General features: G+C 35.9%; 107 protein-coding genes, 4 pseudogenes and 1 riboswitch (1 of these 112 running past the window's edge). Of the genes and pseudogenes, 16 read left to right on the forward strand and 95 right to left on the reverse strand.

The annotated features are described in order from the left end of the window. Window positions 1-130 precede the first annotated feature (130 nt). The 5 genes from AC6CHV_RS02035 to AC6CHV_RS02055 all read left to right on the forward strand — a co-directional run bounded on the left by AC6CHV_RS02035 (window position 131) and on the right by AC6CHV_RS02055 (window position 4,543). Window positions 131-1,366 carry an MBL fold metallo-hydrolase gene (locus AC6CHV_RS02035; protein WP_341331529.1) on the forward strand — a complete coding sequence of 412 codons (1,236 nt, stop codon included), beginning with the start codon at window positions 131-133 and terminating at the stop codon, window positions 1,364-1,366. Window position 1,367: 1 nt separating this feature from the next. Next, complete coding sequence (locus AC6CHV_RS02040) at window positions 1,368-1,631, forward strand: DUF3006 family protein (RefSeq protein WP_341331528.1); 264 nt, start codon at window positions 1,368-1,370, stop codon at window positions 1,629-1,631. Window positions 1,632-2,066: 435 nt separating this feature from the next. Beyond that, window positions 2,067-2,480, forward strand: a complete 414-nt coding sequence (locus tag AC6CHV_RS02045; protein WP_121446038.1) for a DUF1641 domain-containing protein — start codon at window positions 2,067-2,069, stop codon at window positions 2,478-2,480. A gap of 49 nt (window positions 2,481-2,529) precedes the next feature. Continuing rightward, complete coding sequence (locus AC6CHV_RS02050; RefSeq protein ID WP_341331527.1) at window positions 2,530-3,714, forward strand: NAD(P)/FAD-dependent oxidoreductase; 1,185 nt, start codon at window positions 2,530-2,532, stop codon at window positions 3,712-3,714. Between the two features lie 655 nt (window positions 3,715-4,369). Beyond that, window positions 4,370-4,543 (forward strand): hypothetical protein, encoded by a 174-nt coding sequence (locus AC6CHV_RS02055; protein WP_165918131.1) that lies wholly within the window; start codon window positions 4,370-4,372, stop codon window positions 4,541-4,543. 51 nt (window positions 4,544-4,594) lie between these two features. Here AC6CHV_RS02055 and AC6CHV_RS02060 read toward each other — a convergent pair whose 3' ends face one another. Continuing rightward, window positions 4,595-4,918: a hypothetical protein gene (locus AC6CHV_RS02060; protein WP_341331526.1), complete on the reverse strand. Its 324-nt coding sequence runs from the start codon at window positions 4,916-4,918 to the stop codon at window positions 4,595-4,597. A gap of 129 nt (window positions 4,919-5,047) precedes the next feature. Here AC6CHV_RS02060 and AC6CHV_RS02065 point away from each other — a divergent pair, with 129 nt between their 5' ends. Then, a complete protein-coding gene (locus AC6CHV_RS02065) occupies window positions 5,048-5,566 on the forward strand; it encodes an undecaprenyl-diphosphatase (RefSeq protein WP_341331525.1) in 519 nt (172 codons plus the stop codon). Window positions 5,567-5,668: 102 nt separating this feature from the next. Here the strand turns inward: AC6CHV_RS02065 and AC6CHV_RS02070 are convergent, their stop codons facing one another. After that, window positions 5,669-6,127, reverse strand: a complete 459-nt coding sequence (locus AC6CHV_RS02070; RefSeq protein ID WP_121446033.1) for a GNAT family N-acetyltransferase — start codon at window positions 6,125-6,127, stop codon at window positions 5,669-5,671. Between the two features lie 194 nt (window positions 6,128-6,321). On the opposite strand from AC6CHV_RS02070, the gene AC6CHV_RS02075 reads away from it, so the two are divergent. Beyond that, window positions 6,322-6,792, forward strand: a complete 471-nt coding sequence (locus tag AC6CHV_RS02075) for a TrmH family RNA methyltransferase (RefSeq protein WP_121446032.1) — start codon at window positions 6,322-6,324, stop codon at window positions 6,790-6,792. Window positions 6,793-6,847: 55 nt separating this feature from the next. Here the strand turns inward: AC6CHV_RS02075 and AC6CHV_RS02080 are convergent, their stop codons facing one another. From AC6CHV_RS02080 to AC6CHV_RS02090, 3 genes are read right to left on the reverse strand one after another with little or no spacing between them, the layout of a single operon-like run. Further along, complete coding sequence (locus AC6CHV_RS02080) at window positions 6,848-7,939, reverse strand: GerAB/ArcD/ProY family transporter (protein ID WP_121446031.1); 1,092 nt, start codon at window positions 7,937-7,939, stop codon at window positions 6,848-6,850. Window positions 7,940-7,957: 18 nt separating this feature from the next. Then, the gene (locus AC6CHV_RS02085) at window positions 7,958-9,181 is read right to left on the reverse strand and encodes a Ger(x)C family spore germination protein (RefSeq protein WP_121446030.1); all 1,224 of its coding nucleotides are present in this window, start codon (window positions 9,179-9,181) and stop codon (window positions 7,958-7,960) included. Further along, window positions 9,174-10,805, reverse strand: coding sequence for a spore germination protein (locus AC6CHV_RS02090; protein WP_498077972.1), 1,632 nt, complete (start codon window positions 10,803-10,805; stop codon window positions 9,174-9,176). Before AC6CHV_RS02090 ends, AC6CHV_RS02085 begins: the two co-directional genes overlap by 8 nt. A gap of 119 nt (window positions 10,806-10,924) precedes the next feature. On the opposite strand from AC6CHV_RS02090, the gene AC6CHV_RS02095 reads away from it, so the two are divergent. Further along, complete coding sequence (locus tag AC6CHV_RS02095; protein ID WP_121446165.1) at window positions 10,925-11,158, forward strand: YczF family membrane protein; 234 nt, start codon at window positions 10,925-10,927, stop codon at window positions 11,156-11,158. Window positions 11,159-11,274: 116 nt separating this feature from the next. On the opposite strand, the gene AC6CHV_RS02100 is transcribed toward AC6CHV_RS02095, so the two are convergent. The 32 genes from AC6CHV_RS02100 to AC6CHV_RS02255 form a co-directional block, all read right to left on the reverse strand. Beyond that, entirely contained in the window at window positions 11,275-11,949 is a 675-nt protein-coding gene (locus AC6CHV_RS02100; protein WP_498077973.1) for an orotidine 5'-phosphate decarboxylase / HUMPS family protein, read from the reverse strand. A 51-nt stretch (window positions 11,950-12,000) separates the two neighbouring features. After that, on the reverse strand, window positions 12,001-12,780 hold the full coding sequence (locus AC6CHV_RS02105; RefSeq protein WP_498077974.1) for an SDR family oxidoreductase: 780 nt from the start codon (window positions 12,778-12,780) through the stop codon (window positions 12,001-12,003). Between the two features lie 25 nt (window positions 12,781-12,805). Then, the gene (locus AC6CHV_RS02110) at window positions 12,806-13,621 is read right to left on the reverse strand and encodes an ABC transporter permease subunit (RefSeq protein ID WP_498077975.1); all 816 of its coding nucleotides are present in this window, start codon (window positions 13,619-13,621) and stop codon (window positions 12,806-12,808) included. Further along, window positions 13,618-14,508, reverse strand: coding sequence for an ABC transporter permease subunit (locus AC6CHV_RS02115; RefSeq protein ID WP_498077976.1), 891 nt, complete (start codon window positions 14,506-14,508; stop codon window positions 13,618-13,620). The genes AC6CHV_RS02110 and AC6CHV_RS02115 overlap by 4 nt, the downstream gene beginning before the upstream one ends. A gap of 77 nt (window positions 14,509-14,585) precedes the next feature. Continuing rightward, the gene (locus tag AC6CHV_RS02120) at window positions 14,586-15,896 is read right to left on the reverse strand and encodes an extracellular solute-binding protein (RefSeq protein WP_498077977.1); all 1,311 of its coding nucleotides are present in this window, start codon (window positions 15,894-15,896) and stop codon (window positions 14,586-14,588) included. Between the two features lie 66 nt (window positions 15,897-15,962). Continuing rightward, window positions 15,963-16,871, reverse strand: coding sequence for a TIM barrel protein (locus AC6CHV_RS02125; protein ID WP_498077978.1), 909 nt, complete (start codon window positions 16,869-16,871; stop codon window positions 15,963-15,965). A gap of 22 nt (window positions 16,872-16,893) precedes the next feature. Next, window positions 16,894-17,928: a zinc-binding dehydrogenase gene (locus tag AC6CHV_RS02130; RefSeq protein WP_207899841.1), complete on the reverse strand. Its 1,035-nt coding sequence runs from the start codon at window positions 17,926-17,928 to the stop codon at window positions 16,894-16,896. 19 nt (window positions 17,929-17,947) lie between these two features. After that, complete coding sequence (locus AC6CHV_RS02135) at window positions 17,948-18,958, reverse strand: substrate-binding domain-containing protein (protein WP_498077979.1); 1,011 nt, start codon at window positions 18,956-18,958, stop codon at window positions 17,948-17,950. Between the two features lie 488 nt (window positions 18,959-19,446). Next, window positions 19,447-20,010, reverse strand: a complete 564-nt coding sequence (locus AC6CHV_RS02140; RefSeq protein ID WP_341331515.1) for a phosphoribosyltransferase family protein — start codon at window positions 20,008-20,010, stop codon at window positions 19,447-19,449. A 20-nt stretch (window positions 20,011-20,030) separates the two neighbouring features. Then, window positions 20,031-21,104 carry an NCS2 family permease gene (locus tag AC6CHV_RS02145; RefSeq protein WP_341331514.1) on the reverse strand — a complete coding sequence of 358 codons (1,074 nt, stop codon included), beginning with the start codon at window positions 21,102-21,104 and terminating at the stop codon, window positions 20,031-20,033. Window positions 21,105-21,176: 72 nt separating this feature from the next. Beyond that, a riboswitch (purine riboswitch) is annotated at window positions 21,177-21,278 on the reverse strand. Window positions 21,279-21,419: 141 nt separating this feature from the next. Further along, window positions 21,420-22,316 carry a UCP032817 domain-containing protein gene (locus AC6CHV_RS02150; RefSeq protein WP_341331513.1) on the reverse strand — a complete coding sequence of 299 codons (897 nt, stop codon included), beginning with the start codon at window positions 22,314-22,316 and terminating at the stop codon, window positions 21,420-21,422. Window positions 22,317-22,480: 164 nt separating this feature from the next. Then, a complete protein-coding gene (locus AC6CHV_RS02155) occupies window positions 22,481-22,891 on the reverse strand; it encodes a hypothetical protein (RefSeq protein WP_341331512.1) in 411 nt (136 codons plus the stop codon). A gap of 340 nt (window positions 22,892-23,231) precedes the next feature. After that, complete coding sequence (locus AC6CHV_RS02160; RefSeq protein WP_498077980.1) at window positions 23,232-24,554, reverse strand: TIGR00366 family protein; 1,323 nt, start codon at window positions 24,552-24,554, stop codon at window positions 23,232-23,234. Between the two features lie 286 nt (window positions 24,555-24,840). Continuing rightward, window positions 24,841-26,079 carry an MFS transporter gene (locus tag AC6CHV_RS02165; RefSeq protein WP_498077981.1) on the reverse strand — a complete coding sequence of 413 codons (1,239 nt, stop codon included), beginning with the start codon at window positions 26,077-26,079 and terminating at the stop codon, window positions 24,841-24,843. An 85-nt stretch (window positions 26,080-26,164) separates the two neighbouring features. Then, the gene (locus tag AC6CHV_RS02170; RefSeq protein ID WP_498077982.1) at window positions 26,165-26,854 is read right to left on the reverse strand and encodes an alpha/beta fold hydrolase; all 690 of its coding nucleotides are present in this window, start codon (window positions 26,852-26,854) and stop codon (window positions 26,165-26,167) included. A 57-nt stretch (window positions 26,855-26,911) separates the two neighbouring features. Further along, complete coding sequence (locus AC6CHV_RS02175) at window positions 26,912-27,496, reverse strand: TetR/AcrR family transcriptional regulator (RefSeq protein ID WP_341331508.1); 585 nt, start codon at window positions 27,494-27,496, stop codon at window positions 26,912-26,914. Then, the gene (locus AC6CHV_RS02180; protein ID WP_498077983.1) at window positions 27,471-28,256 is read right to left on the reverse strand and encodes an alpha/beta fold hydrolase; all 786 of its coding nucleotides are present in this window, start codon (window positions 28,254-28,256) and stop codon (window positions 27,471-27,473) included. Before AC6CHV_RS02180 ends, AC6CHV_RS02175 begins: the two co-directional genes overlap by 26 nt. Before the next feature lie 239 nt (window positions 28,257-28,495). Next, complete coding sequence (locus tag AC6CHV_RS02185; RefSeq protein ID WP_498077984.1) at window positions 28,496-28,954, reverse strand: DJ-1/PfpI/YhbO family deglycase/protease; 459 nt, start codon at window positions 28,952-28,954, stop codon at window positions 28,496-28,498. Further along, window positions 28,951-29,829 (reverse strand): alcohol dehydrogenase catalytic domain-containing protein, encoded by an 879-nt coding sequence (locus AC6CHV_RS02190; protein WP_498077985.1) that lies wholly within the window; start codon window positions 29,827-29,829, stop codon window positions 28,951-28,953. The genes AC6CHV_RS02185 and AC6CHV_RS02190 overlap by 4 nt, the downstream gene beginning before the upstream one ends. Window positions 29,830-29,944: 115 nt before the next feature. Beyond that, window positions 29,945-30,682 carry an oxygen-insensitive NADPH nitroreductase gene (nfsA, locus tag AC6CHV_RS02195; protein WP_498077986.1) on the reverse strand — a complete coding sequence of 246 codons (738 nt, stop codon included), beginning with the start codon at window positions 30,680-30,682 and terminating at the stop codon, window positions 29,945-29,947. 41 nt (window positions 30,683-30,723) lie between these two features. After that, window positions 30,724-31,947 carry an L-2-hydroxyglutarate dehydrogenase gene (gene lhgD / locus AC6CHV_RS02200; RefSeq protein ID WP_498077987.1) on the reverse strand — a complete coding sequence of 408 codons (1,224 nt, stop codon included), beginning with the start codon at window positions 31,945-31,947 and terminating at the stop codon, window positions 30,724-30,726. Window positions 31,948-32,046: 99 nt separating this feature from the next. Next, window positions 32,047-33,006, reverse strand: coding sequence for an NAD(P)-dependent oxidoreductase (locus AC6CHV_RS02205; protein WP_498077988.1), 960 nt, complete (start codon window positions 33,004-33,006; stop codon window positions 32,047-32,049). 44 nt (window positions 33,007-33,050) lie between these two features. Then, a complete protein-coding gene (locus AC6CHV_RS02210) occupies window positions 33,051-34,259 on the reverse strand; it encodes an allantoate amidohydrolase (protein WP_498077989.1) in 1,209 nt (402 codons plus the stop codon). Further along, window positions 34,252-35,616 carry an MmgE/PrpD family protein gene (locus AC6CHV_RS02215; RefSeq protein WP_498077990.1) on the reverse strand — a complete coding sequence of 455 codons (1,365 nt, stop codon included), beginning with the start codon at window positions 35,614-35,616 and terminating at the stop codon, window positions 34,252-34,254. Before AC6CHV_RS02215 ends, AC6CHV_RS02210 begins: the two co-directional genes overlap by 8 nt. Window positions 35,617-35,630: 14 nt before the next feature. Then, on the reverse strand, window positions 35,631-36,992 hold the full coding sequence (locus AC6CHV_RS02220; RefSeq protein WP_498077991.1) for a hydantoin-5-propionate amidohydrolase: 1,362 nt from the start codon (window positions 36,990-36,992) through the stop codon (window positions 35,631-35,633). Between the two features lie 96 nt (window positions 36,993-37,088). Beyond that, window positions 37,089-37,877: an SDR family oxidoreductase gene (locus tag AC6CHV_RS02225; RefSeq protein WP_498077992.1), complete on the reverse strand. Its 789-nt coding sequence runs from the start codon at window positions 37,875-37,877 to the stop codon at window positions 37,089-37,091. Window positions 37,878-37,891: 14 nt separating this feature from the next. After that, entirely contained in the window at window positions 37,892-38,788 is an 897-nt protein-coding gene (locus AC6CHV_RS02230; protein ID WP_498077993.1) for a dihydrodipicolinate synthase family protein, read from the reverse strand. 256 nt (window positions 38,789-39,044) lie between these two features. Next, window positions 39,045-40,367 carry a TRAP transporter large permease subunit gene (locus tag AC6CHV_RS02235; protein ID WP_498077994.1) on the reverse strand — a complete coding sequence of 441 codons (1,323 nt, stop codon included), beginning with the start codon at window positions 40,365-40,367 and terminating at the stop codon, window positions 39,045-39,047. A gap of 86 nt (window positions 40,368-40,453) precedes the next feature. After that, window positions 40,454-41,005 (reverse strand): TRAP transporter small permease subunit, encoded by a 552-nt coding sequence (locus AC6CHV_RS02240; RefSeq protein WP_498077995.1) that lies wholly within the window; start codon window positions 41,003-41,005, stop codon window positions 40,454-40,456. A gap of 108 nt (window positions 41,006-41,113) precedes the next feature. Next, window positions 41,114-42,202: a TRAP transporter substrate-binding protein DctP gene (dctP, locus tag AC6CHV_RS02245; protein ID WP_498077996.1), complete on the reverse strand. Its 1,089-nt coding sequence runs from the start codon at window positions 42,200-42,202 to the stop codon at window positions 41,114-41,116. A gap of 48 nt (window positions 42,203-42,250) precedes the next feature. Next, window positions 42,251-43,630 (reverse strand): hydantoin-5-propionate amidohydrolase, encoded by a 1,380-nt coding sequence (locus AC6CHV_RS02250; RefSeq protein ID WP_498077997.1) that lies wholly within the window; start codon window positions 43,628-43,630, stop codon window positions 42,251-42,253. A 19-nt stretch (window positions 43,631-43,649) separates the two neighbouring features. Further along, window positions 43,650-44,381, reverse strand: a complete 732-nt coding sequence (locus AC6CHV_RS02255; RefSeq protein WP_498077998.1) for an IclR family transcriptional regulator domain-containing protein — start codon at window positions 44,379-44,381, stop codon at window positions 43,650-43,652. A gap of 329 nt (window positions 44,382-44,710) precedes the next feature. Here AC6CHV_RS02255 and AC6CHV_RS02260 point away from each other — a divergent pair, with 329 nt between their 5' ends. After that, the gene (locus AC6CHV_RS02260; protein ID WP_498077999.1) at window positions 44,711-45,097 is read left to right on the forward strand and encodes a VOC family protein; all 387 of its coding nucleotides are present in this window, start codon (window positions 44,711-44,713) and stop codon (window positions 45,095-45,097) included. A gap of 412 nt (window positions 45,098-45,509) precedes the next feature. Here the strand turns inward: AC6CHV_RS02260 and AC6CHV_RS02265 are convergent. The 28 genes and pseudogenes from AC6CHV_RS02265 to AC6CHV_RS02400 all read right to left on the reverse strand — a co-directional run. Further along, a pseudogene (locus AC6CHV_RS02265) lies at window positions 45,510-45,762 on the reverse strand (sugar phosphate isomerase/epimerase); the annotation flags it as partial. 108 nt (window positions 45,763-45,870) lie between these two features. Continuing rightward, entirely contained in the window at window positions 45,871-46,920 is a 1,050-nt protein-coding gene (locus AC6CHV_RS02270; RefSeq protein WP_498078000.1) for a Gfo/Idh/MocA family protein, read from the reverse strand. Between the two features lie 13 nt (window positions 46,921-46,933). After that, the gene (locus AC6CHV_RS02275) at window positions 46,934-48,052 is read right to left on the reverse strand and encodes a Gfo/Idh/MocA family protein (RefSeq protein ID WP_440272546.1); all 1,119 of its coding nucleotides are present in this window, start codon (window positions 48,050-48,052) and stop codon (window positions 46,934-46,936) included. Between the two features lie 17 nt (window positions 48,053-48,069). Further along, complete coding sequence (locus AC6CHV_RS02280; protein WP_440272545.1) at window positions 48,070-48,891, reverse strand: carbohydrate ABC transporter permease; 822 nt, start codon at window positions 48,889-48,891, stop codon at window positions 48,070-48,072. Next, window positions 48,888-49,835, reverse strand: a complete 948-nt coding sequence (locus AC6CHV_RS02285; protein WP_341331501.1) for a carbohydrate ABC transporter permease — start codon at window positions 49,833-49,835, stop codon at window positions 48,888-48,890. The genes AC6CHV_RS02280 and AC6CHV_RS02285 overlap by 4 nt, the downstream gene beginning before the upstream one ends. A 62-nt stretch (window positions 49,836-49,897) precedes the next feature. Then, window positions 49,898-51,202: an ABC transporter substrate-binding protein gene (locus AC6CHV_RS02290; RefSeq protein ID WP_440272544.1), complete on the reverse strand. Its 1,305-nt coding sequence runs from the start codon at window positions 51,200-51,202 to the stop codon at window positions 49,898-49,900. A gap of 69 nt (window positions 51,203-51,271) precedes the next feature. After that, on the reverse strand, window positions 51,272-52,036 hold the full coding sequence (locus AC6CHV_RS02295) for a TIM barrel protein (protein WP_498078001.1): 765 nt from the start codon (window positions 52,034-52,036) through the stop codon (window positions 51,272-51,274). Between the two features lie 186 nt (window positions 52,037-52,222). Next, window positions 52,223-53,239: a substrate-binding domain-containing protein gene (locus AC6CHV_RS02300; RefSeq protein ID WP_121446006.1), complete on the reverse strand. Its 1,017-nt coding sequence runs from the start codon at window positions 53,237-53,239 to the stop codon at window positions 52,223-52,225. A 513-nt stretch (window positions 53,240-53,752) separates the two neighbouring features. Continuing rightward, entirely contained in the window at window positions 53,753-54,769 is a 1,017-nt protein-coding gene (locus tag AC6CHV_RS02305) for an alcohol dehydrogenase catalytic domain-containing protein (protein ID WP_498078002.1), read from the reverse strand. Window positions 54,770-54,850: 81 nt separating this feature from the next. After that, window positions 54,851-55,867: a 3-dehydro-L-gulonate 2-dehydrogenase gene (gene yiaK / locus AC6CHV_RS02310; RefSeq protein ID WP_498078003.1), complete on the reverse strand. Its 1,017-nt coding sequence runs from the start codon at window positions 55,865-55,867 to the stop codon at window positions 54,851-54,853. Between the two features lie 68 nt (window positions 55,868-55,935). Beyond that, window positions 55,936-56,784 carry an SDR family oxidoreductase gene (locus AC6CHV_RS02315; protein WP_341331496.1) on the reverse strand — a complete coding sequence of 283 codons (849 nt, stop codon included), beginning with the start codon at window positions 56,782-56,784 and terminating at the stop codon, window positions 55,936-55,938. After that, window positions 56,768-57,856: a mannonate dehydratase gene (uxuA, locus tag AC6CHV_RS02320; protein ID WP_341331495.1), complete on the reverse strand. Its 1,089-nt coding sequence runs from the start codon at window positions 57,854-57,856 to the stop codon at window positions 56,768-56,770. The genes AC6CHV_RS02315 and uxuA overlap by 17 nt, the downstream gene beginning before the upstream one ends. 78 nt (window positions 57,857-57,934) lie before the next feature. Continuing rightward, a complete protein-coding gene (locus tag AC6CHV_RS02325) occupies window positions 57,935-59,215 on the reverse strand; it encodes a TRAP transporter large permease (RefSeq protein ID WP_341331494.1) in 1,281 nt (426 codons plus the stop codon). Between the two features lie 5 nt (window positions 59,216-59,220). Next, on the reverse strand, window positions 59,221-59,691 hold the full coding sequence (locus tag AC6CHV_RS02330) for a TRAP transporter small permease subunit (protein WP_498078004.1): 471 nt from the start codon (window positions 59,689-59,691) through the stop codon (window positions 59,221-59,223). A 37-nt stretch (window positions 59,692-59,728) separates the two neighbouring features. Continuing rightward, window positions 59,729-60,751, reverse strand: a complete 1,023-nt coding sequence (locus AC6CHV_RS02335) for a C4-dicarboxylate TRAP transporter substrate-binding protein (RefSeq protein WP_341331492.1) — start codon at window positions 60,749-60,751, stop codon at window positions 59,729-59,731. Window positions 60,752-60,846: 95 nt separating this feature from the next. Then, window positions 60,847-61,533: a GntR family transcriptional regulator gene (locus AC6CHV_RS02340; protein ID WP_341331491.1), complete on the reverse strand. Its 687-nt coding sequence runs from the start codon at window positions 61,531-61,533 to the stop codon at window positions 60,847-60,849. Between the two features lie 385 nt (window positions 61,534-61,918). Further along, window positions 61,919-62,239, reverse strand: coding sequence for an AtuA-related protein (locus AC6CHV_RS02345; RefSeq protein WP_341331489.1), 321 nt, complete (start codon window positions 62,237-62,239; stop codon window positions 61,919-61,921). A gap of 5 nt (window positions 62,240-62,244) precedes the next feature. Continuing rightward, window positions 62,245-63,552 carry an acyclic terpene utilization AtuA family protein gene (locus AC6CHV_RS02350; protein WP_341331488.1) on the reverse strand — a complete coding sequence of 436 codons (1,308 nt, stop codon included), beginning with the start codon at window positions 63,550-63,552 and terminating at the stop codon, window positions 62,245-62,247. Window positions 63,553-63,568: 16 nt separating this feature from the next. Then, on the reverse strand, window positions 63,569-64,864 hold the full coding sequence (locus AC6CHV_RS02355) for a citrate:proton symporter (protein WP_498078005.1): 1,296 nt from the start codon (window positions 64,862-64,864) through the stop codon (window positions 63,569-63,571). 194 nt (window positions 64,865-65,058) lie between these two features. After that, a complete protein-coding gene (locus AC6CHV_RS02360; protein WP_341331486.1) occupies window positions 65,059-66,165 on the reverse strand; it encodes a chitobiase/beta-hexosaminidase C-terminal domain-containing protein in 1,107 nt (368 codons plus the stop codon). A 268-nt stretch (window positions 66,166-66,433) separates the two neighbouring features. After that, complete coding sequence (locus tag AC6CHV_RS02365) at window positions 66,434-67,804, reverse strand: sigma 54-interacting transcriptional regulator (RefSeq protein ID WP_498078006.1); 1,371 nt, start codon at window positions 67,802-67,804, stop codon at window positions 66,434-66,436. Between the two features lie 771 nt (window positions 67,805-68,575). Beyond that, window positions 68,576-70,042, reverse strand: a complete 1,467-nt coding sequence (locus AC6CHV_RS02370) for a glycoside hydrolase family 1 protein (RefSeq protein WP_341331484.1) — start codon at window positions 70,040-70,042, stop codon at window positions 68,576-68,578. Beyond that, window positions 70,039-70,977 (reverse strand): ROK family protein, encoded by a 939-nt coding sequence (locus AC6CHV_RS02375; RefSeq protein ID WP_341331483.1) that lies wholly within the window; start codon window positions 70,975-70,977, stop codon window positions 70,039-70,041. The genes AC6CHV_RS02370 and AC6CHV_RS02375 overlap by 4 nt, the downstream gene beginning before the upstream one ends. Before the next feature lie 76 nt (window positions 70,978-71,053). Next, entirely contained in the window at window positions 71,054-72,079 is a 1,026-nt protein-coding gene (locus AC6CHV_RS02380; RefSeq protein ID WP_341331482.1) for a LacI family DNA-binding transcriptional regulator, read from the reverse strand. 87 nt (window positions 72,080-72,166) lie between these two features. Continuing rightward, on the reverse strand, window positions 72,167-73,018 hold the full coding sequence (locus tag AC6CHV_RS02385; RefSeq protein WP_121445994.1) for an ABC transporter permease subunit: 852 nt from the start codon (window positions 73,016-73,018) through the stop codon (window positions 72,167-72,169). Continuing rightward, entirely contained in the window at window positions 73,015-73,980 is a 966-nt protein-coding gene (locus AC6CHV_RS02390) for a carbohydrate ABC transporter permease (RefSeq protein ID WP_341331481.1), read from the reverse strand. Before AC6CHV_RS02390 ends, AC6CHV_RS02385 begins: the two co-directional genes overlap by 4 nt. 148 nt (window positions 73,981-74,128) lie before the next feature. Then, window positions 74,129-75,433 (reverse strand): extracellular solute-binding protein, encoded by a 1,305-nt coding sequence (locus AC6CHV_RS02395; protein ID WP_498078007.1) that lies wholly within the window; start codon window positions 75,431-75,433, stop codon window positions 74,129-74,131. Window positions 75,434-75,846: 413 nt separating this feature from the next. Further along, window positions 75,847-76,812: an HTH domain-containing protein gene (locus AC6CHV_RS02400; RefSeq protein ID WP_498078008.1), complete on the reverse strand. Its 966-nt coding sequence runs from the start codon at window positions 76,810-76,812 to the stop codon at window positions 75,847-75,849. A 109-nt stretch (window positions 76,813-76,921) separates the two neighbouring features. Between AC6CHV_RS02400 and AC6CHV_RS02405 the strand changes: the two genes are divergently transcribed. Together AC6CHV_RS02405 and AC6CHV_RS02410 are read left to right on the forward strand one after the other, a co-directional pair. Continuing rightward, window positions 76,922-77,401 carry a GyrI-like domain-containing protein gene (locus AC6CHV_RS02405; RefSeq protein WP_341331478.1) on the forward strand — a complete coding sequence of 160 codons (480 nt, stop codon included), beginning with the start codon at window positions 76,922-76,924 and terminating at the stop codon, window positions 77,399-77,401. Between the two features lie 14 nt (window positions 77,402-77,415). Beyond that, window positions 77,416-77,880: a DUF8821 family protein gene (locus AC6CHV_RS02410; RefSeq protein ID WP_341331477.1), complete on the forward strand. Its 465-nt coding sequence runs from the start codon at window positions 77,416-77,418 to the stop codon at window positions 77,878-77,880. A gap of 473 nt (window positions 77,881-78,353) precedes the next feature. Here the strand turns inward: AC6CHV_RS02410 and AC6CHV_RS02415 are convergent, their stop codons facing one another. After that, window positions 78,354-78,941 (reverse strand): TetR/AcrR family transcriptional regulator C-terminal domain-containing protein, encoded by a 588-nt coding sequence (locus tag AC6CHV_RS02415; RefSeq protein WP_498078009.1) that lies wholly within the window; start codon window positions 78,939-78,941, stop codon window positions 78,354-78,356. Window positions 78,942-79,115: 174 nt separating this feature from the next. Between AC6CHV_RS02415 and AC6CHV_RS02420 the strand changes: the two genes are divergently transcribed. Further along, window positions 79,116-79,535 carry an MFS transporter permease gene (locus tag AC6CHV_RS02420; RefSeq protein ID WP_498078010.1) on the forward strand — a complete coding sequence of 140 codons (420 nt, stop codon included), beginning with the start codon at window positions 79,116-79,118 and terminating at the stop codon, window positions 79,533-79,535. Window positions 79,536-79,796: 261 nt separating this feature from the next. On the opposite strand, the gene AC6CHV_RS02425 is transcribed toward AC6CHV_RS02420, so the two are convergent. From AC6CHV_RS02425 to AC6CHV_RS02470, 10 genes are all read right to left on the reverse strand, one after another. Beyond that, window positions 79,797-80,246 (reverse strand): SMI1/KNR4 family protein, encoded by a 450-nt coding sequence (locus AC6CHV_RS02425; RefSeq protein ID WP_498078011.1) that lies wholly within the window; start codon window positions 80,244-80,246, stop codon window positions 79,797-79,799. Between the two features lie 147 nt (window positions 80,247-80,393). Continuing rightward, a complete protein-coding gene (locus tag AC6CHV_RS02430) occupies window positions 80,394-80,789 on the reverse strand; it encodes an immunity 22 family protein (protein WP_341331475.1) in 396 nt (131 codons plus the stop codon). 398 nt (window positions 80,790-81,187) lie between these two features. Continuing rightward, window positions 81,188-81,688, reverse strand: a complete 501-nt coding sequence (locus tag AC6CHV_RS02435; protein WP_498078175.1) for a T6SS immunity protein Tdi1 domain-containing protein — start codon at window positions 81,686-81,688, stop codon at window positions 81,188-81,190. A gap of 296 nt (window positions 81,689-81,984) precedes the next feature. Beyond that, window positions 81,985-82,446 (reverse strand): YrhA family protein, encoded by a 462-nt coding sequence (locus AC6CHV_RS02440; RefSeq protein ID WP_498078012.1) that lies wholly within the window; start codon window positions 82,444-82,446, stop codon window positions 81,985-81,987. 51 nt (window positions 82,447-82,497) lie between these two features. Beyond that, window positions 82,498-82,908, reverse strand: a complete 411-nt coding sequence (locus AC6CHV_RS02445) for an immunity protein YezG family protein (RefSeq protein WP_498078013.1) — start codon at window positions 82,906-82,908, stop codon at window positions 82,498-82,500. Window positions 82,909-83,200: 292 nt separating this feature from the next. After that, window positions 83,201-83,623 carry an SMI1/KNR4 family protein gene (locus tag AC6CHV_RS02450; RefSeq protein ID WP_498078014.1) on the reverse strand — a complete coding sequence of 141 codons (423 nt, stop codon included), beginning with the start codon at window positions 83,621-83,623 and terminating at the stop codon, window positions 83,201-83,203. Between the two features lie 11 nt (window positions 83,624-83,634). Next, window positions 83,635-84,888 carry an HNH/ENDO VII family nuclease gene (locus tag AC6CHV_RS02455; protein ID WP_498078015.1) on the reverse strand — a complete coding sequence of 418 codons (1,254 nt, stop codon included), beginning with the start codon at window positions 84,886-84,888 and terminating at the stop codon, window positions 83,635-83,637. After that, window positions 84,885-85,196: a hypothetical protein gene (locus tag AC6CHV_RS02460; RefSeq protein WP_498078016.1), complete on the reverse strand. Its 312-nt coding sequence runs from the start codon at window positions 85,194-85,196 to the stop codon at window positions 84,885-84,887. The genes AC6CHV_RS02455 and AC6CHV_RS02460 overlap by 4 nt, the downstream gene beginning before the upstream one ends. 312 nt (window positions 85,197-85,508) lie before the next feature. Beyond that, a complete protein-coding gene (locus AC6CHV_RS02465; protein ID WP_498078176.1) occupies window positions 85,509-85,841 on the reverse strand; it encodes a MazG-like family protein in 333 nt (110 codons plus the stop codon). 290 nt (window positions 85,842-86,131) lie between these two features. Beyond that, on the reverse strand, window positions 86,132-87,802 hold the full coding sequence (locus AC6CHV_RS02470; RefSeq protein WP_498078017.1) for a DNA/RNA helicase domain-containing protein: 1,671 nt from the start codon (window positions 87,800-87,802) through the stop codon (window positions 86,132-86,134). A 294-nt stretch (window positions 87,803-88,096) separates the two neighbouring features. Here AC6CHV_RS02470 and AC6CHV_RS02475 point away from each other — a divergent pair, with 294 nt between their 5' ends. Then, a complete protein-coding gene (locus AC6CHV_RS02475; protein ID WP_498078018.1) occupies window positions 88,097-88,495 on the forward strand; it encodes an NUDIX domain-containing protein in 399 nt (132 codons plus the stop codon). A gap of 19 nt (window positions 88,496-88,514) precedes the next feature. Here AC6CHV_RS02475 and AC6CHV_RS02480 read toward each other — a convergent pair whose 3' ends face one another. From AC6CHV_RS02480 to AC6CHV_RS02490, 3 genes are all read right to left on the reverse strand, one after another. After that, the gene (locus AC6CHV_RS02480; protein ID WP_498078019.1) at window positions 88,515-91,331 is read right to left on the reverse strand and encodes a DUF3427 domain-containing protein; all 2,817 of its coding nucleotides are present in this window, start codon (window positions 91,329-91,331) and stop codon (window positions 88,515-88,517) included. Window positions 91,332-91,511: 180 nt separating this feature from the next. Next, a complete protein-coding gene (locus AC6CHV_RS02485; RefSeq protein ID WP_498078177.1) occupies window positions 91,512-91,895 on the reverse strand; it encodes a DnaD domain protein in 384 nt (127 codons plus the stop codon). Next, window positions 91,796-92,341, reverse strand: coding sequence for a hypothetical protein (locus AC6CHV_RS02490; RefSeq protein WP_498078020.1), 546 nt, complete (start codon window positions 92,339-92,341; stop codon window positions 91,796-91,798). Before AC6CHV_RS02490 ends, AC6CHV_RS02485 begins: the two co-directional genes overlap by 100 nt. A gap of 1,485 nt (window positions 92,342-93,826) precedes the next feature. Between AC6CHV_RS02490 and AC6CHV_RS02495 the strand changes: the two genes are divergently transcribed. Further along, the gene (locus tag AC6CHV_RS02495) at window positions 93,827-95,641 is read left to right on the forward strand and encodes a GmrSD restriction endonuclease domain-containing protein (RefSeq protein ID WP_498078021.1); all 1,815 of its coding nucleotides are present in this window, start codon (window positions 93,827-93,829) and stop codon (window positions 95,639-95,641) included. Window positions 95,642-95,962: 321 nt separating this feature from the next. On the opposite strand, the pseudogene AC6CHV_RS02500 reads toward AC6CHV_RS02495, so the two are convergent. From AC6CHV_RS02500 to AC6CHV_RS02555, 12 genes and pseudogenes are all read right to left on the reverse strand, one after another. Then, window positions 95,963-96,100, reverse strand: a pseudogene (locus AC6CHV_RS02500) (IS110 family transposase); the annotation flags it as partial. A 178-nt stretch (window positions 96,101-96,278) separates the two neighbouring features. Beyond that, window positions 96,279-97,142: a GIY-YIG nuclease family protein gene (locus AC6CHV_RS02505; protein WP_498078022.1), complete on the reverse strand. Its 864-nt coding sequence runs from the start codon at window positions 97,140-97,142 to the stop codon at window positions 96,279-96,281. A 13-nt stretch (window positions 97,143-97,155) separates the two neighbouring features. After that, the gene (locus AC6CHV_RS02510) at window positions 97,156-97,584 is read right to left on the reverse strand and encodes a DUF6884 domain-containing protein (RefSeq protein WP_498078023.1); all 429 of its coding nucleotides are present in this window, start codon (window positions 97,582-97,584) and stop codon (window positions 97,156-97,158) included. A gap of 77 nt (window positions 97,585-97,661) precedes the next feature. After that, window positions 97,662-98,648, reverse strand: a complete 987-nt coding sequence (locus tag AC6CHV_RS02515) for an HNH endonuclease domain-containing protein (RefSeq protein WP_498078024.1) — start codon at window positions 98,646-98,648, stop codon at window positions 97,662-97,664. 29 nt (window positions 98,649-98,677) lie between these two features. Next, window positions 98,678-99,001: a nucleoside triphosphate pyrophosphohydrolase gene (locus AC6CHV_RS02520; RefSeq protein WP_498078025.1), complete on the reverse strand. Its 324-nt coding sequence runs from the start codon at window positions 98,999-99,001 to the stop codon at window positions 98,678-98,680. A gap of 509 nt (window positions 99,002-99,510) precedes the next feature. Further along, window positions 99,511-102,777, reverse strand: a complete 3,267-nt coding sequence (locus AC6CHV_RS02525; RefSeq protein ID WP_498078026.1) for a helicase-related protein — start codon at window positions 102,775-102,777, stop codon at window positions 99,511-99,513. 5 nt (window positions 102,778-102,782) lie between these two features. After that, window positions 102,783-104,555, reverse strand: a complete 1,773-nt coding sequence (locus tag AC6CHV_RS02530; RefSeq protein ID WP_498078027.1) for a phospholipase D family protein — start codon at window positions 104,553-104,555, stop codon at window positions 102,783-102,785. Between the two features lies 1 nt (window position 104,556). After that, window positions 104,557-105,753 (reverse strand): DUF6361 family protein, encoded by a 1,197-nt coding sequence (locus AC6CHV_RS02535; RefSeq protein ID WP_498078028.1) that lies wholly within the window; start codon window positions 105,751-105,753, stop codon window positions 104,557-104,559. 240 nt (window positions 105,754-105,993) lie between these two features. Then, window positions 105,994-106,214, reverse strand: a pseudogene (locus AC6CHV_RS02540) (GIY-YIG nuclease family protein); the annotation flags it as partial. Between the two features lie 64 nt (window positions 106,215-106,278). Continuing rightward, window positions 106,279-107,457: a thiolase C-terminal domain-containing protein gene (locus AC6CHV_RS02545; RefSeq protein WP_498078029.1), complete on the reverse strand. Its 1,179-nt coding sequence runs from the start codon at window positions 107,455-107,457 to the stop codon at window positions 106,279-106,281. 56 nt (window positions 107,458-107,513) lie between these two features. Further along, on the reverse strand, window positions 107,514-109,106 hold the full coding sequence (locus tag AC6CHV_RS02550) for an AMP-binding protein (RefSeq protein ID WP_498078030.1): 1,593 nt from the start codon (window positions 109,104-109,106) through the stop codon (window positions 107,514-107,516). Window positions 109,107-109,129: 23 nt separating this feature from the next. Further along, window positions 109,130-110,665, reverse strand: a complete 1,536-nt coding sequence (locus AC6CHV_RS02555) for a sodium:solute symporter family transporter (protein WP_498078031.1) — start codon at window positions 110,663-110,665, stop codon at window positions 109,130-109,132. A 452-nt stretch (window positions 110,666-111,117) separates the two neighbouring features. Between AC6CHV_RS02555 and AC6CHV_RS02560 the strand changes: the two are divergent. Then, a pseudogene (locus tag AC6CHV_RS02560) lies at window positions 111,118-111,243 on the forward strand (helix-turn-helix domain-containing protein); the annotation flags it as partial. Window positions 111,244-111,291: 48 nt separating this feature from the next. Further along, on the forward strand, window positions 111,292-111,663 hold the full coding sequence (locus AC6CHV_RS02565; protein ID WP_498078032.1) for a hypothetical protein: 372 nt from the start codon (window positions 111,292-111,294) through the stop codon (window positions 111,661-111,663). 134 nt (window positions 111,664-111,797) lie between these two features. Here AC6CHV_RS02565 and AC6CHV_RS02570 read toward each other — a convergent pair whose 3' ends face one another. From AC6CHV_RS02570 to AC6CHV_RS02585, 4 genes are all read right to left on the reverse strand, one after another. Further along, the gene (locus tag AC6CHV_RS02570; protein WP_498078033.1) at window positions 111,798-112,169 is read right to left on the reverse strand and encodes a GIY-YIG nuclease family protein; all 372 of its coding nucleotides are present in this window, start codon (window positions 112,167-112,169) and stop codon (window positions 111,798-111,800) included. A gap of 70 nt (window positions 112,170-112,239) precedes the next feature. Continuing rightward, a complete protein-coding gene (locus AC6CHV_RS02575; protein ID WP_498078034.1) occupies window positions 112,240-112,851 on the reverse strand; it encodes a branched-chain amino acid aminotransferase in 612 nt (203 codons plus the stop codon). An 81-nt stretch (window positions 112,852-112,932) separates the two neighbouring features. Further along, the gene (locus AC6CHV_RS02580; protein ID WP_498078035.1) at window positions 112,933-114,231 is read right to left on the reverse strand and encodes a DEAD/DEAH box helicase; all 1,299 of its coding nucleotides are present in this window, start codon (window positions 114,229-114,231) and stop codon (window positions 112,933-112,935) included. A gap of 405 nt (window positions 114,232-114,636) precedes the next feature. After that, window positions 114,637-115,343, reverse strand: partial view of an acyl-CoA dehydrogenase family protein gene (locus AC6CHV_RS02585; protein ID WP_498078036.1) — the 3' portion only. 532 nt of this gene lie beyond the right edge of the window; the window shows 707 of its 1,239 coding nt (coding positions 533-1,239); its start codon lies off the right edge, out of view — the gene reads right to left on this strand; it ends in the stop codon at window positions 114,637-114,639.

Raw genomic sequence — 115,343 nt, forward strand, 5'->3', positions numbered from 1 at the left:
CCATTGGTCTTGGCATTTTTTTATGTTAGTTAAGTAGCGCACTTCTTATCATTTTTTGATACAATCGGCTTTAAATGAAATCATAACAAATAGTAAATTGTTTAAAATTTCACCAAAAGAGGGACAAACTATGTATCCATTTAAACAAACTTTTTTTGCAATCTATTTCTTCGCTACACTTTTGATAATCGGTGGATGTTCACAGGAGGAAAATCAACCTAATAACAATATTGAGAACATCACAAAAACGACTGAGGAAACGGAAATTAATCGTGATGAGGATACCCCATCCCCTACCGAAAAGCAAGAAAAGGCAATTCATTCATTATCTGAACTTACCGTTCATTATATGGATGTTGGTCAAGCTGATTCAACCTTACTACAATATACGGATAAGGGTGAAGAATATACTATCTTGATTGATGCAGGGAATTGGAACAGAGACGATGTCATACATTACTTACATTCCCAAAACATTTCCGAAATTGATATCGCAATTGGTACACATCCAGATGCAGATCATATTGGTCAACTCGATAAAGTTATCAGTACGTTTAGTGTAGGAGAAGTATGGATGTCCGGAAATACGAGTACATCCCAAACGTTTCAGAGGTTACTTCAAGCGATCGATCAAAACGAGGTTGATTATTATGAGCCAAGACGAGGCGATGAATTTAAAGTTGGCCCACTCCAAATTGATATTTTATATCCGATCTCTGTTTCAGAAAATGACAATGAAGAATCTATTTCGCTAAAGCTCACGTACGGAGAGGTTTCTTTTGTTTTTACAGGTGATGCAAGTCGAAATGATGAATTACGGATGATAAATGGTAGTATTGATGTAGACGCTGCTATCCTTCATCTGGGTCATCACGGTTCAAACACTTCTACTCACCCTGCTTTTCTAAAAGAAGTGAGTCCAGACATTGCAATCTACAGCGCTGGAAAAGATAACAGCTATGGGCACCCACACAAAGAAGTGGTCGATCTAATTCTAGGGTCCAATATTAGACTTTATGGAACGGATGTACACGGGACGATTATTGTTAAAACGGATGGCAAAAACTATGAGGTGTTGACCAAAAAGGACGGTAAGATTACTCCCCCTACTTCTGGACGTGTACCTTTATCAAAGCCAGAACCAACAAAAAAGGATAAACAAGAGCCCGGTGATAAATGTATGAATATAAACACAGCTAGTTTTGAACAGTTACAAGAAATCATTCATTTAGGGCCAGCACGTGCAAAGGAACTGATCAACCTACGGCCTTTTACATCCATTGATGAGTTATCACGCATAAAAGGAATTGGTCCGTCAAGAATGGAAGATATAAAAGCACAAAATCTAGCTTGTGTAGGAGGATAACATGAAAGGCTATTTGGATCGAATCGAAGAAAATCGACATGCAGTTATTATAGTAGAAGAAATCAATAAGGAATTCATCATTCCTTTCAATCAATTACCTAAAGAATCATCAGCAGGATCCTACTTTGACATTAGCATCGAAAATGGAAAAATCATTTCCATAACACTAAATGAGAATGAAACAATCTCACAACAACAAAAAGTAGATGATATGATGTCTAAAATCCGTAAGAAGAATTTCGGAAGCAAATTTAAGAAAAATTGACTTGAGTGCCTATCCCTAATGTATTAATCCATTAGGGACAGGCGTTTTTCTTAGAAAAAATCATTTTTATGTTGTTTTTCTGATATATTTTTAGCGGAATTACCAGATACCATAGATAAAATGAATGCGATGTATGAATGAAACACATTTTACGAATTGCGAAAATTGCGTTATGATTAAAAAGTCACAGGAATGTCACATCATCTAACGTTTTAAGGCGAAATACATAATAGATGCACTTTACCAACAAGGTTTAGATTTCATATGAATTGTTTCTTTTACTAGATAACTAGGATATTAGAATACACATGAATTTGGTATAAATCAGTTAATGTCTTCCCCTTTTAAATGTGAATATGTGAACATTTTCTCGATATCAGTATATTAAAACCAGGTAATACTTAGTGAAAATTCAACGATGAAGGAGAATTGAAAATGTCAGAAGTATTGATTCAAGAAAAAGAGGCTACAGGCACAGAAAAAGAATTACTTGATCAATTATTAAAACCTGAAGTGCAAGAATCGCTCACTACTTTAGTCGAGCAACTACCAAAGTTAACAGAGGCTGTAAATCTCTTAACAAAAACATATGATTTAGCTCAATTAGTGGCTACTGACGATGTTCTAAAAAATGATACAGTCAGTGCAATCAAAGAAATTTCTGAACCTGTTATTGGCTCAGTTAAATCAATTGCTGCTACTGCTATTGAAGCAAAAGACCGTGCTGAAGCTTCAAATGAAGTGATCGGGCTATTTGGTGTATTAAAATTATTGAAAGATCCAGAAGCACAAAAAATGTTACGTTTTGTAAGCGCATTTCTAGAAGTTCAAGCTGAACGTAAAGCTTAATTAATAATCAGTACCCTTTTTATTACTTAGTAAGGACGGAGGATAAATCATGTCAAAAAAAATCGTCATCTTAGGTGCAGGTTACGGAGGTTTATTAACTGCTCTAACATTACGTAAATATGCAAGTAAAGAAGAAGCGCAAATTACAGTGGTGAATAAATACCCTACTCACCAACTTATTACAGAATTACACCGTCTTGCGGGTGGTACAACAACTGAACGCGCAATCTCTTTCCCGTTAACAAAGCTTTTCAAAAATAAAGATGTCAACGTGGTAATCAGCGAAGTAACGTCTTTCTCAGTAGATGAAAAAGAAGTCCAACTTGCTGATGGTTCTGTTTTGGATTACGACAACTTAGTCGTTGCTCTTGGTAGCCAAACTGGTTTCTTTGGTATCCCAGGTCTTGAAGAAAACAGTTTTGTATTAAAATCAGTTGAAGATGCAAACCGCATCTACCAACACATTGAAAGCAAAATTGCAGCTTATGCGGAATCTAAAAATCCAGCAGATGCAACAATTGTAATCGGTGGTGGTGGGTTAACTGGTGTTGAACTAGTTGGAGAAATCGTAGACCACTTCCCTGAAGTGGCTAGAAAATATGGTGTTGACTTTAATGACCTAGACATCAAATTAATTGAAGCTGGCCCTAAAATCTTACCAGTACTTCCTAATAACTTAATCGAGCGTGCTACTGAAAGTTTAGCTAAACGTGGCGTTGACTTCTTAACTGGCTTACCTGTTACAGGCGTTGAAGGAAATAAAATTTCCCTAAAAGACGGTTCAACAATTGAATCGAACACATTTATCTGGACAGGCGGCGTTGCTGCACTTCCAATCGTTCAAGAATCTGGCCTTGAATGTGATCGTGGTAAAGCAGTTATTGACGAGTATTTGCGCTCTAAATCACATCCAGAAGTATTTGTGGTTGGTGATGCGTCTGTGGCACTTCCAGCAGATGGGGGTCGCCCATTATATGCGCCTACTGCACAAAATGCATGGCAAATGGGTGAATCATGTGGATATAACCTTTTCGCTATCCTTAAAGGACAAAAGCTCGAAGAATTTAACCCAATCAATTCTGGAACGCTTGCTAGTCTCGGACGTAAAGACGGCGTAGCTTCTGTTGGTGGAAACAATATTCCTTTAAAAGGTCTTCCAGCATCCTTGATGAAAGAAGCTAGTCATGTTCGTTACTTATCTCATATTAAGGCCCTTTACGGTTTAGCATATTAAGATTTAAATTAAAGGCTCTTTTCTAAAAGATTGTTGCTTTCTGATAATAAAGGCAAAACTAGTTGATTGGAGCGTAAGCTGGCGACTCCTCGAAAATGTATTCACATTTTATTCGTGCGTGGGTTATTTCAAAGAAGCAAATTCAATGTCCAGCGGGAAAAGCGTGGGACTTGAGACCCCGCAGGAGCGGTAGCTACGAGTCCAGTTTCAGCGGCTAGAAACTCGAGAAATTTCAACTCCTCCTTCAGAGGCAAAATACGCCTCTTTGTCGGAGTCTCCGACGCACAGGAAGTGCTAGTGCCGACTCCGCCACAGGACGTGGCGCTTTAGTCGGCCAATTTTCTCGTTTCTGTCAAGCCGCCTCCACATTTCGTTGAGGAGGCTCAAGCCACGCCCGCGGAAAGCGTCCACCTGAAGCGGAAGTCAACGATATAAAAAACAACAAAGTCCGCGAAAACAGCCAAATTAAATAACTATAGAAAGCCAATTTTCTTGAAAATTGGCTTTTTGTATTAGGATCATGGGGCGTTGCTGGAGTATATGTTGTAAAGTCTATGTGTATCTTGTTATGCCGCTATTGATAATAAGAGTTGCGTAATTACCTAAATACTTGCACATGATAAAAGAGACCATATTAATCAAGGGAGGAACTGCGATGAACTTTAAAAGTAAATTACAAGAAGCTCAAGATATTATCCATACGGCACATCATCATTTAAAACAAGTGAATTCGAGTAGTCCTGAATCAGAGGCATGTCATTTTGCCCAAAGTGAACTAGAAAAAGCGCAACAAATTATCCAACAGGTTCAACAACAAATACATAATTAGATTAGAGATTGAAAAATGGCTGGGACAATTTAATCCAGCCATTTGAATTTATCATTCATTTTTTTGTGGTTGAGTTGGAATTTCAAAATCAGGATTTATTTCTTTTGCAATTTCCGTTGCAAGATCGTAGTTTACTTCAAAAGGATTCAGTTTTAATTCAGAGGAATTTTGAAACGAATTTTGGGCTTGCTGAAATCTCTTTTGAACTTTTTGATTAATCCGGCTATTTCTACCTCCAAATAAACCAAGTATAGTTACACCTAATATAGAAATCCATATCCACATTCTATTGTTTCGTTTTCGTTTGAATATCTTCAGTGATTTGTTACCACTCAAGCTATTAAGTACGGATGACAGTAGTTGCATATAGTTCATAACTCTTCCCTCCTCACTTTATTGTGTGGAGTAGAGCAAACAATATATGTGGAAATAATTAAAAACCCTTGAGTGTATGATTCAAGGATAAGATCAAATAATAGGGATAAAACCTCAGAGGTGATCCTTATGGATGTGAAAATCTTTCGGGCGATACATCAATTGACAGGTCGTTCTTCATTAATAGATCAATTCATGATACTTGTTTCAAACAAGGTTCGTTATGTATATTTCTTAATTTTGATTGTGATGTGGTTTAAAAAGTATCCATATAGACAAATGACGAATAATGCTGTCATTTCTGCATTTATTGCACTAATTCTAAATCTCTTCTTTAAGTTATTTATTTCAAAACCCCGACCTTTTTTGAAAAGTCGTGTTGGAATCTTAATTCCTTCAAAGATTGATTCTTCATTTCCAAGCAAACATACCCTACTCGTTTTTGCAGTTTCGACTTCGATTTTACTATATAATCGTGTTCTAGGCTCAATCATGACTGGATTGGCTGTACTAACGGGTTTTTCGCGAATTTGGGTAGGACATCATTACCCATCTGATATAATTGGAAGTGCCCTTCTAGGCTCAGTAACGAGCATGTTTATTCACCAAAAATCAAGAGAAGGAAATGTAAAAGCCTTTGCTAAATGATATACTAGCCTTCATTTGAATAACCACTACTAAAATGACACCAAGCCTCATAAATGGTGTCTTTTTTCGAGACATCATGTACGTTCACAAAAGGGGAATGGACTACTCCAACTTTTTCTCAAAACAGTCAACAACCTTCCCTTCCAACTCGCTTTTTCCATAAAATGAATATCCTACTGATCTCCAAAACCTTTTTGCCTGCTCATTGTTGTCTAATACACCAAGTCGAATCTTCTTGAAATGTTGTTGTTTTAGACTTTCTTCAAAAGCAACATACGCCTTTTTTCCGTAACCTAGAGAATGATAAGCACCATGGATCATAAATAAACCAATCCAAGGATGATTGTCTTTTGGGTTATGATCTAAAAAATCAATTATTCCAATAGGTTCTTCATTCATCTTTATTAAATAACTATTTGTTGTTGAGTTGAGCAGTTCACTTCTTACTTCTTTTATTGTTCTTACAGGATTGCCGTTTTCTATCATGTTGTATGTCGGATTTGAGTTCATGATGTCTAATGCCAGGTTTAATGATTCTTCTGTGATTGATTCGAAGTTCATATTTTGAGACTCCTTTTTCACATAGTTGTGCCAGGTTACCTACTTTCTCTCCCCTTCCATCTACTTATACATTACTTCGAGTTGTAGTCCTTCTCTATTTTATTGATTTAAGAATAAAAACTTCAACCTCGTTTACTAGTATACGTAATATGCTATAATTTGGAGTGTAAAATAGAAGTTAGAGGTGACCACTCTTGGCGATTCATGTTGTACTTTATCAACCAGATATTCCGGCTAATACTGGAAATATTGCACTCACTTGTGTAGCAACGGGTTCAGCCTTGCATTTAATTAGACCACTTGGCTTTTCAACAGATCCGGAAATGTTAAAAAAAGCAGGCATCGATTTCTGGAATGATGTGAACATCACGTATTATGATTCATTGGAAGACTTTTTTTCAAAAAATCAAGGTGAATTTTACTTTATAGAGACGTTTGGTGAAAAAACACATACAGGCTTTGATTTCAGTGATGAAACGAAGGAACATTATTTTATGTTTGGAAAAGAAACAACGGGTTTGCCGAAAGATTTACTAGAAAAGAACAAAAATCACTTTTTGAGAATACCCATGAACAATCATGTTCGTTCACTCAATCTTTCAAGTACTGCTGCGATATTGGTATATGAGGCATTACGCCAGCAAGGATATCCGAATTTGAAATAAAAAATCTTCCGTTTTGGAAGATTTTTTTATGGGCCAAGTGGATATGAAATTCCCCTTAACTTCTCCTTCTTCTTATCATCGCAATTACTAAAAGGATGATTGGAAAGATGACTTGAAAGGGTAAGTGAAGCAACATAGGAACAAATTTGTAACCCTCATGTAAGTGTTCAGCAAAACTACTAGCCATCGTTATGGATAATAATAAAACAACCAAAGCCATTGGATAACATAAGCGTGTATGACTTTCTATTGAGAACAAATTGGTAACCCCTGTGACAACCGCATAAAAAAAGATCCCGATTTTAAAAAATCCCCCAATAATTAAAGCTAACATAAAAAAGATATCGAGTCGTTCAATAAACTCCGCTACTTGAATCATTTGAATGGTAGCCAGGAGTGGAAATGGTGCACGAGATGTCAGATTAACACCCAACACACTAATGTTCATTAACATGACAAGCGTTAGATTGATCCCACTTAAACCGATTGCACATAAACCGGCAATCCTTGCTTTACGTGTATTATTTAAGTAAGGAAAAATCATCGCAAATACAACACTCTCTCCAAATGGAAAAAACAAAGTCTGAGTAAATGCTGCTTTTACAACAGGCATAATGCCTTCACCTAATATTGGCTTTAGGTTGTTTACATCAATTAAACCAGAGATCACAATGAGGATAAATCCCGTTACCGCTAGCACATACATGATGCTAAAAAGCAGTTCCCCTGTTCTCCCTAATACTTCGATTCCTTTTCGAACCCCATATACTACTACGATAATTAAAAGTGCATTGACAATAAATAATGGTGTTTCTGGATAGGCGAATGTCACCAGCATTACACCAAAATCCCTTAATACTCTTGCTGCTAGATAAGCAAAATATAAGATGTACATAAAAGCAAGTAGCTTCCCGAGTGGTTTTCCAACAATTATCTGTACATACATGGTTGGTAATTTGTCGGGGTAATATTGATAGAGACGGAAAAAGATAATAAAGAGTATCATTCCACCCAACATCCCAAGGAGAACGGCAATCCAAGCATCCTGCTTAGCGTCCATTGCAAGTGGCAGAAGTAATGCACTCCCTAATTCAAACAGCAAGACAAGTACAAATAGCTGATAAGAACTGATTTTTGCCTTCTCCATGTGACATGCTCCTTATTTCTATTTACGATTTTCCTCTATTTCGGTAAGGAAAGATTTTGTACGTATACCCGTCCGTCGCACAAACGCATCTACTTTGACATCCACGACTAATTCTGGAAAATACACTGAATTCCAGTCAGACTTCAACTTCTTCCAAAGCTTTGGATCGGCGCGTTGCACTACTTCACCAAATCCAAAAACATCCGATTTATTTTTTTGGGCCTGTTGTATGGCCTCTTGGATTTCTTTCTTAATTTCCTTTTCAACTTCTTTTTCGATCTTAACTAATATAAATGGATCTGTTAAATCGACTGGTACTTCTATTTCCCCTATATCACCTTCAGCACTTACATCTATGGTGATCAAAGGTTTCTCATTATTAATCTTGGACAGGACTTTGGTTTTTTGGCGAATCACTTCGTATGCAATGGCTTCTTCATATCCTTGCCAATCAATATTCACATCTGACTTTTCAATTTTATCCAAAATCCATAAAGTGCCTCTTGCCGTGCTCCCTTGTAACCAATCAACCAGCTTTCCGTCTCTAAAAAGAGCTATTCCTTCAGCTTCAATAACCGCTTTAGGGGTCGTTTCTTCAATGTTTGCCATTTTCATAGCCTGATCAATTTCACCTTTAATTCGAAACCCCGTAATTAAAGGCTCTTTCCCATCTGATACTAGGTTATTAAGTACTTCTTTCATATTCGCACTTAAATTTGTTCCCAAGTTTTTTTCTGTTAACTTTAGTGTTTTAATCACTTTATTGGAAGGGATTTTATCAATTGGAGTTATTGTTCTTACAATATCTTTTGCCTCCATATCTTGAGCAATGATCACCTCCGATGTAATTCGAAATTCTGGGTCACGGTCCATAGCATCAAAAAGTTGAAGAATTCCATCCTCTCGTGCTAGTCGCTCACCAACAACTACTAAATTTGTATGGGCATAATATAATCTTCGTGATATGCCGGTGGAAAACTTCCTACTAACTTCAATAAGGTTAGTTCCTGTTTCACTATACACACTAATTGGTGGGCCAAAATTTGATCCACCATCTTGCTGTCCACCTGTAACATTCCCAGGATTAATTACTTGAATCGTACCTACGTATTGCCCCTTATCATTTTTATCGATACCAAAAGCAGAAATTATCGCGATGTCAGTAAGCTCCTTCTTGCTCCAACAACCCGAAAGGAAAATAAGGACAGAGAATAAAATGAGAAGAACAATACCTCTATTCATCTTGGTCACCTTTTTCTTGATTAGACTTAAGCATGCCGCGTCCTATAGGCGGCTCAGGTTTCTGGTCTTTTCCTACGCGATTCATATTTCCTTCACTGATCAATTGTGGCCGCTTCTTTAGTGCCCACCATGGTAACCGGAAAAAGGTATCCGCGTTCTCCTTCAGAATAAATGGAGCCATTGGTGTCATATAGGGAACACCAAATGAACGCAAGCCACTAAGATGAATCGTAAGCATAATAATCCCTAAGATAATTCCGTAAAAACCAAATGTAGCTGCAGCAATCATAAATACAAAGCGAACCAATCTTGCAGAAATCGCCATCGCAAAGGATGGAGTGGCGAAACTAGCTATTGCTGTCATTGCCACCACAATGGTCATGGCTGGTGAAACAATTCCCGCCTGAACCGCTGCTTGTCCAATTACAAGGGCTCCAACAATAGAAATCGCAGAACCTACTGCCCGCGGCATTCGAATTCCGGCTTCTCGCAGAATTTCAAAAGTGACCTCCATAATGACAGCTTCTACAAATGCCGGAAAAGGTACAGCTTCCCTTTGTGCCGCTACAGCTATTAATAACTGTGTCGGAATCATTTCCTGATGAAACGTGGTCGCAGCAATATAGGCTGCAGGTGCAATAATCGAAATTGAAAAGATCAAAATCCGTAAAAAACGTAGGGCCGTCGCAATATCAAATCGCGCATAATAATCTTCTACTGCCTGAAAAAATTGAATAAAAACAGCGGGTGCAATTAATACAAAAGGAGTCCCATCTACGAAGATGGCAATTCTCCCTTCAAGAAGATTCCCTGAAACCGTATCAGGTCTTTCCGTATGATAAAGTGTTGGAAAGGAAGTAAATGTTTGGTCCTCAATAAACTGTTCAATATATCCAGACTCAAGAACACTATCAACATCAATTTGATCAATCCGTCTACGGACCTCTTCGACAATTTTCTCGTTTGCAATTCCATTTATATACATAATGGCAACGTCTGTATTCGTCACCTTGCCCAACTTCCTTGCTTCCACCCACAAATTTGGTGACTTGATACGCCTGCGCACTAAAGAGGTATTCGTGATTATCGACTCTGTAAATCCATCCCGAGGACCACGCACCGTCACTTGACTAGTCGGTTCCTCAATCGAACGTCTATCGCCGCCTCTTGTATCAACAACGAGCACCTTCGTTTTTCCATCTACAAGAATGATCGTTTCCCCATCCATTAACGCGGAAAAAAGTTGTTCCCAATCATTGGCATTTCTTATACTCCCAAATGGCAAAGCCTCATCTTCAATTACCTCTAATGGATCTTGTTGAATTAGCTTCTCCTGCAAAGCAGGACTTTTTATGATGGATTCAATTAAAAAATCTTTTATGGACTGGCTATCGACAAGCCCGTCTATATAGACAATCGCGGTTTGAATCTTTGGTTGTAGCCCGATGCTAACATTTCGAATAATCACATCAAAACTATTACCTGTTTTATTTTTAATCACATCAAGATTATTAGATAATCGTACATCAATGGAATCAGGAATATCCTGTTCTGATGGCGGTTGCGTTTGGTTTTCATTCGTTGTGTTACTTTTTTTATGTTTATTCTTGAAAAAACCAGGCATTTTTGTAAAACCTTTCTATTCTATAGTATTAACTGTTCTGCCCAGTAGATTAATATTTATACCTTGTCATATAAGCCTTATAGAAAGGAAATAATAATTTGAAAAAAGGTGTGTTAAAAATGAAGATAATCGGGATTACTGTATTGATGATGGGCTGTCTAATGAGCTTCTCGTTTTGGCTAGATTATCTGGAGGGTTTCGACCTGCAAACAGCTTTCAGAAATGCAACAAGTCCCTTTCGAGTCATGGATCCTGCTGAAACGCTTGTTTTTTTGTTTTTTATCTTGTTGGTGCTAATCGAAATCATCGTTTATTCATACAAGAAAAGAAAGGGAAAGGCGAAAGCTGGATAAGAAAGGTTCTTAGCGGTTCCTAATGCAAATTTTCTTTATAACATGAACCCTTTAAAAGCACACAAAAAAGCAGCCTAGAAAACTAGACTACTTTAAATTTCAATGTTTTAAAAAAATTATTGGCCTTTTACTCTTTTTACAAACTTAGTTAATGTTTTTTTAAGCTGGTCTGACCCCGAACTCGGCCGAAATTCTTGGTTATCAATCACTAACGGAGCACCTATTACAACTAATGGCGCACCATACTTTGGCATTTGAGCAGCTTGTTCAATCGATAATCCTCCGACAGCCTGAACTGGAATGGAAACGGCCGATACAACATCTTCTAAGCAATCAAACGGTGAGCGTTCTGGGTCTTCTCCTCTTTCATCAAAACCCGTATGAACAATAATGTAGTCAACACCATTTTCCTCAAGCATCTTTGCACATAATACTTTGTCAGATGAAGCCATGATATCCCCCATTACTTCTACACCATAATCCCTTGCTGCTTTTACAACTGCTCGGATGGTCGCTGGATGAGCAACACCCATGACAACAACATGGGTAGCTCCAGCCTTAGCCATCATTTCTACTTCCAAATAGCCACCATCCATTGTCTTTAAGTCTGCAACAATCGGCTTATCGGGAAATCTTTCCCGTAGTTTTCTTACTGCATGTAAACCTTCTGCAAGTAGTAATGGGGTTCCTGCTTCAATCCAATCAACCCCAGCCTCTATAGCGATTTCCGCCATTTCTATAGCTTCATCAATGTTCGTTAAATCGAGTGAAATCTGCACAATTGGTTGCATCTTCAAGCCCCTCTACTAATTTCTATAGAATTTAAAAAAGGAAAAACGTTTTTACTCGTAAGCTGCCTTCGGAAACTGTGTTGCATATTTTCCTCCACTCACATCAATTAGAGTGCCGGTAATATACCCCGCAAAATCGGATGCTAAAAAACAGATAAGTTGTGCGATGTCCTTTTTCTCTCCCCATCTTCTTAACGTTAAGCTGTCTAATAACCGCTCTTGTTGTTCTTGTGGCAACTCGGAAAAGTGATTGAGAGTGGTCGGAATCATTCCAGCGGCATAGCTGTTAACCGTAATATTCCATGGTCCTAACTCTCCAGCAAGCACGCGAGAAAATTGTTTCACTCCAGCCTTAGAAGACGCGTATGCAGCACTGCCAATACTTGGGATAATCGCTGCAAAAGATGCTGAATTAATAATCCGACCGAATTGCTGCTTTTTCATAATGGGAATAACAGATTTGCACATCAGGTACATCCCTTTTAGATTTACATCATGACAGTAATCCCAAACCTCTTCTGCTAATGTTTCAACTTCTCCGTTCCCAGCAACACCTGCATTGTTAACCAACAGGTCAATCCTGCCATACTTTTGCACCGTCTCACGAATCACTTCAGAAATCCTAGTACTATCAGTAACATCACAGTCAAAAAACAAACCCTCTAATCCTTGTTCTTTAAATTCTTGTGCTAACTGGTCAAGATCATCTGGGAATACATCAATCCCCACTGTTTTAACCCCTTCTCGGGCTAAGGTCAAAATGATTTCTTTCCCAATTCCTTTTCCAACACCCGTAACGACTCCTACCATCCCATGTAAATCAATCAGCACATCGACCATCCTTTCCTGATGACGCTTATCCTTTTACTGCCCCTGATGTAATACCACTTACAATGTATCGTTGTAGAAGCAATGAAATAATCAAGATTGGTAGCGTAATGATGACAGCAGCTGCCATTAGAGCTCCCCAATTGATTTCTGAATAAGAGATAAAATTAAAGACGGCAATTGGTAATGTCTTCGTGTCATCCCCAGCTAGAACTAAAGCAAACATAAAGTTATTCCACGATAGGATAAACGACATCATAGAAGCTGTAATAATTCCTGGTGAAACCAATGGAAGCAAGACCCTAAAAAATGCGCCTTGCAATGTACAACCATCTACTCGAGCCGAATCCTCTAGTTCTTGTGGCAGTGCTTCAAAGGAAGAAATCATTATCCAAATAATAAAGGGCAAACCTACTAACATATGACTTAATGTTAATGCCGTATAAGTGTCGACTAAGCCAAGCTTTGAGAAAATGATAAACCAAGGAATCATAAACGAAATACCAGGAATGATTCTAGCTATTAAGATAATGACTCCAAATTTATGAAGCTTATATTTTGCAATTGCATAGGCTGCTGGTAATCCCAACACCAATCCAAGAACGGTTGAAGCAAAAGCAACAATAAAACTATTTACGATAAACTTAATAAAGTCATATTGCGCAAAAACTTCAGTGTAGTTTTTAAAGCTAGGTGTAAAAATAAAAATGGAGTCCGTAGACATGATTTGAGCTTGGTTTTTAAGAGAAGCAATGAACATCCACACAAATGGGAATAAGAATACTACACTCACAAAAGCGATTAAAACATAACGTATAATCTCCATTCTCCGTTTATGCTTCATAATGTCACCTCCGTCTTCTTACGGAAGATCAAGATTAAGCAACTCATTATCAGCACAATCATAAAGAATACCATTAAAATAGCGCTCGTATATCCTAACTTGAAATACTGAAATCCATTGGCAAAGCCGTAAATATTTAAGGTTTCCGTTGCGTATCCAGGTCCACCTTGTGTCATGACATAGATTAAATCAAAATGCTTCACCGCATCAATGGAACGTAGAAGAACTGCTGCGAATATGGTAGGAGCCATTAGAGGTAATGTGATTTTCCAAAAAATTTGCCATGCATTAGCGCCATCAACAGCCGCCGCCTCATAATTTTCATTCGGTAATTGAGAGAGTCCGGCTAATGTGATTAACGTAATCATGGGTGTCCATTGCCATGTGTCTACCATCGCAATTGCCGGCAATGCCTGTTTTGGTGACGCAATCCATAACTGTGGATCAATTCCAAAATAACCTAAGAATTGATTCGCAAACCCGATGGATGGTTCGAAAATTAATAACCAAACTAGTCCGATTGCAACCGGTGTTGAAACCATAGGAAGTAAAAATAAGGTCTTTACGAGATTACTACCTTTAAAGTTTCTAAAAAATAAAAGTGCAATCGCTACCCCCAATACGGTTTGAGTAACAACTGCCAAAATCGTAAAATAAAACGTTCTAAAAAAGGCTGGCCAAAACCGTGGATCATCAAAAAAGATTTTCTTAAAATTGTCTAAGAACACCCATTTCGGCGGTGAAACGCTCGACATGCTCCAGTCAAAAAAACTTAAATAGGCTGTATATCCAACAGGAAATACAATCATAATGAGAACAAAAAGTACGGAAGGCAACGTAAAAATATACTTAAGATGTTTTTCAATCCAAAGTTGAATGATATTCATCCCCCTTCTATGTATCGCGATAAAGAGGATAGAGGGGTATTAACATTTAGTAATACCCGCTCTTTCCCATTCAATTTTTAATTTTCATCATCTAATAATTGCTGGAACTGTTTGTTGGCTTCTTTTGCAGCGGCTTCTACATCCCCACCTTCAATGCCCGTCACAATCGCCGTACCGATCATGTCTCTTGCCTCATTTACTTTAATAACTAATGGACGGTCATATTCTTTTCCTATCTTATTCGACTCAGAGATGACTTTAACGAGCTCTTCAGGGAACGCCTCTGTTCCTTCTGGTGAATCCCATACAGATTGTCGTGGTCCTGGAACACTCTTCTTTTGTAACTCAGCTACAATGTCTTTACTTGTTGCCCACTTGATAAATTCCCACCCAGCATCTTTGTTTTCGGATTTAGCATTCATCGCCACGCCCCATGACGTAACGTTGTATGGCGTTTGTCCTTCTGGTCCTTCTGGGAATACGGCAAACCCAACCTTTTCACCTACAACTGATTTTTCAGGATCTAGTAGGTTTGGATAAATACTATCAGCATCTGTGTACATAGCTGCTTTACCTTGTGCAAATAAACCAGCAGCTTGAGGCCAACTCATATTTAAGACGCCTGGAGGTCCTGCATCCTTTAGTAAATTACCGTAAAACTCAAAAGCTTTAATCGCTTCTGGTGTATCAATCGCAGCTTTTCCGTCTACGATAAAGTCCCCACCAAAACCGTATAGATAGCTTGAGAATTGAGTTACAGCCGCAGCACGTTGTCCGCGTGATACCATTCCGTAAAAGTCATTGGAAGGGTCATTTAATTGTTTTGCAATTTCATATAGATCATCTAATGTTTTTGGAGGTTCAATATTATTTTCTTCAAAAATATCTTTTCGGTAATACAAGATTTCACGTTCAGTAACGGTTGGAATACCAAAAATCTTTTCACCGTCTTTTAAAGAATTAACGGATGACTCTGTAAAATCACTTAAATCCCAGTCTGAATCACCTGTATAACTTGTTAAATCAGCAACCCACCCATTGAGATTAAAGAGTTTTCCTTCTTGCAGCGGACGAATCATAAATACATCGATACTATCAGAACCTGCAGTAAATTCTGTTGTAAGTTTTTGAGTTAATTGGTCCTCAAAATATTTTTCTAGCTTTACTTTAATGCCTGACTCCTGTTCAAACTGAGGAATTAATGGTTCGATTGCTTCTGTCCATGGATGGTTCGCAGCAATAATCCTTAATTCAACGTCTTTGTTCTTATTGTCATTTGAATCTGATGATGGCTCTTCTGAAGCTGGAGCATTGCTGCTACAAGCAGCCAGTAACCCTACGAACAATCCTAAAACCAGTAAAAAGCTAAGCCCCCTTATTTTTCTCACTCGCTTTTCCCCTTTCATACGTAATATGGTTAAGACGTAAAGCGCTTACATTTAATAGTCCTTACGTCAGTTACCCGATAAAAAATATTCGTCTACTTTTCTCTTTAAAAATTCAACAGATTCCTTCATTTCCCCTAAACCATTCACCCCATCTTCGATTGAAATCCATCCAGAAAAATGTATGTTGGCTAATAGTTGAAAAATACCATCATAATCAATAATACCCTTCCCAATGACACCATGTGCTAATCCCTCTGAATATCCTTGTACCAAATGATTCTCGATATCTTTCATGGAATACCCCTCTTTTAAATAACGATCACTGGCATGCATGGTAATTAAGCGGGACTTTACTTTCTCCAGTAACGCTAATGGGTCATCACCTGCAAAAACAGCATTTGATGGATCGAAGTTCACGCCAAACCAATCAGATGATATCCCTTCCACAATTTCTAAATAGATATCCGACTTCTGGGCAAATTCCGGATAAATCCAGAAACCATCTTTGTAATGGTTTTCCATGACGAGGTAGACTCGCTTACTTTCTGCATAGGGAAGGAGCTCAGTGATACAATCAATGGTCCACCTAATTCCGTCCTCCCTTGATACCTCAGGTCTTCTTTGCCCAGATAAAACCCGACAGCTTCTAAAATTATCTGGTCCAAGAATGGCCATGGCATCAATCATTTCTTTCATCTTGCTTATTTCTTGTTCCCGAAAACCTGGATCGGGATGGGTAAAATCTGGTGATGCACACATCATTGGAATCACTAGATTCACTGAAGCAGCGGCTTGCTTCACCTTCTCCAAATATGACTTTTCAGTAGATTGTAAGAATGTAGGATACATTTCCATTCCATCTGCACCAAGTGTTCCTGCTTGCTCAATCCATTCAAACACATTCATTTTTCCATTAGATAAATCATCGATATACCCTTTTGGGAAAACTGAAATTCTGACTCTGTTTTCGTTCATTGAGTTCTCCTTTTCGATTGTTTTAGTTTGGTACAATAACAGATTTCGCGTGTTTTAACGAATCCATTTCATCGAAGGCATTTTGCCAATCATTTAGTGAATAGACCTTTGCCATTGGTAATGGGTCAATTTCTCCTTTTTGCATTAATAGCAAGACCTTTTCCCACATCGGATACGTATGGCTAAAGGACCCTTGCAGTCTAGCCGCTTTTTGAATCAGTGGATCAAGACTAAAGCCAATGGGTTCAGGTCCCCATCCAATCTTTGTAATTTGCCCAGCAGGTCGAACAATCTCAATACTCTGCTTTAACGTTTGACTTACACCAACCGCATCAAGCACTAAATCAGCACCAAAACCATCTCCGTAATTGGTTATTTCACGTACAACATCTTGTTTCTCTGCAATAAGTACCTCATCTGCACCAAATTGTTTCGCTACTTCTAACCGGTTTGCATCTTTTTCCAAACCAACAACTGTCAATTTTCCTGGTGCAAACAATCTAGCAATCTGAATACACATTAATCCGATAGGCCCCGGCCCAAACACCACAACATGATCGCCGGGTCGAATTCTCGAATGATGGGCGACCGCATTATATGCTACACATGAAGGCTCCGTTAATGCTGCTTTTTCGAACGGAATCCCATCTGGTATGTGGTGAACGATGGCTTCACGTGTTTTCACATACTGAGCCATGGCTCCATCAGCTAAAACACCAAATCCTTTTCGGTCCGGGCATAAATTATATAGTCCTGATTTGCAATAAATACAGTTCTCACAAACATATGAAGGCGTCTCACTGACAACGCGATCTCCCTTTTTAAATTGGGTTACTTCATAACCTACCTCTTCAACGGTTCCTGCAAATTCATGTCCTAAAATGACAGGTCGTTTTACAGCAAAGCCTTGTATATCATGATACATATGTAAATCACTTCCACAGACTCCAACAGCTTCCACTTTCAATAAAATGTCTTTTGGTCCTATTTTAGGAATCGGTACTTCTCTGATTTCAACCTTATTTTTACCAGAATCGTAGTTTACAAGCGCTTTCACATATATCACCTTTTCTTCGTTAAATTTTAGGAGAAGAAGAGTTTCCTACAGAGATTTCAGGTTCGATGAAAAGTTGAACGATTTGATGTTGACCTTTCCTATTCATTTGTTCTAATAGCAAACTTGCTGCACGTCTCCCAATTTCACGTGGAGATTGTACTATTGCAGTTACTTTGGGTATGATGATATCCCATTCATATTCTAACTCTCCAAATGACACAACCGTAAGTTGATCTGGAATGGTAATCTTGTAATTTTGACACGCCTTTAATACACCTGCCGTCATATTATTGTTTGACGAAATGATGGCTGTAGGCACGATTGTTTTCGATAGAAAATATTCTATTGCTCGTTGACCTCCTTCATAGGTAAAATCACCAAAAAACTGGTGTTCAGTTGTAAGGCCATACTTCGTTAGTGACTGCAGAACACTATCGTACCTAATTTTTCCGTGAACAGTGTTCAAATCTCCATGAATGACACCTATTTCTTTATGCCCTAATTCATGAAGGTAAGTAACTAATTTTTCCATGCCAATAAAATTATCGTCTGCCACTATATGAACAGGCAGATGAGGGATGGGTCGATCAACAAGGACCATTGGAATGTTTCTTTCGACTAACGAAAGAATATCTTCGTTGACTTGACCAGTCGAACAAAGAATAATTCCGTCAACCCGTTGCTCGTAAAAAAGTTGTAAATTTTTTCGTTCATTAGTAGGATTTTCATTTGTGGAGCTGATGATAAATAGATAGTCTTTCTCAAAGATAACTTCTTCAATACCTTTGGCCAAAGTCATCTGGAAGGGGTTTGTAATGTTAGATAGAAGAACAGCAATTGTTTTTGAGACGGATGACTTCAAACTTCTTGCTATCATGTTTGGGGAGTAGTTTAGGGCTTTTATTGCTGCGTTTACTTTGTTCTTGAGTTCAATATGGACGTTACCAATATTATTTATGACTTTCGATGCAGTACCAATAGACACACCAGCTAATTCTGCAACATCTCGTATCGTCACCTTTTTAGTCATGGTATACTTCCTATTTTTTATTAATGAAACGTTTCATCGAATAGAGCATAACAACGAATTAGAATATTGTCAATTAACTAAAAATTATAAAAAGAACTGATTTCGACCACTGATTAATTTGATAATACCTTTCAAATCAGGCTTGCCTGCTACATCATATATTTTTAAATGAGATATAAATTTTTTCATAGACTGATTTCGACACTTAAACAAGAAAAAATGACATTATCACTTTTGGATAGTGTAATTTAATAATATTTATGTAATTTATAGTTATTCTTTGCTTAGACTTTACCTAAATGAAAGATGAATCCCATAGAACTCAAAATATTTAATTTAAACCTGAAATTAGTAAGAATCAAGTAAACGAACCTTTTAATACCTCGATATAGATTTGATAGATTTCTACTTAAAAAAAGTGCATCACTCCTTGCGTTCCATTGCTTTGAACACAAGGAGTAATACACTTAATTAGTCTACACTTATTCTTATGGGACAAGGGACCTTTCCCTCTGTCCCATGAAAATAGGTAATTTTTCTAAAAAAAGGATGTCTTTTCGGTCTGCTGCGTCACCTTCCGCAAGGATTGCTGCTTTTGCAACAACATTACCACCTGCTTTTGCGACCAGTTCTTCTAAAGCTTTTATGGATTCTCCAGTACTGATCACATCATCAATTAAGGCGACTCGTTTCCCTTTTAGCAATTCTGCATCTTTACCATCAAGGCACAGTAATTGTTCTTTTTGCGTTGTTATAGATACCACTTGATTCACTAAAGGTTCTTCCATATAGGGTTTCACGCTTTTACGGGCAACAATGTAATTCTTCATATTTAATTGCTTTGACAATTCATAGACTAATGGGATTCCCTTTGCTTCTGCTGTTACTAGGTAATCAACATCTGTCAGTTTTTCAGCTAATAACGGTGCTGTTGCCGACACAATTTCGGTATCTCCTAAAATGACAAAACTTGCGATACTCAATTCGTCTGAGATTGGAATAATAGGTAACTCTCTCTTGATACCCGCAACTGTTAATTGATAAGTTTCCATCTTACTACACCCCTATTTGATTAGATTCCAAAGATTCCAAGTAAAAATTCCATAATAACTCCTGCTAATAATCCAAAGAACGGGTCGGAAATAGCTGTAACAATAATTGTAACTGCTGCAACAATCGGAGAACCTGGTTCTGTGCCAGTAAGAGCTGCAGTCGCATTGCCTGGTAACGTAACAATAGCACCTAATACAAAAAGGAAACCAGCAATAGACGCACTCGGCACATATTTTCCGATTTTCGGTAATAGTTTAAAGAATAAAATTCCTGCCATAATGGCCATCGTTAAAACACCAGCCCAAACGGCGTGAGGAGCTGATGCAGTAGCCGAAATAATTACTTCGACAGGTCCTCCACCAAACAAGGCAGAAACCATGTCTGCTAAACTACTGATGATTGTTAGGGTATCAATATTTACATCTTGACCAGCAATTTCACCATTGATTTTTCCAAATGCAATATTGGCACCGATATTTAAACAAACAAGCGCTAACGCTCCGCGAATGACAGACGGATTAAGAATAAATTTCTGTAATTTGATCTTATCTTCGATCACGTTTTTTGTAACGGCTTCGCTTTCTTTCTTTGTAAAGTTATACACAATACTTGAAAGGATGACAGAAATTGTGATTGTATAAACTAAATCCTTCGTAATGATATATGTTAATAATGCACTTGCAAATGATGTTACTCCAATGATTCGGTCATTCTTTGACATATCCCATGCGACCTTCGCAAGCATGAACCCAACGCCCGCCATCATTGCATTTGTAATAACTGGACCAATCCATCCAACAATTTGTTCCATTAAACCAAATAAACTAATTATAACTAATAAGATTGCACCATAGAAAATGGAAGATAGGCGTTCTCGCATATCCTTCCCCATTGTTCCAGCAACAGCAATCGTTTCTGCCTGAAACGATACTACTGCTACATTGCTTGTCAAGCTATTCCCTACCGCCCCAACAACAAAAGCTAGTGCGGTCGGCACGGACGCAAATCCGAATGAAAGAGCAAGTAAACCTTGAGGTAAACCGTTTAATACAACACTGAATGCTGCTAGTATGTCTTTAAGTATGTCTTCCATGTTTCTTCTCCTTTTCCCCAAAAAGCTCTCTCACTACAGAAAAGAACCGTCCAGTATATACTGAACGGTTCAATTAAAAGTAGTACCGTCCATAGTAGAGTGATTTACGGCCACTCTGTAGAGACTCCCAGACCATATTACCAGGATTATACGGGGATTATTTTTTATTAAATATCGAACGATAAAAAGATTATACAATAAAACGTTCGTTATTTAAATAAAAAAATGATGCATCCGAAGAAATTTACGGAAGTAATACACAAAATACTAATAATAACAGAATATGGCAAAAAAACTACATTCGAATTCTTTTCCTTAATCACTACCCCCACCACAGCTTGAGCAAGAACTGCTGCAAGATGAGACAGAACTACACGAACTACTTGAACCTGAACCACAACTTGTGCAACTTGATGAACTCACACTACTAATCTTCATGTAGCTTGAAAAGTCATCATAATGAAAATAAGAAACAGATAAGAATGGAACGAGCATGGCGTTGAAGTTTTTTTGAATTTTACTTTTTCTCATCTTTTCTTGTACAACACGTTTTTCATAATCTTTGACGCCATTTGCTGTTTTTTTCATAGAGGAGATCAGCGAGAGTATGGTACTTAAATAGTGTCTATCACTCTTAAAATACTTATCTATCAGTTCGTTTTCTGATAAAGTTTTAAACTCCTCAACGATAGTTGGATTTACGGGATGTCTGAAAAACCCCTTATACAAATGGATGTTCTCTTTTCTAATGAAAAAAAGCTCAGCATATACCCAATCAAAGAAACCTCGCAAGTCGGGATCAGATATTTTAGTTACATTAGGACTGTGATGCAGGATACTACCCGCATATTTTTTTGAAAAATCATCATACTCACGTGTAAACATAAGCATCTCATGCCACAGGTCATCAACTTTGTTGCTGAACATTGGCGATTCTTTTAATAGAGAAGTCAAGATAAAGTAGCGCTTTAAATCAAGTAGACGCCAGTTGTATTCATTTTCTTTTAACTTTTTATCTTTCATTACCCGCTCTTCTACATGTTTCATATAGCTTTTACTGAGTGATTGATCCAAGTTCTCACTTAGTTTCTTTAGCCCTTTTAGCGGTTTTGTTTCAATTGATTTAGGAGATAAACCATATGTAAATGAGAGTTTTTTATGTAAGACTAAAATAAACAAAATAACAATTGCAAATAGGACGATCCACTCCATCAAATTCCCCCTTTATATTAGGTTATATTTAAAGCTTCAGGTGTCCACTACTACTCCACCCAGCTTATGCCGATGTTTTATTTACGTTAACTTGCTGGAAAAGTTTCACTTTTCGAATCGTGACCAATAAAAAACGCCTGGTTCGGATAACCAAGCATTCACCTTCATTCTAATAATGATTTATACTCATCAACATCATCAAACTCTGTACCAATATATGCGGGTGTGGCATCGACATTTTTCAAAGTGATTGGTTTGCCATTATTTAGTTTCTTAACGATTATATCAAATGAGTTGTCCCTATTTAAGGTAATCTCAAACTCCTGCATTTCGCCGTTTATATTATACAAACCATCTTTTATCTCCTCATAAGTTCCCTTATCTACTTCCCTGTTATCAATATATTGAACAAAACTATGATCTTCAGGTTGAAATGTCATTTGAACAATATATCCATTCACATGTTCGCTTTGATAAGCACCTCTGAAAGGTGGGGTCGTTTTAGGTATATAACCTATTATTGTCAAAATCAAAGCAAGTGCTACTACTAATACACCCACTGTCTTTTTACTCATAAAATATCCTCCTGCATATAGAAAGGCAAACGGAGATCTCCGTTTGCCTCTATTTTATAGGCTCTTTTCTAAAAGATTATTGCTTTTAAATATAGGGTTATTTCCGCTCCTGGTACTCGCTTTCCGCGGGCGATCCGCAAGCCTCCTCGCTTCACTGCGGGGTCTCGCCTGGCTCGCTATTCCCGCAGGACGTTGAATTTACTTCCTTGAACATACACCGCACGAAGAAAATGCCAGCATTTTCGAGGATCTCGTACATCCACTGAAATCACTGGATGTAAATAATATATCCTTTGTTTAATCGGAACAAAATAGCAACAAAGTTTACGAAAAACCCATTTTATAACAATAATAGACCAATCGTGATTGGAATGAAGCTATAAAAGAGAATCATGACACAGAATCCCATAATATCACGAATATGCAAGCCTGCAATTGCTAAAGCAGGCAAGGCCCAGAACGGTTGAATCATATTGGTCCAGGCATCTCCCCATGCAACACCCACTGCTGTTTTCGCGAGGTCCGCATTAATGGCAGCCGCTGCCTCGATCATAATTGGTCCTTGAACGGCCCACTGGCCACCACCTGATGGAACGAATACGTTGATTAATCCCCCACTGAGGAATGAGAAAAATGGTAAAGTCTGAGCATTTGCAAAAGAGACGAACCATAATGCCATTTCCTGAGAAAGCCCTGATAAGGTAACCATTCCCATAATTCCTGCGTAGAACGGGAATTGAATGATAATTCCCCCTGCATTTTTGACTCCGTTTGTGACCGTGTCTAAAAACTGTTTCGGTGTTTTATGCAACATGATTCCTAAGAATAAGAAAATAAAGTTTACGATATTAATATTTAAATCAAAGCCCTTGGTAACAAAATGATAGACGATAAAGCCCAAACCCATGATACCGATTAACATCGAGACAGTCACACTGTTTTCAATTTTTTCGGCTGGTGTCGATGGATTAGTTGATTTAATTATATTCGGTGTGTCATCCGGCAGCTTCCATCCGGATCGATCTTGGTCGAGTGTATTTGAATTTCTCATCAAATAACGGTTAAACAATGGTAATGTAATGACTAGGGCTGCCACAATAAAGAGATTGGCTGGACTAAAAAGGGTTTCACTTACTGGAATGACTCCCATTTTATCTTCTAAAAAATGTCCAGAGGTTGCAACCGTCAATGGAATGGAACCAGACAGTCCTCCATGCCAAACTAAAAATCCACTATATGCTCCAGCTACTAAAATACGAAAATCTGCAGATGGTACTTGCCTTGCTACATGGATAGCAAATAAGGCCCCTACGACTAGACCGAAACCATAGTTGATTAAACAAGCAATTGCTGACACAAAAGTGACAAGCATAACTGCTTGGGCCGGTGTTTTCGCCAAATTACTCAATTTACCTAGAAAGTTCTTGATAATAGGTGCATTCGCTAATACATACCCCGTTACAACGACAAGAGCCATTTGCATGGTAAAGGCGAGTAAATCCCAAAACCCAGTTCCCCAATGTGAAACCATCTCAACGGGTCCGCTTTCTGTAAACAAGATGCCTAATACGAACACTAAAAAGGTAAGAATAATCGCAAAAATAAAGGCATCAGGAAGAAAACGTTGAACCAATCGGACAAAGAAATTTGTTATCGCTTTCATTTCTTCACTCCCTTAGTCATTATTTGCTACAGTATATTCTTAGTAGTTTTTGAATATGAAAAAGGCCTGTATTTCCTTACTTTAGTTACATTTCATTATCAAGAAAAGTAGGTATTTACTCCTTCTTTCAGAAGTGAACTTAAAAAAGGCCTCTTCCAAATCGGAAGAGACCTTAAGAATGATAACGAACGTTTAATTTATATTAAATTACATTGGGCCTATTCTTGTATAATATTGACCAAGTCATTGTCGCTAACCATGCACTATCCATTGTTATTCAATCAGACTACACTGACTGCATCTTTTGCTTGAATAATGGAAGAATAAAGACGACACCGATTAAGAATAAGATTCCGGATGCTAGGTAAACTCCAGATAAGGTAAGCGCTCCTTTCAGCAAACCAGACATAGACATACCGATGACCATCATCCCCATGAACATTGGGTTCAATACGCCATTCACTCGCCCTACAAAGTTTTCTTCTGTATTACTCAAGATTAACGTGTTGATTCCAATATGAATACATGGCAGGAATAAACCGTTAATGAATTGAAGTGCGATAGTCAGTCCAGGGCTATGAGAGTAACCAATTCCTACAGTCGCAACAACACTTACTAAAATCCCTATTGACAACAGCTTTTGAGGTGTCACTTTTTTGGACAGCGCAAAAATGACACCACCTCCAATCAGCATTCCAATTCCGCTTGCCATTAGCAACCATTGGATAAAATCCTTAGGCATGTTCAAGTTTTCTATGGCAACAAAGATTGCTAACGGTTGGACCAATCCGACTGCCAACCCACAGGCTGCAAATATCGCACCCATTGATTTCAAAACTGGGTGGTTTAACACATAACGGAAGCCGTCCATAAGCTCCTTCTTGAAATCCGGTTGTGTATCCGTTTTTTCCTTTTCTAAATCCTTAGGCAAGGATAGTAAAACGACTGCAGAAAGGAGGAACATGACGCCCATGACTCCAATAGAAGTGTATATCCCAAATTTCTGATATACGAATGTTCCAATAAGCGGACCGATAACCATGAAAATCGCCATGAGTGATTGGAACATAGCCATGACAGACTGCAACTGTTCTTCAGGTACGTGCTGTTTGAACAAACGCATTGCAGAAGGCATGGAAAACTGTGAAAGAATTGCGGAAACCAATGTGGCAAAGAATATCACATACCACGAACCATAAAGCAATGTAAGTAATACGACAAATATCGAAACAGCTGACAACAAATCACACCAGACCATTGTCAACTTTGGTTTCCATCTATCCGCAAAGGTTCCTCCGATAAAAGAAAAGATGAAAATCGGGGCGAACTCAGCTACTGAAATAAGAGATACATATACCGGATCATTATTTGTAATGTCGGTCACATATAAAAGTATTGCAAAGTTACGTATCCAAATCCCTAGTTGCAGTAAGAAATTTGAACTCATGATCGATAGAACAATCCGATTTGAGAATATGTTGCTTGAAGGCTTCGCCTGCACGCCTTTACCTTTTGTCATTCCCATAAAACACTGCCTCTCATTTATAAAATTTTTTCATATCCAGACTCCTACTATAGTACCACGCCCCCCGCTTTGATGGGTAGAGTAATTATGAATCTAGAAAACTTTTTACAGCTGACAAAAAGCCGTGTAAATTGTCATCATGAACAAAATGCCCAGCAGACTCTATCGTCACAAATTCACATTTCGGAATTATCTTAGATACTTCCTCCAATTTATGCTGAGGAATATGACTAGACCCACCACCTAAAAGGAGCGTCGGCATAGTAATATCAGTAAGTCGAAACCACCATTCGGGATTAGGTTCATTAAGTTGCTGCAGTATCGATGGTACAACCTCCCAATCTAACGGTAGAATATCAGCAGGTTTAGAAGGAATCTCGATCGGCTTTCCTTGAAAAGGTGGTGGTGTGTCTTCAACAATTAACCGTTCAATCCTTGTCGGAAATGTTTCCGAGAAAAGATAGGCTACTGTTCCGCCCATCGAATGACCCATTAGAATGAACCTTTCTAGATTCATAGCATTGGCAAAATGAAGTAAGTCTTCACTCATCAGTTCAAAACTGTATTTACTAGTTCTTGCACTCCCACCGTGCCCCCGTTGATCTAAAGCTAATACACGGTAATTTTCTCCTAATACCGCAGCCACTTGATTCCAAGATTCTGCACTTGTTCCCAGTGCGTGAAGTGCAACAATCGGTGGTGAAGTTGGTTCCCCAGTCTCTCGATATTGAAAAGTAAGTCCATTCAATTTAATTTGATTTACCCGTGTTTCCATCTCCAACCCACTCCTTTGTAGGATTTCATTATTTGAAACGCGTTTTATTTAATGTCTCTAATTACAAAATTCCCTGATAATCTGCTGCTTTAATTCCTCTATTGGAAACTTCTGTGGATAGGTTGCAATCATCAACATGATCCCTTGTAGCACAGAAGAAAAATATAACGACCGTCTCCTCGGTTCACTTTCTCCCATTCTTTCAAATATTTTACATTGCAATTCAAACAGTCGCGCGTTCTCTTCGATTATGAGACGACTGTATTTAATCAAATCTACATCAGCCTCTGGTTGAGTTTGAAGGTGAAGATAAAACCGATGGACTTCAGGATTTTTGTGAATATTGTCAATGGCTCCATTCACAATGGATGTTAGCTGTTCTTTAGGTGTTTCTAGGGAGAAAGCTTCTGACATGACTTCAGCCACTTCCCCAATTCTATCCTTAACCATTTCAGAAAGCAGTTCTTCCTTTCCTTTGTAATAGTTATAGAGTAATCCTTTCGAAAACCTCGCATGTTTCGCTATATCACTTATCGAAGTTGCGTAATATCCTTGTTTCATAAATAACTCCATCGCTGCAGCGCGTATTTTTTCTATCGTTGCTTGGCGTATACGTTCATTCTCTTCGGGTGTACGAGGCATTTTTACTTCCATCCTTTATAAATGTAGTGATATCTTGATATAAAACTTTAGCATGAGTGAGGGGTATCATGTGATCGGCATCCTTAATTTCGATAAAACGGATGTTTGGAACCTTTTTAAATTCTTCAGCAACTCGAAAATTATCTGCTACATCCAGTTTGCCAATCATAAATAATGTTTTAGTTTTTAATTCTCCTAATCGTCCCACCGCTGGCGGCTGCGGCCAATCCATACAGAAATCTGCAGGCCACTTAAGCATTCGCTCGAAGTGTTGCCTGAGCATTTGAACAATGAGATCTTTTTGCGGAGTACGAATCACCACTTGATAGGTTGGTGAATAAAGGGCAAGCTCTAACATCTTATCTATATTTGGGGCAGCTTCTATTATTTTGTTATGATATTGTTCAAACTCTTTAGAATAGATAAAACCAGTTAACGAGGGGGCAATTAATACAAGCTTTGATACTCTTTCAGGGTAAGTAAGTGCTAAATCAGTTGCAATTTGTCCGCCCATAGAATGGCCGATAAGTGTTGCTTGTTTAAGTTCAAGGTAATCCAACAGTGACCGTACATCTTCAACATAGTTTGTATGTTTTATAGGGTTTGGTGACTCGCCTGCACCTCGGCCATCAAAAGCAATCACCTTGTAATGCTTAGACAAAAAGGGTATCAATAAACTCCACAGTCTTCTATCTGACCCACCACTATGAATAAGAACAACAGGATGACCATTACCAGTAATCTCAAAAGATAAATCCATTACAACCCCTCCCCATTCTACAGAACTTTCCACATTATTTTATTATTGAATGAACGGTTAGTCAATGAAAAATTAAATTTAAATTTTGAATCATCTGAAATTTAACTTCTCTTCTCCGTAGCGCTCTAATACCCTATCACACCAAGGCGCCGACCCTTTTTCTCGAGTATGGATGTATTAGAAAACTTGAAGTAAAAAAGGCCTCTTCCAAAACGGAAGAGACCTTTAAATTATACGATTTAAAGTTTCTTTAAGATTTCTTTAATAAATGCTGGCTCGTCTTTAGGTGTACGAGACGTAATGATATTTCCGTCAACCACTACCTCTTGGTCTAAGAATGTTGATCCAGCGTTTTTCAAATCATCTCGAATTCCAATGTACGAAGTTGCGCTTACCCCTTTTAGGATATCGGCACTAATCATGACTTGTGGTCCATGACAAATACCCGCAATCACTTTTCCTTGTTCATTGGCTTGTTTTACAAATTGTACGACTTCATCATTGACGCGAAGTGCCTCTGGAGCAGAGCCACCAGGAATAATAACTGCATCATAGTCGTCAGCCTTTACTTCACTTATGGAAAGGTCAGAAGTATAAGAGACTGTACCTTTCTTCCCTTTAAGTTCTACACCTTTTTCAATTCCAACTACAACAGTTTCGTGACCCGCTTCACTCACTGCATCATAAGGATTCTTCATCTCTGAATCTTCATAGCCATTATCAAGTAAAACTTTGGATCAAGGCTTACTTCACTGCCAAATCCAGCGATAACTATTACTGTTCCACTACGTTTTACACTTGAAAATGCACTAGTGAACGTTGGTTGGGCGCCTGCTGCTTCGAATGCAACATCAACACCTGTTCCTGTCACTGCATTTATCTTATCAACAGCATCTTCATTCAAAGGATTAATTACGTATGTAGCACCTAATTCTTTTGCTTTTTGTAATCTTTCTTCTGATATATCGATTACAAATGTTTCGGAAGCTCCAGCGGCTTGTGCACATAAAAGTGTTAATAGACCGATAGGACCTGCCCCATAAATAGCTGCAGATTCTCCAACTTTCAAACCACTTTTACGTACAGCATGGAAAGCAACAGCAGTTGGTTCTACAAGTGCTCCTTCTTCGAGAGTCATATTTTCTGGTAATTTATGAAAATACTTTTCATCTGCAACTGCATATTCAGCAAATCCACCATCTCCCGCTAAACCTAGGAAACCTACATTTGCTACTTCACACAGATTATATGACCCTTTTCGACAAGATTCACATTCACCACAATATAGCATTGGTTCAATTGCAACATGATTTCCAACAGAAACAGTTGTTACACCCTCTCCTACTTCCGTAACTGTACCAGCAAATTCATGCCCTAGAACTAATGGAACTTTACGTTTGGAAATAGGGTGTTCTTCATAAGCAAGAGCAAGACCGTGATGATATGCATGTAAATCACTACCACAAATTCCAGTCCATGCTACTTTTACTTTCACCTTACCCTGTGTCACTTCTGCAATTTCTACATCCTCAATTCGAACATCTTTTTCACCATAGATTACTGCAGCTTTCATCCATGCTCACGTCCTTATATTTTTTGTACGCTTTCATTATTTTAAAGCATAATAGAGTTTTGAAATAATAGCTCACACTAAAATTTTGTATTTTAAATTTAACTTGCATGATTTCTTACTTTAGACCGAAACCTTGTCTAATAATAAAATCTTTTATATTTGGTCTTCTGGAACTGCTAAAATACTTAGACATCTGTTTAGTCCAGCCCTCTTTTCGGGTTCCATTAGTTCTTCTATTATAATAGTCTGCCGATATCTCTTCATATTCCCGTAATCCATCTATAAGTTTATCAACATTATAATATTCTTTATGAACAACAACGTGTTGTGGAAGTCGAGGTTTTTGCCATACATCCTGTGCGGGAAAGCCTAGACACATTCCCATAAGTGGAATTGTATATTTTGGTAATTTAAGTAAAGTTGAAACCTCTCGTAGGTCATTACGAATTCCACCAATCATAACGCCACCCAGACCCAAGGATTCTGCAGCAATCATAACATTTTGCGCTGCCAAAGCAGTATCAATACAACCAACAAAAAGACTGTCCATTTCTCCTATATCAAAATTTGTATTATGCATATCCGTTGTAACTTTTAACCGAAAGAAATCAGCACAAAAAACTAGAAAAACGGGGCACTCTTTTACATATCCCTGTCTAGCACATATTTCAGATAACTTTTGTTTTTTCATTTTATCTTTAACAACTATAATACTGTACGCCTGTACATTATGAGAGGATGGTGCACACTGAGCAGAATCAAATAATTGTTTTAACATATCATCGGGGATTGGTTCGTCGGTGTATTTTCTAATGGAACGATGGTTTTGCATCAACTTTGTCACTTCATTCATAGATAACAAAGTAACCTCCTGTTCTTTAAGAAGATTATTAATTAGTGAATAATTTTATTCCTTTTCTGTTTTTCGACATGCTTTCGAAAATAATCAACAACCGATTTTCCAATTGAAAAAGACGCTGTTGCAGCAGGTGAGGGTGCGTTACACACATGAATACTCTTCTGTCCATGCACAAAATAAAAATCATCCAAAAGCTTTCCATCTCTCGAAAGTGCCTGAGCCCTAACTCCTGCCGGGGCTGATTCCAAATCACCTTCTTCAATGTCTGGTATCAACCTTCGGGCATCCTTGATAAATGCTTTCTTACTAACCGATCTAATAAATTCATTTACACCTTCTTTCCAGTATTTCCCCCCCAATTTCCATACTCCAGGAAATGATATCATCTCCAAAAACTCTTTTATTTCAAAAGAAGTTTTATAATACCCCTCTCTCTTAAAACTTAAAATTGCATTAGGTCCAACTTCTACATCCCCTCCAATCATTCGTGTAAAATGAACCCCCATAAATGGAAATTCCGGGTTCGGAACTGGATATATTAAGTTTTTAACCAAATAATGTTTATCTTTTTTTAATTTATAATATTCTCCTCGAAATGGTACAATCTTCAGTTTTTTATTCTTGCTCATCACAAACTTTGCAACATGATCACTATATAATCCAGCACAATTAATAACATAGTGAGATTCATAACTATTAGTTTCTGTTACAATTGTAACCATGTCTTCCCGTTCAACGATGTTTTTTACCTTCTGATTAAGCAATAAGTCATGTTCACACTCTTTTAATAAAGATACTATTTTTTCACAAACCACTTTGTAATTAATGATTCCAGCTTCAGGAACGTGTATTGCTTTTAATCCATTTGCATGAGGTTCTAACTCCATTAGTTCTTCTCGCTGAAGCATTTTAACTTTTAAACCATTAGCCTTTCCTTGTTCAAAAAGTTTTTCTAAGCGTGGAATTTCCTCATTCTTTGTAGCAACAATTACCTTTCCGCAAATTTCATGTTCTATTCCATGTTTAGCAGAAAATCGTACAATCGCTTCCTTGCCTTCTCTTGTAAATTTAGATTTAAAACTTCCTGGCTTATAATAAATCCCAGAATGGATAACACCACTATTTCGACCTGTTTGGTGTTTAGCCCATGAGTCTTCTTTTTCTAACACTAGTATTTTACTTTGAGGATAACATTCCATAAATGATAATGCAGTGGTCAATCCAACTATACCACCACCTATTATTGTAAAATCATACATAATTCGTTCACCTTCATTCTTTAAAATGTTATAAACAAAATAAATATAGGGGTTTTTAGTAAAAACCCCTACAAACCGCTTTGGATGAATAAAATAAATTTAGTTATTGCCAACATACTTAGGTAATTCTCCTGATCTTACTCGGTTTATATTATCAAAACCCATTTCAATAACTCTATTAAATGTATCAACAGTACCTCCACCAATATGAGGTGTCGAAATAACATTATCTAACGTTAGTAAAGGGTTATCCAGTGAAATAGGTTCTTCTTCCCATGCGTCAATTGCTGCACCAAGAATAAGACGGTCTTTAAGACTATAGTAAAGGTCTTTTTCATTTACCACTCCACCACGTGCAACATTAATTAAAATAGCATTTTTTTTCATCTTTATTATGTTACTCATATTTATTAATCCCTTTGTTTCTGGTAAAAGAGGGACATGTAAGCTAATTATGTCTGAAACTTTTAATACCTCTTCAAGGCTAGCATACTGTGCATTAAGTTCCTTTTCTTTGTCATCAGATAACCTTCTAGTATCGTAATAGACAATTTTTGTTCCGAAGGCATATGATCTCTTGGCAGTTTCATACCCTATGTTTCCCATACCTATTAGTCCATGGGTTTTTCCGAGCATTTCATATGAAGAAGAACGGAACTCCCAGGAGAGCCATTTTCCTTCTTTTGTTGCTCGGTCTAATTCTACTAATCTTCGGTAAAGAGCTAAAATGAATAATATTGTTAGCTCTGAGACGCTTGTTGAATTTCCACCAGGTGTATTAGAAACAGGTACAGATAAATTTTTAGCAGTCTCTAGGTCTATATTGTCTAGACCAATTCCGATCTTTTGAATAAATTTTAACCTTTTTGCTGATAGAAGAATTTTTTTATCTATTTTAAATGCTGTCAACATAAAATATTCGGCTTGACTTATTGCTTGTTCTTTTTGTTTAACTGTGAGTTCATTCCAAAAATATAGTGATATATCGGAAGGAACCCTTTCAAGAATCAACTTTTTAAGATTATCTGATATATCATCAAAGTATATAACCTTTTCCATAATATCCCACCAAACTATAATTACAAGGATTTTTTATTAAGTAGCTATGCTTTCAACTTAAGATTAGAAGTTCTCTTTGAAAGTTCCAATATAGAATGAAGCATTACATTTGCACCAATCTCTATTTCCTCCCAAGAGGTGAATTCATCAGGATGATGACTTAGTCCATCCTTACTAGGAATGAATATCATTCCGACATCCGTAATACCCGTTAAGGAGTTTGCATCATGATTAGCCCCACTAACGATATATTGATAGTCCACATTCAAATTATTACAGGCATAATCAATTACTTTTTGTACATTCTTAGATAAGGAACTCGGTCGTTTTTGAACACCTTCTTCTATCTCTACATCAAAACTATCTATCATCCAGTCTTTTAATTCTCGTTCAAATTTTTTCAGTTCTTCCCAGTCGCTTCCTCTTATTTCTATCGTTAACTGAACATCACCTGGTACCACATTTTCTGAATTCGGGTGTACTTCCATCTTTCCAACTGTAGCCACGATATCACTGTTTAAGTTTGTTGCAAGATTGTTAACCTGCAAAACTATAGATGATGCTGATAATAAGGCATCGTTTCTTAACTTCATAGGTGTTGTACCAGAATGACTTGCCTTTCCCTTGACTCGAACATGCATTCTTGATATGCCTGCAATAGAAGTTACGATACCGACTTGTTTTTTATTTGTTTCCAACACACTTCCTTGCTCAATATGTAATTCTAAAAAAGAAATAAAATCTTCACTACTTTTTCGTGCTTCTTTTATATTTTCAAATGTATACCCGAACTTTTCCAGAATTGAATCTGGTATTCCCCCATCATTTATTAGGCCACCAATGGCTCTACTTCCAAACGTACCACCTAAGGGGTTTGCTTCTTCTCCGATGAAACAAATTAACTCCAATGGATTCCCATCATACCCATTTTCACGTAGGGTTCTCAAACATTCCAATCCAATAATGACACCAAGGGCACCATCATAGAGACCACCGTTTTTTACAGTATCCAGATGTGAACCAAAGGCAATTGCAGGTTGTTCTGTACTACCTAACCTACCAAATACATTACCGACAGAATCTACGGACACTGACAGGCCAATTTTAATTAACTCTTCTTTTAACCACTCCATTGCTTGTTTCTCTTCCATAGAAAAAGCTAAGCGATTATAACCCTTGTTTACTGAATTAATAGAACCTACTTTCAACAAATCTTGTTTTATTCTATCGATATTAATTTTTTGATTACTCATTTTCACTCACCTTTATTAATGAAAAAGTATTGACCCATTCTATAATAGATGTGTAAGTTTCCAACTCAAATGTACTTTGCATCAGATTTACTAATAAATTGGATGGATAATGATCTTGGAGCATAGAATTGTACTTTTCCACTAGTTTTTCTTTTTCAAATGGAAGACTATATTCACCGCTCGCTGTATATACTGTATTACTTTTTTGTCGGTTGTCCTTAAATCTGATTGTGACCCGTGTAGTTCTATTTTTAGGGAGCATTGCAGTGAGTTCTGAGCTCTCTAGAACTGTAATCTTTGTTGATAACGATTGGATAGAAGAGTTGAACAATATATGATTCTTATTAGTATTATATAAACTCGTTCCATGTAATAATGTTGATAGCATAAATGGGATTGAAAATTTTGCTTCTAAAGGTGTTTGTGGAATAGGGTTCTTACATCTTGCTGCCAAGCTAAATGTTTCTACTGTAATCTCTTGTATATCTTCAATTTCTATTGGACCTTCTCTTATTAGATTATTCAAAGCATCTATAGCACCATGTGTAAAACGACAAGAAGGATATAATTTAAAATAGTTTTTTTCAACTAGAGGTGGTGAAAACAATTCTTCAAACAGCTTCAGATCATCAAATCCATCAGACATAATGTTACTCCAGATATCATCTACAACATGAGTTGAACTTTTAAATCCGTAGCTTTGTAATTCAAGGGCTTCGTATGCTAGGTAATTACCGATCCCAGTATAAAGATTTCTAGCGGTAATGCCTTTTTCTGCTGCCTCCCATGTAGTTGCAATGGGTAGAGTAGCAGATAGCATTGCAGCTTCAACAATATCCTCATTTTTCTTTTTAGCTAAGATCCCTGCTGCAACTGTTCCCCCGACATTTCCCCATGTACCATGTGGGTGCATGTAGTCTTTCATTCGACTGGCATAAGCTAGACGAGCACTCACCTCGTAACCAAGTATAAATGCCCGTATAAATTCAGTTCCTGTTGCATTATATTCAATAGCACTCGCTAACATGGTTGGTAATAAATGTGCTGCTGGATGACCTTTAGCAAACGTATTTCCTTCATCAAGTTCATTAGATACAATCGCTGTACCGTGAATAATCGTGCTGTTTTTTATGGATGTCTGTATATTAGTCCCCATGATTGGTATGGTATTGTCCTGTGAATCAGCTTTATTCCTTAGTCTATTAATATAATTTTGCAGAGGTTCTTCCGTTTTAATCCCGTATAGCCCTGCTACAATTGTATCGATTATGATCCACTTTGCCTTTGTAATTGTATCTTCTGAAAAGTTATCTTTTTTTAGTAATTGAGATAAGAAATCTTTAAACGTATTGGACATTTGAATCCCTCCTACTATTCAGCAGCAGAACCTTTTACAAATTTTCCATAACCAGGATTAACAACAATATTTTGACCGTCATATACAGTTTTTCCTCTCACAATAGTTTGAACAACCTTACCTTTGCCTTCACGATTGTGGAAAGGAGAAGAATCTGAGTATGAGTAAAATTTTGATGCGTCTATCTTCCAGGTATCATTAGGGTCAATAACCATAAAGTCCGCATCGTATCCTACTGTAATTTTTCCTTTATTCCTGATACTAAATGTTTCTGCTGGATGCTGTGACATCAATTTAGCAAACTGAACTGGACTTAAACCACGTTTTGAAACTATACTGTCAAACATAAGTGGTACAATAATTTGCAAACCTGTCGTTCCAGAGGCAGCTTTAAATATATTGTCATTTCCAACCGTTTTCTGTTCTTTTTGCCAAGGCACATGGTCTGATGAAATTAAATCAATCTTTTCGTTTTTTAAACGCTCCCACAGTAATTCAACATCTTCACGTTCACGTAAAGGTGGATTAATTTTTGCTTCAGGACCATATTCCTCTAAATCATTTACATCCAGTAGTAAATATGAATAACATGTTTCTGCGGATACTTTAACACCTTGAGCTTTAAAATATTGAATTAAATCGATAGTTCGAGGGTGACTTACATGTACAATATGTAATTTTGCATTCGTCCAATACGCAAATTCCATTAAAGGAAGAACACTACTTGTTTCTGTTACAGGTGGCCTCGTTTCCATATGGGCCCTTGGATACACTTTATTATTATTTTCATATTCTTTTATAAGATCTTTTATGATTTCATCATTTTCTGAGTGGAATGCAACTAAAATGTCCAAATCACTTAATATTTTCATAGCTTTTAGAATTTCTGAGTCAGGAATTTTAGGAAAACGATATTCATCAGTCTCAAATGTAGACATCTTGAATGACATTGCTCCTGCTTTTGCTAAAGGAATAATTTGTTCTGTACCATGTTTTTTAGAAATTGTTCCCCATAGACCAATGTCTACAATTGCTTCCTGCTCAAGGGATTCTACTTTTTTCTTAAATTGATCTACATTGTTTACAGGATTAGGTAAGTCATATGGCATATCAAGAAATGTGGTTACACCTCCTGCAGCGGCTGACGAACTTGCTCTTAGAAATCCTTCCTTCGGATTACTGAAACAATGAACATGAACATCAATTGCCCCTGGGAAAACAAAATTATTTCCAACATCAATCTCTTCTTTTGAACTTAAGTGTTCATCAAAATCTGCAATTTTTTCAATTTTCCCATCGATAATCCCAATCTTGCCGTACTTTACCTTATCTTCAAGTACTATTTGCCCTTTAACAACTGTGTCATATTGTGTCATTTTGCTTTTCCCCTCTCTGTAATACTGTTACTCTAGGTAAATTATAATTACTGCCATCTACTTAAGAGAAAAAAGGTGGTAAAATACCACCCGAATTTATATTGACTTTACCATTCCACCATCAATAAGGATTGAAGAACCCGTTACATATGAACTTACATCTGATGCAATAAATGCAACAACTTTACCAAATTCCTCAGTGTCACCGTATCTTCCTAGTGGGATCGTTTTCTTGGATTCAGTTTCAACTTCTTCAACAGAAATCCCTAATTTTTCTGATTTAATTTTATCTAATGTTCTTACTCTATCTGTCAATATTCTACCAGGAGCAATTGTATTAACTAGAATATTAGAGTCTGCTAACTCGATTGATAATGTTTTAGAAAGTCCTACTACCCCCGCTCTAAAAGTATTAGATAAAAGTAATCCTGGTATTGGTTGTTTTATTGATGAGGAAGCAAGGTTTATAATTCTTCCCCATTTTTGCTCTTTCATGTATGGAAGCACTTCCCGAATAAAACGAACATAACTTAATAAATTTAAGTCAAATGCTTTATACCAATCATCATCAGAAAATTTTTCAAAATTTCCGCTTGGTGGACCACCAGCATTGTTTATTAAAATATCAACTTTACCAAACTTTTCAACAGTATACTTGATTGACTTCTCAATGTCCTCTTTCTTCGTAATATCGCAGACAACATAATCTACTTCACTATTCGTTAAAGATTGAATTTGTTTTTTAGATTCTTGAAGTTCTTTTTCATCTCTTCCTGAAATAACTACATGTGCACCTTCCTTTGCCAATTCCAATGCACAAGCTTTTCCAAGACCTTTACTTGAAGCACAAACAAATGCAACCTTATCTTTTAATCCTAAATCCATATAAATGCCCCTTTTTATTTTTGATTTGATGTCAAGCCGACATAATTAATAATTTCTTCTAATTCTTCCATAGTCTTTTGGTCAACAGGATTTCCAGGATTCCTTACAAAACTAGAATTTATAACACCTCTTAATTTAAATGTTTCTTTTCGAATTGTGACCCCACCGATACCAAGCTGTGCTTCGAATCTGATTAGCGGTAAATTTCTATAAAAGTAATCTCTTGCTTCATCTCTTCGGTTTTCTCTGAAAAGACTAAATGTTTTAACTAACACCTCAGGAAATGCAAAACCAGTCATTGTGCCAATTGCTCCTCTGTCTAATTCTTCAAAGAAATACATTCCCCCTAAACCACCATAAATCTTTAACTTATCAGTTAATTCTAGAATCTTAGTAATTTTTACAGTAGTTGGAGCCTCTTCCAACTTTACATATTTTATGTTTTGAATCTCTTCAGCAAGTCTAGCCAAGAATGCAGCTGACATTTTAACACCTGTTGTAACTGGTTCATCTTGGACGACAACAGGAATTGAAATGCTATTTGCAATATCTGCATAATGTTTGAATAAAGCTTCTTCATTTGATAAATTTCTTGGTGGCGCTATCATTACTGCATGTGCCCCTGCTTGCTCAGCCCTTTTTGATAATTCAATCCCGACATTAGTACCTTGTGAAGTACAGCCAACAATTACTGGGACTCTTCCGTTTGTATGTTCTAATACGATATCCATTACCCTGTATCTTTCACTATCAGTAAGTTTATGAACTTCACCCATGATTCCTAAGATTGTCATCCCATGAACTCCAGATTCAATATAGAAATCCGTTAAATTTTTCAGCCCATCTTCATCAATATTACCCTGATCGTCAAAGGGAGTTAGTGTAATAACGTTAATTCCATCTTTTAACATAGTATATCCTCCTTATAGGTTTCCTCCGATTAGAATTATGTATTTTGATTTTATTTGTGTATACGTTTTCATTTATCAAATAATGATAATTGATTATTATTTATCAGAGGTTAATAATATTATAAACATATATTTTCACAATTTTCAACTACCTTTTAGACTTTTCTAATTTTTCTATTAAACCAACCCACTAATTAATTAGATTTTTAATAATAAGGCAGAATAGGTTTAATGTCCCATTCTGCCTTTTATTTTTTTAATTAAATAATAGATTCGGTAACCATAAAGAAATTTGTGGGAACATAATTAGAATGATTAATATGACAACATCGACGAATACAAATGGCCAAATACCTTTAAAAATTGTATTTACTGTAATTTCCTTTGAAACAACACCTTTTAATGCATATACATTAAGACCAACAGGAGGAGTAACCGCACCAATCTCTGTTAACTTCAAACAAATTATTCCAAACCAAATTGGATCATATCCTAAAGAGGTTATAATTGGCATTACGATTGGTAGAATCATTGCAAAAATTCCGATTGGAACCATAATCATCCCTAGTATGAAGAATATAGCACAAATGACTATTAAAACCAGCATTGGAGAAAGGTTTAAACTTGTTAGATAAGAAGTAATATCCTGTGGTAAACGACTTAAAACTAAAACTTTTCCATAGTACAATGCTCCAATATTTATAAGGAATACCATTGAAGTAGTATTTGCAGATTCACGAAGCGCACTTGAAAAATCACTCATCTTTCTAAAACTTCCACCAAAATAACCAATAATTACTACAAGTATACAGCCCACTGCAGCTGATTCGGTAGGAGTAAAGAGTCCTGTATATATTCCTCCTAAGATAATAAAAGCAACTAATAAAATTGGCCAAGCCATACTTAGGAGACTTACTCTTTCTTTAAAGTTTAATTTAGGTTGAGCCAGTTGTCTTTGTGTTAATTCCTTATCATTTTTTGCTTTAAAAAAAATGTAAATAGAGAAGATTATTGCTGATAAAATTCCAGGAATAATTCCAGCAAAAAATATTTTCGCAACAGAAGTATTAGTAAACAATGCATAAATAATCATCATCATACTCGGTGGGATCATAGAAGCAAATGTACCGGCTGAAGCTATAATTCCAGACGCAAAAGAATTACTATATCCCATCTTTTTCATTTCTGGTAAAGCCATTTTACCAAATACTGAAGTTGCAGCAATTGAAGCACCAGAAATAGCACCAAATCCAGCACAACCAAAACAAGTAGTTATCCCAACTGAACCTGGTAGTCCTGATGTTAGACCATCTGCACTTTTATATGCCCTGTTAGCAAAACCTGACTGTACTGCTAAGGAGCCAAGTAAAATAAATAATGGGATTGCAGTCCAGCTAGGAGCCGCAATTGATGAATATGCTGCCCCGGTTAATAGAGATATAGATTTATCCGCCCCAAACAATAAATATGTACTAAACAAACCACTTAATATAAACGAAATCCCAACTGGAACACTCAAAAATATTAGTACTAAAAGCAGTGCTATACATATTATTCCGATCGTGGTCACTTCTAGCATTATAATTCTCACCTCTTTTATGAATATAAATCAAGGAAACTACTTTTGGATATCTCCTGTTCTTTTAATGTTCCAAAGACAAATTGTTAAAATAAATGTTGTGAATTATTATGATCATTATTTACTTTTACAATATCTTTACCTGTAATAATCCTATTAATGTCTTCAAATATCTTGAACAGGACTTCTAAAGCAAAAAATAATAAACCAATAACAATTGCTAACTTGGTTGGCCATATAGGAATACTTATTACGTCAGCAAAGCTTTCCTTTGTTTGAAAAGAACTTATTACACTTTCAATTGAAGCATAGAAAAAAATAGCGATGGCTATAAATTTTAATATATTTACTAATAAACTATTATATCTTTTTGGCTTTGGAGGTAACACGTTCGGTATCATATCTACTGCTGCATGTTCATCATTCCATTCACAACGACCTAAGCCCAAATAAACAACTGCCAACAGGATCAATACTGCCAAATTAGTTAGACCTGGGATAGCAAAGCCTAATTCCCTAGATACGAGATTAACCGTAAGTAATATCATAATAATAAATAATAATATCCCACATAACTCTGCTAATTTATTGTTTACGGTGATTACCATGTTTCTTGAGGAACGGTAAAATTTTTTCATTTTTTCATACTCCTTTCTAATTCAGGTTAACAATGCCTATATTGGAGTAGTTTTAAATAGTTCCCCCTCCTTACTTAATTAGAAGGGGGAACTATGAATACACCAAATTTATTTTTCTTTATTTAGGTTATCTTCCATAATTTTATCAAGTTTTTCAATATACTCTTCTGCATTTTCAATACCATACATTTCTTTAGCTTCTTTAACCCAAGTATTCCTTAAATTAGAAATCAACTCTTGGTCAGTAAAATATTCGATGTCACCTTCATCAGCTATTTTGATATTTGCCCCACCTGCACGTTGTGCTTCAATCGTTTCTTCCAACTCACTAGCATAAACTTCACCAAACTTCTCCTGAGCAATCTCTGTTGCCTTTAGTATTCCATCTTGAATATCCTTTGGCATACTGTTCCATTTGTCAAGATTTATAGTATGCAAGAATGGAGTGGACCACCATAATTGTGGTGCAACTATAATTTCTGGTGCTGCTTCATGAAACTTCATTAAATGGAACCCATCATAATTTGTCATAACACCGTCAATAACTCCAGTTTCAAGGGACATATACACATCTTCCCAAGGAACACTTACTGGATTCGCACCAATATGTTTTAGAGATTCTAAATGCCAACGACTTGATGCCCTCCAACCTTTTCCAATAATATCTTCTACACTTTCAATTTTATTTGGAGATCCAAAAACTGTTGGAAGACCAACTGTCATCAATAACGGTTTTTGATTTAGTTTTTCTAACTCTTCAGAAAGCTGCGGAAGTTGTTCGAATGCTTGTTGATAGATAGTGTTGATATTTTCCCACTTTTGAGGCGCCTCTGGGAAAAGTTTAAATATTTGAAATCCAAATAGTTTTTCAGGATAGAAGTCTGGGAATATTAGAGCCATATCAGTAACTCCATCTGCTACACCATCTAAGACTTCTTGTGAATTTAATAAAGCTCCACCGAAATTCACATTTACTTTTACTTTAGAATTTGTTTGCTTTTCAATTTCAGGAATCCATACATCTTCAACAAAACTTGTTCTCATACCTCCTGGCGGATCATGATCCGAATAAGTTAATGTAATTTCAAAATCATCACCTGAGGTATCATTATTCGCATTTTCTTTTTTACCACATGCTGAAATAATCAATGAAAGGACAAGAATTAACATCAATGAAACTAATTTTAACTTTTTCAACACAATTCCCCCTTAATTGTTATATATAGATGTTTCATTAAAGCCGTATTATATTAACTTTTCTGCTTTAGCTTTGTATGCAGATCCTCGTACAACCTTCCCAAATCCTGGTTCAATACTAACTTGTTCTCCGTCGTAAACTGTAGTCCCTCTTACAATTGTCTGGACGATTTTCCCTCTTACTTTGGTTCCGTGGAATGGTGTAAGTTTTGCATTTGTATGTAATTTGTTTTCGTCTATTATCCACGTTTGATTTGCATCAATGACAGTGAAGTCCGCATCGTAACCAATTTCAATCTTTCCTTTATTTGGTATTTGGAAGACTTCAGATGGATATTGAGCAAGTAGCTTTGCGTAATCAATGGTAGTAAATTTCCCATTTAAAACCATGTGTTCAAATAAGAGTGTGGCCATTATTTCTAATCCTGAGAGTCCTGGAGAAGACTTAAATATATTATTTTCTTCTATTTTTTTATGTTCAGTACCCCAAGCTACGTGGTCGGAAGTGATCATGTCTATTTTTTTGTTAAGAAGATGTCTCCATAACCCTTCAACATCTTCACTAGTTCTTAGAGGTGGATTATTTTTCGCTTTAGGTCCGAACTCTTCTAAAGCGCTTACATTAAGCAGTAAATATGGGTAACATGTTTCGGAAGTGATGTTAACTCCTTGATCCTTAAAGTAATTAATTTGATCAATAGTCCTTGGATGACTTACATGAACGATGTGTAGTTTTACTTGTGTCCAATAAGCAAACTCTAGAAGTTTAAGTACTGCGCTAGTTTCAGAAACCGGTGGTCTAGTTTCCATATGCGCACGGGGATATGTTTTATCAGTTTTTGTGTATTCTTTAATTAGCTCTTTAATAATTTCATCGTTTTCGGCGTGAAATGCAATTCTAAGACCGGTTTCTTGAATTAACTCCATAGCTTTTATAATTTCATAGTCTGGTATTCTAGGAAAACGATAAGGATCTGCTTCGAGAGTAGATAATTTAAAAGCTATAGCACCTTGTTCAGCCAACTTCTTAATTTGGTTTGTACCACCAGTCTTTGTAATAGTAGCCCAAAGTCCCATATCTACGAGACTACTTTTTTCAATCTTTTCAACTTTTTCGTCAAATCTTTTAACATTGGTAATTGGATCCGGTACATCGTAAGGCATATCAACTATCGTGGTAAAACCACCTACAGCAGCTGCCCTACTCGTAGTTTCAAATCCTTCATTTGGATTACTTAAGCAATGAACATGTGCATCAATTAATCCTGGAAATACATAATTCGTACCAAAGTCTAATAATTTTTCAGAATCTAAGACACCCAGTTCTTTTTGAATGTCAACTATTTTACCATTGTTAATTCCAATCTCTCCAAAAACCTCTTCATTTTCTAAAATTAACTTTCCTCTAACCACTAGTTGATATGACATAGATACCTCCTACTATTTTTTATAGGTATTTTTCTATATTAGTAACAGCATTCCTTAATTTCATAACAATTTCATCTTTATTTATTTTCAACATTCTTTCTCTTGGGCCAGCAATTGCTAATGAAGCAAACACATGCTGTTTCGAATCCCTAATTGGCACCCCAAACGATATAACACCTTCATCAATTTCTCCATCAGAGGTTGCATATCCTTTTTCTTTTATTTCATTCAAATTAACCACTAATTCTTCTCTTGTTGCTAATGTGCTTTCGGTATATTTTTTCACCATCCCTTTTATAAATAATTTGTCTACTAACTCTTGACTCTGATAGGCTAAAATAGCTTTAGATGATGCACCAGTATAAAGTGGCATAATTTTACCTTGTTCTGAAGAAACCTTTACTGGCCTCATAGATGAAACCGTTTCTAGACAAACAGCATACATATCTGATAAAACACTCAAAATCGTTGTTTCCCCTAAATCGTTTGTTAAATCTTTCATATAAGATAAGGATATTTTTGATAAACTGTTATCTAGTCTTACTATATTGGCAAAATCGATGAAACGATATCCTAATTGATATTCCCCTCTATCGGTTTCAATTAAAAATCCATTTTCTTTTAAAACCCTTACGTGTCTATAAACACTACTCTGCGGAACATCCAATAGATTTGAAATTTCCGCTACAGATAAATGTGTTTTCTTTTCACTGTATAAATCCAAAATTGAAAAAATCTTTTCAGTGCTCACAAAAAATCCTCCTAATACAAAACCTAGTCCATAATGCGATATGTATCAGTTAATAAGTGATAAGTGATAACTGATAATTAATTATCAAAAGATGATATAATTACTATACTGTAAAATAATCCACTTCGTCAATATAATTTTCAATGTTTATTTTATATTATAAACATTCTTAATATTCGTCCGTATTCATTCATTTTAAAACAGGTTACATTGAGCCCACTGTTATTCTTTCAATCTTACAAAAAAAATAATATTACCCTTCACTTTAAGAGAACGAAGTATTAGAATTATAAGAAAATAACAATAACAGTCTGAAAGAGGTGTTAAGTATGATTAGGAAAATTGAACACACGGCAATAATCGTTAAGAATATGGATGAATCTATTAAATATTATGCGGAAACATTTGGTTTTAAAGTAAGAAACAGAGGAAATAATGAACGAAGAGAAATGGTCTTTATTTACCTCGAAAATGATCCAGATTACGAAATTGAACTAATCCAAGATCTAGTACCAATAGCAACGTATTCTCCAAACGGATTAGTTAACCATATCGCTTTTACAGTCGACAATATGGATGAATCTATTACATACTTTACTAGCAAAGGTATCAATTTTAAAACAAACACTCCTAATATAGCTATTGATGGCGCAAAGACGATTTTTTTTAATGGACCTAATGGCGAATTACTTCAACTTGTCGAACGTACAAATTAATTCTTCTTATGAAGACAACTATCTTTGCTAAAGTATATCAACCTATAAAAATTTCCATATTCCAAACGAATAGTAGCGGAGTTTTTTCCGCTACTATTATATTTTAGGTATAGTGTGGTAATAAGAACTCAACGAAAAAATTTCTTCTACTAACTCCTCCAACCGCTGATCAGATTTGTTATACGAATCATTCTACGATAACCAAAGTATTTGAGTAGCGAAAAAAATCACAACAATATTGAAGTAGCAAATTTCACGTAAACCTTATTTACTTAATTCAGCCAATAATAACTAAACTACACATAAGTACTTTTTGTCCGAACTGCCAATCAATGGGTATTCATGAACATAAAAGTTTCTTGCGCCATAACAGGCTCCAAAATATTTAATTTTAGCTTAATCTATTAAACAATTACACCCACCACATCTCGGTTGGGGATTCGTTAGTCATAATCGATTTTAAATTTGATATCCTTCATTAACCGACATTAATGGGTCTTCATGCTCAATACTTACAACATAATCATAGCCATAGGTGCGAAGAGCACTTGTCATATCAGACCATTTTGCACAGTGTGACCACATCCGACGGAACGAAAAGTCCAAGCACGATTTTGGATATCACCGTAAGGATTCATATCTGTTAAGCCATACATATTAACATTACAGAAGTGAAAATAAATCAATCGGTATTTCACCGATTGATTTATTTTCATAGATAAAAACATACTAAAGAATCTGACGAAAGCTACAATAGAAAAGAGTTAAATCAACTACTTTGAAACAGTTGCTTTTTCTGTATTCACGCGAACTATCTGCTTCGTTACATTTGATTCAAGTGCTGCTAATATTACTTGAAGTGATTTCATTCCTTCTTCCCCGCTTATTGGTGGCACCGTGTCGCTAATAATGCAATTAACAAAGTTTTCAATGACATGCGAATTAGTTTGCCCACCTTCTTCATTTGATTGGATTTTATCTAACTCATATTTCACAACTTCACCGTTTTTATATTCAACGATTAATGAATGTACAGGGTCAGCTTCAAGCCTTAGTACTCCATTTTCCCCATAAATAATTGTTGAGTTATCGCCTCCAGTAACATACGACCAACTTGCTGTTAATGTACCGATTACCCCATTTTCTGTTTTAAGGATACAAACCGCATTATCATCGACATCTGTGTTTTCCTTTGCACTCGTCTGAACAAATGAGCCAACTTCTACTATTTCACCGAGCAAATAACGAATTAAATCTGATTTATGTACGCCGAGGTCACCCATTGCACCAATAAAAGCTCGTTCCTTATCGAAAAACCAGCTTGTCGCTCCGTCAACGCTCCATTGTTCTGGCCCGGGATGTCCGAATGTTGTTCTAAAGCTATAAACTTTGCCAATTTCACCACTATCAAGAATCTGCTTTGCTTTTACGTGTGAAGCAACAAAGCGCTGATTATGGGCAATCATCAGTTTTTTATTGTTTTCTATTGATGCTTGAATCATTTCTTCAGCCTCTTGCCTTGAAGTAGCCATTGGCTTTTCGCATAGCACATGTTTTCCGGCATTTAATGCATCAATCGTAACTGGCGCATGCATAGCATTTGGCAAACAAACACTTACAGCATCAATTTCTTCATTTTTTAGCAATTCTGTATAATCCACATATGCGGTTGCCCCGTATAATTCAGCCATTTCATTAGAGCGTTCCTCAACAATGTCACAGACAGCCACAATTTCAACATTTTCATGTGCCGCATATTCCGGAAGGTGACGACGTCTTCCTATAGCTCCACATCCAATTACACCAACTTTTACTTTACTCATAATAAATTCCTCCCTAATAAGTTTTAACATTGTTATTCTTTAATTCTTCTATTCCGTTCACAGGAAGTGGGGCAGCCTGTTCATAAGTACTTTTCATTATATAATGCATACCATTTAATGAAGATTCGTAAATGCCATGCATCACTTCAAGTACATGATAGGACTGTTTTCCAGATGCACGTGGAGGTCTGTTTGAGTGAATGGCAGCTACCATATCAGCAACCCCAAGCCCGCGACTGTTTTCTGTAAATCCATGCGTTAAGTGAATTTCTTCCCATTCGACCTCCCCTGGTTTACGAATCAAGACGGGCCCACCAAATGTATTTGGATCAGGAACACTTAAAGTTCCTTCTGTTCCATAAATTTCAATAAACGGTGTTCTCGACCCCCATACATCAAAACTTGTAATAAGCGTGCCAACCGCACCATTTTCAAAATCAAGAATGCCTGCGACATGTGTAGGTGTATTGACTTGTATCTTTTTTCCGTATTTTTCCTTACTTGTAATGGTACGCTCAGGAAGGGATATTTGAGCTGATCCTGTTACACGTCGAACAGGACCAATTAGATTAATAAGTGCAGTAATATAATATGGTCCCATATCAAACATAGGTCCAGCTCCGTCTTGGTAGAAAAATTCAGGATCAGGATGCCAGCTTTCCGGTCCATGTTTCATCATAAATGCAGTTGCCGCAATCGGTTTGCCAATTGCCCCATCTTGGATTAACTTTTTACAGGTTTGAATGCCCCCTCCTAAAAAGGTGTCTGGAGCAGCACCAATCATTAATCCTTTTTCTTCGGCTTTTTCTAATACTTTTTTACCGTCGTTAAGGGTTGTTGAGATTGGCTTTTCAACATATACGTGTTTTCCTGCATCTAAAGCCTGTAAACAAACATCAGCATGAGCACGAGGAATTGTTAAATTTATAACAAGCTCAATTTCAGGGTCTGCTAGTAGCTCTTGAACTGTTAAAATCTTTCGGATTTTATACTTTGATGCTTTTTCTGCAGCTTTGTTTAAATCTAAATCTGATACAGCTATCACTTCAAGGTTCTGAAACGTTTGACAGTTTGTTAAATAAACATCGCTAATATTTCCGCAACCGATCACACCGATCTTCACTTTTTTCATTTCTAACCATCCTTTCTTTACTCCTTTACTGCACCCCCAGCAAGACCTTTTACAACTTTTTCTTGTGAGAATAGATAGACAACCAAGATTGGAAGACTAGCAAGTGTCAAAGCGGCCATCAAACCAGGAATATTCACTGAAAATTCGCCTTTAAAATCTTGTAAACCTAGAGGTAATGTCATGTTTTCTGGACTAGAAATTAGGACTAGTGCAAAGATAAATTCATTCCACAAATGAATGAAATTATAGATTAAAACTGTCATTAAGGCAGGAGTTAGCATTGGAAGAATAACTCGCCAGAAGATTTGGAAGTGATTGCATCCATCTATTTTCGCGGCTTCCTCAAGTGATTTCGGAATTTCTTGCATAAATTGAGTTAAAATAAAGATTGAAATTGGCAAACTAAATGCAATATATGGCCCTAACAATGCCCAAATAGTATCAAGTACCCCCATGCTTTGCGAAAGTTTAAAAATGGGAATAAGCGTTGCATGAATAGGAAGCATCATTCCTGAAATAAACAATAAAAACAATAGTTTATTTAATTTAAATTTCATTCTGCTTAATGGGTAACTTGCTAGAGCCGCAATAATCATTACTGCAAAAACTGCTACAGTAGAAACAAGTATACTGTTTATAAAGTATCGGCTTAATCCCATTTCAAAGACAGTTTGGAAGTTTTCGAGATTAAAAGAAGAAAATAGTGCAAATGGCTTCTCAAAAAATTGACCCTGTGTCTTCAATGATGTTGAGATCATATATAAAAAGGGAAAACCTGTGAAGACTAGCAATAAAACTGCAACGACATAAAGTGGTATCTTTTTAAATCCAATCGTCATACGTAGGCCCCTCTCTTTTTACGATAATAATCCATCACTTGAATAATAATGGTGACAAAAAGTGCAACAAAGAACATCACAAAGGCAATTGCACTAGCATACCCCATGTTAAAGTTAATAAATGCCTGCTTAAACATATACGTACCTAATAACTCTGTCCCATGGTTAGGACCTCCGCCGGTCATAATATAGAATATATCAAACGCTTTTAACGACCCGACAATTGCTAATATCGAAGAACTAACAATGGTTGGCATCAATAATGGAAGGGTTATACGAAAAAACTTCGTTAAAGGATTCGCGCCGTCAATTTCCGCTGCTTCATACAAATCTTCTGGAATTCCGACAATCGCAGCTTTAAAAAGAATCATGTAGAAAGGTGCGAATTGCCATACAATAACGAGGAGTACAGCAAAAAGGGCAGTGTTAGTCTGGCTCAACCACGCAACATTTTCAAAGCCAAACAAATTAATAAACTGATTAATCATTCCGTTGATTGGGTCAAACATCAATACCCATAACATTCCGATTGCAACTGTTGACATAAGAAACGGGAAAAAGTAAATACTGCTGAAAAACCTAATCCCTTTAATAGGCGCAAACAGCATAAGGGCCATGATTAAACCTAATGGAATTTGAACAAAAACGGATGTTAATACAACCCAGGTATTGTTTGTAAGGGCCTTCCAGAAAATAGCATCTTTGAATAGATCAATATAGTTTTGTAGTCCTATAAATACTCCGACACCCATTCCATCCCAATCGTAGAAGCTGTACATTAACGTTGTTAAAATTGGGTATATCACATAAATTGAATAAACGATTAACGCTGGTGCTACAAACAATCCGATGGTTAATGCACTTTTAAATTTGTTTTGTTTTGTACGAGATGCAACATTTACAATTGACCTTGTGTTTGTTACTTTAACTTCTGTTGTTTCCATTATATATCCCCCTCCTTTTTTATGTATGTGTAAGAGAGGGGAGGCTCCCCTCCCTCTTTAAGTTACTCTAAAACCTCTTTTGCTTTTGCTTCCATTTTCTCAGCGGCTTCTTCTGGTGTCATATCCAACCCATAAATGGCTTGGGTCGTATCTTTATGCAATTCTGCCAATTCTGGAGGAAGTGTTTGATCATATGGCATTTGCAAATGTGTTGCACCTTGAACAACCTCATAAAAACGTTTTGTAAACTCGTCTGCTGGCTTAACATCTTTTATACCTGATAGTGAACCTGTACGATCCATATAATTTTGAGCAGTTTCTGCACTTGTAAGTTCTATGGCTAATTCAGTTGCTAAGTCAGGATATTTACTGTTTTTCGCTACTGACCAAACCGGTCCTGTTGCAGCTCCTACTTGGGTTTGATCACCTTTCCCACCTTCAACAGTTGGGAATAAGAAAAAGTCTAGCTTTTCTTCAAATTCAGGTGCTTCTTGTCTTACGTTGTTTACGAAAGAGATTGTCATATCCATCATGGCTGCCTGTCCGGAATAAAGTAATTGGCGACCTTGTCCTTCATCATAAGGGACACCATTAAACCCAGGGTTAAACGCTTCTCTTTCAACCATTTCTTGTAGATATTCGCCTGCTTGAACATATGCTGGATCATCGAAACCTCTGCCTTTTCTATTAAACGCGCTATCAAATAATTCAGGACCTGCAATACGGCTTGCAAAGTTCATAAACAGATAAGCCCCTGGCCATTTTGTTTGATTTGCTAAAGCGATTGGAATAATATTGTTATCTTTTAATGTATCAATCACTGAGAGCCATTCATCATATGTTTTAGGTGGTGTTAATCCGTATTTTTCAAAAATTTCTTTATTGTAAAACACAACATCAATTGATAAACCTAAAGGAAGACCATATACTTTATCATCAAACGTTGTATTAGCAAGAGCAAGTTCATTAAAATGAGCCTTATCGGTTGATTCCGTAAGTTCTAACACCTTACCTTGGTCAACAAAGTTCTTTAACCAGCCTCCCCCCCAGTTACTAAACACATCGGGAGCTTCATTACCTGACATCGCAACAGAAAGTTTTTGTTTAAAAGCATCATTCGGTATCCGAAGAACCTTTACGTCGACATCAGGATGTTTTTCTTCAAATCTAGCAACGGCTTCTTCATAAATCTTTTCTTTTTCACCTGGATCAATATGCCAGAATTCTAACACTTTCTTACCCTCATTACTTTTACTGTCCTCTGCCTTTCCTGATGATGTTTCACTTGTTGAACCACCACCATTTAACCCACAAGCAGCTAATAATAATACAGCTAACATCGTAAATATAGTAAGCAACTTTTTCATTATTCAACCTCCTGATTATCTAATATAAAAAGTAAGATTCTAACTTTATTACCTATTACAAACTATTATTTAACTAGATAGCACTGACTTCTTTTTCAAATATTGAATACTCATTTCAACACTTTCAAGTGGGGATCGCCTTGAACGATCTTGTTCAACAATGAACCATTCTACCTTTGATGCCGGTCCTTGCTTTAATACCCCGTCTATATCTACTCCACCTGTCCCTAATTCAGCGAAAAATTGTTCACCGTCTGTTGTCATATCTTTTAAATGTACAAGTGGTGTTCTTCCTTTATAACGCTGTAACCACTTAACCGGATCTTCACCGACTTTTGTTAACCAGTAAATATCTAACTCTGCTTTTACCCATTCAGGATTTGTTTCATCTAGAAGTGTTTCAAGTGCGGTACGTCCATTCGATAGGAGTTGTAATTCAAAATCATGATTGTGATAACAGAAGGTAATTCCTTCTTTTTGACACTCTTGCCCAATATGATTCAAACTATTGATTAGGTGTAGATAATCTTCTTCTTTTCGTCGTTCTGGAGGAAGGAAGGGACAAACAATTTTGTCGTTTCCTATTGCTTGTTCGTAGGTGATAATCTCACGTAAGTTTTCTTCTAAAGAGGATATAGGAATATGACTTGATGTAGCTTTTAAACCAAGATGATCGATCACTTTTTTTAACTCATTTGCAGGGAGACCGTAATATCCAGCAAATTCAACCCCTTGATACCGGAGTTCTGCGACTTTTTCTAATGTCCCTACAAAGTCATTACTACATTCATTTCGTAGTGAAAACATTTGTAGTCCAATCGGAATGTTTATCATTTTAACTCTCCTTTTACTATGAATTTTCTTTTTATGTAACGAAGCTTCTTTTTTCACCTCCTTAAAAATCTATTAAACCGGTTACATTATTTCATCAAAAAACAAGCTCGAACCTTGTTGTTATGAGAAAACGTAAAATAAACTTTGAAACCGATTACATTTTTGTTGTATAAAAAAACTATATAGCTATTTTTCTATAACTGTTGCTTTCTTAAAACCGCAGGAATCTCTAATCGTCAACCTCGCATTTAGTACATGTTTTAATCTTGTTAGCTTTTCTCCATTAATTTGCTGGAGTAATAACTCCATTGAGCGTTTCCCCATTTCAAAAAATGGTTGTTCGATTGTAGTCAAGGCAGGCTCGAAAATCTCTGAAAACTTAATATTATCAAAACCTACAACAGCTATATCTTCCGGTACTTTGAGTCCCTGTGATTTTGCAGCTTTCACAACACCCATTGCCATGACATCATTTCCAGCAAACACGGCAGTTGGCGGATTTTCTATAGCCAATAACTTTAGCATCTGATTATATCCAGATTCAAAAGAATAGTCACCTTCTTGTACTAGTAAACTATCTAAATCCACTTCGTGCTGTAGTACTGCTTGGTGATACCCCTTTAATCTATCCCTGCTTATTGAAATTTCAAGTGGTCCAGTAATATGAGCTATCCTCTTATGACCAAGCTTAATCAGATGTTCCGTAGCTTCTCGTCCACAACTAATATTATCAATGGCTACGGTAGGAATATTTAATCCCTCATTGTAATCCGAAGTTAGAACAACCGGATACTTTGCTGCAACCTCATTTATCACCTTTTCCTCAAGTGGGATTGTTAATAAAATCATCCCGTCCACTTGTTTTTGTTTTAATTCATTAATAAAGATTGATGTTTTCTCAGGATCTCGATTGGTATTTCCTAACAGAACTTTAAACCCGTGCTCATTTGCTGCAGCATCAATCCCTCCAATAATTTGAGGGAATACATTATTCATAATGGTTGGAACAACAACGAGTATTGTTTTTGTTTCCGTTCTACGAAATTGTCTGGCAAGCAAATTCGGTTGATAGTTTAGTTGTTCTATTGCATGTAGTACTTTTTTTCGAGTTTGTTCTTTGACTGTCTCTGGATGTTGCAATACCCGTGAAACAGTAGCTTTTGATACATTTGCTAATTTTGCAACATCACTCATTTTGGCCATGATATTTCTCCTTATCGTTTTCCATATTAGTTTGTTTAGTAAGTCTATATATTATTTTAAGAGAATGACACAAATGTAACCGGTTGCATTTTATATGTAAAAAGGTTCCAAATGCTTGTTCTTCACCATTAGTATAAAGAATCCTTTTTTAACTTTCAAGTATTTTTAGAGAATTTTATTTATTTAAAAAACATTTAGAACTTTTGGCCTATTTTAGATCCAAATTTTATTTGTAACGTAATCTTTGGTGAAAAAGTTATATTAAGGTTGGTAATTTGTAAGAAGATATGAAATTAGTCAGCTTGTACGCTTTGGAGATGAACGAGATATAGTCCCTATTCGAGGTTCATAAGATGTTCTTCACGGATATCTAACTTAATTTGTTTTCTTCATAATATAAAGAAGAAATTAAGAATGTTGCTAGACAATTTGTATGAAGAAAGGTCGAGGAAGCTCGACCTTTCTATAAATATTCCCTGTTGAAACTTCACTTAAATGGTTTCTTACACTTTATTAAAACGTCAATACCACCTTTGAAACCTTCATTGGTTCAGTTTCCACTAGATGAATGGCTTCCTGAATTTTTTCAAATGGGTAGATATGCGATATAAAGTCTTTCCCTGTGATTTCTCCCTTGTTGAACCAATCAATGACTTCCGGGAACTTATTAGCATGTAGTCTAGAACCAAATATATCTAACTCATCTTTTGTAATTAGTAATTGCGGTATTTTAGATGGTCTATCGGTAAAACCTAAAACTACAATCCTGCCGCCTTTACTTACTACTTCAATTGCTTGTTCAAATGAACTAGCATTTCCAACTGCGTCTATCACAACATTTGCACCAATATGTTGTGTATATTTATTAATCTTTTCATTTACATTTTCTTTTCCTGCATTAATTACATAATCTGCTCCTAGCCTTTTTGCATTTTCAAGCCTTTCATCAACTAAGTCCGAAACAATACAGATGGCTCCCTTGTTTTTAGCCACTTTTAGTGCACACAGTCCTGCAGGGCCGGAACCCATTATAAAAACATAATCACCTTTTTCCACTTGCCCACGTGAATTGACTTGCGCAGCAACTGTAAATGGCTCAATCATTACCGCTTCTTCATAGGAGACAGAGTCTGGTATTTTAAAAATGTTCTTTTCTGGTGTTACAAGATATTCCCTGAAACCACCATCTTCATGTACACCTCGAACCCTTAATTTTACACATAAATTTGGTCTATTCTTTTTACATTGATAACACTCTTCACAATTAATAATAGGATCTATTACAACTCGATCTTGTACCTTAAATTTCTTTACTAACTCACCAACCTCAACAATTTCACCCACGATTTCGTGCCCTAAAACTCTAGGATACGTCGCTACTGGAGAAGTTCCATGATAAATATGTATATCCGAACCACAAATGCCACCTGCTTTAACCTTGATTTTCACATCATAAGCATTAGTGATTTGGGGCTCAGCAATCTCTTTTATTTCCAATTTTCCAGGTTCCGTTACATAAGTCGCTTTCATCTACATTCTCCTTTTTATAATATCGAATGCTTCTAAGCGCGTGTTCTATTTTCTACAAAAAGTTCTATTCGAATCTGAGGCTTATTCACTCTTTAGAGACAATACTTCTTTCCATATACCATCATCAACAGGTATTCCTTGTTCCATATTTCTGTTGCGATTATTTAATGAGTTTTCTCCAGGGTAATAGACTTGACCGCCATCTTGTTCAGGTTCAGAAGCTTTAATAAATTCTGCAATACCATCTGTAATCTTTTCTGTATAATCCTCTCCATTGATTTGGCTAGGGTCCAAGGCGATAAATACTTGGGAACACCCTCCACAACTTCCTTCCTGTACCTTATCAATTTCATTGGTTGATAGTCCACCAGACATGATAGCCGCAATAGCATCTAATAAAATAGAAAATCCAGAACCTTTCCAATACCCCATTGGTAAAATTCGCTTTGTTCTCTCAATTGGACCTGGTTCTCTTGTTAGGTTTCCTTCCTCATCAAAACCGCCTGGGAATGGTAATAGCTCATTTTTCAACTCCGTCGTTTGTAGTTTTCCGTACGAATATTGAGACATTGCCATATCCAAAATAATATGTCCCTTTTTACGCGGAACAGCCATGACAAACGGGTTATTTCCTACCCTTGTGTCTTTTGCTCCCCATGCTGGCATAACGGACTCTGTATTGGTCCAACAAATCCCAATAAACCCATTGTTTACAGCTTTTAATCCATACGTACCTCCACGCATCCAATGGGTTGTATTTTGTAAAGTAACAATTCCAACACCATACGTTTTCGCAATTTCCATCGCTCGATCCATTGCAGTTAGTGCATTTAGTATTCCTGGGCCACGATTACCATTGTAAATCTCAATAGCACCCAAATTTTTAACTAACGTTGGTTCCGCATCAACGTCTACCCAACCTCTTTTGATATAATCCACAAAACGTGGAACACGATTAAGCCCATGAGAAGCGACACCATCGCAACTAGTCTCTGTATGAACCCTTGCACAAATTTCTGCTTTTTCTTCACTCATGCCAGCATTGACAAATGCCCTTTTTATCTCACTTTTCATCGTTTCAAAGCTGATCCTCGTCATGTTCATACTCCCCTTCTAAGAATAGTGTAAAAGTTTAACTTGGCAGTTAGATTTTATTATTAAAATATCTAAACTCCTGAATAAGCCATAAATCCACCATCAACTGGAATAGTTATACCTGTAACAAATCCTGACATATTCTCATCAGCTAACCATAGTAATGTACCTAATAAGTCTTCCGGTTTACCAAATCTTCTCATTGGAGTATGTCCGATGATCTTGTTCGATCTCTCAGTTAGAGAACCATCTTCATTCGTTAATAGATTACGATTTTGTTCTGTTAAGAAAAAACCTGGTGCAATAGCATTAACACGAATTCCAGAATCAGCAAAATGAACTGCTAACCATTTGGTTAAATTTTCTATTCCAGATTTTGCAGCACTATATGCCGGAACCTTTGTCATGGGGGAAGGTGCACTCATCGACGACATGTTGATGATAACTGTCCCTTTTCGATTTACCATGTCCTTTGCAAAAACTTGAGTTGGGATTAGTGTCCCTAGTATATTAAGATCAAAAACAAAACCAAATCCTTCTGTCGTTAAATCAAAAAAAGTCTGAAGTTGATCATTCTCAAGATCTTCTATGTTAAAAGTTTCTTTCGTAGTAATTCCTTTCGGATGGTTTCCTCCTGCACCATTAATTAATATATCGCAAACGCCTAGTTTTTCAGTTATGATGTCTCTTGCTTTTTGTACATCATTCTTATTTAAAACATCACAAGAAATCGCCAAAGCTTCTCCTCCTGCATCGGTGATGACTTGTTCAACTATTTTTCCCTTTTCTAAATTCCTGTTAATAATAGCTACTTTGGCACCTTGTCTTCCAAGTTCCTTTGCCATCGCACTACACAACACTCCACTACCACCTGTGATAACAGCAACTTTACCTTTTAGTCCCTCACTTCGTAATAACATTAACATGTTCTCCCTTCATTCTTTGAAGTGAATCCCATATGCCCCAAATATACATAATGCCTAGTGCGCGATCATATAGTCCGTATCCAGGTCGACACTTTTCTTCCCATATGTGTCTACCATGATCTGGTCTGGCATATCCTGTAAAGCCAATATCATGGTAAGCCTTTACAATTCCAACGATATCAAGTGAACCATCACTCTCTCTATGCGATGTTTCAATAAAATCTCCATTTTCAAATCGCTTAATATTACGAATATGTGCAAAGTGGATTCTACTTCCAAACTCCCTAATCATTTCAGAGATATCATTTGATTCATTTGCTCCCAAGGAACCACTACATAAAGTTATTCCGTTGTTTGGGCTATCTACAATACTTAATAACCTTGAAATATTTTCTTTATTTGTAATTATCCTTGGTAAACCAAACATAGACCACGGTGGATCATCCGGATGAATAGCCATTTTAATGTCATATTCTTCTGCAACTGGTATGATTCTTTCTAAAAAATACTGTAAGTTGTCCCAAAGCATTTCTTCTGTAAAATCCTTATAGGCTTCAAATAACTCTGAAAGTCTTCCCATTCGTTCAGGTTCCCAACCTGGCAAGGTAGAATCTTGATAGTTTGAGAATCTGTTTACAAGTTCTTCTGGATTCATGTTTTCGACCTTTGATTTTTCATAAAATAAAGCAGTAGATCCATCCTCCATTTCCCTAAACAAATCTGTCCGAATCCAATCAAACACAGGCATGAAATTATAACAAATTACCTTTACACCGACACTCGCTAGTTCCTTAATTGTCTGTATATAATTTTCAATGTACTTAGTTCGTGTTGGGAGTCCCAATTTGATATCTTCATGGACATTTACACTTTCGACTACATCTATATTAAAGTGATATCTGTCAGCTAAGCTTTTCATTTCTTGAATTCTTTCCTTTGGCCATTTTTCACCAGGTTCAAGATCGTGTAGTGACCATACAACCCCGCTAACTCCCGGAATTTGTTTTATTTCGGAGAGGCTCACATGATCATTTCCGTCTCCAAACCACCTAAATACCATTTTCAATTTTCTTCACCTACGGTCATCATTTTTTGAAATAGATACAAAACTTAATAAGGTTACAATTCTTCAATACTCAAAAACTCACATAAGTAATTCTGGTAAGAATAAAACAATGTCAGGTACTAACAGTAACAATGCTAATAATGCAATTACACCAAGTAAAAATGGCATTGATTCCTTTACATAATCCTCGATTGGAACTTTCATAATGGAGGTCGTCGTATACATCGTTACTCCTACTGGTGGAGTCATTCCGCCCATGGTGACAATTGTCATCATTAAAATCCCAAAATGAACAGGGTCTACTCCAATTTGTTCAACGATAGGTAAAAAGATTGGCGTTAATAGTAAAACGAGAACAGTGGACTCAATAAACATACCTGCAACAACAAGAAATACTAATATTAAAATTAACAGCAGGGTTGAATTGCTTGTTAGACCAATTAAAAAGTCTGCAGCATTATTTGGTAATCTTTCGTATGTAATGAGGAATCCTAAGATGGATGATGTTGCAATAATTAATAGAATCGATGCATTATCAATGACAGACTGTTCTATTGATTCGATAAAATTCTTCCAATTCAGTTCTTTATAAACAAAGAAACCGATAACAAGTGCATAAACAACAGCAAACGCTCCGGCTTCAGAGGCAGTAAATACTCCAAAGCGAATACCTACTATAAGGATAACTGGAAATAATAGAGCCCAAATACTTTCTTTGAAAGAAACACCCACTTCTTTGAGAGTTGCTTTCTTCATTACAACATTCTCATCGTATCCTCTCTTTCTGGCAATTACATAGGATACAACCATTAAGAAAACCATCATAAGGATCCCTGGGATTACCCCTGCTAAGAACAGCTTTCCAATTGAAACTTCCCCGACATATCCATATAAAATAAGACCAATACTTGGTGGAATAGTTGCTGTAATCAATGAACTTACTGCGATAACACCAGCAGAATATCCACCCGAATACCCCCTTGCAACCATTTGATGACCTAGAATTCTACTTTGCATCGCTGCATCAGCATTTGCTGATCCAGATACACCACCCATGATTGTACTTAGAACGATTGACACGTGAGCGAGGCTTCCTCTTAAGTGTCCCGTAAGCGAATTTGCAAAACGAATAAGACGTGATGTAATGCCAGATGAATTCATTAAGTTACCAGCCAAAATAAAGAATGGAACAGCGAGTAAAGGAAAAGACTGTGTACCAGCAACCATCCTTTGAGTTACTATTTCAATTGGAAGATTGGGTGAAAATAGAAAAAAGGATAAACTGGCAATTCCAATTGCAAATGCCACCGGCATGTTAAGAAATAGTAAAATGAAGAAAATCACAGCAACAAGTAACATTTATCTCACCCCTTTATATTTACATTTCCCGAAACGTTTTTAGTAAAATGAAATTTTCCTTTTAGTTTAACAAGGAGAGTTATAATCATTAGAATACTTCCAATAGGTACAGAAAGAGTTACCAAAGAATAGCTAAGAGAAAGATTATTAATCATTCTTTCTGAATTCTCAACACTTAATAGAATTCCGTAATACCCTAAGAAAATAAGAAATGCTAATACAAATATGTTCATTAAAATTTCTATCCCAAAACTTAATTTCCTTGGGAGTTTTTTTGTAAGAAAATCAACACTAATGTGCTTTTCTTCTCGCAAACAACGGTTAGCGCCTAAGAAAATTGCCCAAACAAATAATAATTGTGCAAATTCAACGGACCAAGAGATGGGGTATCCTACCCATCTCATGGCTGCAGCCAAAAAGACAAAAATTACAATACCGATCATGAGAAAATTTGTGATAAAATTTTCAGCCTTCACATATCCTTTAGCAATTTTTTTATCATAGTATCACTCTCTATTTTCCTAGTATTTTATTAACCTCTTTACGTAAATCTTGGTATCCATCAAACTTGTCATAAACCTTATCCGTCGCTTTTTTAAACGGTTCAATGTCTACTTCATTAACTTCTACACCAGCATCTATTAATTTTTGTTCAAAATCTGCTGACATTTTCAAAATATTATTAGATGCAACCTCTGCTGCTTTAATTGACTCTTCATAAATGATTTCTTGATATTCCTTTGGAAGACTTTCCATCCAGTCTGCTGAAGTAACAAGACCCGTTAATAACTGGAAATGACTTGTTTTAGTAATATAACCAATAACCTCTTGTAAGTTGGCACCAAAGGTAGCGGAATGATGTGCTTCTGCAGCATCGATAACACCTTGTTGTAGACCTGGATACACTTCAGCCCATGCTAAGCCAACAGGACTAGCTCCCATAGCTGATACAGTTTCTAGCGATATAGGTGATCCTGCTGTTCTCATTTGAATGCCTTTAAGATCTTCTGGTTTTTCAATTTTTTTGTTTGTTAATAGGTGACGATCCCCTTGATACCAGTTAAAAGACAGAACTTGCAGATCTTGTTCATCTGCCAACCTTTGTTCCCAACCTTTAAATAAATCTGACTGTACAACTTTATTAGCTTCTTCATAACTATCAACTAAATACGGTGCTGATAATATACCAATTTCATGGACCATCTCCGCTAATCGACCAGCATCTGTTAGAACTGCTACATTTGCCCCTACCTTTGCTTGTTCAATAATGTCACTATCTTCTCCAAGTGAACCTCCTCCAAAAATCTCAAACACTACTTCACCATTTGTTTTTTCTTCAACACTTTCTTTAAGTGCTACCAATCCTTGATAAATAGGGTCTGATTCAGTCAATGCTGTAGCTATTTTTAAAGTGTACTCACCTTTCTTATCACCGGACTCAGCACCATCACCTGCTACTTGATCACCTTTACATGCAGATAACAATAACATGGAAAGAATAAGTAAAACTGAAAATACCTTACCTTTAACATTCATCTCCTATTTCCCCCTGCCATTTTATTTTTACGTAGATCATTTACTACATTTTCAACCTCAATATAAAGCGCTTACAATCTAATTGAAAAAATTTATTATTTAAAATACTGGCTATATTCCTTCTTCAAGTCATCTTGTTCAAATAGCATCTTCGTTAAATGTTCTTCCATGGCTTTTTCCGCTAATTCAGGATTCCTCTCTTCTATCGCTGTAATGATGGTTTGGTGCTGAGACAATATTAATTCCCAATTATAATTAGCGGCCAAACTTAACATTCTAAATCGGTTTAAATGAGCATTCATTTGTTGAATAACATTCCAGATAAGTGGCCTACCACTTTCAGTTGTTATCGTGTGATGGAATTCTTCATCCAGTTCGTATAACCTTGTATAATTCTTTTCTTCCACACACAATATTTGCAAACTGAGATTATTTTTAAGTTTTAAAAGATTTTCACTTGATAATTTATAGCAAGCTTCTTTCACTGCTGCTCTTTCGAGATGTTCTCTAATAAACCTTGCTTCTTCTACATGTTTCAAATCAATTAGTGAAATGTATGTACCTCTTTGAGGATAAACCTCAAGTAAATCTTCTTGAGCTAATTTTACAAATGCTTCTCGAACCGGCGTTCTACTAACATTGATCATTTCAGAAATCTCTTTTTCTGAGATACTTCTTCCAGGTTCTAGCTTGAGAGAGATAATGTTTTCTTTTAATACTTCATATACATAGTCTCTTGTTGAGTAATTGTTAACTTTATGTTTCGCACTAATGTCTAACATTTAGATTTTAGCCCTCCTTTTCTTTACGACCTTATATTACCACACTACCATACAAGTATGGTAGTGGTTTTTTTAGAAAATATTTATTTTTTTAAAATAACGAATTGTTTATTATTCCCTGAAAATATTATTCTTTTGACTATACTATTCTAGTAAATAACTGGTGATAATAAAAATAACTTTTCTTAGGAAACAAACAATAGATTTGATATTGTAGAAAATTTTCCTTTCTCTTTAAATAACTCAAAATAAAATGGTTATATAATTAATTTTCTTTAGTATTTAATACTAGATATTTAACCCACTTTTCTATGTAAAATAAAAAGAAGATGAGTACCCTCATCTTCTTTTCCAAGATATTTAGTTCTAAGCCCGAATTAAAACCTCATTTTCCCCGCTCAATTTCCATTTCTAATAAAGCATTGCTGAGGCTTTTTCCATGTGTATCAATCGCAAGTGATGTTGTCACACCTCCCATTAAACTTTCTTCACATACGAAGTTAAATGCTTTGATGTTGGGTAGCTCATACCTCGTTACTTTACCCTTTACAATATGCTTTAGGTGGTCTTTCACTTTTTCTGCTGTGACACTAGAGGAGAGCCATTCGTAATCGTCCTCTTTGTAAGGAATCAACGAGATGTTAAGTGTATTGCCTTTGTCTCCTGAACGGCTATGAGCGATGTCTATTAATTTTATTTTTTCCATTACTTTCACCCCCAAATCTCTGTGTTTACGGTAATCTCTTCTCGATTGATATAGGTGGAGACAATTCCAATGACCTCTTCGACTCTTTTTCTTGCGCCACCTCCAGCGGCAGGTCCATTCGTATATAAGGCTTCCACTTCATGACCAATTGTTTTCGCTTCTTCTACAGTCCCGCAAAGAGCGGCCACTCGTACTCGTACTTCATATGGTCGATAGTTACCGATCTGTCCATGATGAAGAGAAGATACGCCAATCAAATCTGTCTTTAAGTCAGGAAAACTTTTTAATAGTCTTTTTTCTAAAATATCCTGAGCTAATTCCCCTCTTTCTAATGCAGAAATTCCTGCAAAAGAAATTTCTCCCTCTCCTAAAAAACCTGCGTGATAGCCAACTGAAACCTTGAATGTATCTGGCTTTCTTTTTCCGGATGCTCCAGATACACGGACTTGGTCTTTTCCAACCTCTTCTAGTTTTGCTGTGGAAAAATTAGCAATACAATCAGGAGTGATATAATTTTCAGGGTCATGAACTTCATATAATAATTGTTCTTTTACTGTTTGTAGACAAATGGTGCCACCAGTATTGTCTAATTTTGTAATCGTCGCATTGCCATTAGGTTCAATTACTGCATAGGGAAACCCTAGATTTTCAAGTCCTTGAACATCTTTTCGTCCAGGGTCAGCAAAATAGCCTCCTGTAATTTGTCCTGCACACTCCAATAAATGACCTATTAACGTACCTTGACCTATCAATTCATAGTCTTCAAGATTCCATCCATAATGATGTACGATAGGAGCTAGAAATAGGGATGGATCTGCGACTCGTCCTGTAACAATTATATCAGCCTCTGTTTCTAACGCAGGTAACAATGAATCAATGCCAAGATAGGCATTAGCAGAAATAACAGGTTCATAATCTCTAAGTCTTTTACCAGATTCGAACACTTTGTAATTCCCATTTATTTTCCCCAATACATCATCGCCTGTTACTGTAGCGACCTTGCATGTCAGATTCATTTCTTTAGCAATCTCAATTATTTTCTTTGCAGCCCCAGTTGGATTGGCTGCTCCCATATTCGTAATCAAACGTACATTCATTTTTAATAAAATAGGCAGCAAAATTCGAATTCGCTCCTCAAGATATTCATTGTATCCATGGGATGGATTTATTTGCTTTTGTTTTTGTGATAAAGCGATTGTACGCTCAGCCAATCCTTCTAAAATAAGATAATCCAGATTTCCTTCTTCCACTAGTGCCTTGGCAGGTTCAATACGGTCTCCTGCAAAGCCAGCTCCAGAACCAATTCGCAACAAGATAAACACTCCTCAATTAAAAAATAGAAATCGCACCAGTTAAAAATGCAACAATCGTCATCACAATCGTTGTACCAAAAGCCCATTTAAATATAAAACGTTGATGATCTCCAAGTTCTACACCCGCTAAACCAATTAAAAGGAAAGTAGAAGCCGTAAGAGGACTCAATGGAAAACCGGTGGTCATTTGTCCTAAGATTGCTGCACGTCCTATCTCAACTGAAACCACTCCAAAGGCACTGGCTGTTTCACTTAAAATCGGTAATACACCAAAATAATAAGCATCTGGGGTAAATACTAAACTAAGAGGCATACTGGTAATTGCAACAAGCAGCGCCATAAAAGAGCCTGTGCTATCTGGAATTACACTGACCATAGCGTTGGCCATGGCTTCAATCATTCCGGTTCCGGATAGGACACCTGTAAAGATACCCGCTGCAAAAATGATGGTAACTACTGTCACCATGCCGTTTGCCTGTTCAGTGATTCGGTCTTGCTGATCCTTTGGCTTTGGATAGTTCACAATAAGTGCAATAGCAAACGCTACCATAAAAACGATTGGTAAAGGTAGCCAGACTTTCACAAGGGCAACTAGAGTTAAAATTGTTAACAAAAGATTGAACCAATATAATTTTGGTCTTTTTATGCTTAATTCTTTTTCACTTAGTTCCTGGTTAAATTCATATTGGAGTTCTTTTACTCCAATGCGTTCTCTTTCTTTCTTCCCTAATAAATAACTAACAAATAAGACCCAAATCAGACCAGCAATCATTGCAGGGATAACCGGTGTGAATAAAGTATTGGCCTCGACGCCTAATGCACTTGCAGCACGCGCAGTTGGACCGCCCCATGGAACCAAGTTCATGGTGCCCGCACTAAGTGCTACAACACCTGCAAGTACCAGACGACTCATCCCCAAACGATTATAAAGTGGAAGTAAGGCAGGAATTGTAATTAAGAAGGTAGAAGCACCAGAACCATCAAGGTGGGTCACCATTCCTATAACCGCAGTACCGATTACTATTTTTAAAGGGTCACCTTTAACCATTTTTAAAACATTAGAGATAATTGGATCAAATAATCCTACACTATTCATTAATCCAAAAAACAAAATAGCAAATGCTAGCATGATTCCTGTCGGAGCAACCCCGGAAACCCCATCTAAAATCATACTACCTAGATTCCCTCGCTCACTTGTAAATAATCCAAATACGATTGGAACCAAAATTAAAGCAACAATCACAGAAACTCTTTTTGATAGAATGAGATACAAAAAGATTGCGATCGTTAAAAAACCTATTAATGCTAACATTAAAAGCCCCCCTCTTTTTTACAACGCTTACAATAATAATGTAATTGTTGTGCTACCTAATACCTCTTCTAAAATATAAGGTATTGTTTTAAAACGGTTGTCATTGTTTAACGAATCTAAATTCTTACCGTTTAGAGAAAAAGACTGTCGAAACAATCCTTTTCTCTTGAATTTCTCTAAAATCAACCCTACTGTTATTTGTTAACCTGTTTAAAAACCCACTCTATCATTTCGCTATTTTCATACGCAGGTACCCATGAACCATGATTGTAGCGAAGTTCTGCTTCGTATTCTGTATAAATAGGGCTTCCGCCAGCATTTTTGATTGCTTCAATCATATCTCTTGTGTGTTCAACTGGAATAACTGCATCGTCTTCAGCATGAAAAGCCCAAATCGGTTTGTCTATAAGTTTATTAGCTTCAGCTGGGTCACCTCCACCTGCAATTGGAACCATAGCCGCAAACAAATTAGGGTATTTGATATTTAAATTAAACGTACCGTATCCACCCTGGGACAAGCCGGTTGAATAAAGACGACTAGTATCAATATTATATTCTTTGATTACGTGTTGAAGAATTTCATGTGCTTTCCCAAGATCCTTAGAATACTCAAATACTTTGCTTAGATTGACTATATTATTAGAATCACGAGTTACCGTGAAACCTCCGTCATGAACATTACGGGCTTGAGGTGCTAATACAAAAGCTGGATGTTTGGCCTGATTTTCAGGAGCAGCCCAAATGATAGCGCCATCATTAGACAGAAGTTGCTTTTCATTATCCGTTCCACGCTCTCCCCCACCATGTAAAAACAATACTAGAGGATAAGATTCAGAAGTGTCATAATGCTCCGGTACAAAAAGTCGGTACGGCATTCCATCATACGTAAAGCTTAAAAATTTATTAGCAATGGATGCTCTTGTTTCAAAAGTAAATGTAAAAACAGCAATCTCACTTCGGGTTTTACCTTTGCTACCAGCTAAAGCTTTACTATTTACGTTACCACGAACGGCTATTGCTTTAATTACCGTATCTTCCTCTACTAGTATTGGCTCAGAATAAACTTGACCATTATTTATTGGATCGCTTCCATCGGTCGTGTAAAAAATTTTAACATTCGGTGTAGGTGAACTTAACTCAACAAGTTGAGCTCTGTAATAAGAACCAGGCGCAACAGACGATACCGGCTTAGCAACCTCCCCTTGATTCCCCTTAGCAAACGTATTTAAGCTAAAGAAAGACAATAAAAGCAACGTGAATACCAATGAAATGATCAATTTTTGAAAAAGACTTTTCTTCAATATCTCAATACCTCCCAATGAAAGTTTTTTGATATTTAATCGAAACTAGTCCTCCCTTCTTGTTTACTTACTTAATCATATTTAATGCAACTTTCGTGCCAAATAAAAAAAGCCCTAGATTACAAGGCTTAAGTATCTATACTAAGTTTGTTATTTCTAATTTTTTAGAAACCTATTGTTTAAAATGTACCTTCATTCATTGAAGAATAAGGTTTCTAAAGAGCTAGAAACATATTTGCTCGGATTCTTAGATATTAGAAATTATAGATTATAGATTTATTTGTAGTTTTGACATTTTATTATATAAAGACGCTAATGAAATTCCTAATTTATTTGCTGCTGCCTTCTTGCCTTTTACCGATAACCCAGTTTCTTGAAGCACAGCCAATATTGCTTTCCTTTCTGTTTCTCTTAACAATTCTTCTAAAGATTGATGGGATTGTGGCTTTCCTTTTTGATGTTGAAAGAGGGATTTAATGGTTTCTGGAAGATTTTCGAATGTTATAACATCATGTTCAGCCATGTTCATTGCGTAATGAATCGTGTTTTTTAACTCTCGGATATTCCCTGGCCAATCATACTGCATTAGCGTTTTCATAACCTCTTCTTCAATTTTAAAATGTGCGTATTCACTCTGGATATTAATTAGGGAAGAAACAAACTTTGGAATATCATCCCTTCTCTCTCGAAGGGAAGGTACAGCAATATGCACCGTGTTAATCCTGTAATATAGGTCCTCCCGGAAACGATCTTTTTTTACCATATTTAATAAATCCTTATTAGTTGCTGCAATGATACGTACGTCAATATGTTCTTCTTTTAATCCGCCTATTTTTCTAAAACTCCCCTCTTGTAACACCCGAAGCAGTTTAGCCTGAAGGTCGATTGGCATGTCCCCTATTTCGTCAAGAAATAGTGTTCCTTTATTTGCAAGCTCGAATAAACCAACCTTCCCGTACTTCTTTGAATTCGTAAAAGCACCTTCTTCATAACCAAACAATTCGCTTTCAAGAAGAGAACTCGGAATAGCAGCACAATTCACAGGAACGAAGGGATATGCCTTTCGTGAACTCGAATGATGAATAGCTTGAGCGAATAGTTCCTTTCCTGTTCCTGATTCTCCCGTAATTAAAACATTTAAGTCAGTTGGAGCTATTTTCTTGGCTTGTTTAATAACCTTTTTGAATCGTAGATTTTCCCCAACCATATTTGAGAATGTATATTTTACTTGATGAATACGGCCTATCGCCTTCTCCAATTGATTGATACGTTGTTTATTTTTCCTTAATTCTAACGATAACTGATATACCTCAGGTACACTTTTACAAACAGATACCCCTCCGATGATTTCACCATTTTCATAAATGGGAGCCATATCAACTACATACTCCAGGTCCTTTTCTTTTCGGAATACACCTTCGCGGGACATTCCAGTTCTTAGTACCGTTGGTAATAGTGCACCAGGACGAACTTCAGTAAGAGGTCTACCAATGATTTGTTCTTTTCTTACACCTGTAATATTTGTATACTCCTCATTTACTAACTGAACAATTCCATCTTTGTCGATCACTAAAATCCCATCATGAACCGCCTCAATAATTCCTTCAAGCCATCCGATCCTATTACTTACATCTAGCACTTGAACAGCTCCTTTATTCACCAACAAGTATTGTATTTTTATGAATTATCAAAATTATATGCTATTTATTTAGGATGTAATAGGAAAAAACCAATTTTCTCCGTAAAATATTATAAAAATTTGGAAAAGAAAGCTACTTTATCACACCGAGGTGCAGCCCTTTTTTCCTGAATTGGGATTTCCTGTCTAGTTTGCCTGAACTAGGGAGAATATACTGTTTGAGAAACAAGTTGATCAGATGCTTTTTTCAAACTGTCTAATTATAGACTTTTTGGGTACTTATCATATTAAGAGGTAATGTAATCTGAATATAATCCAATTACTATTAATATTACACCAATAGAAAAGTGAATCTTTTACTCCTTAATCCCTGTCTTTTCAAGAAACCATATGACGATTCCCATTATTCCTAAATAAATAAACCACGGTAGTTTCTGGGTGAAGGGAAAAAACTGATAAATCGCTGATATCATTCCAAAAACAAAGAGTATTAACGATATACGAAGTTTCCATCTCATAATCTCACCTCAACATGTTATGTCATTGATATTCTTCAAATACATTAACATAAAAAGGAAATACTCTCTTTGTGTAAATTCAAAACATTTACAAAAAAGGACATAATAAAAAGCCCAATTCCCCAATACCTCTGAGAAATTAGGCTTTAGATTTACCAAATGCTCACCAATTGCATTTGTAAAATACCATCTTCCTTCTTGTAAAGATCGGAAAATCAATCTTCTACTTTCAAATAGGAAACATACACAATTCTTATTTACTTTCTCTACTCGTTTCCGCAAATTCTAGTATACTACCATTTGTCTCAATGACTTGTTTATACCAATAATAGCTTTTCTTTTTGATGCGGCGGAGATCGTGCGTTCCTTCTTCATGTTGATTCACGTAGACAAATCCGTAGCGTTTTTGGAAACCATTTAGCCAGCTTAAAAGGTCTGTAAATGACCAGGTGCAATATCCTAACATATCCACGCCATCACTAATAGCTTCTTGAACTGCTTGAAGATGTGCGTGCAGATATTGAATACGGTACTCATCATTTATGATATCGCCTTCTACAAGAGTATCATACTCGCCTAATCCATTTTCACTGATTAAGATTGGCAACTGGTAGCGATTTGTAATGCGGCGAAGGGCTATTCGCAGTCCAGTTGGATCAATGGTCCAATCCCAATTTGTGCGTTCGAGATTTTCATTTTTGATTGTTTTATAGAGACCAGGTACACCGGTGTCTTGGGAACTGCCCTTTTTTCCGGATGTATTCATTTTACCTGAAGACACGCCATCTAATGTGTTCTTTTCAAAGGTTGTCGTTTGGTAATAATTTAATCCCATGAAATCAGGTGTACCTTCTTTTAATAAGTCAAGGTCGCCACTCTCAAGTGTTGGAGCCACACCCTTTCGTTCTATGTAATCCCACGCAACTTTAGGGTATGTTCCCCACGCATAGATATCCATCCACCAATGAGCATTAAACTCTTCCGCATTTTCTGCGGCAAGGACATCGTCTGGATGAGAGGTCGCAGCATAGGATGGAGAGTATGCGAAACTTGGACCAATCTTGCCATCTGGTACATAGTTTCGGAACTCTTTAATCGCACTCGCATTTGCAAGATTTGCGTGATGATTCACTTGATAGAACAGTTTCTCATCCTTTACGCCTGGAGGGTGAAGGGCTGTTCGATATCCAAAACTAGTAAAAATGTTTTGTTCATTCAAGCTCACCCAGTACTTCACTCGGTCACCAAAATGCTTAAATAAGGTAACGGAATAGTTGGTGAAGTCTTCGACTATCTTACGAGATTCCCAACCACCGTACTCATCTTGAAGCGCCTGTGGTAAATCCCAGTGATAGATAGTTAGAATCGGTTCAATATTATGTGAAAGTAGTTCATCAATTAAATCACTATAGAACTGGATGCCTTTTTCATTGACTTCCCCTTTGCCTGTAGGAAAAATTCGACTCCATGCAACGGAGAACCGGTAGGCTTTCAACCCCATTTCCGCCATCAGACGGACATCTTCTTTATACTGATGGTAATGGTCGACTGCAGTATCACCTGTCGTCCCTTTAAACGTTTTACCAGGAATTCGAACAAAGTTGTCCCAGTTAGAGGGACCCTTTCCATCCTCATCCCATGCCCCTTCTACTTGATAGGCTGCAGAGGCAGACCCCCATAAAAATGTACTAGGAAATGGCTTTAACTCCTTATGTATCAACGTATTCCCTCCTTATCATTTAAACGAACAACTGGATGTGCTGATTCTCTTTGTAAAAAATGGCATAGCGCTCCAATTAAATTTGAGTCATTACCAAATTGGCTTGGATAGATTTGTATGTCGATACATTCGTCATTTGGTTTCATCACCTTAAGTTTTTCATTAATTTGATCAATGAAACCTTCCCGCTTACTAATGGCACCTCCGATTAGTATCTTTTCAGGATCAATGATGTATTGCAAATTATAAACCCCGACTGCCAAGCGTTTAATAAACTTATCAATTTCATCTTGTACTTCGAGGTCGCCCTCATCCGCCATTTCAAACACTTTAAGCCCATCAAGTGTATGTGGATCTAGGTTTTTACGCTTTGCTACCTGCATAACTAAGCCAAACGTAGCGGCAAGCGAACTCCAAGTTTCCCCGATTGGCTGATTCAAATAGTCTTCGAGAATCATATAGCCAAATTCACCGCCGAATAGATTCTTGCCACGTCGTACTTTTTTATCAAGGACAAGTGCTCCGCCAATTCCAGTGCCAATCACAATACAAATATAGTCATTGACATCTTTCGCAGCACCAATCCAGCCTTCCGCTAACCCTGCACAATTCGCATCGTTTTCAAGCTCGACCGGAAGTTTCGTTCGTTCTTGGATTAATTCCTTTATATTGGGACCATGTATATATGGAATCGCCGTAAATCCTTTAATATATCCAGATTCCACATCTACAGCACCAGGCATACTTAAGGTGATGCCACGTAGAACATGACTTTTTTGAAATTCCTTCACCACTGAATCAATCGCATCTATAAAAGAGTCAATGCCATCTTTTGGTGTTGGAAGAAAAGACTTCTCCAAAAAACCACATCTTTCATCCATAAGGGAATATTTGATTGTGGAACCACCAACATCAAAAACTGCATAATAGTTCACCGTAACCCCCCCTTACACCTCATCCATTCTTGTTGTTCTTCTTTTTCTACTAAATTCAAGTCGAGATAATCTGAATTTACCAGAAGGCTTTCTTCGTGCCACACGAATCCCTGACGATCACTTCAGAGTCTGTAAACACAGGTTTTAATTTTGATTTTCCCTCAATTAAATCATTTAACATATAAGCGGAAAGCTTTCCGATTTTCTCCTTCTCCTGTTTCACAGTACTCAAGGCAGGATCACTGTATCGGCAAGCCGCAATGTCATCACATCCAACCACTCTTATATCACGTGGAACTTGTAATCCAGCTTCTTTAATAGCCCTGATTGCACCTAATGCCATTAAGTCTGATGCAGCGAAAATAGCTTCTGGATAATTCTTCGAACTAAGTATTTCCTTCATGCAACGATAACCACTTTCCTCATTATAGTCACCGTATTGGATCCACTCGTCTCTTTTCTCAAGACCAAACTGATTAATCGCATTATTAAAACCTTCCAACCGGTAATTCGAAATGACAGAATCTCTCATTCCGCCGATAAAGCCAATTTTCCGAATCGAATTCAAATAAAAATGTTCAACCACTTTTCGTGATAAATTCTCATTATCTGTTATGACATAGCTAGCCCTGGGTCCTGTCAATTCAATATCGATTCCTATACAAGGGAAACCGCTTTCCGCAAGCTCATAGGTCGCATCCTCTACTTTTTCACCTGCAATAATTAAACAGCCATCCACGTTAAAATGCTTGCATCTAGCTAAATAACTGCCTTGATCTTGTAGAAAATGTTCGTTGGAAAACATTAAGATATCGTACCCTAGTAATCCAATATTTTTCTTAAAGGTTGAAATTACCTCATTGAAATAGGGATGCGTCATATCAACATTGATCTTACCAGCATAGATTAGACCAATCAGATTGGATTTTTTTGTTGCTAGTGCACGAGCTGAAAAGTTAGGCGCATACCCCATATCATTAATAACCGTCAGGACCTTACTTTTTGTTTTCTCACTTATCCCACCGTAATTATTGATCACCTTTGAAACGGTTGCCTGAGAAACTCCTGCCATTTGTGCAATGTCTTTTATCGTTAAACTCATCGTGTTATCCCTTCTATTCCGTTAAAAATCTTCCTACTGCTAGATTACTAAGAGTTACAGAGTGAAACAATAGCTTGGCAGGAAAATTCATGATTTTACGGACCCCTCCGTAATACTTGAAATAAACAATCGGTTAAATAATAAGAAAATAATTAATAATGGAACCGTCGCCCAGAATACACCAGATAAAATCATACCAAAATCAACATTATGCGTATTGCTCAATTGTGCCAATGCAACCTGAATGGTATACATTTCTGGATCACGTAATACTGTAAACTGCCAGAGGAATTCTCCCCAAACGGCTGTAAAGACAATGATACCAAGCGTCGCAAATGCTGGTAAAATAATCGGTAACACAATTCCTCTGTAAATACGGAAGTTCGAACATCCATCTAATTTCGCAGCTTCAATCAATTCATCCGGAACGGCTTCAGTAATATACTGGCGCATCAGAAAGATTCCTAATGGATTTAAAAAGAATAAAATCATAACCCCTGGTAAGGTATCAAGAAGCCCTGCTTTTGAAATTAAGAAATATTGAGGAATTAATCCTAGCTGTGGCGGTATGATCATCGTTACTAAGATGGCAACAAAGAATATGTTTTTGCCTGGAAATTTAAACTTCGCAAACGCAAAGCCTGCTAATGAACTAATAAAGAGTACGACGATTGTAACAACTGCGCACAGTACAAACGAATTCCACATTCCACCGAAGAAGTCAATTTGATTAAGTACCTTCTTAAAATTTTCAACTAGCATTGTTCCTGGTGTTAAAGTTGGAGGAATACTGTTGTATGCAGCACTAGGCCGTGTCGCCATCACGAACATCCAATAAAATGGAAACAAGGAGAGGACAGCCGCAATGAGTAAAAACAAATATACAAGTGTTCTGCTTACGGAAATCTTTTTTCGTTTTTTCTTTGCTACAGTACTCATTTACTGACACCCCTCTTTCTTCCAAAGCCTTGCGTTAATCTAATATTAAGGACAGCAAACACAGAAATGATGACTAACAGTATTATCGCTGTTGCTGAAGCTGTTCCAAATGACTGTAATCGAAACGCATCTCGGTATAGGTACATCACAATCGTCATTGCTTCATCCCTTGTAAAAGCATCCGCACCTAAGAAAACAGTAGGTTCAGAGAATAATTGCATGGCACCAACGGTTGAAGTGAAGACAGTTAGGATGATAAATGGCTTCATCATTGGGATTGTAATATACAAGAGCTGTTGAAACTTATTGGCACCATCGACAGTAGCTGCCTCGTATAAATCATTCGGTATACTTTGAATCCCTGCTAAATAAATGATGGTATTGTACCCTACCCATCTCCAGAACACCATGATTGATATGGCAATTTTCGTTCCCCATTCCGATGCGGCCCAAGCGATAGGATCCAGTCCAAAGAAATGAGTGAGCACATAATTGGCAAGTGAAGATTCATGATTACTAAACAACACACTAAAGATAAGGGCTACTGCCACCATTGACGTTAAATAGGGCATAAAAATCGTGACTCGAAAAAATCCTTTAAACTTAAGAAACGTCATATTTAATAAGTAGGCAAGAATAAGACCAACAATTAATTGTGGGGCCGTACCCATAATCCCCATTACGATCGTGTTATAGACTGATTTCCAAAACAGTGGGTCGGTCAACACGAGTTCAAAATTAGCTAATCCATTAAATGTCATCGGGCTTAACCCGTTCCATTTTTGGAAGGCTAGGTAAAAACTAAATAAAGCTGGGTAAAGCCCAATAATGGCAAAAATGATAAAGAAAGGCGCTATGTATAAATATCCTGAAATCATATCTTTCTTTTCTTCAGATCTGAATTTCTTTTTCCTTACGATTGGTACATTATTGATTGATACTTTCTTACTGATTGGATTCATTTTCACGCCTCTTTTCTGTTTCAGATAGAATAGGCTACAACTTCTACGTCTGTTCACCATTCACAAGTGTTTATGTGAGGATGGTCGGCCTACTTTCATAAGCCGACCAGATCGTTTGATTATGCTAGTAACGTAGAAGTCTACTAGATTATCGTTTCATTAAATCTTCTGCACGCTTCACAGCAGCTTCCCATTCTTTTTCTGGGTCTGCACCTTCGTTTTGAACATTTTTAAGTGCATTTAAGATTTCATTATGAACCGGGAAGTACTTTTCACCTTTAAATCCAATACCCGCGATATCTTGAGCAGCTTCAGCAAATACTGGAGCAGACGCTTGACCACCGAAGAATTCATCTTGATTTGACTTGAACTCTTCCATATCATAAACAGCATGAGCAGATGGGAATAACCCATGGCTTTGGAAGGATTTCAATTGATTGTCTGGTGATACGAGCCATTCAATAAAATCGTACGCTTCTTGTGCATGTTTTGTTTCGTTTGGCACTGCGATATATGAACCACCCCAGTTAGCTGCAAATTCTGTTGGCAATGTAGCGACTTTCCATTTACCTACAGCATCAGGAGCATTTCCTTCCATCCAGCCTTTTAACCAACCTGCACCTAACTCAGCAGCAAACTCACCCTTATTAACAGCGTTCGCCCACTCAGGACTCCACATTTCATATTTCCCAACGATGCCAATATCATTTAGGTGTACAGCATAGTCGTATGCTTTTTTCACTTCACTATCTGCCCCAAGATTTAATTCATTATCAGGAGTTAAATAAGCTGTCTTAGCAGCATCTAAGTATGCACGGTATGCCATTTCAATACTATCTACAAAAGGCATTCCCGTTTTTTCATTAATCTTCAAGCCAGCTTCTTCAAATGCTTTCGGTGAATTAATAAGTGATGCCACCTCATCTGGATCTGTTGGAAGACCAGCTTGCTCAAATAAATCTGTGCGGTAGTACAACGCTTTAGGACCGATATCCGTTGGAAGACCAAATAAGAAATCGCCATCCGCATTTTCTCCAACTTCCCATTTCCAATCTAAGTACTGATCCTTCACATCATTTGCACCATAATCATAAAGGTTAGCGAATCGATCTTGAGCAACTTTAAAACGGTCAAATTGATCAATTTCAAGCATCGCGATATCAGGTGCGCCACTTCCAGCAGATAATGACGTAAAGAGTGCATCATGATGATCGGCTGTTTCAGATGCTTTCACTTTAATTTTAATGTTTGGATTTTCTTTTTCGTATTCCTTCGCTAAATCTTCATACCCAGTTGCACCAAACGTCCAGAAGTCTAACGTAATTTGTTCCTTTTTCCCGCCATCATCATTTGTACTACTAGACTTTTCAGCATTATCTCCACTACAAGCCGCTAAGGAAAGTGCAAGCATAGATGATAAACCAAGAGCAGCAAATTTTTTCATACGTTTCACGTGAATGCCCCCCAAATAATTAGTATTTACTAAGATTTCAATACTTCTATGATTCGATATAGAGATAAACACCCCCTTATGGTAATAGAATTGTTTTGGAAACCGGTTTCGTAAATAGGTAAAAAAATAATATGTATCCGCTTTCAACTATATATTAATCTCTTAATATGGCAAAATCAAGACATTTTTTAAAAAATTATAAATATTTTTATACTAGATGTTGATTGAAAGGACGTATTTTATTCATTGAGTCTTCGAAAAAACCAGAGTTTTAGCATTAAAATGTATCCATTAGGAAACCGTTTTCTATGATGAGACGAAAGTTAGGATCCACTTCTTTTTTTCCCTCCTCCCACCGATGCTGGTAAAACTTTTTCCATAACAGGCTCCAAAATTTTAATTTTACCTGCCCCTCATGATGGATAAAATAAAGATAGTCTGTCTTGTATATACGCTAAGAATTCTTTTGGCACTTCCCTAATCTTAATGTCCTCACCTAGAAAAAGAAGCCAATTTGCTAGTTCAGTTATTTCTTCTGACAGATGAACATCAATATAAGTCTTTAGAATGGCTGACGTTTGAAAAGGATCCGTATAGGAAAGAGAAAGTTTTAAAGGGTGATATTTTTTGAACTGGGCGATTGCTAGTGGACCAAGTTCAAGGACAAAGTTAATATCTTCCTCCTGTTTCCTGAGTTTTTCTTCTATCTTCTTCTCACTTACTCGTTTTTCCGGAGTGTACGGTTTTACATTTGTGAGCTGGTCGACAGGAAAAATCTTTCGCTTCTCTTCCTTTAACTCAAACCCTTCAATGAGCCAGACACTTTTTTCACGATATAGGTTCAAGAGATATATTTCATAGGATTTAACGACCTTCTCTTCTTCGATGTAAATCAATAAATATCGATCCAATAAAAGATGTTGGATGAGTTGTTCTAACATGGGATGTGGAAGGTCCGAAAGATCTAGTAAGTCGGGATTGTTCGGGTTGGTTCCTTCGAATAGCAGAATTTGATTTAACAAAATAAGATCATCCTGCTGGCTTTCTGAGATGAGGCCAAGTAATTTTTCAGCTAAAGATTGACGACTCTTCAGATACGGCAGTTGTTGATTTCTTGTGGCCATAAAAGCGATAAAAAGTGCTTTAACTTCATCGTTTGTAAAGCGAACCTCGGGAAGGACTGAATTATGCATGACAAAATAACCGCCATCCCTGCCTACCTCAGCGACAAGCGGCATTCCCATAGCCTCAATTTCTCTGATATCCCGAATGGCTGTCGAGCGAGAAATGTTAAATTCACTCATGATTTCAGAAATGGTAAAATGAGAGCGGTTGTTAATATAGCGCATGATGATATTAATCCGTTCAACTTTTTTCATGACGACTCCTAAACAGTATCATTTTTTGACATGGTTTAAGGCTATTATAAACATATCAAGTGAAAAGATAAATCGTTTGATAATCTTATTTGAAAAGGATGGTTTTGAAATGGCGAATTATACAATTGAAGAAAAAGACAGTTTTATCGTGTTAGGTATCGGAACAGAGCTTAAGAGTGACTACAGAGACTTTGCTGGTATCACCAAGGAAAAAGCCGACTTTTGGCATGAAGTTAAAGAAGATGGAAGACTTGCCACTTTGAAAGAAATCGCCACAAATAATTACATTTTTGCGGTAAACGAAGCAGTAAATAACAAAATGATGCATTACGCTGGCGTAATGACAGAGAAAACAATCCCTGAAGCAACCAGAGTCATCCAGTTCCCTGAGGGTCCATATCTAGTAGTAAAAGGTGAAGCGGAAACGGCTGAAGAATTAAGCCAAACACTTACTGGCATAGCCTTTGGTCAGGCTTTAGCAGAAGCAACGGATTATGCCTATGTGGGTGGCCCAAATACTTCGGTTGAAATGGGACAGCGTGACAACGTAGTCTTTGGCGAAATGTGGATTCCGGTTGTTAAGAAATAAGTGGAGGGATGGAAATGTCCTATATCGTTGATTTTAAAAATGTATCTACAGTTGGTTTGGAGTCTTCACCAGTAGCTGATGCACTAGCTGGTTTACGCGCACATGAAGCTCGATACTTTATGAACAAATATAAGCATCCATTTACCGTGATACCAGCTAGCGAAAGCCAGGAGAACCTCGACTATGTGAACAGAGTATTGAAAGAAGAACGTGATATTGAATTTGCGGCTAAACCGTTAGAAACATCACGTTTTCAAGTAGAAAACATTAACTGGACCTATGTCTTTTATGAAGATGGTCTTGGAGTGAATGTTTTGTATACGATTGATGACCCTAAGAAGCGTGCCGTTGGCTTTAAGCTATCTGAGGGAATGGAGGTTCCAAAAGAGTTAGAAGGTAAGTTTAAGTTTGCCAGACAGAAGTCTAAATTAGCTGGAACAATTCGGGGCTCGTTTTTTGTCATCAAAGGTGAATATTAAAGTCAACACATGCAGCACCTCTCTTTTGATTGGGGGTGCTGTTATTTTTTGGCTGTTTTCGCAAAACTTTGTTGTTTTTATATCGTTGACTTCCGCTTCAGGTGGACGCTTTCCGCGGGCGTGGCTTGAGCCTCCTCAACGAAATGTGGAGGCGGCTTGCACAGAAACGAGAAAATTTGGCCACTCCGACAAAGAGGCGTAATTTGCCTCTGAAGGAGGAGTTGAAATTTCTCGAGTTTCTAGCCGCTGAAACTGGAAAAGTCGCTTCTGCTCCTGCGGGGTCTCAAGTCTCACGCTTTTCCCGCTGGACATTGAATTTGCTTCTTTGAAATTTCCCACGCACGAAGAAAATGTGAATACATTTTCGAGGAGTCGCCACCTTACGCTCCAATCAACTAGGTTTGCATTATTATGCAACAATCTTTTAGAAAAAAGCCTATTTTCTCAATGAAATCTCTAACATCGACCTACTTCTAGATTTTCTTGATAAAGAAGATAATTTGTATATACATATTCGCCATTTCTTCTGGTGTTTCAGTCAGGTTATTTTCTAACCATTGTTCGATTAACCCTAAAAATGCTGAAATAGCAAAAGATGAGAAATAATCTTTGGGGATCGTCACGTGATTAAAGAACTCTCTATTTTGTTCCATTTTCTCAACAAAGTGATTCATGAAAAATTGCTTAAGACGCTTTTGAAATCCACTTAAGTTATTCGCCCCTAGAAAGGCTTCAAATAAGTGTGCATTCTCTTGAATATAACGAAATACCTCAATAGAAAGTGTAGGAATTTCTCCCTTTTGTGCGACTAAAAGCATGTCCTGGGGCTTTATACGCTGCAAATGTAATTCAAGTCCTTCAAGCAAACTATCCTCCATTTGAGCAAGTAGATCATATTTGTCTACATAATGTAAATAAAAAGTTCCTCTATTGATCTTCGCCTGAGTTGTTAGATCTCGAATGGTAATATTCATAAAATGTTTTTTCTGTAGTAACTGAAGAAAGTTACTTTGGATTTTTTCTTTTGTTTGTTCATTCATTTCACTATAGATTGATTTCACGCTACTTCCTCCCTACCACTGAACAGATTGAAGAAATGTGTTCATTGCTTTCATTTTAACAACAAAATAAAATAAGTAACAAGGCAATCAACACAATGTTGAGTGGTACAAAATAGTGGAAATCTACATGCCCTAGACTTCTAGCCCTACAATAAAAATCTGAGGTGAATATCAATGAAAAAATCTTATATATTGATGATCGCAGCATCCATCGCTGCACTATTTATGATTTTGAAAGCTTTTTTACTTAATGAAGATATCAAATTCTTTTTACTCACATTCTTTGTGATTGGTACAGGTCTAGCCTTGCTTCGTCTTTTTGTTAACAACTCCATCAAGAAAATGAAGGGGAAAAGTATTCGAACCAAAATCCTATTCTTCGCGGTATTGCTTGGCTTTGGACTTCCGTTTCAAGCTTGGTTTAGAAAGAATGTTCTTTTCAGCATGGATTCTTCGTATTTAGTTGAATCCATTACGATTATGGTCATTGGTCTAATCTTTATGACAACCTTCTTTGGGTATGTAAGTGATAAAAGAATCAAACGAAAAACAGTAGAAAATCGTATTACAAAAATGGGCTATTCGGAGGAATAGAAATGGACTTCGAACTAGTAAATAAGCGCTTAATATTGGGTATTAATCCAAGTAACAATATCGTGACATCTTAAAGCACATACTATTGAACTATGAGATTAATAATTAAAATTGAGGAAGAACAGCACTCCGCAGCTTTTTTTAAATGAAAAAATAGGCAAACATATGCAATTAATGTTTAAACGTGCATATGTTTGCCCTTCTATTGTGTCATATCTGTTTTTCTTGTTCAATGTGATTGCTTTTTCACTCTGATTTTTCTTAAAAATCTTCTTCCCACGAATCTTTTGCATCCAATAGCCTTTGTGATAAAAACTCGTAAAAGTCGTGTGCTGTGTTGTAGTCATCAAGTCCACCATGTCTGTTCCACGCTATTACCGGACACTCACTTTTTTCCATTTTGCTTGTATATAGACAATATACATACTCTCCAGCATTTTCAATAACAACTAGATCTTTTTCCAAACCTAAATCCCAATACCTCATTGTATCAATAACAACAGTAGCAATATTGGACTTAGCAACTCCTAAAATATCTACACCAAATAAACCACCTGAACCATATGTAGTTAAAAACCACTTATAACTTTCTGGGAATTCAACCCCCAGTTCTTCTTGGACAAAGTTGATTTGACTATCGTCAACACCACCTGTAAAGTCATCTGATTCCATATGTTCATTAATAAAATTTATTAATTCTACTTTATCCATTCAAAGTACCTCCTTTTACAACTCAGCTTTATCTATTCGTTTAGCTCTACTTTTCACAAATAAACACTTGATACCACGATTAATCAAGTGCTTTAATTTTACTTCTATATTGTATTTCGTTTCTAATTGTATCTATAAGCCGTTAAACTATAAATTATATAAATCTATGTATTCTGCAGTACCTATAAAGTACAACTTGTAGGCATTCTTACTTATAAAATTAACAATATTATCGTTCTTAGTATAATTAAAATTATAAATTAAAATTATCGTATTGTATTTTGATTTTAATTCTATGTTATTGTACTGCTTTATTATTTGGTTATCGTACGAAAAATCCAACAAAAGTTTTTCTATATCATCTTTAGCATTAGGAATCCAATCTTTTTCAATTAAGTCCCTATTATAATAACCTAGATTAAAATCTTGCTCAAAAATAGAAGGGATACTATCTCCACCTTCACTATATTTGATTGCTGTGTACTTTTCGAATTCTTCCTTGTCATTAAAGCATCCTAACCATAAAGATACGTCATTTTTCAATTTTTTATCTCCTTAAAACCTTCTAGTAGATTATTCACTTAAAGAAGTGCAGGTTTCAAAGCAGCACATAACATTGAATCAAAACTTTCGAAGGATTGGATTAACGTTCTAGAGGGTTTATCCAATTCAACGTAATTATTTTCTTTCGAGTCGTAACAATACCACGCTGTATCAAACTATATTAGCCATATATTCGCAATTTCTTGATACAGTTGTTCCATCTTTTTAGTCTCCATCGTTCCTCCTACATAATAAGTTTTTCTACTTTGGTATTTGTCAACATTTATTAATTTGAAGGATTGGACTATCAAACAAAAAAGCACTTGTTGCCTAGAGACAATCAAATGCTTATTGTTATTGACTAACGTAATATTCACATCATATACTAAATATATTTTTTATGAATTTACTCGATTGGTCCTAAATTCAGCAATAATAAGAATATGTTCTCTTAATTTAACTTTTTTTAGATTCTCTACTTTTTCTGCTCCACCTAAGCCTAATAGTGGGGTACAACCTAAACATTCATCATAGGAAGGTTCACCGTATTTCCTAATCGCCTCTGGAAAAGGTTGCCACATTAATTCATCGTTCATAAACTCATTATCTTGAATGTCATCAAAAAAGAATTCAAATCCGGATGAAACAACATTAACAAAACCTTTCCTATAATTTAATAAATTTACATACTTATTTTTTCCCCAAACTATAATATCACCCATTGCGGTTGTAAAAATGGGAATCGCTTGCTCATGCCTTACATAACTTCTCTCTAAAATATCTAAATAATCGTCTGGATTAATTATTTTTAAATACCCATTTGCGATAGTACCAAAACCATATTTTTTCCATGTTTCTATTAATTCTTCAGGTAGTTTATTCGTATATTTTAAAATCATATCTTTATCAACTTTTTTATGTATTATAAAATCGCTAAGTATAGTTGCCAATTCAGCTGCCCTCCTCCCCATTTTTCTCCTTAAACAATGTATCATCGTAATTCTGTAATTCTTCCATAAAATCTTTTTTTATTATAGCTTAAAGGCACAATAAAAGGCGTTGGTTCACCACCAATGTCCTCCTTTACTACATTAACATATGTTGTCTGCGCAGAATGAATACAATAAGAAAGACGATCAACAATGATCGTCTACTTAACAGATTTATCAAAAGATGATTTTTTAAAAAAATTTACTTACAAAAGTACAGTTTTCAACGCATCATATAACATTGAATCAAAACTTTCAAAGGATTGGATTAACGTTCCAGAGGGTTTATCCAATTCAACGTAATTATTCTCTTTCGAGTTGTAACAATACCACGCTGTATCAGAATCACCAAAAAAGATATATTGTCTTTGCCAATCATTTTCATACCAAAGCTCATTCGTCTCAATAAACCCATGAACTTCTTCTTCTACATCCTGTTCAAGCAATCTCTCATCAACACCATAGAATACTAATCCATTAAAATCTAATCCATTTATTTCTTTTAGAAAATTAACATATGTATCAGGTAAAACAACGTTTTCAAATTTTTGATTAACTTCATTTTTCATCTTTATAATTTCTTCCTCACTTGCTGGATTTCTAAGAGTGCCTCCATATTTTTCTTCAATTTTTGCTAATACTTTAAATAAGTCTATCCATTGAGACATCGCAAAATCTTCCCTTCTACCTAAAACGATAGGGTTGATTAATATACTGTTTTACTTTAAGTATTCAGCTTCCCATTTATCTTGTTTTTCTACTGGGCTAATCTCAGAAAGATTTTCATATCCATAATTAATCTTCATTTTTCCTGTGTTTTCTAAAATAAAGGTTAGATTAGTCCATCGTTCTTGTTCTTGCTCCTTGAATTCCTCCCATAATCTTGAAAAACACTTGTATAGTTCATCCTCCAATTCTTCTAATTCATCTTCATCAATTGTAAATAAATCTACTATATCAAGGCTATAAATAGGTTTATCTCCAGTTTCAGGGAAATAATAGAAATAAACTTTTTTATATCCTTCTCTGTATTCAGCGTATAATAATATTTTTTTCCATTCTTCAGGAACTATATTAACTAATATATTCGCAATTTCTTGATATAGTTGTTCCATCTTATTAGTCTCCATCTATGTTCTAAACACTCTCTCCATAGCTTTATGCTACATATAATTGCAATTATGATTTACCAATACATGGCTGCTAGATTTAAGAATCTTATATAAAGTAATAACACTTGATGTCTAAAAGACTTTAAAATGCTTTATATTCTACTTTAACCCTAACATGATAAGCACTTTGTAAAATATTAATCTTGTTTAACTTATATGGGGTATTTTCTAATGTAAATCAAACCCCTTAGTTCTTTTTATTCTTCACTATTATAAACTGATGCTAAAACCTAGATGAGTTTATAATAGATTAATCCATATTATCTATTGCCTCTTGAAAGCTATCTTGCAAATATTCATCAAAGGAATCATATCTTTTTATCTCTCTTTTACTTACGTCATCCCATCTCACAACAGTATACTCTTCCAATGTATTTAAGCAGTATACAAACTCATCAACATTCTCTATTACAATATAATTATTTGGCAAACCCAATTTTCGATAACGAACTGTACCTTCAACAACTGATGAGTATTCTGGTCCTTCTACACCAAGTATTTCAACACCACAAATACCGCCTGAGCCAAATCGTTTTACAAATCCCTTATATTCCAATGGGAAACTTAGTTCTAATGCTTCTTCTGCCTTTCTTATATCCTCATCCGAAACTTCCCCAAAGAAGTCTCCTTCTTCAATAAACTCATGAATCATTTCTAAAAGCATATTATTCATCTTAAATCACCTCAATCTAGATTATTTGAACGCCATTTCCAGTATTTCTTCCTAAAATTATTGAATTGTTTATCTAGGACTTCGTCATTTCTAAAACTATCACCATTTTGTATTAAACCATGTAATATTTTTTTATATTCATCATGGGTCGTTGCAACTATTTCTACTAGATTTCCTGATTCTTTTTGAATTAAATGATGAAGTTCTACTTGAACTTCTTGTCCATTCTTATCAATTACATATGGTGCACGGCCTTTTGCGGTAAGTTGCTTATTCGACATACCCCTAGCCATTGGATGTTTCGGCTTGTAATCCCATTCTATATCATTTATCTGATAAACTCTTCTAGAGATATCCATTTCTTTTCCGCCAACTTTAACAGTTCCTTCTATTTCTAAAGCCTTATAATTATCACCTAGCCACTCAAGTTTAATTTCACTTCCTTTTAAACTCGAGGATTTGGTATTCGTGCCGCTAGTTGCACCTTTAACATCCACTTCATCCACCTGCGAACTTTTAATTCGCTGGATATAATCCTTTGCCTCACCAAATGCATCCTTAACGGTTTTATTAACTACTCCTACACCTGCAAGTGCCTCTTGTCTGATTTGTGGAATCGGAATGTCTCCAATTCCTTTCTTCACTTTATCAAACCAAACCTTTGTTGCAGCGATTGGACCTTTTACCACTTCATTATACACGGAGCGGAATGCTTGTTGAACCCTTTTCGGATCTAGGACGTTTCGTATTTTCATAAAAGCCTCGGGTGATTTTGCTAGGGAAGGGAGACCCGCTTTTACACCTTTTACGGCTGCTTTCCCTCCAACACCAGCCGCCTTTGCAGGTGGGACAAATGTCAGTGCGAGAAATCCTACAGCCAGTACACGATCTCCTGCTGAAAGTTTCTCACCGGTAATGGGATCATACTCACTAAATACTCGCTGGATGTCATACCAGCCAACAAGTTCCAGTAAAAACTCTCCTACTTTACCAGACATCTTTTGTTCATCGGTTTTCATATTTGCAGCGGTCAGCTTAATTAACTGTTGGGCATCATCAAGTTTGCTTTTGTATTTCTTAATCGAATATTTTAAATCAGCTTCTAAATTATGTATGGAGCCAGGAACCACTCCTGGGAAATTAGCAAGCAGGGAAGAAAAATGCCAATTTATCGCATCTAAAGCATCGTCACATTCCCGCTCTGCTTTTCCAATTTGACTAGCAAAATCCTCTAACTCCTCGGCCTTAACTTTAATATCACTCATCGCAGGGCCTCCGCTTTAGCTAGTAATCTTCGAATCTCTTTGTTGATTTCTTTGATCAACAGCTCACCCTGATGATTGATTTTGTTCCCCGTACTATTAATCTCCGCTGCAATTTCCTCATACGCATCTCTTGTTTGTCCCTTCCATTGATGTGCATAACATCCGTGTGCAGACCGATAAATCTGTTTGCTATTGCCCATTCTGCTTAATGCCTGATGAATATTCGAACGATAGCCTTCTAAAATATCAACCATCATTAAATATTTTCTACGTTGCACTTTCCTCTCGATTTCGTCTATAAGCTCCATATTCCTCTCCTCTTTGGCAAATGTTCATATTGTAAACTTTACCAGCAAGGAGTTTGTTTTTTATGATTCAAAAGACACAAATATACATCCAATACAGAGGTCAAAAGGGCTATTTTTTATTTTTTTAAAAAATTTTTAGAACAAAGTGACTAACAATATGTAATTTACAAAATAATAATTTATAGTGCCACAAAATAGTATGTTATTTCATTGTTATTTACCTTTTTTTGATTCATAAAAGGTTTGTTTAACAAAAAAAGCCGAGGATGCTCGACTTTTTGTAGGTTCTTAACAACCTTTAATCTGCAAAGATTAAAAATCAGTATACTTTTTATTATTTCCAAAAGACCTTTCAACTGGATACTTTTGTCTGTTCTTAATAAGTTTATCCTTAATGGCTTTTTCCAAATTGATATCTAGCTCATCAGCCATTAATAATGCATATATTACAACATCTGCTATTTCATCTGTTATATTACCGATTTTATCAACTACAACTTCATCACTTGTTTTCCATTGAAAGTTTTCCAATAATTCACTGGCCTCAAGCGAAAGAGAAATAGCTAAATCCTTTGGATTGTGGTATTGTTTCCAATCCCTTTCATCTCGGAACTCAATAATTTCTTCAATTAATGAATCAAAGATGGATGTTTCAAAATCAAACCCCTCCTCCTTTAATTCTTGATAGATTTGTTCGGCTTCTTCATATTGTGATCCAGGAACAACTAATGAAACATAGGATGTTGCATTCCCATGTATATCCTCATTATCACTCCATTGTGTTTGCCAATCAATTTCAGGGTAGTGTTCTTTTAACTCTGCAACGATTTTGTCAATTCTACTATCATCACTATTAAATGAATCTAAGTATTCCACGTTCAAACCCCTTTCTTTACAACAGATTACTTTATAACATTGTATTTAAAAGATGTCCCCTACCGATAATCAGTTCCTTCTTCAGCGACCATCGCATTTCCATATTCGATTTCACGCCTTTTGTAAAGTTCCATTAAGCGTGCTCTTAATTTCCTATCACTTGCAAAGATAAAAAGACCCTTAATGCCTCGTTTTAATAGGATATTTATTGAATTCAATATAATTTTCTCTTTTACACTTTCTGGATCATCAAATTCATCTCTACCTCTGAAGGCTTCTGTGTCTTTGTAGTTTTCTGTTAGGATTTTCAATTCATCCTTTTCCTCGTCATACGAAACGGATGGACCAAGAATGACACCCACATAATTTAAGTCAAACCCTTGAATGGTATATATTGAACCTGCCTCTCTTATTGTTTCTTTCCTTTCAGCCCAAGTGGTATCTCCTTCTGTTGTATTCCAAGGAATCTTTAATTGATCTTCTTTTATGTAGTACGTTTCGCCATCTTTCTTATGAACATAATCAAAAGTAGAAACAATTCTTGACAGTCCCAATTCTTTGTTCTTTTCCCGTATTACCTTATACATGGTAGCTGCCGAATCAAAAATTCGAAAATCAAACTCTTCTTTACTAGGAATCGGAGTAATCTTTTTCTCGACAAAATGATCAATCCACGTAATCATCTTAAGGCTAGCGCGCATCCTAAATTGATTTTTTAAGATATATTCATCAGAGTTACGGTTATCAACTAGGCTTAGTAACTTCTTTTCGTCCCAGTAGCTCTTCATTTTTAATACTTGCTTATCATCATAGACGATAATAACAACCTTACTATATTTCATAATTTCTTCGAGATGGTTATTCTCTTTAAAATTATTGAAGCTATCAGGCCGAGTCAATAACAAATGAGCCTCATCAACAAACACAATATCGGCCTTTTCATTGGCTTTTTTACGTTTATTAATAAAAGAAGTAGGTTTGTCAAAATTATTTTTTTTGAGTGCTTTCACTTTACCCGCGATTTTATGGTATGTTTTTAACATTTCACTATGGTTCACTAATAGAAAATTATTCGTACTGTAGAGGGCTGAGGATTTCTCTCTAGTTAGTTCCTGTATACGATTAAAAACGGCACTCAATACAACGCTCTTCCCCGTACCCGCTTCTCCTTTGACAAGAAAAACAAAGGGTTTATCGTCGTTCACATGGTTTTCACAGACTTCTATAATCTTTTCTTTTAACTCAATTTGTTCAATAGATAACTCTTTAAAAGGCGATAGCTTAAAGATATCTTTATTCTCGATAACCTCTCTAGAATGAGTAACATAGTTTTTTTCTTTTAACTTATCCCAGATTTCATTAAATAACTTTTCATTATAAAAAGGCTTATCGTAATAATTATGGCTAATACTATCCGCTGTCTGACTCTTATTCTGTAGTTTATAACTTTCATCTGCTAGAAAATAATTGATTAGCTTTGTTTCAATATTATAGGTAGCAGAGCGATTAAATTTTTCATGTATAATCAATGTCATCCGATCCAATGTTTTTCGTTCCGGATTATTCTTATGGCTTTTCATCCGATTTCGAACCGCTACAGTTTCTCCAATGTAGACCATCGTATTATTATTTAAGAAATACACAACAGGATAATCCGAATACGACTTTTCATTTAGTGAATCTATTGAGGACTGAGTAAATGGCATTGTTTCTATTAGTAATGTACTCATTTGGAAATTACCTTTCATGAACTTTTTATTATTCTAACCGGAAATCTTTGATACGAAATACCACAAAAAGTTTCATACATTTCTACTCGTTCGAGGTATCTTGCTCACTAGACGATTTATGAACCCTCGTTTGGCATAAGAATATTTTACCATATCTCCCATATATGATAATAAACATAAATTAGCGTTCATTTTCTATAGTTATCTATCATTTACCAATGAAACATACTGATTCATACACCTACATTACAATTGATGTTATTATATAGATATTATATACATATGGAGGATCTTATGAAAAAACTAGTCAAAGTAGTTGCTGCAATCATTGAGGATGAACAAGACAGAGTCTTATGTGCTCTACGCTCACCAAGAATGTCCATCCCGAATCAGTGGGAATTCCCAGGTGGGAAAGTAGAAGAAAATGAGGATATCTTTTCAGCATTAGAAAGAGAAATTCAAGAGGAACTTGGGTGTGAAATTGAAACATCAAAGACCGTATTTAATGAAAATGTTCATGAATATGATACTTTTACGATTAGTTTGATTTCAATAAAATGCAAGATTACAAATGGTATTCCGGAAGCAAGCGAACATTCAACCCTCATTTGGTTAAAAAAAGAAAATCTAGAATCTTTGAAATGGGCACCGGCAGATATTCCAGCAGTGCATCAAATAATATCGGAAAAATAGTCTTCTCGTAATGAGAAGACTATACTCTTTTTGTGAATTCAGTATAAATATTCGGAGGAAGTTCATACTCTAGCTCCATCTGTACTGTAATTGGTTTATTTCCTTCATAGTGTATTGTATTGCCCTTACCTATATAAATATAAGGTTCAACCTTTCCATCTATTTCTTTATATTTACGAATAAATAAATGGAGATTTACTCCTCTTTCCTTATTATAAATAATATCTTTTCCACGTTCTGATTCCTGGGACGTATTATTAACTGACTGCCACTGAAATTCTTGAGTGTTAATAAACTTGTCTTGATAATTAATACTTTCCTTTATATCGGCTTCTTTATGTAAGTCCACAAATAAGAAAAATTCCTTACCATTTGCCAATAGTCCAGAGCCTCTAAACGAACTATGGATTTTTCGATAATTAGAAAGTAAAGCTGCGTCAATCATTTGATATTGCTCATATAATTTGAAATGTGGAACTCCGTAATATGAACGTTTAAATTCCTTTTCATAGCGATAGATGCCATATGAAATTACATCGATGATATATTTTTGATACTCCTCATTCTCTAACAAGTTTTCAAACAATGGTGTTTTAGAAAGACGGTTATTTTGATATGTAAATAACTTCGGCTTCGTCCTTTTTTGAACACTATCATAATAGTCTTGATTTAGGTACTCAAATGCATGAAGGATACTATCATCATCAACATCTTCTACCATTTTTAAGATTTCATTCTTAGCAATCTGAAGATCAATAAACTCATGTTCTAACAAATAACGGATGATAACAAATTCATAAACCCTCTTTAATGGCAACTTACTTGATAATTCCTTCATCGTCCCATCAAAATCTTCATTCAATAACAATTTCTTCAGATATTCATCCTTTTCAACCTTCGCGACAAATTGAATATAAGATTTTTCACGATTAATAAATTTAATCGGATCCGGAGCTCCATCATACTTGAAATAATCTAACAAGAAGAATGGAATTCGACCTTTATTTAACTTTTTAAATTCATTATATTCTTCTTTCAAATACTTCATGGAGTTGAAATTTTCTCGATCAATTTGTTCGAGTATTCGTTCTTGTGAGATTCTGTCCATTTGAATATGAGTTGCACCTGGAATATTTGCGAATCCAGTCGCTACGGCCACTTTGAGACTTTCTTTATCATAATACCTACTACCATTAAGAGCGATTGCTATTAGGAATGTCTTAGTGTGATTCCCAATAAAGTCAAGAACAGTTAAAAAACTCTTGTTCCCAAACTTACGTAACCCTCTACCGAGTTGTTGAATAAAGACAATAGGTGAATTTGTTGGTCTTAGCATTAATACAGTATTAATTGAGGGAATATCGACACCTTCATTAAAAATATTAACTGTAAAAATGAACTCTAAGTTATCTTGGTCATCTTCTAATTTTTTCATAAACTTTTCCCGTGTGTCAGGCGAATCTTCATCAGATAAACAAACACTGTTGTACCCTCTTTTATTAAATTCACTTGACATGTATTGGGAGTGTTCTTTATTCACACAAAAACCTAAAGCCTTTCTCTTTTCACCATCATGTCCATAAAACTCCATCTTATCGATAATAAAATCTACTCGTTCATTCACTTTTAATCTACGAGTCACCTCAGCTAAATCGTCAATACTTATATCGCTTAAATCTATTTCATCTATATCAGTGATCCCAAAGTAATGGAATGGAATGACGAGTTCATCATCTAATGCCTCGTGTAACCTTACTTCAAGAGCCACATTGTGATCAAATAATTCAAAGACATTTTGATGATCGCTTCGTTCTGGAGTTGCGGTCATTCCAAGCATGAATCGAGGTTTAAAGTAATCAAGGACACTCTGATAGCTTGAGCTAGTTGCATGATGTGCCTCGTCGATAATGATATAGTCAAATTCATCTCTTCTATACTCATGAAAACATTTAGAAAGGGTTTGTATCGTCGAAAATAAATAATCTACGCTCTTATCTTTATAATTACCTGTCAATAATCCAAATGTGATCCCTTCATTTGGTAATAGCAATTCAAAGGTTTCTTTCGCTTTTTTCAATATCTCTTCTCTATGTACAATAAATAATAATCTTTTAGGCTTAAAACTTTTCACATCAAAAGCAGACATATATGTTTTACCTGTTCCAGTAGCCGCAATTACTAATGCCTTTTCTTCACCAAAACTCCGAAGACGATCAAGATTTTCGGTTGCACGCCTTTGCATTCGATTAGGAACAATATACTGTTTGTTATGTTCATATATCATTTGACTTGTATTTTGGTTTTTTCTAAAATTCATTAGAAATTCTTCGTATCGTTTGATAAATTCATCATCGGCTTCAGTACTCATATCCCATAGGTTCTTATACTCTTTCAGTACTTCTTTAATAAATGATGCGTCCTGTTTTGAGATAATTTCAACATTCCACTCAATATTACTTTTTAATGCGCTTTGTGTAATATTGGAAGAACCAATGATAACTTTATAGCTGTCCTTATACTCAAAAATATAGGCTTTGGTATGAAAACCAATCTCTTTGTCTGTAACATAAACTTTTAACGCTATATTTTGAAATGTCTTTAATTTTTCTAAAGCCTTTGAATCCGTAAAATTAAGATATGTGGAAGTGATAATTTTACCATTAATACCTTTTTCTTCAGCCTCTTTAATGGGTTCTAATAACAGTTGTAAACCACTAAAATTAATAAAAGCTACACTAAAATAAAATCTTTCACAATCTTTAATGGATCTAATTAATTCATTCAACAAATTTCCTTTAGCCGAGTTGATAATTAATTTATTTTCTTTTTCTATCATAGCTTTTCCCCTTGTTTCTATACGATTTAGGTAGACATAGATAGTAAAATTGTACCATTTTACACATAATTGATCCAGTCGTGATAATACTGAACACTGAATGGCTTGGTCCACCCTATTCGAGTAATATTTATGGAGAAAATTTATATTCCACCGAGAATTATTGTCCAATGGCATACTCTACCCTTGGACCTTAAGTCTTTCCTCAAACAACTTTTTCTTCGCAGCAAAATCCAAATCAAAAACTGGAGTCTCAGGTTGTTTATCCTTATCGAGCCATTCCGGGACGAGTTCACTTCGTACAGGTTTTGCAATGGTTTTCTTCTGTTTCTGCACTTTAAAAACAAGTTGTGCATCTAGAATTTCCTTTACTGTTCGATATCCTTTGCTAATCCAATCTAAAAGTATAGACTCTACATAATTCCAGCGGTTTGAACCATTTTCTAACGCCAGTTTCTTAGCTTCTATGACGATTTCACTAGAAAATTCAGCACACCATAATTTAATTTTTTTGGCATAATAGTCTCCGATTTTCCCAAATCCATTTTGTTCAAAAATTGAAATGGGGCATTTTCATTGTCATTAGCTTGTTTTGAAGAAGAAGTCTCTGATGTATTCTCTGTAGTACTCTCTGGTATTGCAGTATTCAGGGTGGGCACATCCTCTGTCCAGTTTGAACCCATCGTCTGCTCATTTTGAACAGATGGGCTGTCCAGTTTGATCATATCGTCTCCTCTTTCTGGACATTTGGATTCGTCCACTATAGCAGATGAGCAAATCTCAATTTCTGCTTGACCGTCAACATTATATAGTTTGTTATTTTCAAAACACTCTAGTTCATTCAAATTTTCATATTTAATCGTGTACCATTTCGTGTGGTCCATTTTCATCTTGTTAAAATTGTTGGAAGTAATTAAGCCGCTTTTTTCTAATTTTAAAATGGATCTTCTAATTGTGCTTTTTGATAAATATGGAATTTGCTCTCTAAGTTGATCATAAGTGAAATACACCCACTTACGATCCTCTCGTATTTTAGTGCTTCGTTTTATCCAGTAATACCGCTACTGAAGGATAATACTTTCATTTAAGCCGATTGTAGTGGCAAGTGTGGGGATAATGAGCAAGGGTTTATCATTTAGTAGTAATTTCCGTTCATGGTTAGTTGCCATCCTTTATGTGATATTTTATTTACGGGGTTTGTTTATATACTGATATATGAATGCGTTTGCATTTGTTCCGGAACTGAATATTGCAAGATGCACATAGCCGTTCGTTCGTATTGCATCGTATTGAAACGTAGCTTGATGGCGTCATAGACTCGATTCAAATGCTGCCAGCAAGCATGAAGGCTGAATCGACTTATGAATCTAATAAAGAATGGACACCTGACTCTTGAGAGTTGGGTGTTTTTTGCTTATATTAAATCGTTCAATCCTAACTACAAATTGTAAAAAAAAGTAACCCCATATTTAAGATCACTGATAAGCAGTTAATCTTTATTATATGGGGGTAATAATTTTATTGAAATATTTATTATCTGATCTTTTTTCGAACAATTGGAGATTTCGTGTTTTTTCCTCCGTTCTCCCCACACTTCTCCCACTTACATAAATTTTTGATCAATTTCTTCATTCCTTGACGTCTTACCATAATACATTTCTTTAAGTTCTTATTTGCATAGACTTTTTATGCAATCTCAACTTCTAATTCTTTTCAATTGCAACACTCATTGGTATACTTGATCAAATTACATAAAGTGTAAAAGTGTTGTTGATTTATCTGTTAATCTTGTATTTGTAATCTCCCTGTTTATGTTCTTTATACTTAAAAAATAAAAAACTATTTACATACTTCATAAATACTAAGTAATTAATTCCAAAATTTTGCAATGAGTTTTTTTATTGATTTATATTCTTGGCAACTTAGTTTTTGTAAATATTGTATTTATACTAATTGTATAAATATGGTATGGTATATTAAAACTAATTAAGACTATAGAAGTTGGTTGGGTTTTACATATCATTTTAAAAATTGACTAAAGGAAGGTATGTGTATCTTATTTAAAGTTTGTTTAAGTTAAAGAAAATCATTTTAGGGGAGATAATTAATGAGGCGTTATAATCAACATGATGCAGTTAAAAAGGTGTGAGAAATTTAAAGATCTTAATACTAAAGTTACAAAAGTTGGAAAATCTAAAATTGAATCTAATGAGATATTTTAAAAACCAAATATCCTATCGCATTATCTGGAAGATGATTATTTGAAAGTGGTAGATTAAACAACATTGGATATTTTTAGTTTCCTAAAAGATAATGCTAGTTTCTAAGTAATAAGTTATTGGATACCTCTGTAGTTCTAAATAAACAGTGAATATAGTCGAATAAATATTCAATAAAGTAGTTATACTGAATGCTGTTACCTACTTATGGTACTAGCTTTTAACTAAATATCTTTAAAGAATAAGCTAATAGTTTTAAGGAGGATATATATAATTATGAATATAAACCCAGAATCTAAACCAATTTCTGAAATTTTTCCTATCGAAGGTAGTTCTATTTATAATATTCCAATTTATCAACGTAATTATTCTTGGAACAATAACAATATTGAAGAACTTTATAATGATGTTATGAACGAAGAAGCTGGTTATTATATAGGTAACTTGTTAGTAACTCGTATAACAAATACATCTGATTTTGATGTGGTTGATGGCCAACAACGTTTAACAACAATTGCCCTTTTCTTTCTAGCTATACATGAAGAACTAACAAACTTAGAAAATAAATATAAAGATCCTCGTATATTGGGACAGATATATTCATTGAAAGCTGATATAGCTCGTAAGTTACGTACAGGCAAAGGAACTCCTAGAATTAAACTTCTTGAACCTGACGCAGAAATTTTTAGAAACTATTTGCAAGTTCTTGATAACCAACAAAAAGGGAAGTTCGGAAATCGAACTTTTGGTAAAAGATATAAATTTATCCAAGAATTAATTGGAGAAAAAGAAGGTAATAATGGCACAAATACTTTTCAGAAAATTAATGAATTTTACAGTAAATTAAACAATGTTGAGTTATTAAGAATTACAGTTAACGATTTAACAGATGCCTTCTCTGTATTTACATCTTTAAACGCAAAAGGGTTACCTTTAACCCTTATTGACCTATTGAAATCTTATTATTTAAGTGAAGCTATTCATCACTTTTCAGAAAAAGAAGCACTTGAGGAATGGAATAAATTAATTAGTATTTTCTCGGATGATGACGGCGAACCAAATTCGACAGCGGTAACACAATTCTTACAAAATAATTATGATGCTTTTGAGGGTGAAGGTACTTCTTCTATTACAAAACGAGCCTCTCTTAGAAAATATGAAAGACTATTTAAAGATAACGGTTATCCATATATGGACAAACTAATTATTAATGCTAAATTATTTTCTACAATAATACCTAAAATAAAAAGTGATCAAGAAATCGATTATGGGGAAGGGTTAAAAACAGCAATTATTAAACTAACCAAACTCGAAACATCGCCAGTTTACCCTTTAATGGTTTATTTACTAAAAGAGTTATATATAGGAAAAGTTTCTGAAAAAACCGTTGAATCTGTATTTAACTATCTTATTAATTTCTATGTAAGAAGAAATATTGTACTTAAACCCAAATCTTCAAATATTCGTTCTAAGGCCATTCAAACAGTACGTCTACTTCAAGATGAAAATAATTTAGATGAAGTTAGTTTATCAATTACCAAAGATACTCTAGGTCAAATTAGTTCAAGTAACGAGGAGTTTCTTTCTTCCCTTAAGGGATCAGTTTATGATATTTCTCCACAGACAGTGCGTTTTATATTAATCGAACTTGAACGTAAACATGGCCAATTTTTCAATAAGCAGAATGAAGACAATTTAGATAAGTATAACACTAACGGAAAACCTGTGTGGTCCCTTGAACACATTCTCCCTCAAAATACTAATTTAAAAGATAGTTGGAAAGAGATGATTTCACCAGAGGATATTGATTTGGCATCTAATCTCCAAAAGGAAAATATGCATAAACTAGGTAACCTAACTCTCACTGCTTATAATGCGGAAATGAGTGATAAAAGTTTCTTAGAAAAACGCGATTATAAGCCAAAAGAATCAAGTGAATATACTGGGTTACGCACAAAACTTTTTATTAATGAGTCAATTGTTTGTAATGGGGAAGCAATTGAATCGAAAGATACTTGGACAATTGAAGATATAAATGCTCGAACAGAGATATTGGCAAACTTAATTCTTCAAGAATTTTCTTTTAATTAAAGTAAAGGAATCAACATATACAAAAACACCATTCCTAAAATCTTAGACACATATTATTGATGATAAGTTTCGTTGCGTTAGTTGGGTTTCTAATAATTTAGTTAAAAAATTGTCCACTTGGTTATATAGTCGAGTGGACTTTTTTATGCTATAAGAATTGAGTTTACAAAGGTTTGTACTTAAACTAAACCAGCTAATAGTTTGTCAATATTTTTCAATTAAAATATAAAATATCACATGCTATACTAAAAATGTGCATTCAAAAAACCTTCCGTTAGCCTAATTATGGGAGGTTTTTTGTTTTTTAGTTCGATATACTTTCTATGATATATCTAAGAAAGTTGTCTTGTTTTTTAAATGGGCAAATATCCAATGTAAGAGTTTATTAACACATGCTATTACCACTACCTTAAATTGCTTTCCTTCTTCTCATTTCATGTCGTAAAACTCTCGCAATCTTTAGCTCATAATAGCCCCTACTACCATAAAAAAATACAACATTCAGTTTGGCTCGTTTAGCCATGACTGTTATGAACTTTATAGTCTAATAAGCTTTCCGAATTCTACCATTTGAACTTCGAACACTAAATCTGTCACATCCAACGTCATACTCTTTTTTGGCCAATTTTTACATTTTTTATGTTACTTTTAAATTCTGAAACTGAAAGTATGGGACATTTTGATAGATCGAATAATATCCACCAATTAAGTCGTTCTCTATTTCTTTTAGCTGATACAATTTGGCATCTTCAATTATAGAATAGGAAAAACAAATTCTTTGTTTCCAATCTTTTTTTAGATGATCCCGCAACCGATTCTTTAGTCGTTGAGACTCTCCTATATAAAGAAGTGTATTTGTTTCTAAACCTTTAATACGATAAACACCTGCTTTATTAGGAACTTGTGACAACTTTTCCACACCAATAAAGCCAGACCACTTCATTCCCATATAAGTAGACGAGATAGGATTCCCTAGAATTTGTAATGGGCTACTACTTTCTCCCCAAGAAGTATTGCGAGGTTCTGAATCCATCAATCTTCTTCCACGAAATTTACTAGTACTTCCGCGCGATTTTATATAATCTTGATGAAATCTCCCATGATTACAATAAGTAGACTCTCCTTTTTTCTGTCGATAATCCCACAATAGAAAACATTCTAAACCTTCCCGGTTCTCTCTTGCTAAATCTACATAAGTAACTGAACACTCATATTCCCACCCTCGCGCATTCATCCAAGCCCACAATGAAGGTGCTGCTGTATGTGGATCGTTATAAGGCATTTGATTATTCAGAGTGTTTCTTATTAGACCTGTAATTCTTTCACGCAAGTTTCGACCGGTTTGACCAATGTACATAATGTGACTATGCCCGACTGGCTTTATACGATACATACCTGGTAATGAAGGTAATAAACTTTTTCTATCCATTATTTCTCCAAATGAATACCATGTAGACCATTCTAATCCTGCCCAGTTTATCTCTAAATATGAATTACTCATTTTTACACCTTCTCTATTTTATCAGGTTACTTAGATGCTGAAGTTGTTCTCCTATTTGCATTCCTTTTAGTGGAACATAGCAAGGAAATTCAGCTTCTTCAAGTTGAGGAAGTAAATATTGTCTGTATTTTTCACCTGCAAAGAAGTATATATCACTCTTAGCTGGAATTTCTTTTTCAATTTCCTTAAATACTTTTACGGCCCACATTTTCCTTTCATCAGCTTTCATATTGTTTAAGGTTACATCATACGGTGAAATTATGTTATTCTTGTGCAACAAACCATATTTTGCAGATAAAATAAACCAATCATCAAACTGAGATTGCAAAATATATTTATGAATTTTATTAAATAGAACAGATGGCTTGTACATTTCTTGCGCTTCACAAGAGTAATTTTGTTTTTGCTTTGTACAACTGATTAATGCTATTTTTGGGGGCATTGTTAAAATCAACTCTCTCGCTATATTCTATTTTGTACCTACTTAGACCCATCTGATTAATTTATTAGAGCAGCTACCTAAGGACACCAAATTCTATCATATCCATTTTTAATGGAATAATCATAAAGCATGATTATTTTCTTTTGCTTGTAATTCATCATTAGGTTATTGATATCAGCAATTTCTCTTTTTCCGCATAACTCCTCGTTGCGATCAATCAAGCTTTCTAGGAAATACTTTTCAGGTAGCTTATCACTTTTTGAACTATTACATCTATTACAAGATAATACAAGGTTCCAAAGATGATCGGATTGTACGAATGACCAAGGTATAAAATGATCGACGTGGGTTTCTCTCTTTTTTCCGGAAAGTGGCCTTTTACAATAAAAACAATCTGCTTCAAAATGATTAAGTAAAATCTTTTCAAAGGGTCGTAGCGATGATCGTTTTGCGATACTTTCAACCTTTCCAAGTAGATAATTGATGCTTGGAACCTCATTAAGTTCTTCAATCATAGCTGCCATATGATAATTTGTAAGGTATACAATCAATCTTTGATAATTCAACATAAAACTATGAACTACTGGATTAAGCTTTAAGATTTCCTTTTTATGTTCGAAAGCATAAAATGATCCTCTCGTGTCACCATACAACGCTCCGTATACATTCTCCTTCATGGTGGTCTTTACTTTCTTGACTATATTCACTTGTATGGAGTCTGGGACTTTATCAAAAATCATTTCAGAGGGGATTGCATGTTTTTTCTGTTCTTCCTTAATGATGGTAACTACTCTCGCCGTTTTCCCCCTGTTTTGATTGTTCAAATTATGGTGAACAATTAGGTTCCAATAAATCTTTGTAAAGGAATAAGCCAGTTGATCATACGTTAGTTCAAATTCATCGTTAACCTGGTAGATGTTCTCAATAAGTGATTTGATTAGTGCGTATTTATAGGTAGAGGATTTAACCGATTTGCTCGATAATACAATGGTAAAGATCCTCCAGATATCTTCATCGGTTATATAGGCTTCCCTTAGCTCCCCAACCTTTAGATTATGACTCATGAGTCTCCTCCCTGACTTTCAAACAATTACTAGTCCCCAACATCAATTAACAATACCTTCTCCCTGAAGCTTCCCCGCTCTATGAACTTCTTAACACGAATTTTTTCAATTTCATCCATATTCGATCCATGAATTTCGGCAAGGCTTTTAATAACTTCCATTACATCGGCTAACTCCTCTAATGCTTGTTCATTTGTTCCTGCATCTTCATATTCATCTATCTCTTCTAATAATTTCCTTCGTAACTCAATTATGTATTCTTGATCACTTAATAGTCTTGTGCGAAAGCTCTTTCCTGTGGCTTTTATGATTCCTGGTATTTTATCACGCACGAGTTTGTTATAGGCAGGCATACAGAATCTCCCTTTTTTGTATATAAATTCAGTTTAGCATATGGAGAGAGTAACCGGAAGATTTGTACTTTCTACGATCTCCTTTCAATTATTAGCTAATATATATAAATATAAAGATATATTAATTCGTTCTTAAGGAATGCTTTACATTGTAGTTGTATATCTTTTTATTAATATAGGTAATTCGACAGTTATTCTACTTATTTTTCTAAAAAATAACAAATAACTACATAAGTTCACAACTTTCTTTTGAGATATGTCATATAGTGCGCTTCCCTAGGAAATTATCAAACTAGACCTTCAATTTTTCTAGAGATATCTTTAAAAGATTTAGGAAAATTACCATTGATTCATAATTAGCAGTATGCATAAATAGTCCCATCAAATATTCCTAAAATACATAATAAAAAAGAAGAAAACAGAGTTTGCACTGTCTTCTTCTTTCAAGAACCTTTCTATTAAAATTGTTGATAACTCACATTTTTTAATTTTGCATAAAAACTTCGCGCTCAGTCAATGAATAACTCTTCCCTATAATAAGGACTCAAATTCATAAACATCTCCTTGAGCTCTGTTTCATCCACATCATGTTGAAAGATATATTCCAAAAGCTCCTCTTGCTTAGCTTGTCCTAAGCTTAGTCGATAAAGCTGAAGTATTTTCATCAAGCGTTGATATTTATGTCCGTCCTTACTAAATGGGTAGATTGGCACAATTCTTTCTATTTGTATACCCTGATTCTCAGAGAGAGTCCAATATGGTACTAGTTCAGAGGTGTTTTCATTACGCTCACTTTTATTCGCTTGATCGAACATCTCTTCCCATATGACTCTTTCAAATTCAATATTCCCATATTTCTTGGCTATGTTTTGACGTATAGCAAAGGATTTATAGCGATTAATTCTACCTTCCCTTTGTTCCAAGTCAATCGGATTAGATGGTAGGTTCCAGTGAACGATTTTACGACAATAATAATGGAAATCTAGTCCTTCTTGCCCAATCGAGGTGGAAGCAAGTACAAATGGACGGAATGGTGAATTGAAAGATCTCCTGACACTCTGTTTTCTGTCATGTGCCCTGTCTTCATTTCGTTTGTCAGCAAAACCAACAGCATAGCTTGTTCGCATACGTAATCCTGATGGAGCTGTTCCTGTCGTCACTCTTCTCCTGAAACTAGAGAAAGTATCTACTTGCAATGGGGCACTTCGAAACTCTAACGATTCTTTTATCGTCTCAATAAGCTCTTGATTTCTTTCCATCGTATCTTTATGTTTTAAACCACCCTCTTCAAGCAGCATATGAGCATATTCATCGATCATTGCTTGGAAGTTTCCATCTACACAGTATCGAAGTACATTCTTCCAATGGGTGTGTTCTCTATCTTTCGTTGAATACTCCAAATCAACAATCGCAATTGCTTCCTGAGAATTAAACCTATTAAGTACTGATTTGGCAAACATAACGATATCCGTTAAAGATGTTGCGTCAACTTGATCTAGCATTCGTATACCACAAACGCTCGGAGAACCTATTGCCATATTCACCAATACTTCAACTAAATCATCTGGTTTCTTCCCCAAAGTAGAGTATTCCTCTGATAAGAATATTTCCCGTAACTCTTTAAAGTGAAGTGTTAATGCTTTATCGTCTCCATCTTTCGTATCTCCTTGATCATCAACTTCCATAAAACGCTCAGTAGAGAACCAATCCTTCATAACGGGTTCCTTTGTATCAAATAATAGTGGAGCCATAAAATACCATCGTTCATCTATTCTAGAACTTTCTTCTTCCGGAATCTCATTGAGCATTTCCATGATTTTTTCAGTAATCTCCACTTTTATCTCAGCTAGTGTTACTTTCCGATTTAAGACATCCACCGGATCAATTAATTTTGCTAAAGAAAGAGAAGGATAGAGTAGTGTCAGATGATTCATATTAGATGGTGCGTTATCCTTCATGACAAAGCGAATACGTGGCTGTGGGAATCTTCTCTCTGCTGAATAGAGATAATTCTTTTTACTTTTACGTTTTTTCTTATTAGGTATCTTTTTTATCATTTCACCAACCGTTAAACGCTCCGCTTCATAAGAAAGTAACGTTGCAATTGATCTAGGCACCATTTCCCAAGCAGAAAACACTAACACTTTTGAAAATTGTTGATGTCCAGTATAGCTACCTCCAAACTCGTAGTATGGCCGCGATGGCGGAACCCATAATAATCTCTCTGCCCCTTGAGGCAACGCAATTTCCTTTAATTTTAATAGTCTAGCATTTACATCAGGTATTTGCTTATAATGATCAATGGCTTTTCTCTCAACCCATAGTCCCTCTTTATTTGCTAAGGACACTTTGTCAGGATGATGGTTGAAATACTGCGAGATTTTCTGTTTCAATTTATATTTATCCATAAAAGACATTAAATATGGTGCAGATTTCACATATTCTACCGGCAGTTTATCATTTAATTCCGCGTCTTGAAGCAGTTGATCCATATTTATATAGGATCTTACATCTTCATGAGAAACCTCTAATTTCTCTACTCTTCCTTTAATCAATTCACTTGCGCCTTCTGCAAGCATTCTTTCGGTTCGAGCTATTCCTTTATAAAGCTGCTCCTCTGCTTCTTGCTTTTTTGCATTTAAAATAACTAAATCATGATGTGTAAACTCACTTAATGCAGTGGAGTAATCTTTCCACACTGTTTCAAACTCCTGCTGTTGATCTGGTTTTTTCTCAAATAAGAAATTTGTGACCTGAAAAAATTCCTTGTAATGATCATCGCTACCAGACTCCTGGATTTCCTCCAACGTCGAGTACATTTTATAAGGCGTCGCCGAGAGCAGTAGCGTTTTCACTTCTTTTTTTGATGAGTTTCCACTGTTAAAAAATTTCTTTGCAAGAATTGCGGTCTCACTTTCACTTTCTGTATTAATCAACTCCGAAAATCGTTGGAATTCATCCATAATCACCAAATCTGGTTCCATCATCTTCACACTGATTTCAGCCATCATTTTTCGTAAAAAAAGAATGACCTTTTTTGAGCCTTTTACTCTTGCATCAGGATAATTGTGTTGCTTTATGAGTTGACAAACTTCTTGAAGTTCATGATTAATAGTAGGGTTGTTATCAAATGCTTGTTTGATTTGTGAGAGAATCGTTTCCATGTATTCCCCATGACTTATCTCATCGACAGTCAAGACTCTATCCTCAAAATAGTTCTTTAGCCAGTTCCAACTAGATTTGGCCTTGTCCATCATGAACCAATCTAACTCTTCAATATGTTCTTGAAGTTCTTTGTGTCTTTTTAAGAAAGCAAACATCAATGCCCTTTCATTTGCACTCCCAAATCCGGTAGTCATTTCAAACGATGTCATCGGTGTTAAAGGAATTAATTGAATATATTTTTCCTTTAGCTCTTGATCATACTTATCTTCAAAAATTCTAAGGTGCTGCATAGATAACCGATTATTTGAAGCCTTTTCTACCTGTACATTCTGATCAATCATTAATTTTTTCAAATTCTGGCTAGCAATGCCCTGATTCGAACAAACATACACAACCTTAAATAAAGGATCTTCTACTATTTCCCTATGGTACCGAGCGGTCTTGGCAATTACCCCTTTAGCTATTAATGTTTTGCCAAGACCTACTTCATCAGCTACAAGTACACGGCTATAGTTATGGGTAAAAAGATAATGAATTCGTTCAACCGTGGCTCTTTGGAAATCCTTGAGTCCTGAAAGAATTTCCTTTTCTTTCTGTTCCAGATTTATCATTTGATTCACCTATTCTGATTTGCCCTTTTAAAAGTTTGATACAATTTTTCGAAGTCTTCTGGGATGATTTCTTCGTCACGAATAATATCGATTACATATTCCACATCATTAAGTTTTTCAGGAGAACGTGAAACTGTCTTCAACATATTTTCATATAGAATGGGTCCATCCATATAAGCTGAGTCCCATGCAAATTCACCTTTTTTGTTTCTTTCAGACTGTTCGAGTGCTGCAAGTATGAAATCATCTGCTAATAGAAATGCGACATATCTCAGAAAAGTCATTGGATCACGAATAATACTTTTATAGATCTCGCTATCTCTTTCAGCTGGTATTCCCTCTGTTTCGATTTTTATAATTCTTTCTACTTGGGTATCACCTATTACAGCCTTTACAGCGTAAAATTCCCCAAGTTCTAACAAACTCAAATCAGAGAAAAGCACCGTTTCCTCTAAAAATTGCTCCTGTACTTGACTTAACAATGGTTTAATAAAAAAACGAACAGGACCTGGGAGTTCCTTGCTATGGACAGCTAGCGAATATGTACCTTGTGTCTCTGTAACAATTGCCTGTAACTCACTTCTACAAAGTTGTTTAATTCCTTTTTGTAGTTGTTCTAGCAAGTCTTCTTCCTTTTCTTCTTCAATATCCGGAAGTGATTCAATTTTTTCAAATGGATTATCTTCTTCGTCTTTCCCAAATAAATCTTCAAGCAATTGTTGTATTCTAAACCCATACTTCTTGTATTTTAGTTTCAGTAGAAATTCTACATTTCCATGAAACGCATTCCTAGAACAATTGGCAGAACCTATGTAAAAATGGTGTTGATTATATTTACTCTTCACATATAATTTCGCATGAATATCCTGGGGCTGTGCAATCTCCATATCCTCGTCATCTTCTTCGCTAATCACACCTTCGCCTTCAACAATCATTTCTTTTAACACATAGATATCACAATAATCAAGAATATCACTCTGGAGTTTATGTAGTTCCGTTCTTCTTGTAATCAGTACGAACTTCTCGTCTGACAATTTTTTCTCTGTCAACTCTTTTAACGTACTACCACTTAAAAACGGGGACATAATAATGAGATCATGATATGTTTCGAAAATTTCGGTATTGTCTTTACCGTACTCTTCAATCCCAAGTGGCAGAAAATCATAATCCACAAAGTGACCACCTGGTTCAAAATGTACAAACTCCAACTCTGATAGGAGATTCTTAATCGCTTCCCCCTTAGTCGTATCTGAAACATAAGGAAGTAGATGATGAAAAAAGTCCTTTAACGGTTTAGACTTAGGATTCACAACCTCTTGCTTTTCCCCCTCCAATGCCAACGCAATATCCCAACTGCGGTCAAAGGTTAAATTTCGAGTTAGTACTAGGAGTCGATATAACGCTCGATTTTCTTTATTCACATATTTAATTAGCCATACTTTTGGATGGAAGGAGAGATCGTTCTCTAACACGATTTCACTTACACTGTTTTCTAATAAAGCAAAGATTGTATTGTTTTTCTGAGGGACCTTTATTTGCCCAGCTTCGCAGAAGATCATAAATTTATCTGATGCCCTTCTTAGTCCTTCCAACATAAAGATCGGATTATCTTGAATTGTATGACTCATTTCTTCTGCTAGACTTAGTGCGAGTGGCACTCCAATTAATGCCTCTAAATCAAGTGAATAAGTCGTCCCAATCGCAAATTCAACTTCATAATCAACCGGTGGCTTTAATATGTCACTATAGTTTAATCTGTTTTTATCAGGCTTAAGCACGCTACTCCTCCAATCCGTCCAAAATATCGTTTATTATCCCTTTAGCAACTCGAAAGCGATAATCTAAGGACCTTATTCCAACCCATTTCCCATCATAAGAGAAGGCCTTCGAATTATATAATTTGGCACGATCCTTTGATTTTAATTCTACTTCTCTAGTAATTAATAGGTTATCGATTTCATCCACGTCACCATCTATTGCAAGCTTTTGCCATTCACGGAGGAAATTCTTCAATCGTATATTTCTTCTATCTATATGTAGAAGGCTTAACACCTCTAAATAAGGAAATGAAGAAAATTCATTTTTCACAAAAGAACTACTGAGCCATTTCTCCCATTCTTCTATCGCGTCCTCATTCTCCTGTTTCGAAAGGATGACATTGTATCGTATATTGGCTCCGGATATAAATTTATTAAATTTGTTTGCTAACTGGTACATCCGTTTAATGTGATCAGGTAAATCAAACAACTCCCCAATCATTTCAAAGCCTTCTACAAGTTTTAGTTTTTCTGGATCTTGATGTAGGAGGAAAGCAAAAAGACTATGTTCTGTTTTAGAAGATAAGATAATCCTTTGCTTCAAAAACTCTGCTTCTTGTCGAGTAAGTTTTATTTGTAGATTTTCTTTCCAATCACTATCTGGTAGTAGACAATGCCAAAATGTCCCATAATATTCATTTCCAGCATCAATATCATCTGTCTCCTCATCACCTAAGTATTTTAAAGCTTGCTTATTTTTTTTCATTGCAAAAATAGATTTAGCATAGTTATCGAGGGTAAGATTCTCATACTTAAATATTTCAAATTTCCTAAGACCATTCCAATAGATACTGGATGGCTTTCTTTTAAGTTTCTTACCAGATCTCCCTCCAATAATTCCATCCAAATCCTCGCCTTGTTTTAAAATATCTATAAGTTCTAGTTCTTGTTGTGAAAGCTTATTTAGGAATTGATTATGACTTGTGAATGATTCTTTTTCTAGCTCCATTACTAAATAAGGAACAACAAAAAAGTATTTGGCTCTCGTTTGTAAGGTAGATGTTCCAGGAAAGAACATATCCGCGAAACCATCTCTAATCATTCCAATACCAAGCTCATCCACAGCTCCTTTTTGGGCTAGCAAATCGAGAATAGCCATCACTTTATTTCGATGTTCATTTGAGTAATCTATCCAGCCTATTTGAAGAGGATTTACCATTTACTTGTCCTCCTGATTTTAATAAAAACTAATTATTACTAAACCATTTTAACTTTCGTAGTTACTAATCATTAGATAATCCTATCATTAATTTTAGCATAATTTTACAAATTATTATTTCATTAAGTCCCGTCACAGTGACACCCAGAAATATCGTCGAATTATAAATACTTCTATACATAATAAAAAAGGCCAGCCCCCTCTCACGGCAAATGACTACCGCACTAGGGTCTGGCACCACTATTTTTTAATAAATACTTTATCAACGTTATATCTGGAGCGGAATTTATTTATGGTATAGGTTTCATAAATTCTCGTTCCATTGGGTCTTCTACGATACAAATATCAATTTTATGCACTTCGTCTCTATGCAATTTAATAGGAGAAACTGTATATTCAAAATGTTTTTTGTTTCTATGACGTAGTTTGCTCGTTTTCCCTACAAAGAGAAGTTCGTCATTTCATTAGAAATTCTGGCCCCCAGTACGTTAATCCTTTACTACGCTGGAGGGCAGGACCTGTTCATTAATTTTGATACAATGTAACTACGCAAGCACCACCAAGACCTAAATTATGCTGCAATGCAGTCTGAATGTTTTCCACTTGTCGATTACCTGCTTCGCCACGTAGTTGCCATACAAGTTCTGTACATTGAGCTAAACCCGTTGCTCCAAGTGGGTGTCCTTTGGACATTAGCCCTCCTGATGGATTGACTACATATTTTCCTCCATAAGTATTATTTCCATCATTTATTAGTTTTTCTGCTCCACCTTCTTCGCAAAGGCCCAGCCCTTCATAGGTGATGACTTCATTTGGAGTAAAGCAATCGTGTAACTCAATGACATCGACATCTTCTGGTCCAATGCCGGCCATTTCATAAACTTCTTTTGCAGCTCGAGCAGTCATTTCATAACCGACCAACTGGAGGTTACCTCCATTAATACTAATAGGCAAATCCGTTGTCATGGATTGAGCAACTATTTTTACTGCTCGGTGAATATTATGTTTTTTAGCAAAAGATTCACTGCACACTATCACTGCTGCTGCACCACATGTAGGAGGGCATGCCATTAATCTTGTAAGACCTGGATATATGTTAGGTGATTTCATAACATCCTCTAATTGAATATCTTCAGTAAATAATGAAAACGGATTATTTACAGCATGTTTTCTCGATTTCACAGCCACTTTTCCATAAATTTCAGGATTCACATCGTATTTATCTAAGTATTCTAAAGCAGCAGCACCAAATACTTTTAAAGCCACCGGCCCATCCGGCAAGTCACTATTCAATTGATTAAATCGATTGTAAACCCACTGGAACGGTGAGGTACGGTCATCCCAATTCTCACCAAGAGCACCTGGCTTCATTTCTTCAAACCCAAATGCAAGAACACAATTCGCTGAACCTGATTCCACCGCTTGCCGAGCCAAATAAAGAGCTGTGGAACCGGAAGAACAGTTATTGTTTACATTAATAATTGGAATACCAGTCATTCCTACTCGATACAAAGCTGTTTGGCCACATGTGCTATCTCCATACACATAACTAGCATACGCCTGCTGAACTTCTGTAATATCAATACCCGCATCACTAAGTGCACCAGAAATGGCTTTAGCTGCCATTATTTCATAAGGTTCATTTTGGCCAGGCTTTTCAAACTTCACCATATTAACGCCAATAACATTTACCTGATTGGTCATATTGAATCCCCCCAAACTCTATCAATTAAAACCATATAAGTTCAAAGAATAAAATACTATACTTTTATATGACTTGAGTTCATTGCGTCCCAAGTATTTGGGTTTAAAGCATTCTGTTTCAGCTTATACTTTTCCACTCTTTCTGTCGGTGTTTTAGGTAGAGATTCCACATATTCTAAATAACGCGGAACCATAAAGGATGGAAGTCTTTCTGACATCCATGTGATCATTTCATCGAACCCACTAACTTCATCTTTATTCTTAAATACAAGATATGCCTTTACTTCTTCTTCTCCCAAATCGGAAGGAACACCAATAACTGTTGATTCATAGACATTCGGATGCGAGTTAATGACTCTTTCTACTTCAAAAGAAGAGATATTTTCTCCTCTGCGGCGAAGTGCATCTTTCTTACGATCAACAAAATATAAGAATCCTTCTTCATCCTTCATACCATAATCTCCTGTGTGGAACCAAAGATTCTTGAAAGCCTCTATAGTTTTTTCAGGCATGTTGAAGTAACCTTCCATCATACTATGAGGCCTTTTAGGTCTCGTAATTATTTCTCCGACTACATTTGGAGGTAATTCTTGGTCATGATCATCTACAATTTTCACTTCATATTCAGGTATGGCCATCCCTACCGCTCCGGGCTTGTGCTTTTCTTTTAAACTATAGGCTATAATTCCACTCTCAGTTAAACCAAAACCTTCAACAAACTGAATGTCCCATCTTTCCTGTGCAGGTACAAATAACTCTTTTGGAATCCCTGCTCCAAAGGCTAAGCGAATTGGATTATCTCTATCTCTCGGGGACGAAGGTTGCTTCATAAGAATTGAGAGAATCGTCCCAATAAAATTAAATTGTGTCGCCTTATGAAAACGAATTTCATCCCAAAAGGTTGAGGCGCTAAATCGTTTACCTAGAGCTAACGGCACCTGGCTAATAAATGCCGGCAGTACTGTTAAACCTTGTGCATTTCCATGGAATAAAGGGAGGCAGGTGTACAAAATGTCATTATCATTTACTTCTCTATACTTTACGTTGTCGGCTGCCAAATAGTATAAATATTGATGAGACATCATAACTCCCTTAGAAGGACCGGTTGTTCCTGATGTATACATAAAAGCAGCTATGTCACTTGGATTGACCTTAACATTTGGTTCTATATCCATCGAATTTTTTATTAATCGATTCATATTTTTGATTGGGATTTTATTTACGTATTCTGGATTCTCTAAGTCCTCTTCATCGCACACTATTATTTGTTTAATATAAGAAAGTTCCTTGCTAACTTTTGTAACTTCTTCTATAAAAGTATTGTCCGTTATTAATACCTTTGCCTGACTGTTATTAAGGATATAGGAAAGAAATTCACGCTTATAACCATTATTTACTGGCACTTCAATTGCCCCTATTTTACTAGCAGCAAACCAGCTAAAAATAAATTCAGGGCAGTTAGGTAGCAAGATAGCAACTTTGTCGCCTTTTTTAAGACCTAGATTTATAAAAGCTTGCGCTAGTTTGTTTACCACACTATTAATTTCTCCATAAGTAAACTGTTGTTCTTCAAATTTAAAACCAATTTTGAATGGACATTCGTCTGCGTATTTTCTTAGTATTTCATTAATTACTATTAAACTACTCATTGATATCCTCCATTTGTATTTTTTTAAACTCTTTTAGAAATTCCTTTCGATTCCTCTAGTGTTTGTTGATCATCACCGAACAATTTGTTGATATGCTCTAAAGGTAATGGTTTAGTAAACAAACTTACTACAATACATGATATAAAGCCTACTAATGCAGCTACCGTACTCCCCGCCCACGGAACTGTAAATGTTGTTACTCCCATCGATACACCCAAACCAAAATAACAAAGCAAATAACTTAGTAAACCTAGAGTGGATCCTACTATAGCTCCTGCTTTTGTTGCACCTTTCCATAAACAACTTATAATTAAAATTGGTGAAATACCTCCTGCAAATCCACCTACTCCAACCCACATTAAAGCTGTAAGAGATTCGGGTGGATTAAATGCAATGAAAATACCTACAATCATAATTACAGGAATCAGTACTTTCGTTCCTATTAAAGTTAGTTTGTCGGCTTTTTCTTCGCTGATGTTTTTATTCGTAATCGGAATAATTAAATCTCGGAATAAATCATTTGCAATCGCTATACCGATAACTAAAAACAATCCAGCTGTTGTAGACATAATTGCTGATAATATAGCAATTCCAGCAATTGCGACTATCGGAGCAGGCAGGACCATAGTGATCATCTCTAATAAGGCAATATCGGGAGGTGCATTAGGTACTAATACACGTGCGCCAAGACCACCAAACAACATTAACGTTCCCATAAAAAACATAAAGATTAGACCTACTATTAGTGTCTTAGGAATTTGCCTTTCGTCTTTTAAAGAAAACCAAATTTTAGATAATTGTGGTGTTAATGAAAATAGAGCTAGTGATATTAAGATACCTGGACCAGTAAACTCTCCAAAAAACGGATTTCCAAAAATTATATCCCAACTCAATTTAGGATCTTGCAGAATCAAAATCTCATTTATTTCACCTGGTGTTCCCACATAAAACAAGACAAAAAGAGTGACGAAAATAGCAAAAGCTAACATGATTCCACCTTGAATTGCCGCATTTAAGATATCTGCGTGTGTTCCCCCAATCATTATATAAAAAGCGATAACTATTCCCGCAAAAATAACCCCGAAACTATAAGGTATATTAAGAACCTCATCAAATAACCAGCCCATTCCTGCATATTGTCCAGCAATATAGTAGATTAATAAAACTGTAGCAACTGCAGTAATCCCCCTCATGTAATTACTCTGAAATCGCTTTGCCATAAAATCAGGTAATGATTTTGCATTTACTCTTTCTCCAACTTTTGATAATTTAAATGCTACCAATGCCCAAGCAGTTACAGTTGCACCATATCCAAATGCATACCATATGGCTGGCCATCCGGAACTATATACTAGACCTGGATTTCCCATTGTAGCAGCAGCACTGCACGTCGTCGCCCCTAATGCTAGACCAATCATTATAGGTCCATAGGCTTTTGGTGCAATTAAATAGTCCCTCAAAGAATTTGTTCTCTTTTTTCCATAATAAGTTAACCAACCAAGTACTAATAAGAATATGATAAAGAATATCCAACCCCAAACTAGAACTGAACTAGACATGCTACCCCTCCTTTTTGATAAAAAGCGATTTTTTTAAATACTTTTAAACGTGTTTTTTATATTTATTGCTAATTGCTAAAATAAGCACCAACCATACAATCCAACTCACATAAAACAAAATAGCCATAGTTCCCATATAAATTCTCCTTTCAAATTAGGAAATTCACTAACTACCAAACAAGTGGAATTTAATAATTTCAAATTAATCCTTCAGCCTTTCTTAATGTACCGTGTTGTAAGCGGTACCATTTTGTTGATTGTGTTATAGTATTAACATCTCCTTTCAGGGAAACATATTGAAAAAATTTAAATCAGAAGATAAAATGAATTCTGAATACTAGACCGTAGTCTAATTTTATTTAATACTTAATTTTCTGTCAATATATTTTTAGGAGGTTATTAAAATTAAATCTGTCAACAAGCAACGACGAGGAGAAAAAACAAAAAAGAGAATATTAGATACTGCATTAGAGCTATTTAGTCAAAAAGGATATGACAATGTATCCGTTGATGAAATCGTAAAACAATGTAAATCATCAAAGGGTTCTTTTTATCAACATTTTTCATCAAAAGCTGAGATTTTCTTAGAAAAGTTTAAAGAAATCGACGAGTTTTATATAGATTTTGTGAAAACGATTCCAGGTGATCTAAATGTTTTTGAAAGAATGTTAATATTCATAAGGAATTTAATGGCATATATTGAGAAGGAATTAGGAAAGGAGATTATAAGAGTTATTTATAGTTCTGCATTGACATCTCAAATAGACGTATATTTCATAAATAAAGAAAGACCTCTGTTTAAAATATATCGGTCTTTTATTGAAGAAGCATTTTCAAAGGGTAAAATTAGGACAAACCTTTCAATAGATGAATTAACAACAATACTTATACAAAGTAGCATGGGTAGTATTTATCTCTGGTGCTTGGGTGATGTCAAAAGTCTTGAAGAATCCAGTGTTAAACTATTTAATACTCTGATAGATGGTTTAAGATCATAATAAGTTCTGTTAAGTTCTGTCACAGTGACACCCCCAAGATTGTCGAATTTTAAATATTTACATACCTTATAAAAAGTGCCAGACCCCCGACACGGTAAATCTTTACCGTTCTGGGGGTCTGGCTCAAATATCTTTTAATAAAATACTTTGTCCACATTATATTTCGACCGGAGTTTATTAATGATATATGTTTCATAAATTTCTCGTTCCATTGGGTCTTCTACGATGCAAATATCGATTTTATGGACTTCGTCTCTGTGCGTTTTAATAGGTGAAACCGCGTCTTCAAAATGTTTTTTAATTCGTTGACGTAGTTTGCGCGCTTTCCCGACAAAGAGAAGCTCATCTTCTTTATTAAAAAATAAGAAAATGCCACCTTTGTCTCTTGGTATAAGATGGAAATCAATAAATCCGTGAATATCCTTGATTATTGGTTCATTTTCTTTCGGAATTTGTTTCCGTTCTGTAATCGTAATATCTGGAGTCGGTATACTAATTTTTATCATGTTCAATCACGTCCCTTTTTCGTATAAAGATAAATGGTATCATATGTATGAAAGAAATACGATTTAACAGTTAATTCGCTTCGCTGCTTCCTTCTTCCGTTCTCTCTACTAGTGTAAATAAAAATCGATAAATTAGCCGATATGCTTCTTCTAACGACATCTCCTCTTTGAACCCATTCACATAATTCAAAGCGAAATTCAAGTCCCATAAGCCATCACCTTGATTAAACATCAATTCAAATTTTGCTTCCTCTCCATGTAATTCTTTTCTTAAGTTTTCTTTAAGAGATGCCTCAAACTTTTTCTGCAGCTTCAATCCTACCATGACGTCGTATGTACCAAATACATCATTCACCTCAAACGCGATTGCATCAACGCCTATTAGTTCCAACCAATTTGATTCAAAGTATAGAAATTCATTCTTGTGTTTTTCTAGGTAGTCAATCGGGTGTTCTAAAAATGCGAATGATTCTTTAGAGAGTGTTTCTTCTGTCTCTTTATCACATCTTTCTATGTAAGCTTCACGGAAACGTGTAGTAGGATCCTTTTCGCTTAATGTAACGTCATGTGAAATTAATTCATATTTTTCTATGTACTCTTTTTCCTCTTTATATAAAGCCGCTTCTTTCTCGTCACTCATCAGCTCTGATGAGATGAATTTTTTCATTTGTTTTTGTAACATGGGTGTATCCTCCTGAATTTGGTGCTTACCCCGGTGGACGATAGCGTCTTTCGTACCAAGGGTAAGGCATCCATTATGTCTTTATCGAGAACGTTTTCTACCTCTCGTTGAATGGCTTGAATTGCTTGTTGATCGCCTATCATTCGATTTTCTATTTGAAGAAAACGGTGCAACCTTTCTTCCGTCTCTTCTACTACCTTCAGAGCGTTTATTTTCGTATTTTTGCTCACTTGCTCTCTCATAATCCTCACGATCAGGGATACTTACGCCCTTAATCACTTGTATCTCGAATTTTTGATGAATCCCTTTTTCAATCATTCGTAGGAACTCCATATCTTTAGGAGCCACTAAAGTAAAGGCAACCCCGTCTCCACCTGCACGGCCAGTTCGTCCAATCCGGTGAACATAGCTTTCAACATCTTGTGGGATATCATAGTTATAGACATGTGTTACCCCTTCAACATCTAGTCCCCTTGCAGCAACATCTGTTGCGACTAAAAACTGTGTTTTCGCTTCACGAAATCGTTTCATCGCTTTTTCACGTTTGGACTGTGTTAAATCACCATGCAACTCGTCTGAATCATACCCGTTGGCAATCAATGCCTCGTGCAGCTTTTTAGCACGAACTTTTGTACGACAGAATATAATCGCTAAAAAAGGACGATGTTCTTCGATTAGATGCATTAAAGTTGCTTGTTTTCTCCGGTCAGTGGTTTCAATCACCACTTGTTTGATCTCTTCTACCGTTACTTTTTTTGCTTTCACTTCGATGAACTCGGGCTCGTTCATATATTTTTTGGCAAGAGATTTAATTTCGCTCGGCATTGTTGCCGAGAACAGCATGGTTTGTCTAGAAGGAAATGTTTCACGGATAATGTCATCTACCTCTGGAAGAAAACCCATATGTAACATTTGGTCGGCTTCATCTAACACCAGCATCCTAATCGTTGAAAGATCAATCGTTCCACGGCGAATATGATCTAATAACCGACCAGGCGTTGCCACGACTACATGCTGTGCACCTTTCAGCTTTTTTAATTGATGCTCAACATCCTGACCACCGTACACAGCTAACACACTGACACCCTCTACGTTCTCCATCATTTTCTTTATTTCTTTTGAAATTTGCTGAGCTAATTCTCTTGTTGGGGTTAAAATAAGGGCTTGCACATCCGGCTCGTTCACATCAATCTTTTCAAGAATCGGAAGAACAAAAGCCAATGTCTTTCCAGTACCTGTTTGTGCTTTTGCAATCACATCCTTCCCCTCAAGTACGGCTGGGATCGTCCGTTCTTGAATAGGTGTTGGTTCCACGATTCCTAATGACTTCAATGTATAGTTAATCTCTTTTCGAATTCCAAGTTGTAAAAAATCTAGCAAGGCTATCACGTCTCTCTTCTTATCATAATGCCAGTTTGATTGTTCAATGGCTTATTTACTATAGCATATTGGTTAGTATTTACAGAGTGATTTGGAATATTTATTATTGTCACAGTGACGCCCCAATTTTTTCATTTATCGTAAAAAAGCGCCTGACCCCCAACACAGTAAAGCATTACCGCGCTGAGGGCCAGGCCCCAGAATACTCATTATTCATATGTAAACCTATTTTCTTATATATATATTTGTCATATTCAAAAAAGCCAGCACTATTTAGGAATACACAAACGTAACTTTTTACATTTCACTATAACCAATTGCTTGTTCAATCCATACCCAATATATTTATATTATCTTTAGCCTTAACCACTGCAATTGGCAAAATTCTGTATATCTTTAACGAAATCAGTTCTTTCCCACATGCCATACATAAGGTGGGCGTGTTTTATTTACTGCATAATCCCCTATTACTCTCTCTTTATAGATAAGTGGATTATGAGAAGCAATTGTTCGTGCATTACGCCAATATCTATCAAAACTTTTGGTTTGTGATGTGGCCGAAGCACCTAATCCGTCGAATAATAAAGTTGTAGCATCAAGTGTTAATCTTGTTACTACAATTTGAGCTTGTGATACTTCAATTTCCGCTTCGTCATTTACTAATTCTTCCTCTTTAACGCTTCCAGCAAGACGAAGCTCATATGCTTTTTGTAAAGTTTCAGCTACTTTTAGAACAATTGCCCCAGAGGAATAAGCCAAGCTATGAACTTTTCCAACTACTTGTAGAACTTGCGGGTCTTCACTTGAACGTGCAGCTGCTGAATGAGTATACGTTCTTTTGCGTTCTGCTACAGCTTTCGAAAGGTCATTTGCAGCTGAAATGGCAATTCCAGCTAAAGTAGCTAAATGCATCATTTGGAAAAAGGCTGCTAAATATTTGGCATTAAACTCCTCTGTGAGAATTTCACTTTCATTAATTGGAACATTACTGAATCTTGTTGTTCCGCTACCAGTTAATTTTTGTCCAAAGCCATCCCAATCATCAAATACGTCTACGCCTTCTGCATATCTTGAAATAACAGCAAAGACTTTATTTACTTCCTCTTTTGTTG

The sequence above is a fragment of the Ferdinandcohnia sp. GQ5 genome, assembly GCF_059759275.1.

Bases quoted from the DNA above. Each gene is read 5' to 3' on its own strand.
- AC6CHV_RS02035 (WP_341331529.1), top strand. From the start codon at position 131: ATGTATCCATTTAAACAAACTTTTTTTGCAATCTATTTCTTCGCTACA.
- AC6CHV_RS02040 (WP_341331528.1), top strand. From the start codon at position 1,368: ATGAAAGGCTATTTGGATCGAATCGAAGAAAATCGACATGCAGTTATT.
- AC6CHV_RS02045 (WP_121446038.1), top strand. From the start codon at position 2,067: ATGTCAGAAGTATTGATTCAAGAAAAAGAGGCTACAGGCACAGAAAAA.
- AC6CHV_RS02050 (WP_341331527.1), top strand. From the start codon at position 2,530: ATGTCAAAAAAAATCGTCATCTTAGGTGCAGGTTACGGAGGTTTATTA.
- AC6CHV_RS02055 (WP_165918131.1), top strand. From the start codon at position 4,370: ATGAACTTTAAAAGTAAATTACAAGAAGCTCAAGATATTATCCATACG.
- AC6CHV_RS02060 (WP_341331526.1), bottom strand. From the start codon at position 4,918: ATGAACTATATGCAACTACTGTCATCCGTACTTAATAGCTTGAGTGGT.
- AC6CHV_RS02065 (WP_341331525.1), top strand. From the start codon at position 5,048: ATGGATGTGAAAATCTTTCGGGCGATACATCAATTGACAGGTCGTTCT.
- AC6CHV_RS02070 (WP_121446033.1), bottom strand. From the start codon at position 6,127: ATGAACTTCGAATCAATCACAGAAGAATCATTAAACCTGGCATTAGAC.
- AC6CHV_RS02080 (WP_121446031.1), bottom strand. From the start codon at position 7,939: ATGGAGAAGGCAAAAATCAGTTCTTATCAGCTATTTGTACTTGTCTTG.
- AC6CHV_RS02085 (WP_121446030.1), bottom strand. From the start codon at position 9,181: ATGAATAGAGGTATTGTTCTTCTCATTTTATTCTCTGTCCTTATTTTC.
- AC6CHV_RS02090 (WP_498077972.1), bottom strand. From the start codon at position 10,805: ATGCCTGGTTTTTTCAAGAATAAACATAAAAAAAGTAACACAACGAAT.
- AC6CHV_RS02095 (WP_121446165.1), top strand. From the start codon at position 10,925: ATGAAGATAATCGGGATTACTGTATTGATGATGGGCTGTCTAATGAGC.
- AC6CHV_RS02100 (WP_498077973.1), bottom strand. From the start codon at position 11,949: ATGCAACCAATTGTGCAGATTTCACTCGATTTAACGAACATTGATGAA.
- AC6CHV_RS02110 (WP_498077975.1), bottom strand. From the start codon at position 13,621: ATGAAGCATAAACGGAGAATGGAGATTATACGTTATGTTTTAATCGCT.
- AC6CHV_RS02115 (WP_498077976.1), bottom strand. From the start codon at position 14,508: ATGAATATCATTCAACTTTGGATTGAAAAACATCTTAAGTATATTTTT.
- AC6CHV_RS02125 (WP_498077978.1), bottom strand. From the start codon at position 16,871: ATGAACGAAAACAGAGTCAGAATTTCAGTTTTCCCAAAAGGGTATATC.
- AC6CHV_RS02135 (WP_498077979.1), bottom strand. From the start codon at position 18,958: ATGACTAAAAAGGTGACGATACGAGATGTTGCAGAATTAGCTGGTGTG.
- AC6CHV_RS02140 (WP_341331515.1), bottom strand. From the start codon at position 20,010: ATGGAAACTTATCAATTAACAGTTGCGGGTATCAAGAGAGAGTTACCT.
- AC6CHV_RS02145 (WP_341331514.1), bottom strand. From the start codon at position 21,104: ATGGAAGACATACTTAAAGACATACTAGCAGCATTCAGTGTTGTATTA.
- AC6CHV_RS02150 (WP_341331513.1), bottom strand. From the start codon at position 22,316: ATGGAGTGGATCGTCCTATTTGCAATTGTTATTTTGTTTATTTTAGTC.
- AC6CHV_RS02155 (WP_341331512.1), bottom strand. From the start codon at position 22,891: ATGAGTAAAAAGACAGTGGGTGTATTAGTAGTAGCACTTGCTTTGATT.
- AC6CHV_RS02160 (WP_498077980.1), bottom strand. From the start codon at position 24,554: ATGAAAGCGATAACAAATTTCTTTGTCCGATTGGTTCAACGTTTTCTT.
- AC6CHV_RS02165 (WP_498077981.1), bottom strand. From the start codon at position 26,079: ATGGGAATGACAAAAGGTAAAGGCGTGCAGGCGAAGCCTTCAAGCAAC.
- AC6CHV_RS02170 (WP_498077982.1), bottom strand. From the start codon at position 26,854: ATGGAAACACGGGTAAATCAAATTAAATTGAATGGACTTACTTTTCAA.
- AC6CHV_RS02175 (WP_341331508.1), bottom strand. From the start codon at position 27,496: ATGCCTCGTACACCCGAAGAGAATGAACGTATACGCCAAGCAACGATA.
- AC6CHV_RS02180 (WP_498077983.1), bottom strand. From the start codon at position 28,256: ATGGATTTATCTTTTGAGATTACTGGTAATGGTCATCCTGTTGTTCTT.
- AC6CHV_RS02185 (WP_498077984.1), bottom strand. From the start codon at position 28,954: ATGAAGAATCCTTATGATGCAGTGAGTGAAGCGGGTCACGAAACTGTT.
- AC6CHV_RS02190 (WP_498077985.1), bottom strand. From the start codon at position 29,829: ATGAAAGCTGCAGTAATCTATGGTGAAAAAGATGTTCGAATTGAGGAT.
- nfsA (WP_498077986.1), bottom strand. From the start codon at position 30,682: ATGAATGAAGTGACAAAGTTGATGCAAAACCATCGTTCCATTAGAAAA.
- lhgD (WP_498077987.1), bottom strand. From the start codon at position 31,947: ATGTATGATTTTACAATAATAGGTGGTGGTATAGTTGGATTGACCACT.
- AC6CHV_RS02205 (WP_498077988.1), bottom strand. From the start codon at position 33,006: ATGGAAAAGGTTATATACTTTGATGATATATCAGATAATCTTAAAAAG.
- AC6CHV_RS02210 (WP_498077989.1), bottom strand. From the start codon at position 34,259: ATGAGTAATCAAAAAATTAATATCGATAGAATAAAACAAGATTTGTTG.
- AC6CHV_RS02215 (WP_498077990.1), bottom strand. From the start codon at position 35,616: ATGTCCAATACGTTTAAAGATTTCTTATCTCAATTACTAAAAAAAGAT.
- AC6CHV_RS02220 (WP_498077991.1), bottom strand. From the start codon at position 36,992: ATGACACAATATGACACAGTTGTTAAAGGGCAAATAGTACTTGAAGAT.
- AC6CHV_RS02225 (WP_498077992.1), bottom strand. From the start codon at position 37,877: ATGGATTTAGGATTAAAAGATAAGGTTGCATTTGTTTGTGCTTCAAGT.
- AC6CHV_RS02230 (WP_498077993.1), bottom strand. From the start codon at position 38,788: ATGTTAAAAGATGGAATTAACGTTATTACACTAACTCCCTTTGACGAT.
- AC6CHV_RS02235 (WP_498077994.1), bottom strand. From the start codon at position 40,367: ATGCTAGAAGTGACCACGATCGGAATAATATGTATAGCACTGCTTTTA.
- AC6CHV_RS02240 (WP_498077995.1), bottom strand. From the start codon at position 41,005: ATGAAAAAATTTTACCGTTCCTCAAGAAACATGGTAATCACCGTAAAC.
- AC6CHV_RS02250 (WP_498077997.1), bottom strand. From the start codon at position 43,630: ATGTCATATCAACTAGTGGTTAGAGGAAAGTTAATTTTAGAAAATGAA.
- AC6CHV_RS02260 (WP_498077999.1), top strand. From the start codon at position 44,711: ATGATTAGGAAAATTGAACACACGGCAATAATCGTTAAGAATATGGAT.
- AC6CHV_RS02270 (WP_498078000.1), bottom strand. From the start codon at position 46,920: ATGAGTAAAGTAAAAGTTGGTGTAATTGGATGTGGAGCTATAGGAAGA.
- AC6CHV_RS02275 (WP_440272546.1), bottom strand. From the start codon at position 48,052: ATGAAAAAAGTGAAGATCGGTGTGATCGGTTGCGGAAATATTAGCGAT.
- AC6CHV_RS02280 (WP_440272545.1), bottom strand. From the start codon at position 48,891: ATGACGATTGGATTTAAAAAGATACCACTTTATGTCGTTGCAGTTTTA.
- AC6CHV_RS02285 (WP_341331501.1), bottom strand. From the start codon at position 49,835: ATGGAAACAACAGAAGTTAAAGTAACAAACACAAGGTCAATTGTAAAT.
- AC6CHV_RS02290 (WP_440272544.1), bottom strand. From the start codon at position 51,202: ATGAAAAAGTTGCTTACTATATTTACGATGTTAGCTGTATTATTATTA.
- AC6CHV_RS02295 (WP_498078001.1), bottom strand. From the start codon at position 52,036: ATGATAAACATTCCGATTGGACTACAAATGTTTTCACTACGAAATGAA.
- AC6CHV_RS02300 (WP_121446006.1), bottom strand. From the start codon at position 53,239: ATGGCCAAAATGAGTGATGTTGCAAAATTAGCAAATGTATCAAAAGCT.
- AC6CHV_RS02305 (WP_498078002.1), bottom strand. From the start codon at position 54,769: ATGAAAGCGACTTATGTAACGGAACCTGGAAAATTGGAAATAAAAGAG.
- yiaK (WP_498078003.1), bottom strand. From the start codon at position 55,867: ATGACGAGGATCAGCTTTGAAACGATGAAAAGTGAGATAAAAAGGGCA.
- AC6CHV_RS02315 (WP_341331496.1), bottom strand. From the start codon at position 56,784: ATGTTATTACGAAGTGAGGGACTAAAAGGTAAAGTTGCTGTTATCACA.
- AC6CHV_RS02325 (WP_341331494.1), bottom strand. From the start codon at position 59,215: ATGTTACTTGTTGCTGTGATTTTCTTCATTTTACTATTTCTTAACATG.
- AC6CHV_RS02335 (WP_341331492.1), bottom strand. From the start codon at position 60,751: ATGAATGTTAAAGGTAAGGTATTTTCAGTTTTACTTATTCTTTCCATG.
- AC6CHV_RS02340 (WP_341331491.1), bottom strand. From the start codon at position 61,533: ATGTTAGACATTAGTGCGAAACATAAAGTTAACAATTACTCAACAAGA.
- AC6CHV_RS02345 (WP_341331489.1), bottom strand. From the start codon at position 62,239: ATGGAAAAAATAAAATTAATAGACATCGCTCATAGCCGTTCAGGAGAC.
- AC6CHV_RS02355 (WP_498078005.1), bottom strand. From the start codon at position 64,864: ATGTTAGCATTAATAGGTTTTTTAACGATCGCAATCTTTTTGTATCTC.
- AC6CHV_RS02380 (WP_341331482.1), bottom strand. From the start codon at position 72,079: ATGAGTTTAACGATAAAAGACATTGCACAAATGGCAGGAGTTTCTCAG.
- AC6CHV_RS02385 (WP_121445994.1), bottom strand. From the start codon at position 73,018: ATGAGTACTGTAGCAAAGAAAAAACGAAAAAAGATTTCCGTAAGCAGA.
- AC6CHV_RS02390 (WP_341331481.1), bottom strand. From the start codon at position 73,980: ATGAATCCAATCAGTAAGAAAGTATCAATCAATAATGTACCAATCGTA.
- AC6CHV_RS02400 (WP_498078008.1), bottom strand. From the start codon at position 76,812: ATGAAAAAAGTTGAACGGATTAATATCATCATGCGCTATATTAACAAC.
- AC6CHV_RS02405 (WP_341331478.1), top strand. From the start codon at position 76,922: ATGGCGAATTATACAATTGAAGAAAAAGACAGTTTTATCGTGTTAGGT.
- AC6CHV_RS02410 (WP_341331477.1), top strand. From the start codon at position 77,416: ATGTCCTATATCGTTGATTTTAAAAATGTATCTACAGTTGGTTTGGAG.
- AC6CHV_RS02420 (WP_498078010.1), top strand. From the start codon at position 79,116: ATGAAAAAATCTTATATATTGATGATCGCAGCATCCATCGCTGCACTA.
- AC6CHV_RS02425 (WP_498078011.1), bottom strand. From the start codon at position 80,246: ATGGATAAAGTAGAATTAATAAATTTTATTAATGAACATATGGAATCA.
- AC6CHV_RS02435 (WP_498078175.1), bottom strand. From the start codon at position 81,688: ATGATTTTAAAATATACGAATAAACTACCTGAAGAATTAATAGAAACA.
- AC6CHV_RS02440 (WP_498078012.1), bottom strand. From the start codon at position 82,446: ATGTCTCAATGGATAGACTTATTTAAAGTATTAGCAAAAATTGAAGAA.
- AC6CHV_RS02445 (WP_498078013.1), bottom strand. From the start codon at position 82,908: ATGGAGACTAATAAGATGGAACAACTATATCAAGAAATTGCGAATATA.
- AC6CHV_RS02450 (WP_498078014.1), bottom strand. From the start codon at position 83,623: ATGAATAATATGCTTTTAGAAATGATTCATGAGTTTATTGAAGAAGGA.
- AC6CHV_RS02455 (WP_498078015.1), bottom strand. From the start codon at position 84,888: ATGAGTGATATTAAAGTTAAGGCCGAGGAGTTAGAGGATTTTGCTAGT.
- AC6CHV_RS02460 (WP_498078016.1), bottom strand. From the start codon at position 85,196: ATGGAGCTTATAGACGAAATCGAGAGGAAAGTGCAACGTAGAAAATAT.
- AC6CHV_RS02470 (WP_498078017.1), bottom strand. From the start codon at position 87,802: ATGAGTACATTACTAATAGAAACAATGCCATTTACTCAGTCCTCAATA.
- AC6CHV_RS02475 (WP_498078018.1), top strand. From the start codon at position 88,097: ATGAAAAAACTAGTCAAAGTAGTTGCTGCAATCATTGAGGATGAACAA.
- AC6CHV_RS02480 (WP_498078019.1), bottom strand. From the start codon at position 91,331: ATGATAGAAAAAGAAAATAAATTAATTATCAACTCGGCTAAAGGAAAT.
- AC6CHV_RS02495 (WP_498078021.1), top strand. From the start codon at position 93,827: ATGAATATAAACCCAGAATCTAAACCAATTTCTGAAATTTTTCCTATC.
- AC6CHV_RS02505 (WP_498078022.1), bottom strand. From the start codon at position 97,142: ATGAGTAATTCATATTTAGAGATAAACTGGGCAGGATTAGAATGGTCT.
- AC6CHV_RS02510 (WP_498078023.1), bottom strand. From the start codon at position 97,584: ATGCCCCCAAAAATAGCATTAATCAGTTGTACAAAGCAAAAACAAAAT.
- AC6CHV_RS02515 (WP_498078024.1), bottom strand. From the start codon at position 98,648: ATGAGTCATAATCTAAAGGTTGGGGAGCTAAGGGAAGCCTATATAACC.
- AC6CHV_RS02520 (WP_498078025.1), bottom strand. From the start codon at position 99,001: ATGCCTGCCTATAACAAACTCGTGCGTGATAAAATACCAGGAATCATA.
- AC6CHV_RS02525 (WP_498078026.1), bottom strand. From the start codon at position 102,777: ATGATAAATCTGGAACAGAAAGAAAAGGAAATTCTTTCAGGACTCAAG.
- AC6CHV_RS02535 (WP_498078028.1), bottom strand. From the start codon at position 105,753: ATGGTAAATCCTCTTCAAATAGGCTGGATAGATTACTCAAATGAACAT.
- AC6CHV_RS02545 (WP_498078029.1), bottom strand. From the start codon at position 107,457: ATGACCAATCAGGTAAATGTTATTGGCGTTAATATGGTGAAGTTTGAA.
- AC6CHV_RS02550 (WP_498078030.1), bottom strand. From the start codon at position 109,106: ATGAGTAGTTTAATAGTAATTAATGAAATACTAAGAAAATACGCAGAC.
- AC6CHV_RS02555 (WP_498078031.1), bottom strand. From the start codon at position 110,665: ATGTCTAGTTCAGTTCTAGTTTGGGGTTGGATATTCTTTATCATATTC.
- AC6CHV_RS02570 (WP_498078033.1), bottom strand. From the start codon at position 112,169: ATGATAAAAATTAGTATACCGACTCCAGATATTACGATTACAGAACGG.
- AC6CHV_RS02575 (WP_498078034.1), bottom strand. From the start codon at position 112,851: ATGTTACAAAAACAAATGAAAAAATTCATCTCATCAGAGCTGATGAGT.